Source organism: Mycolicibacter senuensis (genome assembly GCF_002101885.1).
Lineage (GTDB): Bacteria > Actinomycetota > Actinomycetes > Mycobacteriales > Mycobacteriaceae > Mycobacterium > Mycobacterium senuense.
The window spans coordinates 1-115343 of sequence record NZ_LQPS01000025.1 but is presented as its reverse complement, the minus strand read 5'-3'; the positions used below and the strand labels follow the sequence as shown (position 1 = coordinate 115343).

The window sequence follows — 115343 nt, the reverse complement described above, 5'->3', positions numbered from 1 at the left end:
ACCCAGGCGGTGCGCGGTGCGTGCGGCAGGTTCGCCTCGAGCAGCAGCGACGCCGTCGACACCGTGAACAAGTACGTCGAGGCGTTCAACAGCGGCGGGGACATCCCCGGCACCGCCGGGCCGGCGGTCGAGGCGCTCAACCACAGTGCCGACGAAGTGGCCGGTGCCATCAACGAAAAGCTGTCGGGTGAGCTCACCGACGCGTTCAACACCTACGTCGAAGCCGCGCGTGGCGTGGCCAACGCGATTTCGAGTAAGGCGCCGGTCTCGGTGTACAACGCCCGCAAAGACGAGCTCAACCGGGCCCGGGAGAAGGGAATGCAGTTGTGTCGCGCCTTCTGAGCCCATCGATCCCGTGCCGTGCGGCGTGCTGTGCAACGATGATGCTCAACAAACGGCGCGGTGACGGTCGAAGGAGGTTACACGGTGGTCGCGGCGGATAACGCCCCGAACTTGGCCCGCAAATTGGGCATCCAGAGCAACCAGTTGGTCCAGGAGTTCGGCTGGGACGACGACGCCGACGACGACATCCGTGCCGACGTCGAAGAGGCCTGCGGTAGCGAACTGCTTGACGAGGACACCGACGAGGTGATCGACGTCGTGCTGCTGTGGTGGCGCGACGGCGACGGCGATCTGGTCGACACCCTGATGGACGCGATCACCGCGCTGGCCGATGACGGCGTGATCTGGGTACTGACGCCCAAGACCGGCAAGTCCGGCCATGTGCGCCCCGCCGAGATCGCCGAGTCGGCGCCGACCGCCGGGCTGATGCCGACCTCGTCGGTCAATCTCGGCGACTGGAGCGCCAGTCGATTGGTTCAACCCAAGTCACGGACGGGAAAGCGCTGATGTTGGACGTCGGCACCGCAGCCCCCGATTTCGCCCTCAAAGACCAGGACCAGCAACAGGTCAGCCTCAGTGGCTTCCGCGGTGAGAAGAACGTGCTGCTGGTGTTCTTCCCGCTGGCCTTCACCGGTATCTGCCAGGGCGAGCTGGACCAGTTGCGTGATCACCTGCCCACCTACGTCAACGACGACAGCGTGGCGCTGGCCATCTCGGTGGGCCCGCCGCCCACCCACAAGATCTGGGCGGCCCAGAGCGGATTCCTGTTCCCGGTGCTCTCCGACTTCTGGCCGCACGGCGCCGTCAGCCAGGCGTTCGGGGTGTTCAACGCCGACACCGGATTCTCCAACCGCGGCACGTTCGTCATCGACAAGTCCGGCGTCATCCGGTTCGCCGAGATGAAGGCGCCCGGCGAAGCGCGCGACCAGCAGTTGTGGGTCGACGCCCTGGCCGCCCTCAAGGGGTGATCGCCGGCGCGGTTTTGGGCGCTCGACAGCATGCCGGGTAACCTGCCCGGGTTGGGGCGCGTAGCTCAGTGGTAGAGCTCTGGTTTTACACACCAGCGGTCGGCGGTTCGATACCGTCCGCGCCCACCAGTGGCAATGCAGGTCAGCAGGCCTGACCTGGCGTCCGGGGTTTGATGCCGCCGATGCCGGTGAATGCAACCGGCCATGACGAGCTATCCGACACCGGAGCAAGAACCCACCCCGCCGCCGCCTCCGGAGACACCCGGCGCGGCGCCGACCGGCAACTGGGGCGTACCGCCGTCGACCAGCCCGCAGCTGACACCGGCGAAACGCTCGCCGGCCGGCGGCCGAGCCATCCTGTGGGCCGGATTGGCGGTGCTGGCCGCGATCATCGCGTTGTTGATCGTGCTGGCGGCCTAGCCGGGCCTAACCGGACGGTCAGACCCCGGCCGATGCCGGGCTCAGGCCACGGCTTCGGCCAGCCGGCGCCAGTGGTCCCGCGGGAAGGCGCGCGGGTCGGCGTCGAGCAGCTGCACGCAGACGTGGTCGGCCCCGGCGGCCCGATGTTCGGCGATCCGGCCGGTCACGGCCTCCACGGAGCCCCAGGCGATGATCGCGTCGAACAGTCGATCGCTGACCGAGGCGATGTCCTCCTCGGTGAAGCCCGAACGCAGCAGGTTGTTGGCGTAGTTGGGCAGCGCGAGGTAGGAACCCAGCCACTTGGTGCCGATCTCGCGCGCCTCGGCCCGGTCGGCGCACAGGATCGCGGTCTGCTCGGGCAGCAGCAACGGACCGGATCCCAGCTGTTCGCGGGCGAACCGGGTGTGCTCCGGGGTGGTCAGGTAGGGGTGGGCGCCGCGGCTGCGCGCTGCGGCCAGCCCGAGCATCTTCGGGCCCAGTGCCGCGAGCACGCGGGATCCGGCGGGTACCGGGTTGTCCGCGGCGTCGAGGCCGTCCAGGAAGGTGGTCATCGCCCGCAGCGGCCGGCGGTAGCGGCCGGGATCCCCGGCGTCGATCAGCGGTGCATGGCTGACACCGATCCCGAGCAGGAAGCGGTCACCGTGGGTCGCCGTCAGCGATGCGTACGACGCCGCGACGTCGGCCGGGGTGTGCATCCACAGGTTCAGGATGCCGGTGGCGATGACCGCCCGCCGGGTGGCCGACAGCAGGTTGCCCACCGAGTCGAACACCGGACCGCCGACGTCGGGTATCCACAGCGCGCCGAAGCCCAGTTCCTCCAGTTCGGCGGCCGCCTCGGCGGCCTCGCCCTGATCGCCGTAGCGCAGCGGCGCACTCCAGATCCCCACACCCGAGATGTCGACCATCAGCCCAGGATGGCACAGCGCCGGCGACGCTAGACCACGCGCATACCGGTGCGGGCCCGAAAACGCATGTCCCACAGGTAGGCCTGGTAGCCCAGCACCCAGACCCGCTGTGGGATCAACCGGTCGGCGAGCCGCAGCCCGGACAGCAGCCACTCGAACCGGCGCTGCTGCGAGGCCGACCAGTCCAGCCGCATCAGCTGGCGGAACTCGGCGGGCAGGAAGCCGGTCGTGGCGAACAGGTTCAGTGGGCCGGCCAGTCGCAGCGGCCAGGGCAAAAACACCATCGAGGCCACGCCGTGCAGGTGCTCGCGCACCGGCGGGTCGATGCGCAGTTCGTCCAGCGAGCGTTTCCAGTACTCGTCGAACGCCGCCCGGTCGGCCGGCCACATCTGGTCGCGCACCTGCAGCGTGGTGCCGAGCTTCTTGGCGTCGGCGTAGATCGCGTCGGCGGCCGCGTCGTCGAGGGGGCCGTGCAGGAACTCGTGCTGCTCGACGAAGTAGCGGTACAGGCAGGCCGCCACCCATAGCTGCAGCTTGGGGTCGAACGCGTTGTAGCGCACCGGGCTTTCGGGCGTGGAACGCACCTGCCGGTGCGCGCTGTCCACCCATTGGCGGTACAGCGCACGGTCTTCGTCGCTGCCGATGGTGGCCACCGCCAGGTAGGTGCCGGTGGTGCGGGCCCGCTTGAACGGGTGCTTGTAGACGTTGCCGCTGTCCACCCGGCTCTCCTGCACGCCGTAACCGACGCCCGGCAGCGACAACTGCATGATCACGTTCGCCGCCGGCATCAACAGTGAGGCGGGATTCAGCAGGTCGGCGACTTTCGTGGGCCGCTTCATCGCTGGGCGCTGCTCCATGGCTGCGAGTATGCCCGAATGCGGTGGCCGGTATGCCGCACTCGCGCCGAGTGCGTGCGGGCGGTGGTCAGCGCCGCCGGCCGTACCGGTCGGCGAGCTTCTGTTCGACGGTCATCGGTGGTGCCGGCTCGTCGGCGTCGCCGTCGGCGGTGACGGAGCTCTCCGATCGCCGTGCGCGCAGTTCGGCGAACGCGAAGTAGCCCAGGCCGATCGGGGCGAGGATCCCGAACGCGATCCACTGGATGCCGTAGGACAGGAACGGCCCGTTATCGCGGCGCGGCAGCGCGATCAACCCCAGCCCGCCCGGTTGGTCGTCGACCAGTTGTAGGTAGGACCCGGTCAGCGGAATCTCGGTCACCGCCGCGACCTGTTCGGTGTTGATCGAGTACACCTGCCGGAAGCCGTTCTCGCTGAACGGATTCTTGCCCGGAATCACCGCCTGCGAATCGCGCAGCCGTGCGGTGATGGTGACCTGCGCGTCCGGCGGCGGCGGAATCTGCGGCATCCGCGTGCCGCCGTCATCGGTGCGCACGTAGCCGCGGTTGACCAACACCGTCGGCCCGCCGGCGACCGCGAACGGTGTCAGTACCTCGAAGGCCGGCACGCCCTCGATCAGCCGCAGCCGAACCAGCACCTGCGCGTCGGGAAGATAGCGGCCGGTGGCGGTCACCGGCTGCCACTGCTCATCGGGCGCCGACGAGTCCTGTTGCGGCAGCACCGTCGTCAGCGGCACCGGTTCTGCGGTCAGGGCCCGCTCGAGTTGGCTGTTGGCGCGGGTGGTGGTGGTGTTCTTGCCCAGCTGCCACGGCGCCAACACGGTGAAGCACAGATAGGCGAAGGCCAGCACCACCACCGCCAGGGCCAGCCAGCTCGGGCGTAGCAGGAAGGCCAGTCGCCGCATCAGCTGCCCTCGCGGGACGCCAGCCGTCCGTCGACCCAGTCGTGCAGGCCCGGCAACGCGGCCGCGATGACCGTGTAGGCATCCACGAAGTCGTCGTGTCCGCCGTAATAGGGGTCGTCGACGTCGGGCACGGCCGCACCCGAACGCGGATCGAAGGACCGCAGCATCCGGATCCGGTCGGCCGGGATCCCCAGCCCCCGCAGCAGCCCGACGTGATTGCGGCCCAGCGCCACCACCAGATCGGCCGCCATATGGAGCGGACCGACGTGGGCGGCGGAATGCTCCACCGGATAGCCGTTGTCGCGCAGCACCCGGTTGGTGCGTTCGTCGGCGCCCTTGCCGACATGCCAGTCGGCGGTTCCGGCGCTACTCACCTGTACCAGCTCGCCCAGGCCGCGTTGCGCGAGCTGGTGAGCGAACATCTTCTCGGCCATCGGCGAGCGGCAGATGTTGCCGGTGCAGACGAACGTGACATGCAGCGCCGGGTCAGACACCGAGCACCTCCCGTAGTTCGGCGACGGTCTGCACCCGGGCAACGGGACCGTCGGAGATGTCAGCGCCGGAGTCGGCGACGTCCTGATAGTCGGCTTGCCCGTATCCCCAGCCGACCAGGACGGTGTCGATGCCGTGGGCGGCCGCGCCGTCGACGTCGTGACGGCGGTCGCCCACCATGAGCACCCGCGCCGGAAGTGGCCCCAGTTGCTGCAGCGCATGGGCCAGCACGTCGGACTTCGCCGCCCGGCTGCCGTCGACGCTGGCGCCGGCAACGACCTCGAAGTGCCCGGCGAGCCCGAAGTGGGCCAGGATCTTGCGCGCGGTCGGCTCGACCTTGGAGGTCGCCACGGCCAGCCGTACCCCGGCGGCGCGCAGATCGCTCAGCAGTGCCGCGACACCGTCGAACATGGTGTTCATCAGCCAGCCGCGGCTGGTGTAGTCGGCGCGGTAGGCGGCGATCGCCGCGTCGGTCTGCTCGCCGAGGCCCATCGCGGCCAGCGTGTGGTGCATCGGCGGCCCGACGATCCGCTGGGCGAGATCCCCGCCGGGCACCGGGGCCCCGATGTGGTCCAGCGCGTGCCGGAAGCTGGCCACGATCCCGGCCGCGGAGTCGGTCAAAGTGCCGTCCAGGTCGAAGATCACCAGTTCGGCGCCGGCAGTGGTAGTGCGCGTCACGGCCCCATTGTCCCCGATGTGGGCGGCGGCCTCGCCGGGTGGCGCACTACTGTCTTGGGGTGTGACCGCGCGGCTGGCTGATGTCATCGACGTGCTCGACGCCGCCTACCCCCCGGAACTGGCTCACTCGTGGGACTCCGTCGGGCTGGTCTGCGGCGATCCGGACGACGTGGTGGGCTCGGTGACAATCGCGGTCGACGCGACCGCGGCGGTCGTCGACGAGGTGCCCGACGGCGGCCTGCTGCTGGCCCATCACCCGCTGCTGTTGCGCGGGGTGGACACCGTGGCGGCCAGTACCCCCAAGGGCTCGCTGGTGCACCGGCTGATCCGTTCCGGGCGCGCCCTGTTCACCGCGCACACCAATGCCGACTCGGCCGCACCGGGGGTCTCGGATGCGCTGGCCGACGCACTGGGGCTGACCGTGGAGGCCGTGCTGGAACCGGCCACCCGCGGCCCCGACACCGACAAGTGGGTGATCTACGCCCCGCTCGAGCACGCCGAGGCGGTGCGGGCCGCGGTGTTCGCGGCCGGGGCCGGGCAGATCGGCGACTACACGCAGTGCAGTTGGGGGGTGACGGGAACCGGGCAGTTCCTGCCCGGCGACGGCGCGGACCCGACGATCGGGCGGGTCGGTGCGGTGGAGCGCGTCGCCGAGGACCGCATCGAGGTGGTGGCCCCGGCACGCGCCCGCGGCCGGGTCCGGGCGGCGCTGCTGGCCGCGCATCCCTACGAGGAACCGGCCTTCGACGTGTTCGCGCTGCAGCCGCTGCCCGCCGGGGTCGGCATCGGCCGGATCGGCACCTTGCCGGCGCCGGAGCCGCTGAGCACGTTCGTCGCCCGCGTCGCCGCGGGGCTGCCGGCCACCTCGTGGGGGGTGCGCGCGGCCGGTGACCCGGATCTGCCGGTGTCGCGGGTCGCGGTCTGCGGCGGCGCCGGGGATGCCCTGCTCGACGCTGCGGCCGCGGCCGACGCGCAGGCCTACGTCACCGCGGATCTGCGCCACCATCCGGCCGACGAGCACGCCCGCCGGTCGGCGGTGGCGCTGGTCGACGTGGCGCACTGGGCCAGTGAATATCCGTGGTGCGCGCAGGCGGCCGACGTGCTCCGGTCACACTTCGGTGCTGCCCTGCCGGTGCATGTCAGCACGTTGCGCACCGACCCGTGGAATCTCGCGCTCGAAGGAGACCGGCAATGAAGGCTGAAGTGACACAACAACGTTCGCTTCTGGAGTTGTCGGAGATCGACGCCGAACTGTCCCGGATCGCGCACCGGGCCGGCCATCTTCCCGAACAGCAGGAGCGCGAGCGCATCCACGCCGATCACACCGCCGCCGCCGACCGGTTGGCCGCGCTGGAACTGGCGCTGGAGGACCTGGACGGCCAGGCCGCCCGGTTCGAATCCGAGATCGACGCGGTGCGCCAGCGCGCCGACCGCGACCGCGCGCTGCTGGACTCCGGGCAGGTCAGTGCCAAGCAGGTCGCCGACCTGCAACACGAGCTGGAGACGCTGCAGCGGCGGCAGGCCAGCCTGGAGGATTCACTGCTGGAGCTACTGGAACAGCGCGAGCAACTGCAGACTCAGGCGACCGCCGAATCCGGTGTCGTCGACGAGTTGGCCGGCGACCTGGCCCGGGTGGAGCAGACCCTGCAGACCGCGTCGGAAGAGCTCGAGACCACCCGGGCGCAGCGCGCGGCGACCCGCGCCGAGCTGGCCGGCACGATCGACGCTGACCTGCTCGCGCTCTACGAGCGGCAGCGGGCCGCCGGTGGCGTCGGCGCCGGACCGCTGCGGGGCGGCCAGTGTGGAGCCTGCCGGATCGAGATCGACCGCGGCGAGCTGGCCCGGATCTCGGCGGCCCAGCCCGAGGAGGTGCTGCGGTGCCCGGAGTGCAGCGCGATCCTGCTGCGGGTCAAGGACTTCGGGTAGCACCGCGCCGATGAAGGTTATCGTCGAGGCCGACGGCGGATCGCGCGGCAACCCGGGGTCCGCCGGCTACGGAGCGGTGGTGTGGTCTGCGGATCGCGCCGAGGTGCTCGCCGAGGTCAAGGAGTCGATCGGCGTGGCCACCAACAACGTGGCCGAATACCGCGGCCTGGTCGCGGGTCTGGCCGAGGCGGCACGGTTGGGGGCCGCCGAGGTCGCGGTGTTCATGGACTCCAAGTTGGTGGTCGAACAGATGGCCGGCCGATGGAAGGTCAAACATCCTGACCTGATCCCGCTCCACACCCGGGCCCGTGAGCTGGCGGTCAAGTTCGACCACGTCCGCTACAGCTGGATCCCGCGGGAGAAGAACTCGCACGCCGACCGGCTGGCGAATCAGGCGATGGACGCCGCCGCCAAGGGCATCACTCCGGCCGCCGGGCAGCCGACGGCCGACGTCGCCGGGAAACCCGTTCCGGAGAAGCCCACCGCACCCGGCTGGACGGGTGCGACGGGAACCCCCACCCGGCTGCTGCTGCTGCGGCACGGGCAGACCGAACTGTCGGTGCAACGGCGCTACTCCGGATGCGGTAATCCGGAACTGACCGACACCGGGCGACGCCAGGCCGATGCGGCGGCGCGCTTTCTGGCGCAGCGCGGCGGGATTTCGGCAGTGATCAGTTCGCCGCTGCAGCGCTGCCAGGACACCGCCGACGCCGCGGCGAAGCTGCTGCGCCTGGACGTGGCCGTCGATGAGGACCTGATCGAGACCGACTTCGGTGCCTGGGAGGGCCTGACGTTCGCCGAGGCGGCCGCGCGCGATCCGGAACTGCACCGGCGGTGGCTCACCGACACCGCTACCGAACCGCCGGCAGGGGAGAGTTTCGATGCGGTGCAGCAACGGGTAGTGCGCGCACGCGATCGGATCGTCGCCGAGCACGCCGGCACCACCGTGTTGGTGGTGTCGCACGTGACCCCGATCAAGACGATGCTGCGGCTGGCGCTGGACGCCGGTCCGGCCATCCTCTACCGGCTGCACCTGGACCTGGCGTCGCTGAGCATCGCCGAGTTCTTCGCCGATGGGCCCGCATCGGTGCGGCTGGTGAACCAGACCGCATACCTCTAGTCGCCGGCCTGCGCTCAGTCGTGCAGGTGCACCCGCTCGCCGTGCGCCCCGAAGATCATGATCGCCTCGGCCGGGCCGTCGACCGCGCTGAACCAGTGCGGCGTCCAGGTGGAGAATTCCACCGCCTCGCCCGGCCCGATCAGGAAGTCGTCGTCGCCGAGCACCAAACGCAGTCGGCCCGACAGCACGTACATCCACTCGTGCCCCTCGTGCACCGGCAACTCGGCCGGACGGCGCCGGCGCATGCCGACCCGGATCTTGAACGCGTGCAGGCCGCCGGCCGGCCCGTGCCGGGTCAGCGGCCAGTAGGTGATGCCGTGGCGAGACTGCGAGGCGCCGCGCACCCGCGGATCGGGGTGTTCGGGCGCGCGCAGCAACTCGTCGGTGCTGACCGAGAGGGCCTCGGCCAGCCGGGGCAGGTGATCCAGTGCCAGGCGCCGCTTCCCGGATTCCAGCCGGCTCAGCGTCGAGACGTCGACGCGGGCCCGGGTGGCGACGTCCTCGAGCGTCAGGCCCTGCTGGGTGCGGAGTTCGCGCAACCGTCGCCGCACCCGCAGGTCGACACTGCTCTCCTGCGCATTTGCCGACATGGCAAGTCAGCCTGCCAAATGGCCGGCCGGTCGCGCAATCGCCGCGGTGGACTCAGATGTACATCGCGGGGTCGATGTAGGCCGTCGGGTCGACGCCGGGCTCACGCTGGGTCTCGGCACGGGGGCGCACCACCGCGGGGATGCCGGTCGCGATCGAGTTCGCCGGTACGTCACGGGTGATCACGGCGTTGGCGCCGACCGCGGAGTCGTCCCCGACGCGGATCGGCCCGAGCACTTTCGCCCCGGCGCCGATGGTGACCCGGTCGCCCACCGTCGGATGGCGCTTGCCCCGCTTCATCGAACGGCCGCCCAGTGTCACGCCGTGGTAGAGCATCACGTCATCGCCGATCTCGGTGGTCTCGCCGATCACGACGCCCATCCCGTGGTCGATGAAGAACCGCCGGCCGATGGTCGCACCCGGATGGATCTCGACCCCGGTCAGCAACCGGGCCAGCTGGGCCAGCAGCCTTGCGACGCCACGCAGTCGGGGCCGGGCCCAAAGCCGGTGTGCCACACGGTGTGACCAGATGGCGTGCAGACCTGAGTAGGCCAATGCGTTCTCCACGTTCCCGCGTGCCGCCGGATCGTGGGCCCGGGCGTTCTGCAGGTCTTCGCGTAAGGCCGATATCAGGTGCATGAGGCGATTATTCCCTGATGTGCTCGAACAGCGGCGTCGAGATGTAGCGTTCACCGAAGTCGGGGATGACCGCGACGATGAGTTTGCCGCTGTTCTCCGGGCGCTTGGCCAGTTGAATTGCGGCCCAGACGTTCGCACCCGCGGAGATCCCGCCGAGAATCCCTTCCTCGGTGCCGAGCCGGCGGGCGACCTCGACGGCGTCGTCGAAGGTGGCATCGATGATCTCGTCGTACACCTCCGGATCGAGCACCTCGGGCACGAAATTGGCTCCCAGGCCCTGGATCTTGTGCGGTCCGGGGTCGCCGCCGGTGAGGATCGGCGATTCCTTCGGTTCGACGCCGACGATCCGCACCTCGGGTTTGCGTTGCTTGAGTCCGTGGCCCACCCCGGTCAGTGTTCCGCCGGTGCCTATTCCGGCGACGAAGATGTCGACGGCGCCGTCGGTGTCCGACCAGATCTCCTCGGCGGTTGTCGTCGCGTGGATCTCCGGGTTGGCCGGGTTGGCGAATTGATCGGCTGCGACGGCGTTGTCGTTGTCGGCGATGATCTGCTTCGCCTTTGCCACCGCCCCGGACATACCCTCGGCGCCGGGGGTCAACACGATCTCGGCGCCGAAAGCGCGAAGCATCACCCGGCGCTCGGTGGACATGGTGTCGGGCATGGTGAGGATCACCTTGTAGCCGCGCGCCGCCCCGACCATCGCCAGCGCGATGCCGGTGTTGCCGCTGGTGGCCTCGACGATGGTCCCGCCGGGACGCAGTTCACCGGAGCGCTCGGCGGCGTCCACGATTGCCACCCCGATGCGGTCTTTGACACTGTGTGCCGGGTTGTAGAACTCCAGCTTGGCCAGCACCTCCGCGCCGAGGCCATCGGTCAGCCGGTTGAGCCGGACGAGCGGCGTATGCCCGACCAGTTCGGTGACGTTGTCGTAGATCCTGCCCATAGGAGACCTTATCTCTCGCTGCTCGTCCGGTGCTGCGTCGTGGTCACACAAAAACAGACCCTGCAAACGATGCTAGGAGCCCGCTGCTTCGATGCGACGAATGGCCCGGCAGAACACCTCTTTTTTCACATCGACGAGGATGTGGACCCACCCCGCGTACTTGCCTAGATAGCAAATGGACTTGCCGAGTCTGGAGTGCCCCGGCACGCTCGGGTGTATGGCAGAGATCTGGGATTGCATTGTGGTGGGCGGCGGGGCCGCCGGTCTCAGCGCCGGTCTGGTGCTGGGCCGGGCCCGGCGCAAGACCTTGCTGATCGACGCGGGGGAGCAGAGCAACCTGCCCGCTACCGGCATCGGCGGCCTGTTGGGTCACGATGGCCGCCCGCCGGCCGAACTGTATGGGATCGGCCGCCGCGAACTCGCGTCCTACGGTGTGCAGATCCGCTCCGGTGAGGTGATCGACATCAGCCGGGTGGACGAGGACTTCGTGGTGCGCTCGGCGGACGGCGCCGACGAACGCGCCCGCCGGGTGCTGCTGGCCACCGGAATGGCCTACCTGCCACCGGAGCTGCCCGGCCTGGCGCCGCTGTGGGGCCGGTCGGTCTTCCACTGTCCGTTCTGCCACGGCTGGGAGGTGTCCGGTCAACCACTGGCGCTGTTGGCCCGCGGTGAGAAAGCCGTGCATCTGGCGTTGCTGTTGCGGTGCTGGAGCGACGACATCGTGCTGCTGGCCGACGGTTCGGCCGACCTCGACGACGCCGGCCGCGCCCGGCTGGCGGGCGCCGGCGTCCGGGTCGACGAGCGGCCGGTGGCGGCGCTGGATGCAGCTGACGGCGACTTGTCGGCGGTGGTGTTCGCCGACGGCAGCCGGCTGCCGCGCCGTGGACTGCTGGTTGCGACGGGCATGCGGCAGCGCGATCGGCTCGCCGAGCGGCTCGGCGTGGACATCACCGGGCCGGGCCCCGTCGCCGAAGACCCGGTCGGCGTGGATCCACTGTGTCGAACCTCCGTTTCCGGAGTGTTCGCCGCCGGCGATCTGACCGGGGAGATGCCGCAGGTCGCCGTGGCGATCGCGGCGGGAGCTCGGGCCGCAGCGGCAGTGGTGCAGAGTCTGGCGCTAGGCGATGTCTGAACCGCAGCGCGACGCGCAGGAGTTCTGGGACGAGTTCTACGACGGCGACGACCGGATATGGAGCGGCGGGGTCAACGGCCAGCTCGCACAGATCGCCGCTGACCTGGAGCCGGGCCGGGCACTGGACTTGGGCTGCGGCGAGGGTGCCGATGCGATCTGGTTGGCCGAAAAGGGGTGGCGGGTGCTCGCCGTCGACGTCTCAGCCAACGCACTGGAACGGGCTCGGGCCGCAGCGCGGCAACGAGACGTGTTGTCGCGCATCCGCTTCGAGCGTCACGACCTGTCCGACAGCTTCCCTGACGGCCGGTTCGACCTGGTGTCGGCGCAGTTCCTGCACTCCCCGGCGCGGCTGGACCGCGAGACGGTGCTGCGTCGCGCCGCCGACGCCGTGGCGGTGGGCGGGCGGCTGCTGATCGTCGACCATGGTGCGCCCCCGCCGGGTGCCGATGCCCACGACCACCACTTCGCCACGGTCGAGGAAGTGCTCGCAGGCCTGCGCCTGGATGACGCGCAGTGGCGTCTGCTGCGGGCAGAGCGCGTCGAGCGTGACGCCGTCGGACGCGACGGTACGAACATGCGTTGGACCGACAACGTGATCCTGCTGCGCCGCACGCCGAACGGCGTCGATCAAGCGGCATCGTGAAAGATCAGGCCCAGCGCATAACGCTCGCCGGAGCGGATGGCGGAGACGCCATGGCGCACCGGCGCCGTCGACCAGCCCCGGGTGGAGCGCACCGGCCGATCGCGGGTGGTGAACACATAGCCGTGGCCTTGCGGCAGTTGGATTGCGGTGCCCCGGGATTGGGCTCGCGGCCGCTGTTCAACCAGCAGGAACTCCCCGCCGGTGTAGTCGGCGGCCGGATCGCTGAGGTTGATCACCACCTGCAGCGGGAACACCAAGTCGCCGTAGAGGTCCCGGTGCAGTGCGTTCCAATCACCTTGACCGTAACGCAGCATCAGCGCGGTGGGCTTGGTCTGTCCGGCCCGGTGGCAGTGATCGAGCCAGTCGTCGAAGTCGTCCGGCCAGGGGGCCTCTCGCCGCTGTCGGGCCGCCCAGTCCCGGGCGATCGGCAGCAGCTGCGGATACAGCGCCCGCTTGAGCGCATCGACGGGTTCCGGCGTCGGCGCCGCGAAGTAGCGGTATTGGCCGGACCCGTACCGGTGGCGCTGCATGTCGACGGTGGCGCGGAAGCGCTTGTCGTCGGTGTAGACACCCCGTAACCGCGCGGCCTCCGACGCGGTCAACAGCCCGGGCAACAGCGCGCCGCCGCATTCGTCGAGCTCGGCGGCGATGGCGTCCCAGTCGCCGGCGTCGACTCGTTTGCGCCACGGTGTTGTCGCGTTTGCTCCCACGGCGCCATCATGCCGGTTGGCCTGCGCCGACGCTTGCCGGTACGGTGATCAGCGCGGACGAGTTGGCCGGGCGGCCGCGGCTCGCGCGAGCGGGTCGAGGAAAGTCCGGACTTCACAGAGCAGGGTGATTGCTAACAGCAATCCGAGGTGACTCGCGGGATTAGTGCCACAGAAAACAGACCGCCACCGCGAGGTGGTAAGGGTGAAACGGTGCGGTAAGAGCGCACCAGCGTGCCGGGTGACCGGTACGGCTTGGTAAACCCCACCCGAAGCAAGGCCAAGAAGACCGCACGTCGTGCGGTCGCGCAGGTGTTCGAGGGCTGCTCGCCCGAATCTGCGGGTAGGCCGCTCGAGGTACCCGGTGACGGTGTGCCCAGATGGATGGTCGCCGCCGCACCGCGCCCGCGGTGCGGAACAGAATCCGGCTTACAGGTCAACTCGTCCGCCCTGTAACCCGCTGCTTTCCAACAGGCAGCCGTGGTTTCCCTACCAACCGCTATGCGCCGGGGCGCCGAGTGGGCCTGGCAGTCCTGTCTCGTGTTCGCGCCGGAATGGGCAGCACAGCTCGGCCTCACGGACCGCCAGGTGGAGCAGACGGGGCAGGCGGCGCCCTGGCCGGATATCTGACCGGGCCGCAGCCCGAGCGCGGATCGACGACGTCGAATATGACGCCGACAGTGAATGAGGGGCCGGCCCGGTCGGTCGGCGGCGGCCAGGCGACCGCGCCTGCGGCCGACCGTGGCCCGATGGGGGCTACTTTGTCGTCCATGGCGAACGAAGAACAACTCCGGCATATAGCCAGGGACGTATTCCCGGACTGGTCGCGCCCGCCCAGGATCGTGGTTGAGCAGATCGGCGAGCTGGTCAGGCGATGGCCGGTTGAAGGCTTCGCCCGCGAGAAGCTGCCAGATCAGCAGGGCCGTCTCGTGTGGATCGACGGGCACGCGATCGGGCAGCTGGACTACATCGCGGACGCTGCGGAGGAGCAGAATCTGGCTGCGGTGATCCGGCCGCTGAGCCAGGTCGCCGGGGTCGCCGTCAACGCCTATGGTTCGGCGGATGCTTTCGGGGAGCGGACGTACCGGCGTGCAGTGGTGGTGCGCTTCGCATCGGGGCCTCCGATCGAGGTCGACACGACCCAACACACCAACGACAGCCTTCGTGGTCACGCCGACCGGTTCATCGATCGGGTCCTGGACGCACTGGCGGGCACACCCGTCGGGGGATAGGCGCCCAGCAAGCGCGGCTGGCCGATTCGGTGTTTCACCGCGGCGGTGTTGATGTGCGACAACCGGTACGCAGTGGGTACGCGGCAGATTCAATAGCGACAAACGTGACCAAGCCCGGTTCATGGGGCGGTCCCAGCTTCGCCTACATCGCCCGGTTCAGTTTGCGCAGGGCGCGAGGTAACACCGCCCGGCTCCGCGCGGCGAGGTCGGCCTCGTGGGCGTACAGCAGCCCGTAGGTGAAGGTGTCCTCATCGGCGGCGGCTGCGGCATCGGCCTGCTGGATCAGGTGTGCCCGGCTGACCACGCTGTCCTGGTGGTCGCCGAGCAGGGTTTGAATCGCCTTCGCGCGCCGGGCGATCTTCGTCTTGTTCGCTGCTGCCGCGGCGTAGCGCAACCGCTTGGCGGCCTTGCGGATCCGGTGCAGGGCCGCGTCGCGGTCGGCGGCCGTCTTGGCGGCCTTCACCGATTTGCGCAGCCACCGGTAGGCGATGTCCACCGGGGCGGACCGCGCGGCGCTAGGGGCGCTGATCAGATCATCGAGGCCGTCGAGCAGCCGGAAGTAGCGTGGGGAGCGCATCGCGGCCAGGCTGCGCCGTCGCCCAATCTGGTAGCGGCGCAACGAACCGCCGACCAACCGTTCGCGCACCGGCCCGCGGACCAGTTCTGGTGCCAGTTCGTCGAGGGCCTGCTGGTAGCGCTGGGCCAGGACCTCGGCGTCGCGCGCGACACCGAGCACCGCACCCAGTTCCTTCAATTCGTCGAGCAACGGGGCGTCGGCCTTGTAATCTCCCTGCAGCAGGCTGCGGATCCGTCGGATCGTCACCCGCATCTGATGGACGGCGTCGTCGGCATCGGCGCGCACCCCGCGATCGGCGACCAGCAGGTGCTCGATCTGCCTGGCCAGCGCCCGATGCAGGCGATCGGTCGGGAGCGCGGCCACCGCCGGCGTGCCGAGCACCCTGGCCAGTTTGGAGGCGTGGCCGGCCGGCCCGGCGCCGGTGTCGAGCAGCCGGTTGCTCAACCGGTCCAGCAGCGCGAGGTCGCCGCAGCCCAGTTCCAGTTCCCATTCCCGCCAGTGCTGTTCGGATTGTCGGTGCTCGGGGCCGTCGGCCGATGCGGTGACGTGGTCGTCGCAGAACTCGGCCAGCACCTCACGGTGATCGTCGCGCAGCACCACCACGCTGCGGGCGGTCCGGATTTCTGCCACGGGTGCCAGCGGCCGATCCCGCACGATCGCCCTCACCACGTCGAGCAGGTCGTCGGGAACCTCCGGGCCCAGGGGTGCGCGCACCTCGGTGCGGGTGTCCGGCCCGGCAGGAAGTTTCAGGTGCCAGCCGGCATCGGGGCCGCCGGTGCGTCGGCGCAGGGTGACCCGCCGGGCCGACAGGTCGTGGCCGGGCGTGTCGAAGTACACCGCGGTGAGAATCTGGGCCGGCAACTGTTCGACGCCGGCGACCCCGGCGATGGCGTCGAAGGACGGCGAGATCGCCGATGCGTCAACGTCGAACTTGCGTTCCACCTCGCGATACGCACAGGTGTTCGGGTCGGCTGCGGACACGAAGTCCAGCCTGTCACACCCGGACCACCCGGATACTGCTTTCTAGAAGCAGTGTTCCTCGGCCGGGAAGCTTCCCGCTGCCACCTCGCCGGCGTACTGCGTTGCCGCACGGCGCAATTCAGCACCCACGTCGCCGAAGCGCTTGACGAACCGGGCGGTCTTGCCGGTGGTCATGCCGGCCATGTCCTGCCACACCAGCACCTGGGCGTCGCAGTTGGGCCCGGCGCCGATCCCGACGGTCGGGATGGTCAGCTTGCCGGTGATCTGGGTGGCCAACTCCGCGGGCACCATCTCCATCACCACCGCGAACGCACCCGCCTCGGCGACGGCGATCGCATCGTGGATGGTCTGCTCGGCGGCATCACCGCGACCCTGCACCCGGAAACCGCCGAGGGTGTTGACGCTCTGCGGGGTGAAGCCGATGTGCGCCATCACCGGGATGCCGGCCGCGGACAGCGTCGCGATCTGCTCGGACACCCGCTCGCCACCTTCCAGCTTGACCGCGTGGGCGCCGCCCTCCTTCATGAAGCGGGTGGCGGTGGCCAGTGCGGCCGCCGGTCCGCCCTCATAGGAGCCGAACGGCAGGTCGGCGACCACCAGCGCATGCGGGGCGCCGCGCACCACCGCGCGGACCAGCGGGATCAGCTCATCGATCGAGATCGGCACGGTGCTGTCGTAGCCGTAGACCACGTTGGCCGCCGAGTCGCCCACCAGCAGCACCGGGATGCCGGCGTCGTCGAAGATCCGGGCCGTGGAGTAGTCATAGGCCGTGAGCATCGCCCACTTGCGGCCTTCGCCCTTCAGCTGTTGCAGATGATGAACGCGGGTCTGCGGAGCAATGCGGGCCGGTTCGGATTCGTGATCGCGCGGAGCGCCGTAAACGTGCTCAGACATCGTTGTCCCTTGAATCGGTCGGGTCGATCCTCGAAGCCCTCAGCCAGGGTCCCCGGGTCGTCTGACATCAGCCAGTGTGCCACCTGCGGCGGTGCTGCTGAAGCACCAGGTGGAGTGGATTTCCTCACACCCGAGCCGGTCGGCCCGATCAGCGGGCGGACGCCGCGACGCCACGCGCTGAGCGACCGGGTGCGGGGAGGTGGCCGCGCGTGCATGGCAGCATGTGGTGTCATGACCCCGCCGACCCGCCGCGACAGGATCGCGCGCACGACTCTGACCTGCCTCGCGATCGCGATGGCGGCGCTCACGGTCGGCAGCTGCACCAAGATGACGCCGGGACATGCGGTATTGGCCGCGCCGCGGGTCGGCCAGCCGGTGCAGTGGGACAAGTGCCGTTTCACCGCCGACACCAACATCAAAGTGCCCGACGACGCCCAGTGCGGATTCATCGCGGTGCCGGTCGACTACTCCAACCCCGAGGGCGCCGTGGCCCGGCTGGCGATGATCCGGTTCCCGGCCACCAAGGACAAGATCGGCTCCCTGGTGATCAATCCCGGCGGGCCGGGCGAATCCGGCATCGAGACCGCGGTGGGCCTGGTCAGCACGCTGCCGCGTAAGGTCCGCGAGCACTTCGACCTGGTCGGATTCGACCCGCGCGGGGTGGCGTCGAGCCGCCCGGCGGTCTGGTGCAACTCCGACAAGGAGAACGACCGGCTGCGGGCGCTGAACCAGGTCGACTACAGCCCCGAGGGCGTGGAGCGCATCGAGAACGAGACCAAGGAATACGTCGAGCGCTGCCTGGAGAAGACCGGCAAGGAGTTCCTGGCCAACGTCGGCACCGTGAACGTGGCCCGCGACCTCGACGCCATTCGGGCCGGGCTGGGCGATGACAAGCTGACCTATCTGGGATATTCCTACGGCACCCGGATCGGCTCGGCCTACGCCGAGGCCTTCCCGCAGAACGTGCGCGCGATGATCCTCGACGGCGCGGTCGACCCCAACGCCGACCCGATCGAGGAGGACCTGCGCCAGGCGCAGGCGTTCCAGGGCGCCTTCGACGACTTCGCGGAGGACTGCGCCAAGGAGCCGGAGTGCCCGCTGGGCACCGATCCGGACAAGGCCGTCGACGTCTACCACAGCCTGGTCGACCCACTGGTGGACAAGCCCGCCAAGACCAAGGACCCGCGCGGGCTCGCCTACAGCGACGCCATCGTCGGCACCATCATGGCGCTGTACTCGCCGACGTTCTGGACGCACCTCAACGACGGGCTGTCGGACCTGGCGGGCGGACGCGGCGACATCATGCTGAGTCTGGCCGACCTCTACATGCGCCGCGACGCCAAGGGCCAGTACACCAACGCGACCGACGCCCGGGTGGCGGTCAACTGCGTCGACCAGCCGCCGATCACCGACCGCGCCAAGGTGATCGACGAGGACCGGCGGTCGCGTGAGCTGGCGCCGTTCATGAGTTACGGCAAGTTCACCGGTGACGCGCCGCTGAGCACCTGCGCGTTCTGGCCGGTGCCGCCGACCAGCGAGCCGCACACCATCTCGGTGCCGGATCTGCCGCCGACGATGGTGGTGTCGACCACCCGCGACCCGGCCACCCCGTATCAGGCCGGTGTGGACCTGGCCAAACAGTTGCGCGGCGGGCTGCTGACGTTCAACGGAACCCAGCACACGGTGGTGTTCCAGGGCAACGAATGCGTCGACGGGTTCGCCACGCGTTACCTGATCGACGGCACGTTGCCGCCGACCGATGCGAAGTGCTGAGCGCTGCTACGCTTCGCGGTATGGACCGTCAGAAGGAGTTTGTGCTCCGCACGCTGGAGGAACGCGACATCCGCTTCGTCCGGCTCTGGTTCACCGACGTCCTCGGATACCTGAAGTCGGTCGCGATCGCACCGGCTGAGCTCGAGGGTGCCTTCGAGGAGGGCGTGGGCTTCGACGGGTCGGCGATCGAGGGCTTCGCCAGGGTCTTCGAATCGGACATGGTCGCCCACCCCGACCCGTCCACGTTCCAGTTGCTGCCATGGACCTCCGACGCCGGCCGGCAGTACTCGGCGCGGATGTTCTGCGACATCACCATGCCGGACGGATCGCCGGCGTGGGCGTCGTCGCGGCACGTGCTGCGCCGGCAACTGGCCAAGGCCGGGGAACTGGGCTTCGCCTGCTACGTGCACCCCGAGATCGAATTCTTCCTGCTCGAACCCGGTCCCTATGACGGCAGCACGCCGGTGCCCGCCGACGACGCCGGCTACTTCGACCAGGCGATCCACGGCTCGGCCGCCAACTTCCGCCGGCACGCGATCGAGGCGCTGGAGACGATGGGGATCTCGGTGGAGTACAGCCACCACGAGAACGCTCCGGGCCAGCAGGAGATCGACCTGCGTTACGCCGACGCGCTGTCGATGGCCGACAACGTGATGACGTTCCGCTACCTGATCAAAGAGATCGCGCTCAAAGAGGGGGTGCGGGCGTCGTTCATGCCCAAGCCGTTCCGCGAATACGCCGGTTCGGCCATGCACACCCACATGAGCCTGTTCGAGGGGGAGGTCAACGCCTTCCACAGCCCCGACGACCCACTGCAACTCTCGGATGTCGCCAAGTCGTTCATCGCCGGAATCCTGGAGCACGCCAACGAGATCAGTGCCGTCACCAACCAGTGGGTGAACTCCTACAAGCGGCTGATCCACGGTGGGGAGGCGCCCACCGCGGCCTCCTGGGGTGCCTCCAACCGGTCGGCGCTGGTGCGGGTGCCGATGTACAGCCCCCACAAGACGTCGTCGCGGCGCGTCGAGGTGCGCAGCCCGGACTCGGCATGCAATCCGTACCTGACCTTCGCGGTGCTGCTGGCCGCGGGCCTGCGCGGGGTGGAGAAGGGCTACGAGCTCGGCCCGGAGGCCGAGGACAACGTGTGGGCGCTGACCCCCGAGGAGCGCCGGGCGATGGGCTACCGGGAACTGCCCGGCACCCTGGAGCGTGCGCTGTCCGAGATGGAGAACTCCGAGCTGGTCGCAGAGGCGTTGGGGGAGCAGGTTTTCGACTTCTTCCTGCGCAACAAGCGCCAGGAGTGGGCGAACTATCGCAGCCACGTGACCCCCTACGAGCTGCAGAACTACCTGGCGCTCTAGTCCGGACGCCTCGTGGCCTACCCGGGAGCGCAGCGCCGCAAGCTGCCCAGCGTCGGGCGGCTCGGTTTGGTCGACCGGTACGCCGCCGCGGACCTGACGGCACTGGGCTGGTACAGCACCTACACCCAACCGCACGTCGACGTGCTCTGGGCGCTGTCGCGAGCACCCGACGCCGACGTCGCCCTGCGCACGCTGGTCCGGCTGTCGGAGGCGCCGGGAATCGACTGGGCCGAGCTGAGCGCGGCGTTGCTGGTCGATCGCGGGCTGCGCGGGCGACTGTTCGGGGTGCTGGGGTCCTCGCTGGCACTGGGGGATCACCTGCTGACCCACCCGCAGTCGTGGAAGCTGTTGGCGAGCCCGGAGGGTGCCGACGGTGCGTCCGACGGTGTGATCACCCTGCCGTCGGCGGATGCGTTGCGCGCCATGTTCGCCGAGGCCATCGCCGAGACGACCGACGGCGCCTACGTCGAGCGCCTGCGGGTGCTCTACCGCGACCGGCTGCTGGTGTTGGCGGCGCTGGATCTCGCGCCCACCGTGGAGCCGCTGCCGACGCTGCCCTTCGTGGCCGTCGGGGCGCATCTGGCCGACCTGGCCGACGCCGCGCTGGCCGCGGCGCTGCAGGTGGCAGAGAAGCACGTGTGCGGCGCAGACGACACCGCCGCGCCGCGGCTGGCCGTGATCGCGATGGGCAAATCCGGGGCGCGGGAACTGAATTACGTCAGCGACGTCGACGTCATCTTCGTCGCCGAGGAAGCCGACGCGGTGAGCAGCAGGGTCGCCGGGGAACTGATGACGGTGGCGGGTGAGGCGTTCTTCGAAGTGGATGCCGGGCTGCGACCGGAGGGCCGGCAGGGTGCGCTGGTGCGAACCCTGGAGTCGCACATCGCCTACTACCAGCGGTGGGCCAAGACCTGGGAGTTTCAGGCGTTGCTCAAGGCCCGCCCCGCCGCCGGCGACGCCGAGCTGGGCCGCGCCTACGTCGACGCGCTGCTGCCGATGGTGTGGACCGCTTGCGAGCGTGACGATTTCGTCGCCGACGTCCAAGCGATGCGCCGGCGGGTGGCACAGCTGGTGCCCGCCGAGATCCGGGACCGGGAGATCAAGCTGGGCACCGGAGGGCTGCGCGACGTGGAGTTCGCGGTGCAACTGCTGCAGCTGGTCCACGGCCGCGGCGACGAGTCGCTACATGTGGCGTCCACCGTCGACGCCCTGGCGGCGCTGGGCGCCGGGGGCTACATCGGCCGCGAGGACGCGGCCACCCTGACCGCGTCGTATGAGTTCCTGCGGCTTCTCGAACACCGGCTGCAGTTGCAGCGGCTCAAGCGCACCCACATGTTGCCGCCGCCCGACGACGACGAGGCGTTGCGCTGGCTGGCCCGCTCGGCCCACGTCCGGCCGAACGCCCGCCACGACGCGCTGGGAGTGCTGCGCGAGGAGCTCAAAGCGCAGAACGTGCGGGTATCGCGGCTGCACGCCAAGCTGTTCTACCAGCCGCTGCTGGAAGCGGTCGGTCCCGCGGGTCTCGAGCTGGCCGGCGGTCTGACGCCCGGCGCCGCCGAACGGCAACTGGCCGCGCTCGGCTATGACGCGCCGCAGAACGCCCTGACGCATCTGGCGGCGCTGACCAACCAGAGCGGCCGCCGCGGCCGGGTGCAGACGGTGCTGCTGCCCAAGCTGCTGTACTGGCTGTCGGACACCCCCAACCCCGACGCCGGGCTGCTGGCCTACCGGCGGCTCAGCGAGGCGTTGGCCGCCCATCGCTGGTATCTGAGCACCCTGCGCGACAGCAGCGCCGTCGCCAAGCGGCTGATGCGGGTGCTGGGCACCTCGGCCTACATCCCGGAACTGTTGATACGAGCGCCGGATGTGCTGCAGGCCTACGGCGACGGGCCGTCCGGGCCGAAACTGCTGGACCCCGAACCGGACGCGGTGGCGCGGGCACTGATCGCCTCGGCGGCCCGCCACGCAGACCCGGTGCGCGGGATCGCCGCCGCTCGCAGCCTGCGCCGTCACGAGCTGGCCCGGGTCGCCTCGGCCGACCTGCTCGGCATGCTCGATGTCCGTGACGTCTGCGCGGCGTTGACGTCGGTGTGGGTGGCGGTGTTGCAGGCCAGCCTGGACGCGATCATCCGGGTCAACCTGCCTGACGACCCGGCGGAGTCGGCACCGGCACGGATCGCCGTCATCGCCATGGGGCGGCTCGGCGGCCGCGAGCTCGGCTACGGCTCGGATGCCGACGTGATGTTCGTCTGCGAGGCCAACGAACAGGTGGCGGGGGTCAGCGACACCGACGCGGTGCGCTGGGCCACCTCGATCGCCGAGCAGGTCCGGGCTCTGCTGGGCACCGCCAGCGCCGACCCGCCGCTGCAGGTGGACATCAACCTGCGGCCGGAGGGCCGCACCGGCCCGCCGGTGCGCACCCTGGCCTCGTATGCGGCCTACTACGACCAGTGGGCGCAGCCGTGGGAGATCCAGGCGTTGCTGCGGGCGCACCGGGTGGCCGGGGATGTGGAATTGGGACGCCGGTTCCTGCTGATGGTCGACCGCACCCGGTACCCGGCCGGCGGGGTGTCTGCCGACGCCGTGCGGGAGATCCGCCGGGTCAAGGCCCGCGTCGACGCCGAGCGGCTGCCGCGGGGCGCCGATCCCAACACGCACACCAAGCTGGGCCGGGGCGGGCTGGCCGACGTCGAGTGGACCGTGCAGTTGCTGCAGCTGCGCCACGCGCACGATGTCCCGGCGCTGCACAACACCTCGACGCTGGAGACGCTGGACGCTATCGCCGATGCCGGACTGGTCGACGAAGACGACGTCGACCGGCTCCGGCAGGCCTGGCTGACCGCGACCCGGGCTCGCAACGCGCTGGTGCTGGTGCGGGGCAAACCGACCGACCAGCTGCCCGGGCCGGGGCGTGCGCTGAACGCGGTGGCGGTGGCCGCCGGCTGGCCCGACGGTGACGGTGGCGAGTTCCTGGACAACTATCTGCGGGTGACGCGTCGCGCGAAAGCCGTGGTGCGCAAGGTATTCGGAGACTAGAGGGAGAACATCTGTGATGCAGTTCAGGCCGGGCTCGAACGTGCCGACGATCAGCACCGATGAGAGTGCGCGGCTGTTGGATCGTTACGGACCGCTGGCACAGGCGGTGCGCGATCTGATCGACGTCAGCATCCGCACCCAGACCGACGACGCCACGGCTCGCGAGGTGACCGCTCAGCTGCGCGAGCTGACCGAGCGACTGCAGGCCGGAACGCTGAGCGAGGCACCGGGGATGCGTTACGTGGTCGAGGGGCGGCCGCTGGCATGGGGCAACGCCGTCATCGGCCTGCGCAACCCGATCGCCCCTCCGCTGGTGATCGAGCACGGCGAGGCCGGTGACTGCTGGGCCGATTTCCATCTCGGGGCGGCCTACGAAGGGCCGCCGGGCCTGGTCCACGGCGGGGTCAGCGCCCTGGTGCTCGACCACCTGCTCGGGGAGGCCGCCAGCGACGGTCTGACCAAGGCGCTCTACACCGGCACCATCACCGTGAAGTACCTGCGCGGTACGCCGTTGGGACCGTTGCGCGCCGAAGCCTCGATCTACCGCACGGAGGGCTTCAAAACCTATGCCCGCGGACACATCGCGGACGCGTCCGGTGTGACGGTGGAGGCCGACGGGGTGTTCATCCTGCCGTCGTGGGCCCGCGACGCGGTGGAGTGACGGCCGGCGCACCCCGTGGGGCGGGTTCGGCCGGCGAAGAATTCTCCAGGTTATCTGAATGTTTGCTAGGGTTCTCTTCATAAACATTCATGTCCGCATGGCCCTCGGGCCGACGGTGCGGGTTCGGGGAAGAGGAACGTGCTGATGGCGGCTTATGGGCGTCGTTTCGGAGTCGGAGTCGGCCTGGTCAGCGGGGCCGTAGCGGTTGCGGTGACGATCGGGCTGGGTGGCGCCCACGCCGGCACCGCCGATCAGCTCGCCGGTATCGCAGTCGCCGGCGACAACGCCGATTCGACCGAGCTGTTGATCATCGCCGGCACGAACTTCGGGGACGCCAGGGACGTCATCACCGGGATCGACACCTCAGAGCTGTCCGACTCGATGCTGTCGGCGGTTGCGGCACTCGATCGTTTCCCGAGCATCATCGACCGCACAGTGGACATCGTGAGCGACCGGCTCGCGCCGGCCGAAGCGACGATCCTCGAGCATTCCGGGTCGATGTCGTCGCTGATCGACCAGCTGTTCTTCGCACCGCTGAATCAGCAGTGGGCGGATGCCGGCGAATCGATGCTGGATGCCGCGCAGGAATTCGAGGGTGCGGTCGGCGAGGGCTCGGTGGCCGACGCCATGTCCGCGCAATTCCAGATGCTGGGGATCACCTTCGGCGAGGTGATCCCGCTTGCGCTGGTGTCGGCGCCCGTGGTGTGGATCGGCAGCCTCTTCGACGATGCCGTGACCATGGCGGACTTCTTCGACTTCGGGATCTGACCCTACGATCGTCGGTTCTGACCGTACGATCGTCGGCAATGACGTGGGACGTGAGCGCGCTTGCCGAGGCTGAGCGAGCAGACTTCGCGGTACTGCTGAAATCACTTGCACTCCCGCAGTGGCAGGCGCCGTCGCTGTGCGCGGGCTGGACGGTTCGCGACGTCGTCGCCCACCTGCTCAGCTACGAAGAGCTGGGCCCGGCCGAGGTCGTGCGCCGGTTCGCGCGCGGCCGGCTGCGGCTCAGCGGCGCCAATGCGATCGGCCTGGCCGAATGCGCGAACCAGGACTCGCGGCAACTCGTTGATCTGCTTGACCGCAGTGTCCGGCCCCGCGGGCTCACGACGGCATTCGGCAGCCGGATTGCACTGCTGGACGGGATGGTTCACCAGCAGGACGTCCGCCGGCCGCTGGGCCTTCCCCGCGACATCCCCGCTGACCGGTTGATTCCCGCCCTGAACTTTGCCCGATTCGCGCCGCCGATCCATGCCCGCTCGCGGATTCGCGGGCTCCGGTTGATCGCCACCGACGTCGACTGGACCGCCGGGCGGGGGCCTGACGTCCACGGTCGGGGCGAAGCCCTGCTGATGGCGATGGCCGGTCGCCGCGGTGTCACGCCGGAACTCGAGGGTCCCGGTGTGCCGTTGCTGCACAGCCGAATCGGTGGTTGACCGTAATGCGATCCCGGCCGGGTGGCGGGTCAGCCACACCCGGGTCTCGACTCAGCAGTCGTAGTACAGCGCGAACTCGTAGGGGTGCGGGCGCAGGTTGATCGGGGTGATCTCGTGGTCACGCTTGTAGCGGACCCAGTTCTCGATCAGATCCGGCGTGAAAACCCCGCCCTCGGTGAGGTATTCGTGGTCGGCTTCCAGGTTGTCCATCACCTGGGCCAGCGTGGTCGGGGCCTGCGCTATGCCGGCCGCCTCGTCGGGCGGCAGCTCGTAGAGGTCCTTGTCGACCGGGTCGGGCGGCTCGATCTTGTTCTTGACGCCGTCGATGCAGGCCATCAGCATCGCCGCGAACGCCAGATACGGATTGCCCGAGGAGTCCGGGCAGCGGAACTCCAGCCGCTTGGCCTTGGGGTTGGTGCCGGTGATCGGGATGCGCACGCAGGCCGAGCGGTTGCGCTGGCTGTAGACCAGGTTGATCGGCGCCTCGTAGTGCGGCACCAGGCGCTTGAACGAGTTGATGGTCGGGTTGGTGAATGCCAGCAGTGACGGGGCGTGGTGCAGGATGCCGCCGATGCAGTGTCGGGCGGTGTCGGACAGCCCCGCGTAGCCGGCCTCGTCGTAGAACAGCGGATCACCGTTCTTCCACAGCGACATGTGTACGTGCATGCCCGAGCCGTTGTCGCCGAACAGTGGTTTGGGCATGAAGGTGACCGTCTTGCCGTGCGCCCAGGCGGTGTTCTTGATGATGTATTTGAACAGCATCAGGTCGTCGGCGGCGTGCAGCAGCGTGTTGAACCGGTAGTTGATCTCGGCCTGCCCACCGGAGCCGCACTCGTGGTGCCCGCGCTCCAGGGTCAGACCCGCGTTGGCGAGGTTGGTGGTCATCGTGTCGCGCAGGTCGACGTAATGGTCGTTGGGCGCCACCGGGAAGTATCCGCCCTTGGGGCGGGTCTTGTAGCCGCGGTTGACGCCTCCGCCGATCTCGGTCGGCGAGCCGGTGTTCCACCAGCCCGAGTCCGAGTCGACCTCGTAGAAGGTGCCGTTCATCTGCGAGTCGAAACTCACCGAGTCGAAGATGTAGAACTCGGCTTCGGCGCCGAAATAGGCGGTGTCGGCGATGCCGGTGCTGGTCAGGTAGTTCTCCGCTTTTCGGGCGACGTTGCGCGGATCGCGGGAGTAGGGCTCACGGGTGAACGGGTCGTGGACGAAGAAGTTCAGGTTCAGCGTCTTGGCCGCCCGAAACGGGTCGATCTGGGCGGTGGAGAAGTCGGGCAGCAGCATCATGTCCGACTCGTGGATGGACTGGAAGCCCCGGATCGACGAACCGTCGAAGGCCAACCCGTCCCCGAACACACTGGCGTCGAGGGTGGCCGCGGGGATCGTCAGATGCTGCATCATGCCCGGCAAGTCGCAGAACTGGATGTCGATGTACTCGACGTTCTCGTCGGCCACGAGCTTGAGAATGTCGTCGGCCGTCTTGTCGGTCACAGAAGTGCTCTCCTCCGCTGGTGGCCCCGGTCGGACGGCGGGGTAGCCGCTGCTGACGTTACGCAACCACGGCGGGACCCGCCCAAGCCGGGTCGGGTTCCAAGCCGCTTATCGTAGGAGGCATGAGCCGCACTTTCTCATCGTGGCTGTCCGGGCCGGAGTCGGCCCGACCGCAGCTTCCCGAAGAGGCCCCGGGGCAGCGCCTGGGCCTGCCCCCCACCGGCCCCGGATCGTTGGCCCCGATGGGACGTCGAGTGCTGGCGCTGGTCGTCGATTGGCTGGTGGCCTACGGACTGGCCGGACTGGGACTGACACTGGGGCTGGTGACCGCGGAGCTGCTCGCCACCGCGGTGATGGTCATCTGGCTGGTGCTGGGCATGGCCGCGCTGCGGCTGTTCGGCTTCACACCGGGCCAGTACGTGTTCGCGCTGCGGGTGGTCGCGGTGGACGGCACCGGGGTGGGCCTCATCCGTGCGGTGGTGCGCGGCCTGTTGCTCGCGCTGGTGGTCCCGGCGCTGTTCGTCGACGCCGACGGCCGCGGCCTGCATGATCGCGCCACCGCAACCGCCGTGGTGCGCAGCCGCTGAATCTGTCGGTGGCCTACCGGCGCCGCACCGCGCGCTGCACGCCGCGCATCTTCGCGCCGCCGGGCAGCGGGCCCTTGGGCATGGCCGCGGTACCGGTCCGCGAGCCCAGTGCCGCCAGCCGCGACTCCAGCGATTCCATCTGCTTGGCCGAGATATTGGCCGGAAGTTTGGTCAGGAACCGCTCCAGCTTGGCCAGCGGCACCTCGCCGTCGCCGTTGCCCACCACGACGTCATAGATCGGTACGTCGCCGACCAGTCGCGCGGTGCGCTTCTTCTCCTGGGCGAGCAGCGGTTTGAGTCGGCTGGCCGAGCCTTCCGCGACGAAGATGACACCCGGGCGCCCGACCACGCGGTGAACGGCGTCCAGTTGCCCGGTGGCCGCCACCGCCTGGGTGACCCGCCACTTGCCGCGCATGTTCTCCAGCGCCCACGCCGCCGCCCCGGCCTGCCCCTCGGCCTTGCGGTAGACCGTCCGCTGTGCGCGCCGGCCGAAGATCACGAACGCCACCAGCGCGCCCAACAGCACGCCGAGCGGAATCGTGGTCACCTTGGCGAACGTCCCGCCATTGAACGCCAATACCGTCGTCACCCCTGCGACCAGCACAAATGCGCCGATCATGTACGGCAGCAGCCGCTTGTCCTCTTTGCGTTGCAGCTGGAAGGCCTGCCACAGCTGGGTGCGGCGCTCTTTGCTGGCGGCCTTGCGGGTGGCTTTCGCGGCCTCCCGGGCCGCCTTGTTCTCGGCGGTGTTGCGCGGTCTGGGCATAGTTACCAAGGATACGCAGCCGAGCTTGTGATCAGCCGGGGGCCGGAGTCCGGTCCCGCTCGGCGCGACGGGCCATGGCCTGCTGGTAGAGCCGGCCGGCCCGGTACGACGAACGCACCAACGGTCCGGACATCACCCCGGCGAACCCGAGCTCCTCGGCATACCGGGCGTGCTCGACGAACTCCTCCGGCTTGACCCACCGGTCGATCGGGTGATGTCGCTCGGTGGGGCGCAGGTACTGGGTGATGGTCACCAGTTCGGCGCCGGCGTCGTGCAGGTCGGCCAGCGCCGCCCGGATCTCCTCGGGGGTCTCGCCCATGCCCAGGATGAGGTTGCTCTTGGCGACCAGCCCGGCCTCGCGTGCCTGGGTCAACACGTTCAGGCTGCGCTCGTAGCTGAACCCGGGCCGAATCAACCTGAAGATGCGGGGCACGGTCTCGACGTTGTGTGCCAGTACTTCCGGACGGGATTCGAACACCTCGCCCAGCAGGTCGGGCCGACCGCCGAAGTCGGGGATCAGCAGTTCGACGCCGGTGGAGGGGTTGAGCGCCTTGATGGCGCGCACCGTCTCGGCGTAGAGCCAGGAACCCTGGTCGGCCAGGTCGTCGCGGGCGACCCCGGTCACCGTCGAATACCGCAGTCCCATCGCCTGCACGCTCTCGGCGACGCGACGCGGCTCGTCGCGGTCGAGCTCGCTGGGCTTACCCGATTTGATCAGGCAGAACGAACAGTTGCGGGTGCAGACCTCGCCGCCGATCAGGAACGTGGCCTCCCGGTCCTCCCAGCACTCGTAGATGTTGGGGCAGCCGGCCTCCTCGCACACCGTGTGCAGCTTCTCCCGCTTGACCAGCAGTTTGAGGTCGGTGTAGTTCGGGCCCATTCGGGCGCGGGTTTTGATCCACGACGGTTTGCGCTCGATCGGTGTCTCGGCGTTGCGTGCTTCGGCCCGGCGTAATCTACGGCCTTCTCCGGCGGCGCTCACCGTGTCGATGTTACGCGCGACTCGAAGTGGTCGCGCACCGGCAGCACGCCGTCGAGGGCGTCGACAACCGCGCTCTCGACCGCGCGCCGTACGTCTTCGACACCGGTCGCGAACCCCAATTCCGCCGACAGCGATGTCACGCCCGCATCGGTGAGCCCGCACGGCACGATCGACCCGAACGCACTGAGATCACAGTCACAATTGAGCGCGAACCCGTGCAGGGTGATCGCGCGTGCCACCCGCACCCCGACCGCGGCGACCTTGCGGGCCGGACGGCTGTCGTCGGCCGGCAGCCATACTCCGGATCTGCCGTCGATGCGAATCGCATTGAGGCCCAGGGTATTACACACCTCGATCAGCGATTCCTCAAGGCGGCGAACGTAATTGACGACGTCCATCGGTTCAGTCAAGCCGATGATCGGATAGCCGACCAGCTGCCCCGGGCCGTGCCAGGTGATCTTGCCGCCCCGGTCGACGTCGACCACCGGCGTTCCCTGAACGGACGGCAGCGGGCGTTCGTGCGGCTCGGTACGCCGGCCGGCGGTGTAGACCGGCGGGTGCTCCAACAGCAGCAGCGTGTCGGGGCCGCCGGCGGCCCTGGCGTCGGCCAGGTCACGCTGCAGCTGCCAGGCCGTGCTGTAGTCGACGGTACCGAGCTGGCGCACGTCGAGCGGTGCGGTGCTGGACCGGATGGACCTCATGCTCGCAGGCTACCCGGCTCGGCAAGGGCCGCCGGAACGGGACCGCGGGCACGCCCGGCGGGAACCTAGAGCGGGGTCGGGCGCTCGGTGGCATAGCTCAGAGCCTCGCCGATGGTGTTGTGCCGGAACTGGAAGCCGGCCTGCTCCAGCGCGGCGGGGATGGCTCGCTGGCCGGCCAGCAGGCCTTCCCCGGCGAACTCTCCGAAGGCTGCCCGCGCTGCGAACCCGGGCACCAGCAGTGGGGCCGGCCGGTTCAGCGTCCGGCCCAGCGCTGCGGTGAATTCGGCATTGGTCACCGGCGCCGGCCCGGTCAGGTTGACCGGGCCGCTGAGCGCCGGCTCGGTCATCGCGAACCGCAACGCCCGGACCTCGTCGTCCAGGCTGATCCAGGACATGTACTGGCGGCCGCTGCCCAGCCGGCTGCCCAGCCCCAGCGAGAACAACGGGCGCAACCTTGCCAGCAGCCCACCCGCCCGGGCCAGCACCAGGCCGGTACGGGCCAGCACCACCCGGGCGCCGGCGGCGCGGGCCGGCGCGGTCGCGGCCTCCCAGTCCTGTGCCAGCCGAGCCAGAAACCCCTGGCCGGCCGGCGCGGCTTCGTCGACCGCGCGGGCGCCGGTGTCGCCGTAGAAACCGACCCCGCTGGCGTTGATCAACAGCGGCACCCGAGCCTCGGCGACCGCGGTCGACAGCACCTCGGTGGTGGTGATCCGGCTGTCACGGAGAGTCTGCTTGAAGGCCCCGGACCAGCGGCGATCGCCGATCCCGATGCCACACAGATTGACCACCGCGTCGACGCCGGCCAGCGCACCGACGTCGATGTCGCCGGCCTCGGGGTCCCAGCGCAGCTCGCCGTCGTTGGCCGGGGCGCGCCGCACGATCCGCAGCACCTGGTGGCCGTCGGTGCGCAGGGCCGAGACCAGCGCGGAGCCGATCAGTCCGGAAGACCCGGCGATAGCGACGATGAGGTTGCCCACAGCTAAAGCCCCAGTTCGGCCTCGAACTCACCCTCTTCGAGCCGGTTGCGGATCGTGGTGACGAACCGTCCGGCGTCGGCGCCGTCGATCAGCCGGTGGTCATACGTCAGCGGCAGGTAGCACACCGACCGCACACCGATCGATTCGTTGCCGCCGTCGTCGACGATGACCCGGGGCCGCTTGACGATGGCGCCGGTGCCGAGCATGGCGGCCTGGGGCGGCACCAGGATCGGGGTGTCGAACAGCGCACCCTGGCTGCCGATGTTGGTGATCGTGAAGGTGCCGCCGGACAGCTCGTCGGGCTTCAGACCGCCGGAGCGTGCCCGGGCGGCGATGTCGGCGATGGCCCGGGCCAGTCCCGCCAGCGAGAGGTCCCCGGCGTTGTGGATCACCGGCGACAGCAGCCCCTGCTCGGTGTCCACCGCGAAGCCGAGGTGCTCGGCGTCGTAGTAGGTGATCTCGCCGGCTTCCTCGTTATAGCTGGCATTGACGTTCGGGTGGGCCTTCAGCGCGTCGATCACCGCGCGGGCGATGAACGGCAGGTAGGTCAGATTGACGCCCTCGCGGTCGGCGAAATCCGCCTTGGCCCTGGCCCGCAACGACACGATCTTGGTCATGTCGACCTCGTGGGTCTGAGTCAGCTGGGCGGTGGCCTGCAGGGATTCGCGAGTCTTCTTGGCGGTGATCTGGCGGATCCGATTGGCCTTGGCGGTGGTGCCGCGCAGGTGGGCCAGCGCCGGCGCCGGGGCCGCGGCCGGTGCGGGGGCCGCCGATCGGGCGGCCGGTGCGGCCGGGGCCTGGGCGGCCGGTGCCCGGCGCTGTTCGGCCTGCCGCTCGGCGAAGGCCAGCACATCCTGCTTGCGGATCCGCCCGCCGACCCCGGTGCCGCTGACCTGGCTGAGGTCGACGTCGTTCTCGGCGGCGAGCTTGCGCACCAGTGGGGTGACGTACGGCGTGGCGTCGGCGCCGCCGGCGCCCGTTGCCGGCGCATCGGGGGCGGCTTTCGGGGCGGCGGACGCGGGCTCGGCCGCGGGAGCCGACGTGGGCTTGGGCCGGGCCTGCCGGGCGGGCTCCGGTTCCGGCTCGGGCTCCGGTTCCGGCTTGCGCTCCGGTTCCGGCTTGCGCTCCGGTTCCGGCTCGGGCTCCGGCGTGGGCTCCGGTGCCGGCTCTGCCGCCGCGGCGGAAGCCGAACCGATCTTGGCCAGCTCGCCGCCGACCTCGACGGTGGCGTCCTCGCCGGCGGTGATCGACAGCAGCGTGCCGGCCACCGGAGACGGGATCTCGGTGTCGACCTTGTCGGTGGAGACCTCCACCAGCGGTTCGTCGACCTCCACCGAGTCGCCGACCTGCTTCAGCCAGCGCGTCACGGTGCCTTCGGTGACCGACTCGCCCAATTCGGGCATCAGCACCGGGGTGCCCTCGCCGGCCGGCGCGGCCGCGGCGGGCTTGGACTCGGACTCTGCGGGCTCGGACTCTGCGGGCTCGGACTCTGCGGGCTTGCTCTCGGGCTCGGAGTCGGCCGGCTCGGGTTCCTGTTCGGCGGGCTCGGCGGCGGGAGCCTGCTGGGCGGGCTCGCTGTCGCCTCCAGCGCTCTCGCCGGCCTCGCCGATCAACGCCAGCTCGCCGCCGACCTCGACCGTGGTGTCCTCCTCGGCGATGATCTTGGTCAGCACGCCGGACACCGGCGCGGGGATCTCGGTGTCGACCTTGTCGGTGGAGACCTCCAGCAGCGGCTCATCGGCTTCGACGGTGTCGCCCTCTTTTTTGAGCCAGCGGGTCACGGTTCCCTCGGTGACGCTCTCACCGAGTGCCGGCATCTGAACTGAGAACGCCATCGCAGTTGACTCCTCGATCGGTCGGTGGGCCGCCTTGGCTCGCCCTCCGGCTTACCACAGCGGGTGCATCGAGCGGCGTGTCCGGGCGGACTTTCGCTGATGGGCGGCGGACTGCCGCGGACTGCCGAAACCATCCTGTCATTGCCCCGGCTCCCTTACACACCCAGGGGCCAATGGCCGCATCGGTGAACTAACATCCCGGTGATGGGCACCGGAAATGGTGATGACAGCTGCGAACTGTGGTCCGGTTTCGACATATCGGGTGTGGCCAGTAACTACCAGGCGATAGCCGGTATTCTCGCGGGCTTCACATTTGCTGCCATCACGGTCGTGCTCGACCGCTCGCATCGGAAACATGCCGGTGAGTATTCGCTCGACGCGCGCGGCGCCGAATATGAGAAATTGACCGGTATTGCACTGGTCGCGGCATTTCTGGGTCTGCTGTTCGCCAGTTTCCAGTACGGCATCCTGGCCGGCGAGCGCGGCTGCGCATTGACCGGTGGACGAGCGGCGTCCGAAGAATTGCTGGGCGATGTCATGTTCGCGGCGTCGATCTCCATCTTGGTTTACGGTCTGGTCCAGTTCGCCTCGAGTTCCTCGGCGGCACTGGCCAAACATGCGCGATTCATCGTCGTGGTGCTCGTTCCTCCCGTTGTCTTCTCGTTCGCCGAGATCAAGCTGATGGATTTGGCCATCTCGCTCGGTTCGCCGGAGGACCGGCAGCCCCTCCAACCGCTGTGGGATCACGCGAACCGGCTTGCCGCTCCGCTCGGGCTGACGGTGATGGCCGTCTCCTGTGCTCTCTGGTTCGCCGGGGCCAAACGGCGCCGTTCACCATCGCCACGTGGCCGCATAGTGCGCACCAGCCAAACGGCACTGCCGTATATCACCATTGCTCTCGTCGTGTATGCGCGGATTCGATCCGTGGTGGCGTTGCCGACCATTGATCCGCACTCGCACATCACTCCCGGCGAGGGTTGGATGTGGGTGGCTCTGCTGAGCGTTGTGGTGCTGCTGCAGAGCGCCGCGCTGTCCTTTCAGAGCGGCGTGGAAGTCCCCGATCCCATCGCGGAAAAGCAGCCGGCATGATCGCGTGGTGACCGGCTATCCGTTCTCGGCGATGTCTTCCAGGACCGCGAACATGGTGCGGGTCGGCACCCCGGTGCCGCCCTTGCCGGTGTAGCCCCACGGGCCGGCGCTGTTGTAGGCCGGCCCGGCCACGTCGATGTGCGCCCAGGCCACGCCCTCGGCCACGAACTCACGCAGGAACACCCCGGCGACCAGCATGCCGGCGAAACGCTGCGCGCTGACGTTGGCCAGATCGGCCACCGTCGACTTCAGGTCGTCCTTGAGCTCGTCGGGCAGCGGCATCGGCCAACCGTTCTCCCCGACGGCCTGCGAGATCGAGGCCACCCGGTCCCGGAACTCGTCCGAGCCCATCACCCCGGGGATACGCGCGCCCAGCGCCACCGTCTGCGCGCCGGTCAGGGTCGAGGTCTCGATGAGATAGTCCGGGTTGTCCTCGCAGGCCCGCACGATCGCATCGGCCAGCACCAACCGGCCCTCGGCGTCGGTGTTGAGCACCTCGACGGTGGTGCCGCCGTACTGGGTGAGCACGTCGCCGGGCCGCTGCGCGGTCGCCGACGGCATGTTCTCGGCCATCGGGACGGTCGCGGTCACCTCGACCGGGAGTTCGCGGCGCGCGGCCAGCACCACGGTGGCGATCACCGCCGCGGCCCCGCCCATGTCGGAGGTCATGTGGTGCATCGAGGCGGCCGGTTTGATCGAGATGCCACCGGTGTCGAAGGTGATGCCCTTGCCGACCAACGCCACCTTCTTGACCTCGCGGTCGGCGGTCGGCCGGTAGGTCAGCCGCACCAGCCGCGGCGGCCGCGACGAGCCCTGGCCGACACCGATCACCCCGCCATAGCCGGCGTCGGCCAGCGCCTGCTCGTCGAGCACCTCGACCTGCAGGCCGGCGGCTTCGCCCAGCGCCCTGGCCCGGTCGGCGAACTCGGCCGGGAACAGGTGGCTCGGCGGGGTGTTGACGAAGTCGCGCGCGGTGGCCACCGCGGCGGCGACATCGGCCCCGTGGGCGGCGCGCGCCGCCGCCTCGGGTGCGGCGCTGAGCACGGTGACGGCCTGCAGGCCCGGATCCTTCGGGGCGGTCTTGTCGGTGCGGAACGCGGTGAAGCGGTAGCTGCCCAGCAACAGGCCTTCGACACTGGCCGCCACCACGTCCTCGCCCGGGTCGCCGGGCAGCCCGGCCAGCGTGTCGACGGCGACCGCCGTGCCGTTGAGCGAGCGTGCTGCGGTGCCCGCGGCGCGCCGGATGACATCGGCGGGCCAGCTGTCGCGGGCCTTACCCAGTCCGACGGTCAGCACGCTGGCCACCGGCAGTGACGCCACCGCCAGTCGGTGCACCTGCTCGCTGCTGCCCTTGGCGTTCAGCGCCCGCAGTCCGGCCTCGATCTCGGTCACCGCGTCGGCCGGCAGGGCCGGCTCGGTCGCGGCGACCACGGCGCCCTGTTGAGGCGGCGGTCCCAGCTTCGCCTCTCCTTCGTCGAGCCTCGCTGAACCGCCGGACTCATCGGACTCGTCGCCGGCCGAAACGACCGGCACGATCAGCACGGCCTCCTCGGCGGTGGGCAGCGAGTCGGTGACGGTGACGGCGGGGGCGGGGTATCCGGGTTGGGTGCTCACAAGCACTCACCCTATCGATCGGTCGGCAGCTCCAGCTCGTATGCCGGGACGAGCTCGTCGAACCCTTTGAGTTTCAAGGGCCCTTGTTCCGCCACGGGCCGGCCCGGCAATTCCTTGACGACGCCGGCGCAAGCCGGCGCCTGGGCGACCCGGATTCCCCTTGAGTTCTTGGAGTCACATCACCCCGGTGGCCATGAGTGCTTCACCGATCACCGGGGTGATCTTCTGGCCGTAGTGCGGAGTCATGTGAAAGGGGTCGAACTTCACCGGGATAGTTCCCACGAAGCTGGGGCAGCGCTGATCCGGGGAGCAGAACCACGGCCGCGGATCCACCCACACAGCGCCTATCTCCTCGGCGAGATCCCGTTCGGCCGCCGCGGTGTCGCGCCAGCGGTCCAGCACCTGGCTGACACAATCCTGGGGGACGGATGACCGGGTGCTGTAGCACTCCTTGATGTCCTTGTCGTCGGGCGGCCCGGGGATAAACACCACCGTGCTGTCCTTGATCTTGTTGACGAGCGGGCGCATCGAGGCCGACCAGGTGGGCTGCGCCGGATCGCGGCTGGTCCCGAAAATGTAGTAATTCGACACGATCACCACATCCGGCTTGATGGTGTCGATCACCTGCAGCCTGTGCTGGGTGTAGTCCGGGCATTGGTCCGCCACGACTGGCGGCAGGCCGGTGACCGCCAGGTCGATGAAGTGGCAGCCGTACGCAGCCTCGATCCGTACCTGCGTCCGCCCGCGGGAGTCGAGTGCAAGCTGCCGCAACGGGCCGGCGTACGTCATCGCGATCGAGTCTCCGACCAGCACCACTTTGGTAGGCGCGGCCGCATCACCGAACGTGCAGGTTTGGTCGCTCGGCTGGGGGATGAAGCCGCATCTCCACACCTCGCGGGCGGCGGGCAGGCCGTGGACGACCGCGTCCATCGTCGGATCCAGCTGGGGCCATTCGGTGGCCTGTAGCGCGGTGGCGATCTCGTTCCTCAGTGCGGCCGCCAGCGGCCCCGGGGTGGGCATGTCGTCGAACGACCTGACGGCGACCGTCGGCAGGACTGCCTGGCGATCGGTATCGGGGCGAATCACCAACGCGCACAACGCCACTACCAACAGGCTCACGGCGCCCAGGGCGGCGAAGCGAGGGTACGGCCGTGGTCGGTTCAGCGCGCTGGGGCGGCCCCAAGTGACGCGGCGCAGGGGGTTCTCGACGAAGTGATACGACCCGATCGCCAGGCCGAATGTCAACCCGGCCGCCGCAACCACGAAGTAGGCGTTGTCAGCGGCCACCGCGCTGAGCAGCACGATGACCGGCCAGTGCACCAGATACAGCGAATAGGAGATATCGCCGATATAGATGGAGACGGGATTGCGAAGGAAGGCTTGGTGACCGGGCTCGCCCCCGACACCGGCGGCGATCACCAAGGCCGCGCCGGTGACGGGCAGCAATGCCCACGGTGGGCAGAATCGGACCGGGGGCTCGGCGAGGACGCTTGCCGCGATCAGCACCAGTCCCGCCCACGACAGGACCGGTTTCACAGCAGTGGGAACGCGCGTCAGGGGCCGGGTCGCGATCGCCAGCAGGGCTCCGGCGCCGAGCTCCCAGGCACGGGCGAACGTATCGAAATACACCTCGACGGGGTGGCCGGCGGCTCGGTGGACAGCCCACCACCACGATGCCGTCACGACCACACCCATCACCGTGCCCGCCAACAACGTTCGTCGTTGAGGCGTCCACGCCCGGTGGGCAACCGCCAATCCGACCACGAAGATCACCGCCGGCCACACGAAGTAGAACTGTTCCTCGACCGACAGCGACCAGTAGTGCTGGAGCGGTGAAACCGGCTCCCCGACGGCAAAATAGTCGGCATGGCGGTTGGCGAAGTGCCAGTTGGCCATGAACAGGACCGCGGCCCGCGCGTCGCGGCCGATCTGCGCGGCGCGTATCGGCAAGAACAGCGCCAACGACGTCAAGTAGGTGAGAATCAACACCACGGTGGCCGCGGGGACGATTCGCCGCACTCGGTTCCAGTAGAAGGCGCCGAACGCGACCTTGCCGGATTCCTGGGCCGAGCGCAGCAGGCTGCCGGTGATCAGGAGCCCGGAGATCACGAAGAAGACGTCGACGCCAAAGCTTCCGCCGCGCGGCCAGCCGACCAGATGGTTGGCGAACACCGCCAGGACCGCGATCATCCGCAGGCCCTGCACGTCTCGACGTTGCGGGGGCCTGACCGGTGCGCTGGTGCGGGCCATCATTGGACGCTAAGCGGGTACCGACGGCTCCGACATCAGGGATTTCCCTGGTAATTGAGCGAGATCCCCCGGGGTCTAACCGCAACGTCGTCCAGTTAGGCGCGTGACTGGTGTGGCAAGTGTGACACGGCGTGTGAGTACTAACAGGACAGCGGGCCGTGGTCCACCTGCTGCCAGCTGGTGTCCTATTCGCCGAGATCGGATACCAGCAGGTTTGGGCTCGGCTGGTCGGGTCGGGTGCTCACAAGCATTCACGCTAACGATCGGCGCGCAGCTCCAGCTCGTAGGCCGGGACGAGCTGGTCGAATCCCTTGAGTTTCAAGGGCCCGTTTTCCGTCACGGGCCAGCCCGGCAATTCCTTGACGACGCCGGCGCAAGCCAGCACCTGCCCGGGTTCGGCGGCATCCACCAGCCGCGCGGCCAGGTTCACCGGGGTGCCGAAATAGTCGCCGTTGATGGCCAGCAGCTCGCCGTAACCCAGCCCGGCCCGCACCTGCAGGCCCACCTTGCGGGCCTTGGGATGGTCGACCAGGTCGATCGCGGCTTTCGCCAGCAGCTCCCCGCTCGCGCTCACCCACATCACGGCATCGCCGATGAACTTGACCACCCGCCCGCCGTCGGCGTGCACCACGTCGGCGACGCTGCCGCCGAAGTCGGTGAGCAGCGTCGCCAGCTCCTCGGAGGTGAGCACCTGGGTCAGGGCGGTGAAACCGGTCAGGTCGGCGAAGCCCACCCCGCACACCATGCTCGACGTGGGCCCTCCGGCCAGGCCTTCGAGGAAGGTCCGGGCGCTGACCTGGTGCTGCCGGTGGACGGCGTCGATCATCGCGCCGATCCGCGGGATGTATTCGGCGATCGACCGCCAGGCGCGGGCGGTGCGCAGTTCGCTGTGGGTGTGGCCCAGCCACATGTCGGGCTCGCTGATCCGGATCATCGACGACTCGGCCTCGGCCAGCCGGGCCATCGTCGCGCCCAGCACCCGCAGGAAGCCGTCGACCGCCTCACCGAGATAGGACCGCATCTCGACCCAGGTGGCCAGGCCGTCGACGTCGGCCTGGCTCAATGCGGGCGTGTCGGGGCTGTCGACGCTGAGCCCGAGCATCGTCCAGGCGCGTTCGAGGTCGCGGACCGGTACCCGCAGGGCCTCGGCCGCGGTCCGCAGCGTGTAGTCGGCCGGACCCGAGCGCCCCACCACGTCACCGGCCAGGCCGAACAGCCGGCCCTGCCGTTCGGCCTCGGCCATCTGCTCGGTGCTGAAACCGAGCCCGTCGAGGTACTCAAGCAGGTCGGCGCGGCCCCGCGCGTCGACGATTCCCGCGGCTTCCAGCGCGTCCCAATCGACCACCTATACAAGTTTGCCGATTAGGGTGGCTCGTCGTGAGCGAACTGCAACACGGGCCCCTGGAAGATCGTCACCGCGAGCTGGGCGCCAGCTTCGCGGAGTTCGGTGGCTGGCTGATGCCGGTGTCGTATGCCGGCACCGTCGCCGAACACCACGCCACCCGCACCGCTGTGGGCCTGTTCGATGTCAGCCACCTGGGCAAGGCGACCGTGGCCGGCCCGGGTGCGGCGGCGTTCGTCAATGCGACACTCACCAACGACCTGACCAGGATCGGGCCCGGCAAGGCGCAGTACACGTTGTGCTGCAACGAATCGGGTGGCGTCATCGACGACCTGATCGCCTACTACATCGCCGACGACGAGATCTTCCTGGTGCCCAACGCCGCCAACACCGGGGCGGTGGTGGCCGCCTTGGCCGATGCCGCGCCGGCCGGGGTGACGGTCAGCGACGAGCACCGTTCGCGGGCGGTGCTGGCGGTGCAGGGGCCGCGGTCGACCGAGGTGCTGGCCGGACTCGGCCTGCCGACCGAGATGGACTACATGGGCTTTGAAGATGCCACCGTGGACGCCGCCGGCGCCCGGGTGCCGGTACGGGTGTGCCGCAGCGGTTACACCGGTGAGCACGGCTACGAGCTGCTGCCGGAGTGGGAGTCGGCGGGGGTGGTGTTCGACGCGCTGCTGGCGGCCGTTTCGCAGGCCGGGGGCGAACTGGCCGGTCTGGGCGCCCGCGACACGCTGCGCACCGAGATGGGCTACCCGCTGCACGGGCACGAACTGTCGCCCGACATCTCGCCGCTGCAGGCGCGCTGCGGCTGGGCGATCGGCTGGAAGAAGGAGCAGTTCTTCGGCCGCGAGGCGCTACAGGCCGAGAAGGCGGCAGGTCCGGCGCGGCTGTTGCGCGGGCTGCGGGCCACCGGGCGTGGCGTGTTGCGGGCCGAGTTGGCGGTGCTCGACGGCGACCGGCAGGTCGGGGTGACCACGTCGGGCACCTTCTCGCCGACGCTGAAGGCCGGCATCGCGCTGGCGCTGATCGATGTGGACGCCGGTCTCGACGACGGGGCGGTGCTCACCGTCGACGTGCGAGGCCGGGCCGTCGAATGCGAGCTGGTGCGGCCGCCGTTCGTGACGGCAAAAACCCGCTAGCGCACCGGTTATACAATCGCTGCATGAAAAGCGGCCTCCTCGAGTTCCAGGTGTCGGTCACGGCGAACCCGACTCCTGACGAGGTACGCGAATCCATGTTGGCTGAGCCGGGTTTCGGCAAGTACCACACCGATCACATGGTGTCGATCGATTACACCCGCGAGGCGGGTTGGCACAACGCGCGGGTGATGCCCTACGGGCCGATCGAACTGGACCCGTCGGCGGTCGTCCTGCACTACGCGCAGGAGGTCTTCGAGGGGCTGAAGGCCTACCGCTGGACCGACGGGTCGATCGTGTCGTTCCGGCCGGAGGCCAACGCGGCCCGGATGCGCGCGTCGGCCCGCCGGTTGGCGATCCCGGAACTTCCCGACGAACTGTTCATCGAGTCGCTGCGGCAGTTGATCGCCGTCGACGCCGCCTGGGTGCCCGCGGCCGGGGGAGAGGAGTCGCTGTACCTGCGGCCGTTCATCTTCGCCACCGAGCCGGGGCTGGGCGTGCGGCCGGCCAACGAGTACCGCTGCCTGGTGATGGCATCACCGGCTGGCGCCTACTTCAAGGGCGGCATCAAGCCGGTGAGCGTCTGGCTCTCGACCGAGTACGTGCGGGCCTGCCCGGGCGGCACCGGCGCGGCCAAGTTCGGCGGCAATTACGCCGCGTCGCTGGTCGCCCAGGCGCAGGCGGCCGACAACGGCTGCGATCAAGTGGTGTGGCTGGATGCGGCCGAGCGGCGCTATGTCGAGGAGATGGGCGGGATGAACCTGTTCTTCGTGTTCGGCACCGGCGGCTCGGCGCGTCTGGTCACGCCGGAGCTGTCCGGCTCACTGCTGCCCGGAATCACCCGGGATTCGTTGTTGCAGTTGGCGACTGACGCCGGATTCGCGGTCGAAGAACGCAAGATCGACGTCGATGAATGGCAGAAGAAGGCCGCCGCCGGCGAGATCACCGAGGTCTTCGCCTGTGGCACCGCCGCCGTCATCACCCCGGTGTCGAGGGTGAAGTCCGCGGACGGGGAGTTCACCATCGCCGACGGCGAACCCGGTGAGGTCACCATGGCGCTGCGGGACACGCTGACCGGCATCCAGCGCGGTACCTTCGCCGACACCCACGGCTGGATGGCTCGGCTGGACTGATCTCACCGGACTCAACCCGCCGAGTCGGGCGGGGGGTCCGATTCGTCCTGTCCGGCCTGCCAGTCCTCGGCCAGGGCGTCCTCGACGTCGGGATAGTCCTGCGGGTCGCCGGTCCCGCCGGTCATCGCCTTGCGCGATTCTCTGCTCCGCTTGCTGTAGCGGTGATGGCGAGCCATCGGCGTTCCTCCCGGATGACGAGAAGGCCAAGATGTTAACAACAGTTCCAGTTTCCCAGACCTGCCTCGGAGCCCGGACGCCGGGGGGAGAAATGTCTCTAAGTCCGGAGAAAGTTCGACCCTTCGGTCCTGGCCGGAACACGGCCAAGCAGCCGTTGTCGTGACAGGCGGGCAGCGCCGCTCAGCGGATCGCCAGCCCCAGCGCCGTGATGGTGGTGGTCACCTCGATCGCCGCGCCCAGCACATCACCGGTGATGCCGCCGAACCGGTGCACACAGTGCGCCACCAGCACCGCGGCGCAGGCCAGCGCCACCAGCACCGCGACCGGACCCTGCCACAGCCGCGGACCCGCGGCCAGCGAGCCCACCAGAAGTACCACGACCCAGCCGGCCACCACCGGCCCCGGCTGGCTGGCGGCCACCCCCGCGCCCAGCGTGCTGCCGTGCGCCGCCGGGACCGGGCGGCGGCACGCCAGCACCGCCGCGACTCGGCCCGCGGCCACCGCGACCACGATCGCGCCCGCACTCAGCGCCGAAAACGTCAGCCCCTGCAACACGATCACCAGCACCACGGCCGCCACCCCGAACGGCCCGGTCGACCCGTCCCGCATCACCTGAAGAGCCTGATCCGCGGGCCGGTAGCAGCCCAGGCCGTCGGCGGTGTCGGCCACCCCGTCGATGTGCAGTCCACGGGTCGCGGCCAGCAGCGCGGCCACCGCCAGCAGTCCGGCCAAGGCGTTGCCCGGGCCGAACGCGATCCCGCCGGCCCAGACCACCCCCGCCGCCAGGGCTCCCAGGACGGCTCCGACGACCGGCAATGCGGTGATCATGCCGCGGCCGAACCCCCGGTTGCCACCGCCGCCTACCGGCAGCACCGTGCCGAACGCGAAAGCGCCTGCCAACGAACGGATCATGACGACGGACGGTCGGTGACGCCGGCTTCGGCGAAGGTGGACATCGACGCCAACGCCGCCACGGCGGCGTGCAGCACCGGCAACGCCACGGCAGCGCCGGTGCCCTCGCCCAGCCGCATCCGCAGATCGAGGATCGGCTCCAGTCCCAGCGCCGCGCAGGCCAGCGCGTGGGCGGGCTCCGGCGAGCGGTGGCCGGCCTGCCACCACGCCCGGGCGCCGGGCGCCAGCCGCTCGGCGACCAGGGCGGCGGCCGTCGACGCCAGCCCGTCGAGCAGCACCGGTGTGCGCCGAACGGCGGCCTGGGCGCAGAACCCCGCCAGCGCGGCCAGGTCGGCTCCGCCGCAGCGGCGCAACAGTTCCCACGGATCCGACACCCCGCGCGACCGGAACAGCGCGTCGCGCACCACGGCGGTCTTGCGTGCCCAGCCGGCGTCATCGATACCGGTACCGTGACCGACCGCCGCGACCGGCTCGGCGCCGGTCAATGCGGCGATCAAAGTCGTTGCGACCGTGGTGTTCCCGATCCCCATGTCGCCGGGGATGAGCAGATCGGCCCCGGTGTCGACCTCGTCGTCGGCGATCTGCCGACCGGCGGCCACGGCGGCCACGGTCTGGGCAGCGGTCAGCGCATCCTCGGTGGCGATGTCACCGCTGCCGCGGCGCACTTTGTGGGCGCTGAGCGACTCGGAGGTCTCGCTGTCGACGGCCATGTCGACCACCCGCACGCCCGCGCCGGCGGCGGCGGCCAGCGCGTTGATGGCGGCCCCGCCGCGGTCGATGTTGGCGGCCATCTGCGCGGTCACCTCCGCCGGGTACGCCGACACCCCTTGCCGCGTCACGCCGTGATCACCGGCGAACACCACCACCCGGACTCGGCCGAACGGCCGTGGCGGGCAACGGCCTTGACAGGCGGCCGCCCATACCGAAAGCTCCTCGATGCGGCCCAGTGAGCCGGGCGGTTTGGTCAGCGAGTCCTGCCGTGCGCGCGCGGCGGCCGCCACCGACGCATCGGGCGGGCTGATCGGCGGGAATTCCTGCGGATCCACGGCTGACGGCCCCCGAGCCGAACTCAGTCGAGGCGTTCGCCGCGCCGCACCTGCGGGCGCGGTGCCCGCATCCGGCGCACCGTGGATGCCCTGCTGGCGGCGTAGATGCCCAGTTTCCAGCGGGCTTCGGTGTTGTCGGGGTACTTGGTGTCGACCAGTCTGCCGACCTTGCGCGCCAGCACTACGCCGTCGACGCCCATCAGAATCATCAGCAGCAACATCGCCGGCGAGATGTAGTACTGCACCTGCGGGACCGCGATCATGAGGAACATCAATCCCAACGCGACCGGCATGAACAGCCCGAGCAGGTTGTAGCGGGCGTCGACGATGTTTCGGACGTACCGGCGCACCGGGCCGCGGTCGCGCTCGAGCAGGGCCGACTCGTCACCGGAGAGCATCCGCTCCCGGCGCTGCGCCATCCGCTCGCGTCGTTCGGCCTTCGCGACGCGGCGCTCTTCCTTGCTGAGCTTCGGTCCGGCCAGGCTCTTGCGCCTGGCCCGGGCCTCCGCGGAGGTCATCGGAGCCGGCGCCACTGGTCCGCGACGTCGGGCGGCCGCATTCCGCTTGGGGGTGGGCCGGCCCTTGGGCGCGGTGAGGCCGGACCGAGCAACGGCCTCGGATTCGGTGCTGTCGAGGTCGACGGCACCGCCGGTGGAGTCAGCGGAGCCGGCGGACCCCGCTTCGTCTTTCCTGCGTCCCGGCAGCTTCACGCCCGCCAGATTACTTGCCCGGTCTTCCCGGCCGGCGATGTGGCTCTATACCCTGCCGGTATGGCTGACCCCCGCGGTGCCGGCGCCTCCTCGTCCGGGGCGGCCGGGCTGCGGGTGCTGATCGCACCGGACTGCTACGGCGAGAGCCTGACCGCGGTGCAGGCCGCCGCCGCGATCTCGACCGGGTGGCATCGCAGCCGCCCCCACGACCGGCTGGCGATCGCCCCGCAGTCCGACGGCGGCCCGGGATTCGTGGCCGTGCTGGCAGCCCGGCTGGGCGACGCCGATCCGGGCACCGTGCAGCGCTGCCGGGTCAGCGGCCCGCTGGACACCCCGGTCGAGGCGGAGTGGTTCTGGGATGCGGCGGCCGAGACGGCCTACCTGGAATGTGCCCAGGCCTGCGGCCTGGCGGCGCTGGACGGTTCTCCGTCGCCGCGGACCGCGCTGGCGGCCCACAGCACCGGGGTGGGCCAGCTCATCGAGGCCGCACTCACGGCCGGGGCACGGCGGATCGTGGTGGGACTCGGAGGGAGCGCCTGCACCGACGGCGGAAAGGGCATGGTCGACGAACTGGGCGGCTTGACCGCCGCCAGGAAGCGGCTCGCCGATGTCGAGCTGATCGCGGCCTGCGACGTCGAATACCCGCTGCTGGGCCCGTGGGGCGCGGCCCGGGTGTTCGGTCCGCAGAAGGGCGCCGACGCTGCCACGGTCGCGGTACTCGAAACCCGCCTGACCGCCTGGGCGGCCGAACTCGACGCCACCGCCGGACGGCAGGTCAGTGCCGCCTCGGGGGCCGGCGCCGCCGGCGGCATCGGCGCGGCCCTGCTCGCCCTGGGCGGCGTGGCCGAGTCGGGCGCCGCCATCGTGGCGCGCCACACCGACCTGGCGGCCGCGCTCGCCGACGCCGACGTGCTGGTCACCGGCGAGGGCCGGTTCGACCAGCAGTCACTGCACGGCAAGGTGATCGGTTCGCTGTGCGCCGCAGCCCGGACCCGGCAGCTGCCGGTGCTGGTGCTGGCCGGCCAGATCAGCCTGGACGAGCCGGCGCTGCGGTCGACCGGCGTGGTGGCCGCCCGCGCGATCGCCGACCATGCCGGCTCGGTGGGTCTGGCGCTGGTCGACGCCGCCAACCAGCTGATCGGTCTGACCACCGTGCTTGCGGCCCAGATCGGCATCCGGCGGGCCGATTCCCAGGGCCCGGCGGCGCGGTAGGGAACACGTCGGCGCAGGGTATCGTTGTGACGGTGGACTTCGACGCCTCGGAGCTGAGGCTGGAACCAGGAGCCCGACCCGTGATCAACCGCAATAGGGAGACGCAATGACTGTTCAGGATCAGTCGACCACCGAGTCTCATGGCGTGGTCTTGACCGATGACGCCGCAGCCAAGGTGAAGTCGCTGCTGGCCCAAGAGGGACGTGACGACCTGACGCTGCGCATCTCGGTCCAACCCGGCGGCTGCGCCGGCCTGCGCTACAACCTGTTCTTCGACGACCGCACCCTCGACGGTGACGTGATCGCGGAGTTCAACGGTGTGAAACTGGCCGTCGACCGGATGAGCGCGCCCTACCTGCAGGGCGCGGAGATCGGCTACGCCGACCAGATCGACAAGCAGGGCTTCACCATCGAGAACCCCAACGCCGGCGGCTCCTGCTCGTGCGGCGACTCGTTCAACTGACCGGCTAGCAGCGACCGGCGGCCCTTGTGCGGTTTGCCCGCACCCGGCCCGGCCGCTTTGCGCTGCCCGGCTTTCGTGCTGCCCGCCGATGCCCGGGGTTCGACCGACCGCTACCGTGGGAACCCACATTCAGGTCCACGTTGGCAACACAAGGGGGATAGTCAGTGACGATTGCGGTGACCGGTTCGATCGCGACCGACCATTTGATGCGTTTTCCGGGTCGGTTCTCCGAACAGTTGCTGGCCGATCACCTGCAGAAGGTCTCGCTGAGCTTCCTGGTCGACGACCTGGTGGTGCACCGCGGCGGCGTGGCGGGCAACATCGCCTACGCGATCGGCGTGCTCGGCGGTGACGCCGCGCTGGTCGGCGCGGCCGGCGACGACTTCGGCGACTATCGTGACTGGCTGGCCTCCCACGGTGTCAACTGCGACAACGTGCTGGTCTCCACGACGGCGCACACCGCCCGCTTCACCTGCACCACCGACGTCGACATGGCCCAGATCGCCTCGTTCTATCCGGGGGCGATGTCCGAGGCCCGCAACATCTCACTGGCCCAGGTGGTGGCGAGTGTCGGCACCCCCGAACTGGTGATCATCGGAGCCAACGACCCCGAGGCGATGTTCAGCCACACCGAGGAGTGCCGCAAGCTCGGCCTGACGTTCGCCGCCGACCCGTCCCAGCAGCTGGCCCGGCTGACCGGCGAGGAGATCCGCCGGCTCATCGACGGCGCCACCTACCTGTTCACCAACGACTACGAGTGGGACCTGCTGCTGTCCAAGACCGGCTGGACCGAGGCCGACGTCATGAAGCAGGTCGGCCTGCGGGTCACCACCCTGGGCGGCAACGGGGTGGACATCGTCAGCCCGGACGGTTCCCGGATCCACGTCGGTGTGGTGCCCGAGAAGGCCCAGACCGACCCGACCGGAGTCGGCGACGCCTTCCGGGCCGGTTTCCTGACCGGGCGCAGCGCCGGGCTGAGCCTGGAGCGCTCCGCGCAACTCGGTTCCCTGGTGGCGGTGCTGGTGCTCGAATCCACCGGAACCCAGGAGTGGTCGTGGGACCGCGACGTCGCGCTGGCCCGGCTGGCCGATGCCTACGGCGACGCCCCCGCCGCCGAGATCGGCGCCGCACTCAAGTGATTGCGTCGAGCCTGTAGGTGGCGTGGTGCCTTCTCGCACTTTCTCGCGCTAACTACAGGCTCGCGCTAAAGCTGCACCGGGTACGTCGGCTCGCTGATCTGCGGGATCACCGAGTGCTCGACGAAGATCGCGTGCCAGAGCATGAAGATCAGCACGGTCCACAGTCGCCGGCTGTGATCGGCGGTGCCGGCCCGATGCTCGTCGAGCATGGTGCGCACCGCGGCGGCGTCGATCAGGTGGCCCGCGCCGGTGGCGTCGACCGTGGCGTAGGCCCACTCCAGCAGTTCGCCGGCGCGCAGCCAGTGCCGCAGCGGCACCGGGAAACCGAGCTTGGGCCGGTGCAGCACGTGAGCGGGGATGATCGGCTCCAGCGCGCGGCGCAGCGCGTACTTGGTGGTGGCGCGGGTGATCTTGGCCGATACCGGCAGCCGGGACGCCACCGCGAACACCTCCGGGTCCAGGAACGGCACCCGCAGCTCCAGCGAGTTGGCCATCGTCATCTTGTCCGCTTTGACCAGGATGTCGCCGCGCAGCCAGGTGAACAGATCGACGTGCTGCATCCGGGCCACCGGATCCCAGCCGGCCGATTCGGCGTACAGCGGCGCGGTCACATCGGTGTGCGTCCACTCGGGGGAGAAGCCGGGCAACACCGCGCGCAGCTGCTCGTCGGAGAAGCTGCGGGCGTTGCCGTAGTAGCGCTCCTCGAGGGTCAGCGACCCGCGGTGCAGCAGGCTCTTGCCCCGCATCCCGTCCGGAAGTGGCTTGGACACCTTGCCCATGGACCGGCGCATCGCTGCCGGCAGGTAGTTGAACGGCCGCAGTGACAGCGGCTCGCGGTAGATCGTGTAGCCGCCGAACAACTCGTCGGCGCCCTCCCCGGACAGCACCACCTTGACGTGCTTGCGGGCCTCGGCGGCGATGAAGTACAGCGGGACCAGGGCCGGGTCGGCGACCGGGTCGTCGAGGTACCAGACGATCTCGGGCAAGGCGGCGACGAACTCGGCCGGGCTGACGACCTTGACCACATGCCGGGCGCCGATCGCCTCGGCGGACGCTGCGGCGACGTCGATCTCGGAGAAGCCCTCCCGCTCGAACCCGGTGGTGAACGTGATCAGCTTCGGGTTGTGGCGCATCGCCAACGCGGCGATCGCCGTGGAGTCGATCCCGCCGGACAGGAACGCGCCCACCGTGACGTCGGCCCGCATGTGCTTGGCGACCGAGTCCTCCAGCACCGCGGTGATCTCGTCGTAGCGGGCCTGTTCGGTGTCGCGGGTGATCGGGGTGGCGTCGAATCGGGGCTTGAAGTAGCGGGTGATCTCCGGGACCGGCCGGTCCGGGCTGATCCGCGCCCAGCAGCCCGACTCCAGCCGCCGCACCCCGCGGTGCAGTGTTTCGGGTTCGGGCACGTACTGCAGCACCGTGTAGTGCTGCAGGGCCCGCGGGTCGATCCCGGCGTCGCCGAGGTCGAAGCCCACCAGCTCGGCCATGTCGAGCAGCGACTTCTTCTCACTGCCCACTGCGGTGCCGCCCGGCCCGCTGGCCATGAACAGCGGCTTGATCCCGAACGGGTCGCGAGCGCAGAACAGCTCGCCGCGCACGGTGTCCCACAGCGCGAAGGCGAACATGCCGCGCAGCCGGGGCAGCACGTCGGCGCCCCAGTGGTGGTAGCCGGCGACGATCGCCTCCCCGTCACCGTCGGTGTGGAAGACGGCGCCGTGGGTGGCGGCCAGCTCCTCGCGCAGCTCGAGGTAGTTGTAGATCTCCCCGTTGAACACCAGTACATAGCGGTCCGCCTGGTCGGCGGGTCCCCAGCGCAGCGGCTGATGCGAATGCTCGATGTCGATGATCGACAACCGGTTGAAGCCCAGCGCGACTCCGTCGCCGGTCCAGGTGCCCAGTTCGTCGGGGCCCCGATGGCGCATCAGGTGCGCCGCCCGTTCGACCGTGGTGACGATGTCGGTGAGGTCGGCCGGGCCCGCAGCGGCGTCCGGGGTGGGGTTGGCGGTGCCGGCCGGGGCACGCACGAAGGCCAGCAGTCCACACATCGGGTCTCAGTATGCCGCACCGGGATCGGCCTCAGACCCCGTAGGCCTGCACAGGGCCGGTGGTCGAGCCGGCCGGACCGGCCAACCGGCAGGTCAGCCGAACCGGGGTGACTCCGGTGGTCTACGCTGCGTAGTATTCGACTGCTCCGCCGGTTCACGCCGGCCCGGTCTGTGACTCGAGGAGGCACCAACGTGACACGTCGCGGGCAGGGCGTTGTGCTTAGCCGTCTGCTTCGGCCGCTGGCGGGAGCCGGCGTGCTCGGGCTACTTGCGGTGACGCTCAGCGGCTGCAGCTTCGACTGGACCGACGTGGTCGGTTTCGGCTGGCCCAAGGGCATCACGCCGGAGGCCGAGGCCAACTACAAGCTGTGGCTCGGCATGGTGATCGCCTCGGTGGTGATCGGCGGAATCGTCTGGGTGATGATCTTCTGGTCGGCGTACTTCCACCGGAAGAAGCCGACCGACACCGAACTGCCGCGTCAGTTCGGCTACAACATGCCGCTGGAACTCGGGCTGACCGTCCTGCCGTTCCTGGCCATCGCGGTGATCTTCTACTTCACCGTCGTGGTGCAGGAGAAGATGCTGCACCACGAGCCCGACCCCGAGGTGGTCGTCAACGTCACCGCCTTCCAGTGGAACTGGAAGTTCGGCTACCAGAAGGTCGACTTCCGCGACGGCACGCTGAGCTACGACGGCGCGGACCAGCAGCGCAAAGACGCCATGATCTCCAAGCCGGAGGGCGTCGACGAGCACGGCAAGGAGCTGGTCGGACCCATCCACGGGGTCAACACCGAGGACCGCAGTTACCTCAACTTCGACAAGGTCGAGACGCTCGGCACCACCAATGAGGTGCCGGTGCTGGTGGTGCCCAGCGGCAAGCGCATCGAGTTCGTGCTGAACTCCGCCGATGTCATCCACTCGTTCTGGGTCCCGGAGTTCCTGTTCAAGCGTGACGTGATCGCCTGGCCCGAGCGCAACAACCAGGTGAACACCTTCCAGGTCTCCGAGATCCAGAAGGAAGGCGCGTTCGTCGGTCACTGCGCCGAGATGTGCGGTACCTACCACGCGATGATGAACTTCGAGGTCCGGGTGGTCTCGCCCAACGACTTCAAGGCCTACCTCGGCCAGCGCATCGCCGGGAAGAGCAACGCCGAGGCGCTGGAGGCGATCAACCAGGAGCCCCTGGCCACCACCACGTTCCCGTTCGATAGCCGTCGCGGTCTGCTTGCCCCGCAAGCCAGCAACAAGTAGGGACAACGTCATGCGCATCGAATCCAGGCTGTTCGAGTTCGTGGCCACCTTCTTCGTGGTGGTCGGGATCGTTTACGCCGTCTTGACCAACCTGTTCGCCACCGGCGGTGTGGAGTGGGCCGGGACCACGGCGCTGATCCTGACCGGGGTGATGGCCCTGATCGTGGCCACCTTCTTCCGGTTCGTGGCGCGTCGGCTCGACACCCGCCCCGAGGACTACGAGGCGGCCGAGATCAGTGACGGCGCCGGGGAGCTGGGGTTCTTCAGCCCGCACAGTTGGTGGCCGATCCTGATCGCGCTGTCCGGATCGGTGGCCGCCGTCGGGATCGCGTTGTGGCTGCCGTGGCTGATCGCCGCCGGCGTGGTGCTGGTGATATCGAGCGTGGCCGGGCTGGTCTTCGAGTACTACGTCGGCCCCGAGAAACACTGAGCCGGTCCGCACGCGCCGCCGTGTCGACCCGTTTGGGTAGGGTTGCCGGTGCACAATGACCAACGGTGGTCGAATTCGGCTGCGGTGGGTGGCGCGCGTGGGCGCACAGGTTGGAACAGGATAGGCGGGAATGAGCGGGCCGAATCCCCCGGAGTCGGGTTCTGGAGAAGACGTCCCCGGCAACGGTCAACCGGCCGCTGACTCGGCTCCGGAAGCGGTCTCGGGTGCGGCCGGCGACAGGGACATCCCGGCGATCGACGACGCGGCCGCCGCCGGCGGGGCCCCCGACAGCACGGCCTACTCCCAGGCCTATTCGGCGCCGGAGTCCGAGCAGTTCTTGAGCGGCCCCTATGTGCCGGCCGACCCACGGTTGTACGACTACGACAACTACAGCACGCCCGACGAGCCGGACCCGCACGCCAAGACGCCCCGCTGGCCCTGGGTGGTCGGGGTCACCGTGATCGTCGCCGCGATCTCCCTGGTGGTGTCGGTGGCGCTGCTGTTCGCCCGCAGCGAGACCCATGACCTGGCCACCCCCGCCACGACCAGCACCACCGTGTCGCAGCCGCCGGTGCAGGACGAGATCACCCGAACCAGCGCCCCGACCACCACCGTGCCGCCGCCCCCGCCGCCGTCGAGTGAGGAGCCGCCGCCCCCGCCGCCGCCGAGTGAGGAGCCGCCGCCTCCGCCGCCGCCGCCGGTTGAGACTCCCGCCCCCGAACCATCCACTACGACACCGGAGCCCACCACGACCACGCAGGCCAAGCCGATGCAGGTGACCTACTCGGTCACCGGCACCAAGGCGCCATTCGACCAGATCACGATCACCTACGTCGACGCCTCCGGGCAACGCCGGACCCAACGCAACGCCTACATTCCGTGGTCGTTGACGTTGACGCCGATCTCCCAGTCGGAGATCGGTTCGGTGGAGGCGTCCAGCATGCTGCGGCTGAGCAAGCTCAACTGCTCGATCACCAGCAGTGACGGCAGGGTGCTGTCCTCCAACAGCAACGACGCACCGGCGACGGCCTGCTGATGGTCGGCAAGAACATCGCGGACCGATTCGTCCATCCGGGGCAGTCCCCGGAGGTCACCGACCGGGTGCTGCTCGGTGTCTGCGCGGCGATCTGGCTGGCACTGCTGGGCACGAGCGTGGCGGCCACGGTCGCACTGGTCGACCTCGGGCGGGGTTTCGACCAGCCGACCGATAGTTCACCCACCGGCCTGCTGTACATCGTCATCGGCGTCTCCGCCCTGGTCATCCTGGCCGCGATCCCGGTGCTGCTGCGAGCCCGTCAGGCCGGCCCGGCGCAGCGATCCGCCGGCTTCGCACCGCCGGCCGCGGCCGGGCCGCGCGCCCGGCCCGGGGCGCCGCTGCCGCAACGCGGGTTCGATGCCCCGGGCCGACGGTCGGCTGCCGCGCGACCGGCGTTGCTGCCCAACCAGGCGCAGGTGGACCGGGTGCTGCTGCACGGCGTCACCGTGCTCGGCAGCGCCCTCGGCGGCGCGCTGACCATGGTCGCGGCCGCGACCTATCTGATGGCGGTCGGCAAGGACACCGGCTCCTGGGTCTGCTACGGGCTGGCCGGTGCGATCACGGTTGCCATGCCGGTGATCCCGTGGCTGTACCTGCGCCGGCTGGACGACGTGCTCGAACTGCCGTCCCGGTTCGGCTGACGCGCCTCACGGCCACAGCAGTGTCGTGGCCCAGCCCTCGCCGTCGCGTTCGTAACGCAGCCTGCGGTGCCGGCGATCCGGGTCTGACTGCCAGAACTCGACGGTGTCGGCGCGCACTGCATACGAGACCCAGTCGTCGGGGACCAGGGTGGGGGAGCGTCCAGCTCCAGGCGGGCCTTCGACAGCGCCTCGCTGATCTCGGTGGGATCGCGGTAGGGCTGGCTCTGCCGCCCGGTCAGCGCCATCGTGCGGGCCACGTCCGAGCGCGCCCGGAAGTCCTCGGCCGTCAGCTGCGGAGGGTCGGCGCGGGCAACTCCCTCGACCCTGACCTGCCGGCCCAGCGCGGGCCAGTAGAACGTCAGCGCCACAGCTGGATTGCGGGCCAGTTCGGCGCCCTTGCGGCTCACCGAGCTGGCCGCGAAATGCCACCCGGCGCGGTCGATGTCCTTGAGTATCAGCACCCGCGCCGACGGCCGCGGCTCCGCCGATGCGGACACCGTGGAGACCGTCATGGCGTGCGGCTCCGCGACACCGCCGTCGACGGCGTGCAGCAGCCACCGGATGAACAGCTCCACCGGATCCCCGGGTGCCCGCGCCGGATCGAACTCCGGCGCGGAACCGGTCAGGACCGGAAGCCCGCGCAGCAGGCTTCGCAGCTCGCCCGACCGCCGAGGGTCAGTGCTGGCCGTTGCCGTCGCCGTCGCCGTCCTGGCGCTCGGCCAGCGCGGTCAACGCGCGCCGTTCGCTGGCGTGGGCGGCCTCGTTGAGCGCGGCGTCCTCGGAGGCCGGGTCCGCGGTCAGGAAGCTGCCCCGGCCGGGGGCGCCGCCGGAGCCGAGCTTGTTCATCCGCTTGGGCAGCGGCGCACCGGCGTACTCCAGCGGAATCGGGTGACCGTGCTCGTCGACCGGTCCCAGTGGCTGGTGCAACTCGATGTAGGCGCCGTGCGGCAACCGCTTGATGATGCCGGTCTCGACGCCGTGCTCGAGCACGTCACGGTCACTGCGCTGCAGCCCGACGCACCACCGGTAGGTGACGAAGAACATGATCGGCGGCAGTATCACCATCCCGATGCGTCCGATCCAGGTCGTCGCATTCAGCGAGATGTGGAACTTCCACGCGATGATGTCGTTCATCGCGGCCAGGGTCAGCACCATGTAGAAGCTGATCGCCATCGCGCCGATCCCGGTCCGGACCGGAGCGTCCCGCGGACGCTGCAACAGGTTGTGGTGGGCGTAGTCCCCGGTGAACCTCTTCTCCAGGAACGGGTAGATGATCAGCAGGATGAAGACCGCGCCCATGATCAGCGCGACGCCGACCGAGCCGGGCACGGTGTGCCCGAAGGGGTAGAACTCCCAGGCCGGCCAGAGCCGCGCCATCCCCTCGGTCCACATCATGTAGAAGTCCGGCTGGCTGCCCGCCGACACCTGAGATGGCCGGTAGGGGCCCAGGTTCCAGATCGCGTTGATCTGCAGCAGGCCGCCCATCAGGCCGAGGATGCCGGTGATGATCGCGAAGAACGCGCCGGACTTGATCGCGAAGACCGGCAGCACCCGCACGCCGACGACGTTGCTCTCGGTGCGGCCGGGCCCGGGGAACTGGGTGTGCTTCTGGAACCACACCAGCGCCATGTGCACGCCGATCAGGGCCAGGATGATCCCCGGCAGCAGCAGGATGTGCAGGGCGTAGAGCCGGGGGATCAAGATGGTGCCCGGGAAGTCGCCGCCGAACAGCGCCCAGTGCAACCAGGTGCCGATGACCGGCATACCCAGCGTGATCGACGACAGTGCGGCCCGGATGCCGATACCGGACAGCAGGTCGTCGGGCAGCGAATAGCCGAAGTAGCCCTCGAACATGGCCAGGATCAACAACAGTGACCCGACCACCCAGTTCGCCTCGCGCGGGCGGCGGAACGCGCCGGTGAAGAAGATGCGCGCCAGGTGCACCATGATCGACGCGGCGAACATCAGCGCCGCCCAGTGGTGCAGCTGCCGGACGAACAGCCCGCCGCGGACCTCGAAGGAGATGTTCAGCGCGGTCTCGTAGGCCCGCGACATCTGCACCCCGTTGAGCGGCTGGTAGACGCCTTCGTAGATGACCTCGGCCATCGACGGGTCGAAGAACAGTGTCAGGTAGACGCCGGACAGCAACAGGATGATGAAGCTGTACAGCGCGATCTCGCCGAGCAGGAACGACCAGTGCGTCGGGAAGACCTTGTTGAACTGCCGTCGCAGTGCCGCCGCCGGGTGGTAGCGGGTGTCGATGTCGTCTGCTTGGCGGGCGAGCAGATCGCCGATTGCAGGGCTCATGAGGTGCGCTCCCAGAAGGCCGGTCCGACAGGTTCGACGAAGTCGCCGTTGGCGACCAGGTACCCATTGGTGTCAATGGTGATCGGCAGCTGTGCCAGTGCGCGCGCCGCCGGCCCGAAGACGGGCTTGGCGAAATGCAGCGCATCGAACTGCGACTGGTGGCACGGGCACAGGATGCGGTACGTCTGCTGCTCGAACAGCGAAGACGGGCAACCCAGGTGCGAGCAGATCTTCGTGTAGGCGAAGAGGTCGCCGAAGTTGAAGCTCTCCTGGCCCGCACGTTTGACCACGTTGGGCATGTCGTCGGGACGGATGCGGATCAGCATCACCGGGTTACGGACACCCATCATGATCTCGGTGAGCTTGTGACGCGATTCCTCGGTGGTGCCGTCGCCGTCGGACTCCCGCCACGGGAAGACGGTCTCCATGCCGCCGGCGTCGAGATCCTCGGGACGCATCTTGATGAACGGCGAATTGGTGCTGTGCCCGGTCGACCGTGCCAGGTAGATGGTCTCGCCGTGGTAGCGCGGGGTCCAACCCGAGGTCCACAGCATGGCCTTCTTGCCTTCGGCGGTGTCGACGACCGGCTTCCACGGGTTCTTGATCAGGCCGCCGGCCCCGGCCACCAGGGTGCCCAGCCCGAACGCGCCGAATCCGACGCCCAGCGACGCTCCCAGCAGCTTGCGCCGCCCGATCGTCGAGCCCTCGAAGGCGTCGGTCAGCTGTGCGCCGACCGTCTTACGGTCGAGTTCGGCGGAGCTCCCGTCGTGGCGCTCCTGGATGGTGATCTCTTCGGGGATGAACTTCTTGACGAACATCACCGCGCCGATGCCGAGCAGCAGCACCGAGAGCCCGAAGGTCAGCCCGTACAGCGGAGTGGCCAGCGAGTAGGCGAATCCCTCCGGGGAGTCCGCCGGGGCGTACTCCCAGGGCCAGAACACGAAGATCAGCAGCAGGGCGAGGCCGGCGCCGCCGGCGGCCAGAAACCAGCCGGCGACACTGCGCTCGGCCCGTTTCTCGGCCCGGGTGCCCTCGACCGGCCAGCGCGGCTCCTTGAAGATCGTCTCCACGCCGTCGATGCGGCCGCCGAGTGCCAGCAGCTCGTCGGTGTTCATCGCGGCCAGCTCGGCCGCGTCGGGAGCGGCGGTGTCCTTGCTGACCTCGGTCATGAGCGTGCCCCGATCCACAAAGCCGCGCCGATGGCAGCGACCATCCCGATAATCCACATCACCATGCCCTCCGGCGCCGGACCGAAGCCGCCGAGCGCGTAACCGCCCGGATCATGTTCCTCGGTGACGGCCCTGACGTAGGCGATGATGTCCTTCTTCTCCTCCATGGAGATCTGCCGGTCGGAGAAGCGCGGCATGTTCTGCGGGCCGGACACCATCGCGGTCAGGATCTGCTGCTCATTGGCCGGTGCCAGGTCCGGGGCGTACTTGCCCGAGGACAGTGCGCCACCCCGCCCGGTGAAGTTGTGGCAGGACGCGCAGTTGAGCCGGAACAGGTCGCCGCCGCGGCCCAGGTCGTCGCCGCGCAGCGAGGCCTGCGCGATGCTGCCGTCGGCGTCGCGGACCACGGTGGGGCCGCCGCCGTTGGCCTGCACGTAGGCGCCCAGGGCGTCGATCTGGGTGTCGTCGAAGAGCGGGTATTTGCGGGGTGCCTGGGCCTCACCGCGGGCTGCGGGCATCCGCCCGGTGGAGACCTGGAAGTAGACGGCGGCTTCGCCGACGCCGATCAGGCTCGGTCCACGTCCGGGCTCACCCTGCAGGTTGGCGCCGTGGCAGCTCACGCATGAGGTGTCGAACAGTTGCTTGCCGGTGCGCAGCAGTGCCGAGGCGGATTCGTCGGCGACGGCCACCTGCGGGGTCGGGGTAACCACCGCGGCCAGCCCGCCGGCCATCGCCAGTGCGACCAGCAACAGCAGGCCGCCGGACAACCGACGCCGGAGCCGACGCCGGGCGACGGTTTCGTTGTGGTGAGGTCGGGCCCACTTCCTCAGTGTCTTCAACCGGACACTCCTGTTCATCGGGCGGTTGGTCATCGGATGAAGTAGATCGTGGCGAACAGTGCGATCCACACGATGTCGACGAAGTGCCAGTAGTACGACACGACGATCGACGCGGTGGCCTGGGCCGGGGTGAACTTGCTCATCGTGGTGCGCACCATCAGGAAGACGAATGCGATCAACCCGCCGATGACGTGCAGGCCGTGGAACCCGGTGGTCAGGTAGAACACGGTGCCGTAGGCGCTGGACGGGATCGTGGTCCCGTGCGAGATCAGGTGGTAGTACTCGTAGGCCTGACCGCAGACGAAGAACGTGCCCATCAGGAACGTCACCAGATACCACCTGCGCAGCCCGAACACGTCGCCGCGCTCGGCGGCGAACACGCCCATCTGGCAGGTGAACGACGACGCGATCAGCACCAGCGTCACCGGTACCGACTGCCACAGGTTCAGCTCAGTCGGTGGTGGCGGCCAAACGCCACCGGACTGTGCCCGTGCCGTGAAATACATGGCGAAAAGCCCGGCAAAGAACATCAACTCACTGGACAGCCACACGATGGTGCCGACGCTGACCATGTTGGGACGGTTCAGCGAATGCACACGCGACGTGATGGCAGTACCCGAGGACCCCACAGCGCTCGTCACATCCGCAAGTATGACGCTATGTAGTTGTAGATCTCCACCCGGGGCGGGCAATTCATCAGAAATGGTGTGGTGTAGGCCGTCACCTGCGGTGTTTCCGGGCGACTTTGGGGGCTTGCGGGCCGCATGCGACGATCTGCGCGTGGTCGAGCCCGGTGGTGAGGCGCAGCCGATAGCGCAGATAGCACAGTGGCGGCAGGTATTGGGCTGTCTGACGTCGGGCGCGGACCTCGCCCGGGGCCAGGCGGCCTGGGCGATGGAGCAGATCATGGCCGGTGCGGCCACGTCGGCCCAGATCGCCGCCTTCGGGGTGGCGATGCAGATGAAGGGCCCCAACGCAGCGGAGGTCGGGGAGCTGGCCGACGTCATGCTGGCGCACGGTCGCAAGGTGCCCACCGAGCAGATCGGCACCGACACCGTCGACGTGGTGGGCACCGGCGGTGACGGCGCCAACACGGTGAACCTGTCCACGATGGCCGCGATCGTGGTGGCCGCCGCCGGTGTGCCGGTGGTCAAACACGGCAACCGGTCGGCCAGCTCGCTGTCCGGGGGCGCCGACACGCTCGAGGCGCTCGGGGTGCGCATCGATCTGGGGCCCGACGCCGTGGCGCGCAGCGTGGCCGAGGTCGGCATCGGCTTCTGCTTCGCGCCGCAGTTCCAACCGTCCTACCGCAACGCCTCGCCGGCGCGGCGCGAGATCGGCGTGCCCACGGTGTTCAATCTGCTGGGTCCGCTGACCAACCCGGCCAGGCCGCGGGCCGGCCTGATCGGCTGCGCGTTCGGCGAGCTGGCCGAGGTGATGGCCGGGGTGTTCGCCGCCCGGCGGGCCAGCGTGCTGGTGGTGCACGGCGACGACGGGCTCGACGAGTTGACCACGACCACCACCAGCACCATCTGGCGGGTGCAGGCCGGCACGATCGACCGGCTGACCTTCGACCCGGCCGGGTTCGGGTTCGCCCGCGCCGAGGTGCACGAGCTGCTCGGCGGCGACGCGCAGGCCAACGCCGAGGAGGCCCGGTCGGTGCTGGCCGGAACGCCCGGTCCGGTGCGTGACGCCGTGGTGCTCAACGCCGCCGGGGCGATCGTGGCGCATGCCGGGCTATCCAGCAGCGCTGAATGGCTGCCGGCCTGGGAGGACGGGCTGCAGCGCGCTGTCGCGGCGATAGACAGCGGCGCGGCCGAACAGCTGCTCGCTCGTTGGGTCCGCTTCGGCGCCCAGCTCTGAGGCCAGCCGGGCCGAGCGGGCCTGGGCCGCCCACCCGGCCCACGCACCGGCCGAGGCCAGCGGCTCTGCCCAGCCGTCGGCGTCGGCGGTGCCCTCGACGCGCACGATGCGCACTCCGGGTGCCGTCAGCCAGCGGGCGATGAGCGCGGTCTCCTCGACCAGCGCCCCGCCGGCCGGGGCCGGCTCGGGCGTCACCGCCTGGGCGCCCAGCGTGATCGCGTCGACGACGGGCATCGGTGGCACGCCGCGCGGCGCATTGCCGGCGGCGGCCAGCCGGCCGTGACGGATCACCGCGAGCCGCCAGCCGCCGGCGCCGTCCGGGGCGGCGGCCACCAACTCCGGCAGGGTGGCCAGCGCGCGGGCGCGCTGGCTTCGCCACAGGATCTCAATGGTGGTCGCCGCACGGTCGCGCAGCCGTGCGGCGCTCTCGTAGTGGCCCCGGGCGGCCAGTGCGGTCACCTGCTGCACCGCGGCGCGTAACGCGCTGTTGTCGGTGCCGTCGATCAACGCGGCGGCCCGCTGGACGGTTGCGGCGTACTGCACGGCGGTGCTCCCGGGCGCGGCGGGGCACGGGCTGACTTCGGCCGGCGGGCAGGTGTGCCGGCCGGTGCGGCTCACCCGCGTTGTGCAGGTTCGGATCCCGGTGAACCGCGCCAACAGCGCGGCGGTCGCGGCGGCGTCGGCGCGGGAACGGAACGGGCCGATCACCCGGTCGTGTCGGGGTGCGCGCACCACCGACAGCCTCGGGAAGGCCTCCTGCGACAGCGTGATCCACCACCACCGCCGCGGAAACTTCGATCGCCGGTTGTAGGGCGGGGCGTGCGCGGCCAGCAGGCGCAGCTCGTGCACCCCGGCCTCCAGCGGGTGCGCGCATTCGACGTGGTCGATCCGGATGGCCAGGGCCACCATCTCGGCGATGCGGCTGCGCAGATCGGATCCGTTGAAGTACCCGCCGGTCCGGCGGCGCAGGTCGGTGGCGGTGCCGATGTAGAGCACCTCGTCGGACGGGCCGCGGAACAGGTAGACACCCGGCCGGTGCGGAAGCGCCTCGGCGAGGGTGCGTTTGCGGCGCTGCGCCGGTGTGGCGTGCGACAGGTAGGCACGCAGGTCGGCGAAGGTGTGCACCCGCTGGTTGCCGACCCGCTCGATGAGGGCGTGCAGGACGTCGACGGTGGCGCGGGCGTCGTCGAGTGCCCGGTGGGTGGGTGTGGTGCTGACCGCGAACAGCCGGGCCAACTCGGCCAGCCGCACGCTGGGCGCCTCCTCGCGACTGAGCACCCGGCGTGCCAGCCGGACCGTGCACAGCACCGGCGGCCGCGGCCAGGCCAGCTCGCAGCGTCGCGCGGCGGCGGTCAAGAACCCGACGTCGAATCCGGCGTTGTGGGCGACCAGCACGGTGTCATTGCCGCCGTTGCGGGCTGAGCCGAACCCGGCGAACTCCAGAAACATCGGCAGTACGGCATCGATGGTGGGGGCGTCATGCACCATCGCGGTGGTGATCCCGGTCAGCCGGACGATCTGCGGCGGGATGCCGCGCTGCGGGTTGATCAAGGTGGCGAACTCGCCCTCGACGACGCCGCCGCGGACCTTGACCGCCCCGATCTCGGTGATGGCGTCGACGGCGCCGTCGGCGCCGGGGGAGGCGCGCGCACCGGTGGTCTCCAGGTCCACCACCACGAAGGTGGTCTCCCGCAGTGCCTTGCCGGCCGGTGTGGCTTCGAGCTCGGCCTGCAGTTGCGCAAAACTCAGCTGCCCTGCGTCAGCGCGCGACATCATGGCCCGAACCTAGGCCGACGCACCGACAGCTGTCGGTGGGCACGGTTAGCGTGCCGGCAACCGATCGAGAGGAAGCACCAATGGGACCGATCTCAGATCACTCAGGCCACTCAGGTCACTCGGAGCGCACTGAGGTGCCGCGCGCCGACCCGGAACCGGTGGTGATCGACTGCGACGACTGCGCGGTGCGGGGACCCGCCTGCCGGGACTGCGTGGTCAGCGTGCTGCTGGGAGTACCCACCGAGCTCCTGGCGGACGAGCGGGCGGCCCTGGACGTGCTCGCCGAGGCCGGGATGGCGCCGCGATTGCGTCTGGTCCCGATCCGCCGGGACACCGCCCCCGGGCGCCGCTCCGGCGTGGCCTGACCGCCGGCGCACCGCTTCGGGACCGGCCCGGAGCCAGGTGTTAAAGTGGCAGCTCGCGATGGACAACGCCGTTGCCATTTCGTAACCTGTTTGAGACCTTACGTACTTTCGGCGGCGGCACGGCCACGTACCACCCTTGGCAGTGTTAAGGATGCAATCTTGAAGCTCGAACGTGTGCGGTGGAATCTGCGTGCTTTTAGGCGTCCTGTTCTCGGTGTCGTTACCGGCCTGGTGGTCGGTGCTACGGCGTTGACCGGCACCTGGGCCGGCAGCGTGTCTGCCGACCCGGCCGACGACGCGCTGGCGAAACTCAGCGAGCTGTCCCGCCAGGCCGAGCAGACCACCGAGGCGATGCACACCGCGCAGCTCAACCTCGACCGGAAACTGGCCGAGCAGCAGGCCGCGGACAGGGCGCACTCCGACGACCAGGCCGCGCTCGCCGCCGCCAAGGAGCAACTGTCCGGCTACCGTTCGGCCGTCAACCGATTCGCCGCCAGCACCTACATGGGTGGCCGGGTCGGGGGCATGGACGCCATCCTGACCGCCGAGTCGCCGCAGCAGCTGATCGACAAGCTCGCCGTGCAGCGCGTGGTCGCCAGGGACCTGTCGGTGCAGCTGGAGCGGTTCCGGGTGGCCAACGAGCAGGCCGATGAGGCCGAGCAGGCTTCCGCCACGTCGGCCGACGAAGCCCGTACCGCGGCCGAGCAGGCCGCCGCGGTACGGGCCGAACTGCAGGCCAAGCAGAGCCGCCTGCAGCTGCAGATCTCGGTGGTCAAATCGCAGTACTACGCGCTCACGCCGCAGCAGCGCACCGCGATGGCCGAGCCCGGGCCGGCCCCGGACGCCGCACCGGGCGAGCCCGCCCCCGACGGGCAGCCGCCGGCTCCCGGATTCGGGCTTCCCGGATTCCCCGCGCCCGGCTCCGACGCGCCACCACCGTGGGAGATGGGCGCGCCCGGTGGTGGGGGCGGTGGCGCCGCGACCGCCGTCCAGGCCGCGTTGACCCAGGTCGGGACGCCTTACGTCTGGGGCGGCGCCGCACCGGGTGGCTTCGACTGTTCGGGGCTGGTGATGTGGGCGTTCAACCAGGCCGGGATCAACCTGCCGCACTCCAGTCAGGCACAGGCCAACGGCGGACAGCCGGTGGCGTTGTCGGACCTGCAGCCGGGCGACGTGCTGACCTTCTACTCGGACGCCTCCCACTCCGGCATCTACGTCGGCGACGGCATGATGATCCACTCGTCCACCTACGGCCAGCCGGTCCGGGTGGTCCCGATGACCTCCTCGGGCCCGATCCACAACGCCCGCCGTTACTGAGCGCCGCTCTCGCCGCCGGCTGCTGGCCGCACTGCTGGTGGTCCAGTTGATCGGTGCTGTCGTGTTGCTGGCCGTCCCGGGTGCGCCGCCGGCGGACGCGCCGCTGATCGTGGGGGATCACCGCACCGTGATCCTGGAGAACCGGGGTGGCGGGCCGGGCGAGGCGCTACTGACCCGCATCGCGGACAACATCTCCGACGCCGTCGACGCGGTCGAGGCGTTCTGGGGAACCGACTGGCCGCACCGCATCGAGGTGACCGTCGCCGGCTCCGCCCGGGAGTTCGCCGATCTGGCCGGCGGCGGCACGGCCGATGTCGCCCAATGGGCCGACGTCGCCGCCGTGGCGGTGGCCGACCGGGTGGACCCGGAACGCCGGGTGGCGGCCGGGCAGCGGATCGTCTTCGCCCCCGGCGCGGCCGCGATGAGCACCCCGGCGCTGCGAATCGTGTTGGCCCACGAGCTTTTCCACTACGCGGCCCGGGCTGAGACGGCCCTCGACGCACCGCGCTGGCTCACCGAGGGGGTCGCCGACTTCGTCGCCCGGCCCGCCGGGCCGGGTGCCCCCGCCGGCGCACTGCCGTCCGACGGCGATCTGGATGCTCCCGGTCCCCGGCGCGCGCAGGCCTACGACCGGGCGTGGGGGTTCGCGCGTTTCGTGGCCGAGCGCTTCGGGACGGCCAAGCTGCGGGAGCTCTACCTGGCCGCCTGCGGTCCCGGTCACACCGATGTGGCGAGCGCGGTGCACCGGGCACTGGGCAGCACACTTGCCGAGGTGCTCGCCGAGTGGCGGCGGGGGTAGCCGGCCTCAGGTGTCCAGTCGGACGAACTGATCCTGGCGGTACTGCTCGACGCAGGCGGCGCGGCGGATCTTGCCGCTGGTCGTGGTGGGAATCGATCCGGCCTCCACCAGCACGACATCGCCGATGTTCAAGCCGTGCGCCTTCGATATCGCCGAGGTGATGTCGCTCTTGATGCGGGCGAGCCGCTGCATCGCCTCCTCGGCGGATTCGCCGTGCTTCTTGAGCTCGATGACGGTGACCACCTGCTCGGTGTCGCGCAGCGGAAGCGAGATCGCGGCGACCCGGCCACCGGTGATCTGCTGCACCGTCGCCTCGATGTCCTCGGGATAGTGATTGCGGCCGCGGACGATCAGCAGATCTTTGATGCGGCCGACGACGAACAGCCTGCCCTTGTAGAAAAACCCCTGGTCGCCGGTTCTCAGCCAGGGTCCGGGCGGCGTTCCCGGCGAGGGTTCGGCGAGTGTGACACCGAAGCAGCCCTGCTCCTCCGGCGGTTTGCCCCAGTAGCCGTCGGCGACATTGGCGCCATGCACCCAGATCTCGCCGACCAGGCCCGGCGGGCACTCGCGGTAGGTGTCGGAGTCGACGATGCGCACCGTGGGTGATTGCGGTATCTGGTATTTGACCAGCGCCGTGCCGGTTCCTTCCGTGCACCGCTGCACGCGGCCCGCGCCCAGTTCGCCGACATCGAAGCGAACCGCCGGTGATGGTTCGCTCCAGTTTCCGGTCGCGACGTAGACGGTTGCCTCCGCCAGACCGTATGACGGACGCACCATGTGGTCCCGAAAATTGAAGTGCGCAAACCGATCGACGAAGCGCCGCAGTGTGGCCGGCTCCACACGTTCGGCACCGTTGATGATGCCCAGCACCTCGCCGAGGTCGAGCCCGGCCAGGTCAGCGTCGGTTGTCTTGCGGGCGGCCAAGTCGAAGGCGAAGTTGGGCGCCGCGGACCAGGCATGGGCATTCTCGGCCAGCGACCGTACCCATCTGGCCGGTCTCTCCAAGAAGGAAATCGGGCTGGTCAGCTCGCCACGCCAGCCGTTCAAGATCGGTGCGCAGATTCCCAGCACCAGACCCATGTCATGGTAGAAGGGCAGCCACGACACGACCGTGGTACCCGGCGGGGCCTTGGCGTCGGCGAAATATCCCCGCATCAGCTGCTCGAAATTCGCCTGCAGATTGCCGTGCGAAATCATCGCCCCGGTGGGCTGTCGGGTCGAACCCGAGCTGTACTGCAAATATGCGATGCTCGGCAAATCAGCTGTTTGAAAGCTTGTTCCGCCCCCATCGTCCAAGTGCATCGAGTCGATTTCGACGATCTTCGGCACGGTGTCGAGCCGTGCCGCATCAACATGTTCAGCGATATCCTGCGCAACTGCGGACGTCGTCAGGACCACCGAGGGCGACGTATCGGCAAGGACCGCGCTCACCCGTTCATGACTGGACCCGCGGTGCGGCAGTGGCAGCGGAACGGCGATGAGCCCGGCCTGCATGGATCCCAGAAACGCCGCAATGTAATCCAGGGATTGCGGGGCCAGGATCACTGCCCGGTCTCCCACCGATCCGTGAAAGCTCAACTCGCGTGCCATATTGAACGTCCGACGGGACAGTTGCGACCACGTCAGACTCTCGCGGACACCGTCCCAGGCCTGGTCGTAGTTGGTAAACGTGAACGCGACGTCGTGCGGCCGCAAGCTGGCGCGGCCGTGCAGCATCGACAGAACGGAGGACTGAGGAGGCATAGGCGTCACATTACGTCCGTACTAACTCATCGAATCGGCAGGCCCGGGGCGGTTGTCAGCCCTTGCCGCCCCCGGACAACACGGACATGGCGCCGCTGAGGATTTGCGAGATCGGGTCGGCGCCGCCGCCGAAGGTGGCCTGATTGGCTGGTGCGGTGACTTCCGCCGGGTCGAAGCCGTTGATCGGGTCCACTTGGACCGGAGCGGTCGCCGGATCGTCGTTTCGCGAATAGGCCGCATTGACCCGGGGCAGCAGTATCGCGTCCAGTTTATTGAGGGTGTCTTCGTCAATCCCGAGGTATGCCAACGGCATAACGAGTGGAAGGTGCTTTTCGGGGATGAGATAGGTGGTTGTCGTCGCACCTCGGGAGTTGACCGTCGTCCGGATGTTCTGCGGCGGCACCATGCTCGGGTTGGTGAAGGCGACGGCAGTATGGCCGGTGGCCAGGCCCATGAGGGTGTTGGCAAGGGCTATCAGGTTGTCCGGCCGGTCGGGAAAGTCGGCGATCGAGTCGTAGGCGGAGACGAACATCTTGGTGTCGTACTGGCTCTCCACCGGTTCCGGGATGCGGTAGTCCATTGCCGGAACAACGGACCCGACCGGGAACATGGCGGTCAGAAAGCTCTCGCCGAAGGCGTGCCGCGCAATGGGGTCGCCGAATGTGGCGAAGTTGAGCTTGTCAGGCGGGGGAGCGGTGGGATCATTTGCCAGCCGGGCCTGCACGGCGTTCAGCACCAGCGATCCCTCGGACAACCCGATCGCGGTGCCGGGGCCGCCGTTGCGGATCGCGGCATCGAGATTGTCCTCGCCCTCGTCGACCGATTCCCCGATGCTGGGGCCGTCCAAGCCCAGGCCCGGCAAGATACTCTCGCCGATCGGGCCGATGCCCGGGAAGAGCCGCTCCAGCACGTGCCCCTGCACCTGGCCCGCGGGGTAGTTGACGATCTGTCGCTTCAGCCCGGGAAACCATTCCGCGCCTTCGCGGCGGATGTACTCGTCGTAGGGGATACCCAGGACGCGGGCGCCGCCGAGAGCGTAGGCGGTCCGGTCAGCCGGATTCCCGTTACCACCGAACGTGTCATGGCCGGGCGTGTCGTCGGCCGCGCTGATCCCGGTACCGAAATAACCTGTGGCGCCCAGAGTTACCAGCGCGGTGACTCCCGCGACGAGCTTCTTCATCCCTGCCACCCCTGACCGCTCCGGCTCGCCTTGTAGTCTCACACAGTTCACCCGCACGTGTAACCCCTCCCTATGCTCCGGCGTGCCCCGACGGTGACCGTCGCGAACTCAGTCGTGAGGGCCACCAGTTGGCCCGCCCGACCAGTGCAGCGATGGCGGGCACCGTGACGGTGCGGACCAGGAAGGTGTCCAGCAGGATCCCGATACCGATCACGATTCCGCCCTGAACCACGGTACTGATGCTGGAGAACAGCAGACCGAACATCGAGGCGGCGAAGATGACGCCTGCCGCGGTGATCACCCCGCCGGTCGAGCCCAGGGTACGGATGACGCCGTAACGGATGCTGTGTGGTGACTCGTCGCGCATTCGCGACACCAGGAGCATGTTGTAGTCGGCCCCCACTGCGACCAGCACCACGAATGCCAGCGGGGGCACGCTCCAATGCAATTGCTGGCCCAGGATGAACTGAACGATCAGCACCCCTATCCCCAACGCTGCAAAATACGAAAGCACCACGGAAGCAACCAGATACAGCGGCGCGACGATCGCACGCAGCAGTGCGATCAAGGTCAACAGCACCACGAGCAGGGTGGCCGCGATGATGAAGCGGATGTCGTGTTCGTAATAGTCGCGAGTATCCCGCAGGCTCGCGGTGTACCCGGCCATCGCTACCGTGGCGTCCGCCAGTGCGGTATTGGGCTGGGCTTCTCGAGCCGTCTGGCTGATGGTGTTGATCTGGTCCATCGCTTCGGTGCTGAACGGATTGAGTTCGGTTTGCACCAGGTACCGCACGGTGTGGCCGTCCGGCGACATGAATATCTTGGCGGCCTCGGTGAACTCATCCAGCTTCAGTAGCTGGGGCGGGATGTTGAAGCCGGCCTGGGCCGGTTGCGCCGCGCCGGTTTTCAGCGTCAAGAGGAACGCCGCGGCCGCATCCAGTTCGGTGCCCATCTGTTTGACCTGCTTGACCAATTCGGCAACACCGTCAGCGATCTGCCGGCTTCCGCCGGCGACGACGTCTGCCCCGTCTTGCATCGACCTCAGGTTGGTCTGCAGGCCACCGGGTTTGTCCATGCCCATGGTGTTCATCACGTTGGTGAGGTTGGCGAGCGCTGTGCGCACCCGGTCGATCGATGCGTTCAGGGACTGCTGGTCCGGGATTGACTGCAGTTGCTCTGCGAGCTCGCTGATCGCGTCGAGGTCTTCTTGATGGCGGCCGCCGAGCAGCTGTTCGAACATCCCGCGGGTGGCGCTGCAGGACGTATCGAGATCGCAGATCGGGTTGCCCTGCAGCGCCACCAGCACCGGGCCTATCCAGCCGAACATGTTCTTGCCGGCGGTGAAATTCCAGCCCATGGAATTGCTGATGGCGTTGACATGGTCGACGAGCTTGGCCGCGGTGTCGACCTCCCTGACGAGGGTGTCGCCGCTGTGTTGGTTCTTCATCGACGAGAAGGAGTCGACCACCTCCTGGACGCTGGCCGAGAGGCGCTTGACCTGGCCACGTACGTCACGGAGGTTGGCGGCCAGGGTCTGGGCGCCGTCGGCGAGTCGGTTGAGGTCGCCGGTGCGGCCGCTGATCTCGGCGGACCCGTCGGCCAGAAAACCACCGATGGCGCCCGCCTGGTAGGTGGCCCGGAATTCTTCCGGCACGGCTCCGGTGGGACGGGTGATACCGCTGACGGCGGCGACGTGCGGCAGCTGACTGACCCGTTGGGCCAGCTGCTCGAGGTCTGCCAGCGCTTCCGGGGTGCGAAGGTCATCCGGCGATTGGATGAGGATGTATTGCGGAATCGACTGGTTCACCGGGAAATGCTGCTCCAGCGCCGTGTACCCCAGCGAGCTCGGTGCCGAAGCCCGCAGCGCCTTGCGGTCGTCGTAGTTGTAGCGCACGAAGCCGGCGCAGCCGGCCAGCGCGGCCAGCACCAGCAGACTGGCCAGCAGGTGGGCTGTTGGCCGGCGCACGATGCGGATGCCCGACTTGCGCCAGCTGCGGGCGGTCAGCTCGCGTCGCGGCTTGACCCAGCCCCGCGGCCCGGCCAGCACCAGAATCGCCGGCAGTAACGTCAGCGCGGCGAGGAAGGCCACACCGATCCCGATCGCCGCCGACGATCCGACCGTCTTGAACACGCCCATCTGGGCGAAGCTGATGACCAGAAAAGTGAGTCCGACGGTGGCGGCGGATGCGGCGATCACCTTGCCGATCGAGATCATTGCGCCCTTGACCGCCCGGTCTGAGTCCAGCCCCAGCCGTAACTGGTCGTGGTACCGGCTGATCAGAAAGACCGCGTAGTCGGTTCCGGCACCGGCCATGATCGCGCTCAGGAACACGATGGACTGGTTGGAAACACCCGAGCTGGTCAGGTGGGAGTATCCGGCCACCAGCGACTGGGCGATCAGCAGGGATATCCCGATCGTCATCAACGGCAGCAGCATGGTGAGGGGGCTGCGGTAGACCACCAGTAGCACGATGAGCACCAGGACGGCTATCGCCAGTTCAATGGGGAGGCGATCGTGATCGCCGGCGACCGTCAGGTCGGCAACGGTGGCCGCGGGACCGGTGAGATGGGCTGTCAGCGACGACCCGTCGGGGGCCTGTTCCATGGTGTGATCGACGATGTCGGCGATGCGGTTGAAGGCCGTGAACGACTGCGGGGTGCCCAGCTCACCGGCGACGCCGACCGGCAGCACCCAGGCTTTGTCGTCCTCGCTGGTCAGGACCGAACGTAGCGGCGGGGTGGTGATGAAATCCTGCAGCATCACGACGTTGTCGGTATCGCTGCGCAGGGCGTCGACCAGCTTGCGGTAGACGGCTTCGTCGGCGCGGCCGAGACCGTCGTCGTTGGTCAGGACCACCAGCAGCAGGTCCTCGGAGCCCGATTCCTGAAACGATTCGGTCATCTCTCGAGCGGCGACGCTCGAGGGCGCATCTCTGGGCAGCAGCTCCAGCGGATGTTGCTGGGCCATCTCGGACAGGGAGGGGAAGGTCAGTGGCAGCGCAGCCGCGATCGCCACCCAGACCCCGATCACCACCAAGGGCCATCGCACCACTAGCTCGGCTAACCGCCGCATATCGCCCTAACCCCCTGTTATGCGACGCGTCCCCAATGCCCGCTGTCGGCGACCCGCACGCAGACGGACCGCATCGCCTCCATGTAGCGAGTAGCTGACTTCTGGGCGATCGGGTTGTCGGGATGCATGATCGCCATGACCGTACCCTCGCCGTACCGAAAGATATAAATGGTCAGTTGGTATGAATATCGACCGTCGGGGTAGATGCCGATATTGTTCGCGAGGCCCATGTCGCCCGCCGCGAGAATGGCGTTGAGCGGAGCAGCTCCGCCGTGCAGGAAGTTCGACACCGGAAAGTTCGGTCGTGGCCAGTCCAGCCACGGCGCCAGTTCCAGCACCCGGTAATACGGCACTCGCGCCATGTCCAGGCCTGAATCGAAGGAATTCTGCGCCGCCCAGGCTGCGTCTCCGAATGACGCCGCGGCTATCGGCACGGTGATCGGGATCAGTCCGGTGAACCAGCCTTGGGTCATGAAACTGTCGGCGGCGGTGCGGGAGTCCCTGGGAGTGAGTCCGTAATAGGTGAGAGCGCCGGTGAACTCATGTTCCACCAGTGCCAAGCAGGCGAACAACCCGCCGACGAAGCGCGCGCCCGACGTCGCGCAGGCTGCTTCGAAGCGCTCGGTCTGTCCGGCGTCCAGCAGAGGTTCGGAGGACATGTCACTTGCGCTCGACTCCGATGGATCACCTAATGGCAGTGGAAATTCGGGAAAGCCATTGGCGTTGTTCTCGGCGAAGTCGATCCATGCACGCACTCCGGGTGAATCCACCGACAGTGCCGAGGTGTATTCACGCTCGCGGACGCAGAAGTCGCCATAGTTGCCGGCGTCGGGAAGGGTCAGGGCACTGCCACCGCCGCTCAACGCCGAGTACATCCCATTGGCCTCCAACATCGTGGTGCCGATCAGCGTGGCGTCGCCGTGGACATGGTCCATGGCGGCGAAGAAGGTGAAGTGGCTCTCGCATTGGATGATCCCGAAGGTGAAACAGCCCCACTCCAAGGGCGTGGGGATCGCCACGACATGGTCGCGTATCTCGTCGGGCGTCATGGTTCCGTGGTCGACGGGCGCAAATTCGATGTCAGCCGGGTCGTCCATCACATGTCTGATGAATTCGCCGTCGCCGGATTCTTCGAACCAGCTGCGGAAGGTGTCGTGCCGACGGAGGTAGGCGTTGAGCGCGTGATTCATGGCCGAAACATCGCACTGACCTGGCATTTCACAGCTTGCGATGATCTGACGCGAAAAGCTCTGGCAGGCAGCTGTCCGTTCGCAGTAATTACGGAGATGTTGGCCCTGCATGTAACTGACCGGCACCGAGCTGATCGGGGCCTGCCGGGCTTTCTCGGCTGCGGCGGCCGTCGGGTGCCAGGAGACGACGGAACCCGAGGTCAAGGTCCATTCATCGAGGGAGCCGACCGTTATCGTCCCGATCCGCAAACTGTTCCTCCTCGGCTTGGACGCCTCGGCCATGCTGGCAGGCTGCCAGCGACCGTCAGGATAGCCCCCCGGACGGACACTGTCGCGGCGTCGTCCGGTCGTCTGCGCGCAACGTCGGTGGTCCGTGCTAAAGAGGAGACTTCCGGGCATGCGGAAGCGGTCAACAGCTACATCCGGCCGACGGTTGTCGCTGCGGGCGCAGCGCTTGCAATGCCAGCCGACGCCGGGAAGTCTGTTCTGCAATCGGTCGTCTGCGGGTGGGAGATCGAATCTTGACCGATCAAGCCAGAGAGGACAACGCTATGGCATCCCTCGAGGGCCAGAAGTCGCCGCCACCGGGGTTCGCGATCGTCGGGTACGCGGCGCGTTTTCCCGGTGCTGAGGATGCAGACGGGTTCTGGGAGGTGCTGCGCCAGGGTCGCGATGCGGTGTCGGAGGTGCCGGCAGACCGTTGGGACGCCGATGAGTTCTTCGACTCCGAGGCCGGTGTACCCGGCAAGATCGTGACCCGGCGGGCAGGTTTCGTCGACGATGTGACTGGATTCGACGCCCCGTTCTTCGGCATCTCGACACGCGAGGCCAGGTTGCTGGACCCGCAGCATCGGTTGCTGCTGGAGACGGCATGGCAGGCGGTGGAGCATTCGGGTACCGCGCCAACCGATTTGGCGAATACCAACACCGGGGTGTTCGTCGGTCTGGCGACCCATGACTACCTGGGGATGGCATCCGACGAGCTGACATACCCCGAGATCGAAGCCTATATGGCGATCGGGACGTCCAGCGCCGCAGCGGCCGGCCGGATCAGCTATCGGTTGGGGCTGCAGGGGCCGTCGGTCGCCGTCGACACGGCCTGCAGTTCGTCATTGGTGGCCATCCACCAGGCGTGCCAGGCGCTGCAGCTGGGCGAATGCGACCTCGCGCTGGCCGGTGGCGCAAACGTCCTGCTCACCCCGGCGACCATGATCACGTTCTCGCACGCGCACATGCTTGCCCCCGACGGTCGGTGCAAAACTTTCGACGCGGCCGCAGACGGCTACGTACGTGGCGAGGGCTGCGGCGTGATCGTCATCAAGCGGCTCGAGGACGCGACCCGCGACGGCGACCGGATCCGGGCTGTCATCCGGGGCAGTGCGATCAACCAGGACGGCGCATCGGGCGGCTTGACAGTGCCGAACGGCGTGGCTCAGCAACGGGTTATCGCGGAGGCGCTGAAGCGCGCCGGCGTCGCACCCGGTGATGTCGGATACCTGGAAGCGCATGGCACCGGCACGTCGCTGGGTGACCCGATCGAGGCGCAGGCCGCCGGTGCGGTGCTCGGCGAAGGACGCGAGCCGAACCGGCCGCTACTGATCGGCTCGGCCAAGACGAACATCGGACATCTCGAGGCGGCCGCGGGGATCGCCGGCGTCATCAAGGTCATCCTGTCGCTTGAGCACGAACTGCTGCCGCAACACTTGCATTTCCGCAATCCCTCGCCGCACATTCCCTGGGAGCGGCTTGCCGTGCAGGTGGTCCGGGAGGCCACCGGCTGGGAACGCAACGATCGGCCCCGCATCGCCGGCATCAGCTCATTCGGGTTCGCCGGGACCAACGCGCACGTCATCATCGAAGAGGCTCCGCCGCCCAAGGAACGGGCGGTGGCACCGAGTCCCGTTGCGACGCCGGCCGTGCCGAGGTTCGGCATTCTTCCGCTGTCCGCGCGAACGCCCACCGCACTGGTAAAAATCGCCGAGGAATACCGCACCTGGCTGAGCGCGCACCCGGAAGCCACCTTGGCGGACGTGTGCTTCACCGCCGGGACGGGGCGAGCGCACTTCGAGCACCGGGCAGCGCTCGTGGTCGACTCCAAGGCATCCGCCGCCGAGTTGCTCGATGCGCTCGCAGACGATCGCCCGGCACCGGGCCTGGTCCGCGGAGTGTCCGGCGACGCGCCGAAGACGGCCTGGCTGTTCACCGGTCAGGGCAGCCAGTACCCGGGCATGGCTCGTGAGCTGTTCGAAGCGGAGCCGGTGTTCGCCGAGACACTGACCCGCTGCGCGGAAGTCCTATCCGACGTACTCGAAAAGCCATTGCTGGACGTGATTTTCGACGTGGATAGCCCAGCTGCCGAAGCGACGCTGCGTCAGACTTCTTACGCTCAGCCGGCTTTGTTCGCGGTCGAGATGGGGCTGGCGCGCCTCTGGCAGTCGTGGGGATTCGCCCCTGACGTGGTCCTGGGCCACAGTGTCGGCCAGTATTCGGCGGCCTGCGTGGCCGGCGTCTTGAGCCTCGAGGACGGGGCACGGTTGATGGCCGAGCGCGGACGCCTGTTCGGCAGTCTGCCTGCGGGCGGCCGGATGGTCGCGGTGTTCACCGCGGCCGAGCGTGTCGAAAGCCTGACCGACGAGTTCCCGAGCCTGTCCATCGCCGCCTATAACGGTGCCAACACCGTGTTGTCCGGGCCCGCGCAGGACCTGGAGCAGGCGGTGGCCCGGTTGACGGCCGACGGTGTCCGGTGCGACTGGCTGGAGACCAGCCACGCGTTCCACTCGGCACTGTTGGATCCCATCCTCGACGAGTTCGAGGCGTACGCCGATCAGTTCGACTACCGCGCTCCGCAACGGATGTTGGTCTGCAACCGCACCGGTTCGGCGATCGGGCGGAGCGTGCAGCTGGACGGCAACTACTGGCGTCGTCACGCGCGGCAGCCGGTGGAATTTGCCAAAAGCGTTCGCACTCTTGCCGAGTTGGGTTGCAAGGTGCTGCTGGAGATCGGTCCGCAACCGGTTCTCACCGCGGCGGCCCTGCGGGCATGGCCCGACCCGGCCGCTGTGCCGCGGGCGATCGCGTCATTGCGCCGGAACACCGCCGATCAGCGACAGATCACCGAGGCGCTCGCTGACGCCTACGTGCTGGGTCAGCTGCCCGACTTCGGCGCTGTTCAGCCATCGCAGGCACACAAGGTCGACCTGCCCAGCTATCCCTTCGAACACCGAGAATACTGGTATCGCGATCAACGGGAACGGCCCAACCAGCGGCAGCACACCTCCGCCGCCACCGAAGCCGTCCGGCTGCTCGAGGAGGGCCGGGTCGAGGAACTGGCGGCGCTGCTCGGCGACGCGAGTGATGATCAGCAGACCCTGAACGTACTGACGAAGCTTTCCGCGCAACACAACCAACAGCGCGGAGTTCAGTCGATCTCGGATGCGCGCTATGAGATCCACTGGGAGAAGTCCACAGCACCGGTCTCGACCGCCGCGGAACCCGACGGATTGGCTTGGCTCATCATCAGCGATGATGCCGCCGCGGTCGAGCCGTTGGTAGCGGAGCTGACCAGGCGCGGGCACCGGCATCAGCTGATCGGGCTACCGGAATCCGACGCCGACGAAGCAGAGCTCGGGGCGGCGTTGCACGCCGCCGTGGCCGGTGAATCCGAACTGCGCATCCTGCATGTCGCAGCCCTGGACGCGGCAGCCTCCGCATCGTCGGAGCGCTCGCTGACGCGGATGCAGCACCAGGTGTTGGGTGGCACACGGCGGCTTCTTCGCGCGGCGGTCGTAGCAGAATTGCGGCGAGCCGTTTGGGTGGTGACCAGCGGTGCTCAACGAGTCACGACTTCCGACCTCGTGTCACCGGATCAGAGCTGCCTCTGGGGTTTCTGTAGGGCCGCGTCACTGGAACACCCGCAGGTATGGGGCGGGTTGGCGGATCTGGGCGAGAGCGGGCCCGACGAGTGGTCGAGGTTGCTCGACCAGATCACGCGTTCGGGTGACCCTGCCCTCGGGGAAGACCAGCTGGCGCTGCGGAATGAAACGACGTACGTACCGCGGTTGGTTCGACGCGCCGCAGAGCTGATTTCGCCACCGCTGGTATTACGCGACGACGCAACGTATCTCGTGACCGGGGGACTGGGCTCGATCGGACTGGAAATCGCCGGTTACCTGGCCGCCCACGGCGCGCGGCAGCTGGTGCTGACCAGCCGGCGCCCGCCCGGCGATACCGCGCAACAGCGCATCGATGCGATCGGAGAGCAATACGGCTGCGCAGTGCGGGTTGTGGCGGCCGATGTCGGCGATGCGCGCGACGTCGCGAGCCTGTTGGCGACCGTGCAGGCCGAATTGCCGCCGTTGGCCGGCATCGTCCATGCGGCAGGTGAGATCGGCACGAGCCCGCTGAGCACCTTGGACGTCGAATCCCATCAAGCCGAAGTGGATCGTGTTTTCGCCGGAAAGGTCTGGGGTGCGTGGCATCTGAGCGAGGCAGCTGCGGAGATGCAGCTGGACTTCTTCGTCGCTACGTCGTCGATCGCCTCGGTTTGGGGCGGATTCGGTCAGACCTCCTACGGCGCGGCCAACGCCTTCCTCGATGGATTGGCCTGGCGGCTGCGTGAGCGGGGTACACCGGGGGTCAGCGTCAACTTCGGGCCGTGGTCGGTGGGCATGGCCGACGAGGAGGCTCGCGCACGGCTGAACAAGCGAGGCATCGCGACATTGTCGCGGGCCGATGCGCTGGCAGGTATGGCCGATGTGATCGGTGTGGCTTCCGGGCAGGGAACAGCACAGGGAATAGTGGCGCGGATCGACTGGGCACGATTCCTGCCGCTCTATCAACAGGCGGGCCGCCGCCCATTCCTGGCGGAACTGGAGCGCGAAGTGCCCGGCCTGCTGACCGAGGCGGTGCGGTCCGCGTCTGGCTCGGGAAAGACCGAACTGGTCGAGCGGCTGACGAACGCTCCGGTGCAGCAGCGTAGAAGGCTGCTGTTGAACTACCTCCGTGACGCGGTGGCCGAGGTAACTCGCGTCGATCCCGCGGAGATCCGCGACGACGCGGGATTCTTCGACCTCGGCATGGACTCGCTGATGGCCGTCGAATTGCGCGGGCGTATCGAACAGGGTGTGGGCGCCGAGATACCGGCGACCCTGGCCATGGATTACCCACGATTGTCCGACGTGGTGGATTACCTGCTCGGCGATGTGCTCGAGCTCGGCGAGCAGGCCGACGTACGGCCCCAGGTGACCTCGGTGACGACACGCACCGACGAGCCGATCGCGATCATCGCGGTGTCGTGCCGCTTCCCGGGCGCGCCCGATCCGGAAGCCTTCTGGGATGTGCTGGCCGACGGCGTCGACGCGATTCGGGAGATCCCGGAAGACCGATTCGACATCGACGAGTTCTACGATCCCGATCCGGACACCCCGGGCAAGATCTACAGCCGATTCGGTGGGTTCATCGACGAGGTCGACGGATTCGACCCGGAGTTCTTCGGTATCTCCCCGCGCGAGGCGGTGTGGATCGAACCGCAGCAGCGGCTGATGCTCGAAACGGTCTGGGAGGGCTTCGAACGTGCCGGGTACGCGCCGTCTGAATTGCGCGGCAGCCGAACCGGTGTCTTCGTCGGAGTGGCCGCCAATGAATATGCGCACTTGTTGTCCGCCGAGCCGGTCGACAAGATCGAGCCCTACTTCATCACCGGCAACGCACTCAACGCCATCTCCGGGCGGGTCGCATTTGCGCTCGGTCTGGAAGGGCCGGCGGTGGCGGTCGACACCGCATGTAGCTCGTCGTTGGTGGCCGTTCACCAGGCCTGTCTGGCGTTGCGCTCCGGCGACTGCGATTTGGCGGTGGCCGGCGGTGTGAACGTGTTGCTGAGTCCGGTGACCGTCATCGCGGCCTCGCGTGCGAGGATGCTTTCCCCCGTCGGGCGGTGCAAGACCTTCGATGCCTCCGCCGACGGGTATGTGCGCAGCGAAGGCTGCGGGATTCTGGTGCTCAAACGGCTCAGTGATGCGGTACGCGACGGCGACCGGGTTGCCGCCGTCATCCCCAGTAGCGCGGTCAACCAGGACGGCGCCTCCAGCGGTCTGACCGTTCCCAACGGTGGTGCTCAGCAGCGACTTATCGGCACGGCGCTGGCCCGTGCCGGTCTGGCCGGAGGGGATGTCGACTACCTCGAGGCGCACGGAACGGGAACTCCGCTGGGTGACCCGATCGAGGTGCAGGCGGCCGGAGCCGCCTACGGCGCCGGCCGTGATGCGGACCGGCCGCTGCTGATGGGATCGGTGAAGACCAATATCGGTCACCTCGAGTCGGCATCGGGGGCCGCCGGCCTGATCAAGGTCGTGTTGTCGCTGCAGCAGGGAATGCTGCCGGCCAGCCTGCACTTCGACAAACCGTCGCCGCACATCCCATGGGATTCGTTGCCGGTGCAGGTCGTAGAGAAGTCGATGCCGTGGCAGGCCAACGGCAGACCGCGGCGAGCGGGCGTGAGCTCCTTCGGGTTCACCGGCACGAACGCACACGTGCTGATCGAGGAAGCGCCGGCCCCACCGCCACCCGCCGACGGTGACCCAGTGGTGGCGCCGGAGCCGGAGACCCGGGATGAGTCCGGCGATGTCAGCGTGCTGACACTGTCGGCACGCTCACCCGAGGCGCTGGTGGAGGTGGCTCAGCGTTATCGCCACTGGCTGAGCAGCCACCCCGACGTCGACATCGCCGATCTCTGCCTCACGGTCGGGGTAGGGCGTTCGCACTTCGAACACCGCGCAGCGCTGGTGGTGGATTCGGTCCGCGGCGCCGGCGAAGGCCTGGCAGAGTTGGCCGAGGATCGGCTGCGGCCCGGTGTGGTGCGCGGCGAATGTGGCGACCGGCCCACGACGGCGTGGCTGTTCACCGGGCAGGGCAGTCAGCATCCGGGGATGGCGCGCGAATTGTTCGGCGCTGAGCCGGTCTTTGCTGACACCGTGACACGTTGCGCCGAGGCCGTCGACGCAATGCTGCCGCGGCCGTTGCTCGAGGTGCTGTTCGCCGCCGACAGGGAAACGGCGGAATTGTTGCGACACACGTCGTTTGCTCAGCCGGCACTGTTTGCGGTGGAGATGGGCCTGGCCCGGCTGTGGCAGTCCTGGGGCATTGAGCCCGATGTCGTGCTGGGCCACAGCGTCGGCCAGTACGCGGCGGCATGTGTGGCCGGAGTCTTCAGCCTCGAGGACGGGGCACGGCTGATGGCCGAGCGCGGCAGGCTGTTCGGCAGCCTGCCCGAGGGCGGACGGATGGTGGCGGTGTTCGCCGACGCCCAGCGCGTCGAAGATGTGGCCAAGGGATTTGCTCGGGTGTCGGTTGCCGCCTACAACGGGCCCAACACGGTGCTCTCGGGGCCGGGAGAGGACCTCGAGCAGGTAGTCGCCACCTTCGGCGAGGACGGCGTCCGCTGCAGCTGGTTGCAGACCAGCCACGCGTTCCACTCCGAACTGCTGGAGCCGGTGCTCGGCGAATTCGAGTCGTATGCGGGCCGACTGAATTTCGCTGTGCCGACGCTGCCGTTGGTCTGCAACCGCACCGGCACGGTGCTCATGGCCGAAACGCCGCTTGACGCCCAGTATTGGCGTCGGCACTCCCGTCAGCCGGTGCAATTCGCCGAAAGCATTCGCACCGTGGCGGCGCTGGGATGTTCGGTGTTGATGGAGATCGGCCCGCAACCGGTTCTGACCGGCAACGCGGTGCAGGTCTGGCCCGAACATCTGGCAGCTCCGCGTGCGATCGTCTCCCTTCGCAAGGGCGTCGGCGACCGGCGTCAGGTCGCCGAGGCATTGGCAGCCGCCTATGTCAGCGGCCATCGCCCGAAGTTCGACGCTCTGCAACACCGACCAGCCCGCCGGCTCGAACTGCCCACCTATCCGTTCCAGCGTCGGCGCTTCTGGCCCAAGTCGTCCGGTATCACTGTCGACGGCCCGGCGGTGTCGGGGATCCTCGGTAGCGCAAAGGATCTCGCTTCCGGTGATGTGGTGTACACCAGCAGGCTGTCGGTCAAATCCCAGCCTTGGCTATCCGACCACGTCATCTACGACACCGTTGTTGTTCCCGGCGCAACATACGCGACAATGGCCCTGGCGGCCATCGGACCGCCGGCCCGGGTTCAAGAGGTCTTCTTCTATGAGCCGATCATCCTGCCGGAGAAGAGTTCTCGGGAGGTGCAGCTGACATTGCATCCGCTGGATGAGGGCGGCGGCTGGAAGTTCCGGATCGACAGCCGCCCCTACGGGGTCAGCGATGCTGAATGGGCGTTGAACGCCGACGGCACGCTCAGCAGCGGTATCTCCGAGGTTGATGCCGAGGCGGACGCCGTACCCGAGCGCGACCCCGTCGACGAGGCGATCGAGCGGCTGGAACGCATGCGGCCGCAGGAACTGTTCGAGACCTTCGCCGACATGGAGCTCGCGTGGGGACCCAACTGGTCCGGTTCGCTCAAGTCGCTCTGGCTGGGCGAGGGCGAGGCGATCGGCGACATCACCGTCGGCGAGGAACTCGCCGAACATCTCGGAACGGAGCCGATGCATCCGGTGCTGCTCGATCTGTGCACCGGCGTCGCCTTCCCGGCGTTCCCCGCACTGCTGGCCGCGGAACAGGGGGTGCACGATCTGTTCCTGCCGCTGCGGTACGGGCAGGTGGAGTTGGCCCAGAAGATGCCGCGGCGGTTTTATTGCCGCGCCCGGTGGCACGCCAGCGCCCTCGACGGCGAAACCCAGGTGTTCGACCTCGACTTCGTCGATCGAGACAACCGCCGTCTCGGTGGGATTCGGGAGTTCACGGTCAAACGCGCGCCCCGTGAAGCGTTGTTGCGTGGGCTCGGCGGCGATGCCACCCGGTTGCTGTACAGCCTCGGCTGGCACGAAGTGCCGCCGCCACCACCGGCCGAGGAGGCTGCCGGCGCCGCCGGCACCTGGCTGATCGCCGGGTTCGACGAGCTGACGGCTGAACTGCCGGGCTGTGTCCCGTTCGACCGGCTCACCGACCCGGAGCCGCTGGGCCGGCTGATGGCGCAGGCCCAGGAGCGTGGTGTGCCGTTCGCCGGGATCGTCTGGCGCAGCAGCGGCCCGCGGGATCAGGAGTCCAGCGCGCAAACCGCCGCGCGGCTGGAAGCCGAGATCACCCACCTGCTCAGCGCCGTGCACACCGTGCAGGCCGACACGTCGATGAAGCTTCCCGGCGGACTGTGGATCGTCACGCAGCGCGCGGTGGCGACCGAATCGGGCGAGTCGGTCGACCCGGTGCAGGCGGCACTGTGGGGACTCGGGCGCACCATTGTCAACGAGGAACCGGGGCTGCGTTCCAGGCTGGTCGACTGCGACGGTTCGCCCGAGGCCGTGACAGCCCTGGCACGCCTGATCGGTACACCGGGTTCAACCCTCAGCGAGCCTGAGCTCGCCGTGCGGCAGGGGAAGCTGTTGGCATCGCGGCTGCTGCAGTGGTCGCGCAGTGGTCATCTGGTGATGCCGCGCGCAGCCGATTACGCCCTGGCGCCCACCGAGCGCGGTGCGATCGACAACCTGCGCCTGACCGAGGCGGAGGTGCTGCCGCCGGATGCGGGCTACGTTCAGGTCCGCGTCGAGGCCGCCGGGTTGAACTTCCGGGATGTGCTCAATGTGCTGGGTCTCTACCCGGGCGACCCGGGGCCGGTCGGTGGCGACTTCGCCGGCATCGTCACCGAATTGGGCGACGGCGTGACGCGACTTGAGGTCGGCCAGCGGGTCTACGGTTCCATGCAGGGTGCCTTCGCCAGCCGGTTCAACGTGCCGGCCCAGTTCGTGGCGCCGATCCCGGACGGGGTAAGCGCGGTGGAGGCTGCGACCATTCCGGCCGCGGCGCTCACGGTTCGACTCTCGTTCGACTGGGCGAAGCTGAATCCCGGCGACAAGGTGCTCATCCATGCCGCCAGTGGTGGTGTCGGATTGGCCGCCATCCAGATGGCGCTGCAGCAGGGTGCACAGGTGTACGCGACGGCGAGCACCTTCAAGCGTGCGACGCTGCGCAAACTCGGCGTGAAACATGTCTACGACTCGCGCACTACAGATTTCGCCGACCAGATCCTGGCGGACACCGGTGGCGCCGGCGTTGACGTGGTGCTCAACAGCCTGACCAACGAAGGCTTCATCGAGGCGACCCTGCGGGCCACTGCGCAGCACGGGCGTTTCGCGGAGATCGCCAAGCGGGATATCTGGACTCCGGAACAGATGGCGCAGGCTCGCCCCGACATCGCCTACGAGATCGTCGCGTTGGACACGGTGATGTTCACCGAACCCGACCGCATTCGCACCTTGCTCGGTCAGGTGTCCGACGGCCTGGCCAAGGGCGAATGGATGCCGCTGCCCGCCGAGATCTACCCGATCACCGAGGCGAAGACGGCGTTCCGTCGCATGCAGCAGGCGAGGCATATCGGGAAGATCGTGCTGAAGATGCCGAAACCGCTGCAGCCGCGCGCCGATCGGAGCTACCTGATCACCGGCGGCCTCGGTGCGATCGGTCTGCACACGGCGGCATACCTGGCTCAGCTCGGTGCCGGTGACATCGTCTTGACCAGCCGTCGTGCGCCGGATGCCGAGGCGCAGCGGGCGATCGAGGAGATCACCGAGCGGTACAAGTGCCGGATCCACGTCTTCGCTGCCGATATCGGCGACGAGGCCGAGGCCGAGAAGCTGCTGGAGCAGATTCGGGTGGATCTGCCGCCGCTGTCCGGGGTGGTGCATCTCGCCGGTGTGCTCGATGACGCGCTGCTGTCGAGTCAGAACCTGGAGCACTTCCGGACAGCGTTGGCACCCAAGGCATACGGTGCGATCCACCTGGACAAGCTGACCGAGGACGACGAGCTCGACTTCTTCATCCTGTCCTCGTCGGTGTCCAGCCTGCTCGGTTCACCCGGCCAGGCCAACTACTCGACTGCCAATGCGCTGCTCGACGGGTTGGTCGCGCAACGCCAGGCGCGAGGTCTACCGGCAACCGGGATCAACTTCGGTCCCTGGGCGCAGGGGGGTATGGCCTCATCGGAGGCCGCGCGTGCCAATATCGCTGCGCAGGGTCTGGTTCCGTTGGAGCCGTCGGCCGCACTCGGCGCACTCGCCGAGGTCGTCGCCAACGGCACGGCTGCGGCAACCGTCCTCAAAGCCAACTGGCAGCGCGCGGCGAAGGTATTGGGCAGTTCTCGTCCGCCGATTCTCGACCTGGTATTGCCGAGCGCCGCCGGCGAGACGGCCGGCGACGCCGAGTTGCTCCGACAACTGCAGGAGATACCTGTGGCGCAGCGCGCCGACTTCATCACCGAGTTCCTGCAGCGCGAAGTGCAGGGTTTCCTGCGCCTCGCGCAACCGCCCGCCGCAACCAGTCGGTTCCTGGACTTGGGTACGGACTCCCTGATGGCGGTCGAACTTCGCAACCGGCTGCACAGCCAGTTCGGTGGCGCGTTCACGATCAACGCGACGGCGGTATTCGACTATCCGACGATCGGAGGGCTCGGCGAGTACTTGGCCGGTCAGCTGCCGGAATCCGAGTCGCAATCAGGCGACTCCGGAGCACCGTCAGTGGCCGAGCAGGCCGGCGGCGACCAACAGGCCGCCGATGACGGCGAGCAGGGTGGCGACCTCGACACGGCGACGTGATCGGATCCAGTTGTTCACCGCGGTGACCGTCGTCTGTGTTGTCCGGGGCGCGAAAACATAGGCCAGGAGGGCGATCTCGACGAGTGAGAACGCCACGAGGTGGAATATCACCAACGCGCCGACTTGCGTGGCGACCGTAGCGCCGGACGCCAGAATGATTGCGAGTGTGGCCAGATAGTCCACCGACGGTAACGCGATCCCCACGCCGGCGGCTGCCGCGAGCCAGAGCGAGCTGCCGTTCAACAGGCGTCGGGCCGGTGTCGGCAGCCCCGCCCGGCGGGGGCGGAACCACCGGTCGTTGGTGGCCACCAGAACAGCGGCCAGCAGTGCCAGCGCGCCGATCAGGATTTGAACATGCGGCAAGGTGAAATATGTCGAACCGAGTAGTCGGCGTCGAAGTACGAATAACACCACCAGACCCACGGTCATCCCCATCGCGAAACCGCCGACCAGGAACGCCGACAGTTGCAGCACCGGTCGTCGCCGGTTCAACATGAGCACCGTCATACCGATCCGGAACGGTTCGAGGCTCACGGCGAAAGCCATCACCAGGACGGTCAGCAACACGGCCTAACTCGCTTCGCGGGGTACCCGAACGGCGAGCATGGCCAGCAGACCTGCCGCCAGCACCACGCACAGCCCGCCGAGCCCGGCCCGGTCGGTTCCGAACAGATCGACGAAGGTGAAGAACATCCACGGCGCCAGGAACGACGCGGCGCGCCCGGTGGTGGTGTAGAGGCCGAAGGCCACGCCGGCCTTGCCCGGTGCGGCCAGCCGCAGCATCAACGCCCGGGCCGAAGCCAGGATGGGGCCGACGAACAGGCACAACGCCAGCCCGCACACCCAGAAGACCAGCGTTCCGGAGCCGTTGAGCAACACCAGCGCGACCGCGAGCATGGCGGCGAGCGAGCAGGTGATCACCGGTTTGGGACCGGCCCGGTCGGCGAGCAACCCGCCCGCGGCGGCGCCGACCGCAGCGACGACGCTCACGCAGACGCCGAAGATGAGCACGTCGGCCTGCGACACCCCGTACACACTGACGCCGAGCACGGCGCCGAACGCGAAGATCCCGGTCAGGCCGTCCCGGAACACCGCGCTGGCCAACAGGTAGTAGATGACGTTGCGATCGCGTCGCCACTCGGAGCGCACCTCGCGCCACAGCGTGCGGTAGGCGCCGGCGAATCCCACGGTCGGGCCGGGATCGGCGGTCGCCGGTGGGCGCACCAGGACCAGCAGCGGACACGCGAAGATGGCCAGCCAGGCCGCCGCGAACACCATCGACACCCGGATGTTCTGGCCGTGCTCAGCCGCGAGACCGAACAGGCCGCGGGTATCGCCGTCCCCGGCGATGAACCCGGTGTAGAGGATCAGCAGCAGCGCCACGCTACCGAAAAATCCTGAGGCGGAACCGATTCCGGAAATCTTACCGATGTTCCTCGGTGTGGAGAGCTGGCTGAGCGCGGCGTTGTAGGGCACCGTCGCGAGGTCACTGCACGCCGCGGTGCAGGCCAGCAGGATCAGGCCGGGCAGCAGGTAGCGGTAGTCGGCGTCGATGCAGCTCATCGCGGCGGTCATCGCGACGACCAGGCCGGTCAGCAGCGCCAGGGCGCTGCGGCGACGCCGCGGTGCGTCGACCAGCACCCCGGTCGCCGGCGCCAGCAGCGCGACGAACAGCCCCGCGAATGTCAGCGCCCTGCCCAGCCAACTCGCCGGTGTGGTGTCGCCGGGCAGGTCCGCACCGACCTGCCCGGTGAGGTAGACGGCGAAGACGAAAGTCCCGACGACGGCGTTGACCCCGGTGGCGCCGAAGTCCCACAGCGCCCAGGCCGCCACCTGCGCCCGTGAGCCGGGTCGTGCCTGCACCACGTGGCTGCCCAAGAATGGATCCTCTCCGTCGGCGCAGGGAGAATTCGGTGCCCGCCCCCACCGGCAGCTAGCATCCCACGGGTGAGCCGGGTCCTGCTGGTTACCAATGATTTTCCGCCGCGCCCCGGCGGCATTCAGAGCTATCTGGAAGAGCTGGTGCGCCGTATCGCCGGTTCCGGGCAACACCAGGTGACGGTGTACGCGCCGCAGTGGAAGGGCGCCGACGCGTTCGACGAGGCGGCGAAATCCATCGGCTACCAGGTGGTACGCCACCCGGGCACGCTGATGTTGCCGGGTCGCGCCGTCGACACCCGGATGCGCCGTCTGATCGCCGAACAGGGCGTCGAGACGGTGTGGTTCGGCGCGGCCGCCCCGCTGGCGCTGCTGGCGCAGCGGGCGCGCGCTGCCGGCGCCACCCGGGTGGTGGCCAGCACCCACGGCCACGAGGTCGGCTGGTCGATGCTGCCGGTGGCCCGCTCGGTGCTGCGCCGGATCGGCGAGTCCTGCGACACCGTCACCTTCGTCAGTCACTACACCCGTGGCCGGTTCGCCTCGGCGTTCGGCCCCGACGCCGCGCTGGAGCACCTGCCGCCCGGGGTCGACACCGACCGCTTCCGGCCCGACCCCGGTGCCCGCGCCGCACTGCGGGTCCGGCACGGGCTGGGCGGGCGGCCCACCGTGGTGTGCGTGTCGCGACTGGTGCCGCGCAAGGGTCAGGACATGCTGATCCGGGCGCTACCGGCGATCCGGCGCCGGGTTGACGGTGCCGCACTGGTGATCGTCGGTGGTGGCCCGTATGCCGACACCCTGCGGGGGCTGGCAGTCGAGTGCGGGGTCGCCGATGCGGTGACGTTCACCGGTGGCGTCCCGGCCGCCGAGCTGCCGGCCTATTACCTGCTGGGCGACGTCTTCGCGATGCCGTGCCGCACGCGTGGTGCCGGGCTCGACGTCGAGGGGCTGGGCATCGTGTTCCTGGAGGCGTCGGCGGCCGGCGTCCCGGTGGTCGCCGGTGATTCGGGGGGCGCACCGGAGACCGTGCTGGACCACCGGACCGGACGGGTGGTCGACGGCCGGTCCGTGGACCAGATCGGTGATGCCATCAGCGGATTGCTGGCCGACCCCGACCGCGCCGCCGCGATGGGCGCCGCGGGGCGGGCGTGGGTGATGAGTGACTGGCGCTGGGACATCCTGGCCGGACGCATGGCCGACCTGCTGCAGGGGTGAGGGCGGTCATGCGGCGATTCCAGCCGGTCAGTCCTTGGTGTAGATCGCCTCGATCGCGTCGGCGAACTTCTCGGCGACCACCTTGCGCTTGACCTTCATCGTCGGGGTCAGCTCACCGGTGGCCTCGGTGAAGTCGACCGGCAGGATCGCGAACTTGCGGATCGACTCGGCGTGCGACACCGACAGGTTGGCCTGTTTGACCGCCGCATCCACCTCGGCCAGCAGGTCCGGGTCGGTCGCCAGGTCCGCGGGGGTGGCGACGTCGGCCTTGCTGTTGCGCTGCTTCCAGCCCTCGATGGCCTCCGGGTCGATGGTGATCAGCGCCCCGATGAATGGCTTGGCGTCGCCGACGACCATCGCCTGACTGATCAACGGGTGGGCGCGCAACTGGTCCTCGAGCACCGCGGGGGCGACGTTCTTGCCGCCGGCGGTGACGATGATCTCCTTCTTGCGGCCGGTGATCTTCAGGTAGCCGTCGGCGTCGATGTCGGCCAGATCGCCGGTCTTGAACCAGCCGTCGGCGAACGCCTCGGCGGTGGCCTGCTCGTTGTGCCAGTAACCGCTGAACACCACCCCGCCGCGGACCAGCAACTCGCCGTCGTCGGCGATGCGCATGCTGTTGCCCGGCACCAGTTTCCCGACGGTCCCGACCTTCATGCCGCCGACCGGGTTGACGGTGACGGCGGCGGTCGTCTCGGTCAGCCCGTAGCCCTCGTAGATGGACAGGCCGACACCGCGGTAGAAGTGGCCGAGCCGTTCGCCCAGCGGCGCACCGCCGGACACCGACGCACGGCAGTCGCCGCCCAGCGCCGCGCGCAGCTTGTGATAGACGAGCTTGTCGAACAACGCGTGCTTGAGGCGCAGCAGCAGGCCGGGGCCGCCGCGGTCGAGGGCTTCGCTCCAGTCCACCGCGGTCTGGGCGGCCATCTCGAAGATTCGGCCCTTGCCGTCGTTGGCGGCGTTCTGCGCGGCGGTGTTGTACACCTTTTCGAACACCCGTGGCACCGAGACCACCACGGTCGGCTTGAAGACCGCGAACATCGGCACCAGATTCTTGATGTCGCTGGTGAATCCGACCGTGACCCGGTTGGTGAACGCCGCCAGGGTCAGCGCCCGGGCCAGCACGTGGGCCAACGGCAGGAAGATCAGCAGGCGCTGGTCGGGGCCGAGCAGGGTCGGCAGGGCGGCTTTGGTGCCGCGCACCTCGTGGATCAGGTTGGAGTGGGTGAGCTGGCAGCCCTTGGGGCGTCCCGTGGTGCCCGAGGTGTAGATCAGCGTCGCCGGGTCGGTGGCCTTCAGCGCGTCGCCGCGCGCGGTGAGCTGCCCCGGGTCCTGGCCGGCGCCGGCCTCGGCGAGTTCGTCGAGCGCCTTGGCGCCGGAGCCGTCGATGGTCAGCACCCGCCGCAGCGAGGGCAGCTCGCCGGCGAGCTCGTTGACCATCTGGGCGTGGGCGTCGGTCTCGGCGAACACCAGCACCGCACTGGAGTCCTCCATCACCCAGCGCACCTGCTCCGCCGAGGACGTCTCGTAGATCGGCACGGTCACCGCGCCGATGGACAGGATCGCGAAGTCGAGGATCGCCCACTCGTAGCGGGTGGCGGAGAAGATCACCACCCGGTCCCCGGCGGCCACCCCCTGCCCGATCAGACCCAATGCGGCCGAACGGATCTGCGCGGCAGCGGTGGCGCAGCTGATGTCGGTCCACGCGCCGTCGACCAGACGCTGGTAGATGACATGGTCGGGGTTGTCGCGCTCGTGTTCGAAGACGATCGCGGCGACGTTGTCGTGCTCCTCGACGGTGAACGGCGCCGGAACACTGAACTCACGCATTCGAATGACCTCTCTTGGCAGCCTCGGTGTCTGTGCGCCCAGCCTAATAGGCGCTCCCCGGCAGGTGTGACGGTGTTCACTGTCGGGCGGGGAGAAGTCCGGCTGTGCACCCGGGGCGTTCCGTGCCGGGAACCTGATATGTGAAGCTGGGGCGATGAACAGTATCCAGGTTGCCGATGAGACATTCATCGCCGCACCCGGCGCGCAGGTGGGGGCCCTGGTCGCCGACCGGTCGAGCTGGCGGCGGTGGTGGCCGGACCTGCAGCTGCACGTGGTCGAGGACCGCGCCGAGAAGGGTGTCCGCTGGACGGTGGGCGGGCCGCTGACCGGAACCATGGAGATCTGGCTGGACCCGATGCTCGACGGGGTGTTGCTGCACTATTTCCTGCACGCCGAACCCGCCGGGGTGACCGGCCGCCAGCTGGCCAGGCTGAACGTGGCGAAGCTCAACCACCGCCGCCGGGTGGCGGGCAAGCGGATGGCCTTCGAGGTGAAGGCCCGTCTCGAGCAGTCCCGGCCGGTGGGTGTCGCCCCGGCCGCCGTGAGCTGACCCGGGTTGAACGGGCGGACGGCGGGCGCGGCGAGGTAGCGTCTCTGCCGAGGGCCGGTGGCAGGCGAATGAGTTAGGGAAGTAACCACGTGGCGGACAAGACAGCTCAGACCATCTTCATCGAGGCGGATCCGGGCACGGTGATGAAGGTGATCGCCGATATCGGCGCCTACCCCGATTGGGTTTCGGAGTACACCGAGGCCGAGGTGCTCGAAACCGACACCGACGGATACCCGAAGCAGGCCCGGCTGGTGCTCGACGCCGCGGTGCTCAAGGACACCATGGTGCTGGCCTACGACTGGCCGCAGGACCGTCGCAGCGTGCGCTGGTCATTGGTGTCCAGTTCGCTGTTGAAAGCTCTTGACGGCGAATACCGATTGGCGCCCAAGGGATCCGGCACAGAAGTCGTCTACGAGCTGTCGGTCGACCTGATGATCCCGATGATCGGTCTGCTCAAGCGCAAGGCGGAGCGGCGACTGACCGACACCGCGCTGAAGGATCTGAAGAAGCGAGCCGAGGCTGAGTGAGGCCGCCTGAACCAGCGACGCCCACCATGGCGCCGATCAGTCTGTTCGTCGGCAAGGGCGGCGTGGGTAAGTCCACGCTGGCGGCGGCGACCGCCGTCGCCGAAGCGCGCGCCGGCAACCGGGTGCTGCTGATCTCCACCGACCAGGCGCACTCGGTCGGTGACGTGCTCGGCGTCTCGGTGGTGCCCGGCGGCGGCCGTGACCCGGTGCCGGTGGTACTCGACGACGCCGGCCCCGGCGGGCTTGACGTTTTGGCGCTGGACACGCTGGCGTTGCTCGAGGCGCAGTGGGCCGAGGTCGTCGAGGTGCTGGCCGGGCGATTCCCGGAGTCGGATCTGGGTATCGTTGCCCCCGAAGAACTTTCGGCGCTTCCCGGCGTCCAGGAGGTGCTCGGCCTGCATGAGGTCGGCGAGCTGGCCGGCAGCGGTCGGTGGGACCGGGTCGTCGTCGACTGCGCGTCCACCGCCGATGCGATGCGGATGCTGACGCTGCCCGCCACGGTCGCGCTGTATGCCGAGCGGTCCTGGCCGCGGCACCGCAGGCTCAGCGGGACCGATGGCGCCTCGGACGCACTGGTCGAGTTGATCGAGCGGATCAGCGGAGCCGCCGAGCGACTGGCCACGCTGCTGACCGACGAGGCGCTGGTCGGGGCCCACCTGGTGCTGACCGCCGAACGGGTGGTGGCCGCCGAAGCGGTCCGGACCCTGGGGACGCTGGCGTTGACCGGGGTGCGCGTCGACGAGCTGATCGTCAATCAGATTCTGTTGCAGGATGATTCGTACGTCTACACGAATCTGCCCGCGCACCCGGCGTTTGACTGGTACGCCGAGCGGATCCGGGAACAGCACGGCGTTCTGGAGGACTTGGACCGCACCATCGGTGACGTGGCGATGGTGCTGGTCCCGCACCTGGCCGGCGAACCGATCGGCCCCAAGGCGCTCGGTGAACTGCTCGAGGGCAGCCGGCGACGCGACGGGTCGGCGCCGCCGGGACCGGTGCGGCCGGTGGTCGACCGGGAGTCGGGTTCCGGGCTGGGGGCGGTGTACCGGTTGCGGTTAGAGTTGCCGCAGGTCGATTCCGGTGCGCTGAGCCTGGGCCGCTCCGGTGACGACCTGGTCATCGGCGCCGGCGGTACCAGGCGCCGGGTCCGATTGGCGTCGGTGCTGCGACGATGCACGGTTTTGGACGCGACGCTGCGCGGCAGCGAACTGACGGTGCGCTTCCGGCCGAACCCGGAGGTGTGGCCGGTGAGCAGGGACGAGGAGGTGCGACGTTGAGCGCTGGCGCGCACCGCGATCTGGGTGAGCTGGGGCCGGAGTTGCGCAAACTCGCCCAGGCGATCCTGGATCGGCTCGACCCGGCGGTGCGGGCGGCGGCGATGCTGGCGGCCGCCGACGCGCCGGGGAAGTGCCAGCAGGTGTGGTGTCCGGTGTGTGCGCTGGCGGCGTTGGTGACGGGGGAGGAGCACCCGTTGCTCAGCGTCGTCGCCGAGCACAGCGTCGCGTTGTTCGACGTGATCCGAGCGGTGGTCGGTGAGACCGGTGACCGGCCGGGCCCGCCCGACGGCCCGCCGCCGGGCGGAGACGGCGACGCTCCGGCCAAGACGGGTTATCAGCACATCCCCGTCACGATCGAGCACTGAGCGCGGAAAGCTAAGGAATTCCCCGGAATCTGTCGTGTGACGAATCACCGTGTGGCCGTAGCCACCGCTGGTCGGTAAAGTTGGCGCGAACACGGCCGGTGTTCGCGGACAGCAGGGAGGGAGGGGCCATGTGGTATTGGCTGGTCAAATACGTCTTTTTCGGCCCTCTGCTGACCTTGATCGGGCGGCCGAAAGTCGAGGGGCTGGAGAACATCCCCGAGGACGGTGCGGCGATCCTGGCCAGTAATCACCTCGCCGTGATGGACAGCTTCTATCTGCCGCTGGTGGTGCGCCGCCGGATCACCTTCCTGGCCAAGTCGGAGTACTTCACCGGCACCGGGATCAAAGGCTGGCTCACCCGCTGGTTCTACACCGCGGTCGGTCAGGTGCCCATCGACCGCACCGATGCCGACGCCGCACAGGCCGCGCTGAACACCGCCCAGCGGATCCTGAACGCCGGCAAGCTGTTGGGCATCTACCCCGAAGGCACCCGGTCACCCGACGGCAGGTTGTACAAGGGCAAGACCGGCCTGGCCCGGCTCGCGCTGCACACCGGCGTCCCGGTGATCCCGGTCGCCATGATCGGAACCAACCTGGTCAACCCGCCCGGCACCAAGATGCTGCGGTTCAGCCGGGTCACCGTCCGGTTCGGCAAGCCGATGGACTTCTCCCGCTTCGACGGGATGGCCGACAACCGCTTCATCGAGCGGGCGGTCACCGATGAGGTCATCTACGAATTGATGGGCCTGTCCGGCCAGGAGTATGTCGACATCTACGCGGCGAGCCTCAAAAACGGTGCGGCACAACAGGACGGGGCAACGGCTCAGCCGGTCGCCCGGTTTCCGGAGACCGCGGCAGGCTGATCCTGGGTGCTCCGGCGGTCCGGACGCAGCGTCGCGCCGGCCGTGACGATCACCGCCAGTGCCCACCACACATACGATGTGCCGGCCAACTGGCGCCACCATGCCGCGCCGGCTTCGTGATGCTCGGGCAGCAGGTCGATCGGACTGCGCATCATCAACGCCACGCCCAGCGCGCTGAGCACGCCCAGCGCGATGGCGCGGTGCCGGTAGGCCACCACGGCGGTCACCACCACCGTCGGCAGCATCCACACCCAGTGGTGTGACCACGACACCGGCGAGACCACCAGCCCGAACAGCGCCACGCAGATCAGCGCGAGAATCGGCTCCCCGACGTCCCGGTTGAGCACCCGGCGGGCCGCCCACACCGTGACGGCCAAGACCACCAGGCAGCCCAGCAGCCACAACGCGGAGCGCTGATGTTCGCTCAGCGGCAACCGGGCCAGCGCGCCGGCGAGGTTCTGGTTGGTGTTCAGCGTGGCCCCGCCGATGCGGTCGGTGTTGCGGACCGTGTGCGTCCAGTACTGCCAGGAGTCGCTCCAGGCCAGCGCGAAGCCGGCCAGCGTCGCCACCAGAAACGAGGCCACGGTGGTCACCGCGGCGCGCCCGTCGCGGCGCAGCAGGAAATACAACAGGAACACCGCCGGTGTCAGCTTCAGCGCCACCGCCAGTCCCAGCAGCGCGCCCCGCGGCCAGTAGGTACGGCGCGGGACGCAGTCGGCGATCACCAGCGTCATCAGCACCGCGTTGACCTGGCCGAAATCGAAGTTGGACCAGATCGGTTCGGCATTGAGCCAGATGGCCGCCGCGACGATCGCCGCTGCCAGGACCGCCCGCCGCCACCACTGCGGGCCGCCGCTGTGGCCCACGCCGACGCCGAGCCCGGTGAGCACGATGGTGATCGACACCACCAGCAGCAGTGTCGAGACGATCGTCAGCGCGGCAGTGCCCGAACCCAGCGACACCCAGGTGAGCGGGGCGAAAAACACCGCGGCGATCGGGGGATAGGTGAACGGCAGCACCGTGCCGTCGATCTGGGTGGCGAACCAGTCGTCGCCGTAGAGCGGTTGCCCGTCACGCCACGCCTGCGCGGCCATGCGGTAGACGTCGACGTCGATGTGGTACGGCGTGCTGCCGAGCGCCCGCCACGTCGTGTAGCCCAGTGCTCCGATTGCCAGCAGGGCGAAGATCCACCAGACGGCACCGCCCCCGTGCCGACAGCCCGGGTCGGGCGGCCGCGATGTAGTCATGTCGCAGCACAGCCTATCGGGTGGTCAGGTTTTCCCGGGCCATGCCGGTGCTGATCCCGACGCGGAGTGTTGCGGGGGCGTACGTTGCATTAGGTGCTCGAATGGTTCCGCGACGACATCATCGAACGCGGCAGGTTGCCGCTGCTGTCGTGCCTGCTCGCGTTCCTGGTGACGTTTCTGGTGACCCGCTCGGTGGTCCGCTACATCCGCAGTAACACCGATCGCGTCGGCGCCCCCCGATGGTGGCAGCCGCGCAACGTCCATATCGGGTCGAAGCACATCCACCACGTGGTCTTCGGGGTGCTGCTGGTGATGGTCGCCGGGGTGACGCTGGTGGCCGCCGGCCCGCATGGGCACGAGCCGGCATTCAGCTTGGCCGCGATCGCGTTCGGGATCGGCGCGGCGCTGGTGCTCGACGAGTATGCGCTGATCCTGCACTTGTCGGACGTCTACTGGGAAGAGGACGGGCGCGCCTCGGTGGATGCCGTCTTCGCCGCGACGGCGGTGGCCGGCCTGCTGGTGCTGGGCTTTCACCCGCTGGCTTTTCTGTTGTCGCTGTGGCACGACACCTCTTCGCCGCTGATCCGCGCCGGGGTGTTCGCCGGGTTGGTGACGTCGCTGCCGCTGGGTGTGGTGGTGTTGTTGAAGGGCAAGGTGTGGACCGGGCTGATCGGGATGTTCTTCTTTCCGCTGCTGGTGGTCGGGGCGATCCGGCTGTCCCGGCCGCACGCGCCGTGGGCGCGCTGGCGCTACCTGCCCCGGCGGGAGCGGATGCGCCGCGCGTTGGAGCGGGAACGCCGGCTGCGACGGCCGGTGATCCAGGCCAAGCTCTGGCTGCAGGACGCCATCGCGGGCCGGCCCCAGCTGCCTGACGAGCGGGTCGTTGCCGCCGAACTCGACCGTGACGTGCGCGCCGCCTCGGCGCCGACTCAGCCGATCATGATCGGGCGCCCGCGGGTGCCGACCGGGCGGACTGGCTCCGAACGCCCGGCCTATCCCGGACGGTCGGCGCCGGCCGGACGGTCGGCGCCCAACCGTGCGGTCGCCGATGCCTCGGCGGCCACGGTGCCCTTTTCCACGCCGTCGCCGGCCCATCCGCTTCAGCGACCCGGCGGTCCCGGGAGATGAGCGGCCGGTGAGATATTTCTACGACACCGAGTTCATCGAGGACGGCCGCACCATCGAGCTGGTCTCGATCGGCGTGGTCGCCGAGGACGGACGCGAATATTACGCGGTCTCCACCGAGTTCGACCCGGGCCGGGCCGGGCCGTGGGTCCGCACCCACGTGCTGCCCAAGCTGCCCTCCCCGGCATCCCAGGCGTGGCGGACACGGCGCCGGATCCGCGACGATCTCGAGGAGTTCTTGCGCGTCGACAGCGGTGAGCCGATCGAGTTGTGGGCCTGGGTGGCCGCTTACGACCACGTGGTGTTGTGCCAGCTGTGGGGAACGATGCCCGACCTGCCGCAGTCGATCCCGCGCTTCACCCACGAGTTGCGTCAACTCTGGGAGGATCGGGGCCGGCCGCGGCTGCCACCGCGATCGGCGGGCAGCCACGATGCGCTGGTGGACGCCCGCGACCAGTTGCGACGCTTCCAGGTGATCACCGCCACCGAACAGGCCTGATCAGCGCGGTCCGCGCCCCGGCTACCATGGTCGGGTGAACTGGACCGTTGACGTACCGATCGACCAGCTGCCGTCGCTGCCGCCGCTGCCCGCGGACCTGCGTGAGCGCCTCGACGCCGCGCTGGCCCGCCCGGCCGTTCAGCAGCCGAGTTGGCCCGCCGACCAGGCCAAGGCGATGCGCACGGTGCTCGAGAGCGTCCCGCCGATCACGGTGGCCTCCGAGATCGTCCGGCTCAAGGGGCTGCTGGCTGAGGTCGCCCGCGGGGAGGCCTTCCTGCTGCAGGGCGGCGACTGCGCCGAAACCTTCGCCGACAACACCGAGCCGCACATCAAGGGCAACATCCGCACTCTGCTGCAGATGGCGGTGGTGCTGACCTACGGGGCGTCCACGCCGGTGGTCAAGCTGGCCCGCATCGCCGGCCAGTACGCCAAGCCCCGGTCGGCCGACATCGACGCCCTCGGGCTGAAGTCCTACCGCGGTGACATGGTCAACGGGTTCGCCCCGGACGCCGCCGTGCGCGAACACGACCCGTCCCGGCTGGTGCGGGCCTACGCCAACGCCAGCGCGGCGATGAACCTGGTGCGGGCGCTGACCTCGTCGGGGCTGGCGTCGCTGGAACTGGTGCACGACTGGAACCGGGAGTTCGTCCGCACCTCGCCGGCCGGTGCGCGTTATGAGGCGCTGGCCGGGGAGATCGACCGCGGCCTGCGGTTCATGAACGCCTGCGGGGTCGCCGACCGGGAACTGCAGACCGCCGAGATCTACGCCAGCCACGAGGCGCTGGTGCTGGACTACGAGCGCGCCATGCTGCGGATGGCCGACATCGAGGGCGAACCGAAGCTCTACGACCTGTCGGCGCACTACGTGTGGATCGGCGAGCGGACTCGCCAGCTCGACGGCGCACACGTCGGCCTGGCCGAGGTGATCGCCAACCCGATCGGCATCAAGCTGGGGCCGACCACCTCCCCGGAGCTGGCCGTCGAGTATGTCGAACGGCTCGACCCCAACAACGAGCCGGGCCGGCTCACCCTGGTCAGCCGGATGGGCAACTCCAAGGTGCGCGATCTGTTGCCGGGCATCATCGAGAAGGTGCAGGCCACCGGTCACCAGGTGATCTGGCAGTGCGACCCGATGCACGGCAACACCCATGAGGCCTCCACCGGTCACAAGACCCGGCACTTCGACCGGATCGTCGACGAGGTGCAGGGATTCTTCGAGGTGCACCACGCGCTGGGCACCCACCCCGGCGGCATCCACCTGGAGTTCACCGGCGAGGACGTCACCGAATGTCTCGGTGGCGCGCAAGATATTTCGGATGCGGACCTGGGCGGGCGCTACGAGACGGCGTGCGACCCGCGGCTCAACACCCAGCAGAGCCTGGAGTTGGCCTTCCTGGTCGCCGAGATGCTCCGCGGTTAGGTTTTTCCCCGCGAGCGTGCGCGTCCCCGGTCGACACGCCGTAGCCAACACCGTTGTTGCGCACGCTCGCGCCATGGGTAACGCGGCAACGGATAACTACAGCAGCGCGCCGACGTTGTTGCCCAGCGTCCACGCCACCGCGGCCACCAGCCCGGTGAGGGCGAACACCACCGTCAGCCAGATCGCCACCATCCGGCGCGCGTGCTGTCGCTGCAGGACGAACTGACTCAGTTCGATCCCGGCGAACTGCCCTGACACCACCTGGTATTGGGTGTCGGCCTCGGTGTCGGTGTCGGGCGTCCAATCCTGCGGGCCGCGCGGCATGTGCAGCGTCGGGCGGGCCGGCGGCGCGGCGGGCCCGCCGCCGCGCTGCGGTGGCGCCGAGCTGTGCTGGGCGGAGTTGCGCGGGGCCGGAACCCGAAACGCCGGCAGCCCCAACCGTTCGGCGATCGCCGTGACGTCCTGGGCCATCTCGACGCCGTCGGCGTAGCGGTCAGCCGGCTCCAGTGCGGTGGCGCGGGCCACCAGTTCGTCGAATTCTCTCGGCACCCCCTCGATGGCGGTGCTGGGCGGCGGGACATCGCGATCCAGCCGCTGGTAGGCCACGGTCAGCGGGGAGTCGCCGGCGAACGGTGTGTGACCGGTCAGCAGCTCGTAGGCCAGGATGCCGACCCCGTAGACGTCGCTGGCCGGCCCGGCGTTGCCGTCGCGGACCTGCTCGGGTGACAGGTAGGCCGCGGTGCCCAGAATCACGTTGGTCGAGGTGATCCCGGCCGCCGCGAGGGCACGGACCAGCCCGAAATCGACCACCTTCACCTCGCCGTCGTCGGAGATCAGGATGTTCTCCGGCTTCACGTCGCGGTGCACCAGGCCGGCGCGGTGCGCGATGCCCAGCGCCCCCAGCACCGGGCGCAGCACCGCGACGACGGCGTGCGGCGGCATCGGGCCGCGTTCGTTGAGCAGTTCGCGCAGCGTTCCGCCCTCGACGAGTTCCATGATCAGAAACGGCTGCCCGGGGTCGTGCGGCGTGCCGAAACCCTGGTCGTACACCGCCACCAGACCCGGATCCTTGAGGCGGGCGACCGCCCGCGCCTCGAGCTGAAATCGGGTGAGGAACTGCTGGTCGCCGGCGTAGCGCAGATCCATCACCTTGCATGCGACCGGGCGGTCCAGCCGTTCGTCGAGACCGCGGTACACCGTGGAGGTGCCGCCGGTGGCGATGCGGGTGCCGACGCGGTACCGGCCGTCCAGCAGGGCGCCTTCGAGTGCGTCTGGGCCCCACGCTGCGGTCACCTGGTCATGGTATGCGGGTGGGTTGCCGATCCGGCGGTTCTAGACTCGTGTGGTGAGCAGCATCCCGGCCGCCGAAGACATCCTGGAATCCGACGAACCGATGTTCGACCTGCCGACGGTCGCCGAAATGCTCGGCGTGCCCGTCACCAAAGTGCACCAGTACCTGCGGGACAACCATCTGCTCGCGGTGCGCCGCGACGGTGCGCTGGTGGTGCCGCAGGTGTTCTTCACCGCGGCCGGGGATGTGGTGAAGAGCCTGCCGGGATTGCTGGCGGTGCTCCACGACGGCGGCTATGAGCAGACCGACATCGTGCGCTGGCTGTTCACCCACGACCCGTCGCTGTCGTTGACCCGCGACGGTGTGCGCGAGTCGGTCGCCAACGCCCGTCCGATCGACGCGCTGCATGCCCATCAGGCCCGTGAGGTGATGCGCCGGGCGCAGGCCATGGCGTACTGAGTTCAGCCGGCCGCCGGCGCGACCTCCGCCGTGGGTCTGGACAGTCGGTACCAGGCGAACACGGCGCACCCGGTCGCGCCGATCACGTGCAGCCAGGAGTACATGCCGTGCGAGCCGTCGGGTTTGAAGATCACCATGATCCAGGTCGAGGCCGCGGCGATCGCGGTGATCGCCGTCGGTGAGCGGACCACGGTGGCCGCCGCCGCCAGCGGCCAGGTGTAATACCAGGGCAGCGCGGCCGGCACGAACAGCACCACGACCAGCATGCCCCAGGCGATCCCCAGCACCGCCGCCCGGTCGTCGCGGCGAGACCGCCACCACAGCACCGGGAGCACCAGCGCGATCACCACGATCCCGCTGATCCGGGTGATGTGCAGTGCGGCATAGAAATTGATCGGCGCGACCAACCCGCCGACGGCGTGCACGAGGTTGGCCGCGGCGGTCGGCACGGTGAGCCAGTTGATGATCTTGACGTTGCCGGCCAGCAGCGCGGTCAGCCAGCCCAGACCCACGCCGGCCAGGGCCGACAGCGCCGCGAAGACGGCGACCATGATCGCTGCCGAGATGGCCGCGGCCGCCGCGAACGCCTGCGCAACCGGGTAGCCGTGCCGTTCCCGTAGCCGGCGCATCCATATCCACACCAGAAACGGCAACGCGATCACGGCGGTGGCTTTGACCGCGGCGGCGAGGGCCACCAGGCTGATGCCCGCCAGCGGCCGGCCCCGCAGCGTCAGCGCGATCCCGGCGACCATCAGGCCCACCATCAGCATCTCGTTGTGGACACCGCCCATCAGGTGGATGATGACCAGCGGGTTGAGCACCGCCAGATACAGCGCCGCCGGGGGGCTTCCGCCGACCCGGCGGGCCACTTGCGGTGCGGCCCAGATCAACAGCGCCAGGCCCGGCAGCATGCACAACCGCAACACCATGGTGCCGACCACCACGTTGTTGCCCACCAGGATGGTGACCAGTTTGGCGACCAGGATGAACGCCGGGCCGTAAGGTGCCGTCGTCGCCGCCCAGATCGGGCTGACGTCATCGAGCAGCGGGTTGGGGTTCTCGACCGGACCCACCTGGTAGGGGTCCAATCCGTCTCGCAGCAGTGCGCCCTGGGCCAGGTAGGAGTAGGTGTCGCGGCTGAACACCGGAACCGACAGCAGCAGCGGCGCCAGCCAGAATCCGGTGGTGGCTATCAGCGTGTATTCGGTTGCGGCGCCGTCGATCACCCGCCGGCCCAGGCCGAACCAGGCCAGCAGCATCACCGCGACGCCGGCCCACAGCAGCACCGACGACAGCACCAGGCCATGACCGAACCGCAGCCAGGACAGGTGCGCCGACTCCAGCACCGGGTCCTGGATCCGGGTGCTGCCGGCGCCCAGACCGCCCACCGTGATCAGCATCGCGCCCATGCAGCCCAGCCAGGCCGCCGCGGACTGCTCGCTGGTGGCGAACTCGCGCAGCCGGGCCAGCGGCCGGGCCGGGCCCGCCGGAACCGTCGATGTGCTGGGGATGGACATGGCGCTTCGGGGCTCCTCAAGCGGACCGGTCGGCGACCAGTCGGGCCAGGCCGGTCAGTCCGGCCTTGGCGACCTCGTCGATGGGGGCGGCCGCCAGCGCCGTCATGGCCCGGCGGGTCAGGGTGTCGATCCGGTCCTCGACGGCGGCCAGCGCGCCCACCGCCTCGATCAGGTCGCACAACTCGCGGACCTGCGTGTCGGTCAACGCGGTGCCGAGCGATGCGCGCAACCGTTCGGCGGCCGCCGTATCCGACTTGTCGGCCAGCTCGACTGCCTCGGCCACCAGCACGGTGCGTTTACCCGAGCGCAGGTCGTCGCCGGACGGTTTGCCGGTCACCGCGGGGTCGCCGAACACGCCCAGCACATCGTCGCGCAGCTGGAACGCCACGCCGAGATCGGTGCCGACCTCGTGGAACAGCGCCTGGATGTCGGGCCGGTCGGCGGCGGCCGCGACCCCCAGCTGCAGGGGCCGAACCACCGTGTAGGAGGCGGTCTTGTAGGTGTTGACCCGCATCGCCGACGCGATCGACTCGTCACCGCTGGCCTCGGCGACGATGTCGAGATATTGCCCGCCCAGCACCTCGGTGCGAATATCCGACCAGATGCGCCGTACCCGGCGTTGCGCATCCGCCGGCAGGTCGGCGCCGGCGACGATGTCGTCGGCCCAGACCAGCGCCAGATCACCGAGCAGGATGGCGGCCGAGATCCCGAATTGATCGGCCTGGCCCCGCCAGCCGCGGGTGCGGTGCAGGTCGGCGAACTTGTGGTGGGTGGTGGGGCCGCCGCGCCGGGTCGCTGAGGCGTCGATCACGTCGTCGTGCACCAGCGCACAGGCGTGCAGCAGTTCCAGCGCCGAGAACAGCAGCAGCTCGTCGTCGAGCGCATCCCGGCCGGTGATGGCTCGCCAGCCCCAGTAGGCGAACGCCGGCCGGAGCCGCTTGCCGCCGCTGAGGACGAACTCCTCCAGTCCGGTGATCAGGCTCTGGTAGTCCTCACCCATGTAGGCGGTGTCGATACGGCGGGTGCGCAGGTAGGAGCGCAGCTGCTCGGTCATCGCGCCGGCCAGTTCGACGGCCGACGGTGCGGTTGCTGCTGTTGCCTTGAAGCTCAGCTCGGCGCCCCTTCCTCACTCGGCCGGCCCGGGGACCCCCGGCGTGCGTTCAGCGTAGAGTGTGCCACCACGCCCGGGGGGAGGCTCAGACCGGCGGCGACGCCGCCGCGGGGCCACACCGACTGCTCGTCGGCACCGGTTGCTCCGATAGGCTCGGGGCCTTGCGTCCGTGTCGGCCGCAATGCCGCTGCTGCTTCTGGCGAAGAGAGCCGGCGAAGCCGGCCCGCGGGCCCGCCCCCGTGGCGAACTTGACCGCCTTCGACCAGGAGCAACTCGTGACCTTGAACACCGTCGCCCTCGAGCTTGTCCCGCCGAACCTGGATCGCGGGCCGGAGCAGGCCCACGAGAAGGCCCGCGAGGACGCCGGGAAGGTCCGGCGGTTTGCGGCCGAGACCGGTATCGAGGGCCGCATCCGGCACATCCTGATGCCCGCGATGATCGCCGAGGACGACGACCGGCCCGTGGAGATGAAGCCCAAGCTCGACGTGCTGGACTTCTGGCAGACCATCGGGCCGGAGCTGCCGGACATGGCCGGGCTGTGCACCCAGGTGACCGCGTTCTCCGACGAAACGGCGCTGCGTGGCCGGCTCGACGACCTGGCCGGGGCCGGCATCGAGGGCGTCGTGTTCGTCGGTGTGCCGCGCACCATGGCCGACGGCGAGGGCTCCGGCGTGCCGCCCACCGACGCGCTGGCGACTTTCCGCGACGATGTCGCCAACCGTGGCGTCATCTTGATCCCGACCCGCGCCGACGAGATCGGCCGGTTCGATTTCAAGTGCGATCGCGGTGCCACGTTCGGGCTGACCCAGCTGCTGTACTCCGATGCGATCGTGCCGTTTTTGACCGAGTTCGCCCAGCGCAGCGACGCGCGCCCGGAGATCTTGCTGTCCTTCGGTTTCGTGCCGACGTTCGAGAACCGGGTCGGCCTGATCAACTGGCTGATCCAGGACCCCGGCAACGCGGCGGTCGCGGCCGAGCAGGCCTTCGTCCGGACACTGGCCGACAGTGAGCCCGAGCAGCGCCGCAAGCTGATGCTCGACCTGTACAAGCGGGTCATCGACGGTGTCGTCGATCTGGGCTTTCCGTTGAGCATCCACCTGGAGGCGACCTACGGGGTGTCCGCCGCTGCGTTCACCACCTTCGCCCAGATGCTCGACTACTGGTCGCCGGCGGCCCGCTGAGGCGGCCCGGCGCTCAGGCCGCGTCGTCGCGCGGGGAGCCGAAGCGCGGTGAGCGGTCGCGGCCGAACCAGGCGATCAGCGCCACCGCTCCGGCCACGGCGAACGTCGACAGCACCAGCCAGGTGGCGGCGCGGGCGAACGATCGGGTGCTGGGGTCGGTGTAACGAGCCTGCGCGCTCATGGTGCTGACCACACCCGGCTTGAGTCGCCACTGCACCGTGTCGGCGCCGAGACGCTCGCCGTTGGTCGAGGTCACCTCGCCGGGGAACGCGACGCTCAATTCGACGTCGGCCGTCGGATCGCTCAGCGAGGTGAGGTCCACCCGGCCCTCCAGGATCACCAGGTTCCCGGCGCGGCGCAGCGTCAGGTTCACCCCGGCCGAGTCACGGTTCATCTCGGCCAGTTGCGGTAGTTCGGCGAAGGTCAGGTCGGAGAACACCGCCTGCGAGCCGACGTAGCCGTCGCGGTTGTAGCTGGTGACCGCGATCTTCTGCGCGAATGGCACGTCGGTGCTGAGCTTGGGTCCGGTGTCGTTGTCGTTGCGGGGTTTGGCCGCCGCGATGATCTGGCCGGAGACCTGATCGTTGGGGGAGACGGTGATGGTGGCCTTGATGCGCACACACCCCACGGTGAGGGGCGCGGTGATCAGCAGGATCGCCATCAGCGCCAGTAGTCGGCGGTATGCGGTGAACCGCCGAACCGGACGCCGGAAGGGCGGTAGCGAGCGCCGAACATGCACGGAGGTCATCGTGCCAGACCGGTGGGCCGGTCCGCCGCCGACGCGGCGGTGGGCTGCTCCAGCGGCAGCGCTCGGCCCAGGATGGCGAACGGCCGGGGATCGCCGGCGAAGTGGTGACCGCGGATGACATCGGTGAAGCCCAGGCGGCGGTAGAGCCGCCAGGCGCGGTTGCCTTCGCCGCTGATCTCCGGGGTGGAGAGCAGCACGTTGGCCTCGGCTCGTCCGGTCAGCAGCCGCCGCGCCAGCGCCTCGCCCAGGCCGCTGCCCTGTGAGCGCGGCAGCACGTGCAACTCGGTCAGCTCGAAGTAGCTGGTGGTCAGCCGCTGGATGTCGGGGCGGGGGATGCCCCGGCGGTGCAGACCCGCCACCACCTGCTGCTGCCACCACTGGTCGGGCGCGCCGCAGTAGCCGTAGGCGATCCCGAGCAGTTCGGCGCCGCTCCCGGTATCGCCGTCCTGCAGGGCGGCCACCGCCCGCCAGCCTCGGCGGCGGGTGTGATCCAGCCACATCGAGGCTCGTTGGTTCTCGGTGCCCGGCGGGTACTCCATCGCGGTGACGTACACCCGCAGTGCCTCGCTGAGCCGGTCCGCCATGTCGTGCGGCGACAGGTCGATGAGCAATGTCGCCAACGGTTCCTCTCCCGGTCGGTGGTTGGGGTGCGCCCACCCATTATCGGAGCTTCGGTTCCCGGACGTCGGGCGGTTACGGATCGGCATTGCCGGACCGCGGCTACAATCGGCTGGCGAAGCCTGTGGTACACCGCAGGCCGACCTCGTATTATCAGTGATAGTTGCCCGCACAGTCCGTAGCCAGTGGTGGGCAGCGATGTGACCGGCCGTCGGCAAGGAGGGACGAATGCCACTCTCCGATCATGAACAGCGCATGCTCGACGAGATCGAGAGCGCCCTCTACGCGGAGGACCCCAAGTTCGCTTCCAGCGTGCGTGGTGGTGCCCTGCGCACCCCGACCACGCGGCGGCGGGTGCAGGGCATGGCACTGTTCCTGACCGGGCTGGTGATGCTGGTCTCCGGCATCCCGTTCTATTCGACGGTCAACCCGGGTTTCCTGATCTTGAGCGTGGTCGGGTTCGTGGTGATGTTCGGTGGCGTGGTGTTCGCCATCACCGGCAACCACGCGGCCGCGGCCGGCGATGGGGTGACCAAGACGGGTGGGAACCAGCAGCGCCGGGTCAAGGGGGGCAGCGGCACGTTCGCCAGTCGCATGGAGGACCGGTTCCGCCGTCGTTTCGAGCCGTAGCGCGGCACGTTTGACGTGACAGGGGCAGCCGATCGGCTGCTCCTTTTTCGTGCGCGTTTGCTGGCGCGCGGGCACGCCTCGGGCCCGTCGCCGGCCTGACTCCCCACTTTACCCCACCTTGGTTCTTACGGCGTGACCTGGCGTTTTCTCGGTCAGTCACGCTGGTTTCAGGGCGGTGGAGTCGATCATCACCCGATTCGGTGGGGAATGGGGGTGAAATGGTCCTTCTAAATGGTGCAGAGTGGGGAATTGTGGGGTATTGTGGGCTCACGTTGTCGACGTGAGCGGGAGGTGGCCGATGTTCCTCGGCACCTATACGCCCAAGCTCGACGACAAGGGGCGGCTGACACTGCCCGCGAAGTTCCGCGACGCGCTGGCAGGAGGTTTGATGGTCACCAAGAGCCAGGACCACAGCCTGGCCGTGTACCCGCGGGCGGAGTTCGAGCAGCTCGCCCGCCGCGCGGCCAAGGCGTCGCGCAGCAACCCGGAGGCGCGGGCGTTCCTGCGCAGCCTGGCCGCGGCCACCGACGAACAGCATCCCGACGGGCAGGGCCGGATCACCTTGTCGCCCGACCACCGCCGCTACGCCAACCTCTCCAAGGACTGCGTGGTCATCGGATCGGTCGACTACCTCGAGATCTGGGATGCGCAGGCGTGGAGCGATTACCAGCAGACCCATGAAGAGAACTTCTCCGCGGCCAGCGATGAAGCACTCAGCGACATCATCTGAGGCGCACGCCCGTGCCTCGTGGCCTCTGTCCGAACCGACCCTGACGTACTTCCCCAACGTCAGGTTCGCGCTGTCGGGCAGGGACCTCGAGGCAGGGGCGGGCCCCCGGCGATCGCAGGCGCGGCGGGGTCAACATCCGAGGGGAGGTGTTGCGGTGGCCGAGCAGGGCGAATTCGGGCACGTACCGGTGCTGCTGGAGCGTTGCGTGGAACTGCTGGCCCCGGCACTGACCCGGGAATCACCCGACGGCCGTGGGGCCACTCTCGTCGACGCCACCCTCGGAGCCGGCGGCCATACCGAACGGTTCCTGAGTCGGTTCCCCGGCCTGCGGGTCATCGGCCTCGACCGGGACAGCACCGCGCTGGAGATCGCCGGCGCCCGGTTGGACCGGTTCGCCGATCGGCTGCGCACGGTTCGCACCCGCTACGACGGGATCGGCACGGCGCTGACCGAAACGGGTTTGGCGCCAACGGGTTCGGTCGACGGGGTGCTGTTCGACCTCGGCGTCTCATCGATGCAGCTCGACCGGGCGGAGCGGGGTTTCTCCTACGCCCAGGACGCCCCGCTGGACATGCGGATGGACCCGGAGGCCGAGCTGACGGCCGCCGAGATCGTCAATACGTACGACGCAGCCGCGCTGACCGACATCCTGCGCCGGTTCGGGGAGGAGCGCTTCGCCTCACGCATCGCCGCCCATATCGTCCGCCGCCGGTCCCAGACACCGTTCACCTCGACGGGGGAGCTGACAGCGCTGCTCTACGAGGCGATTCCGGCGCCGGCCAGACGTACCGGGGGGCATCCGGCCAAGCGGACCTTCCAGGCACTGCGCATCGCGGTCAACGGCGAGCTGGAGTCGCTGCGCAACGCCCTCCCGGCGGCCCTGAACGCGTTGACGGTGGGCGGGCGCGTCGCGGTGATGTCCTATCAGTCGCTGGAGGATCGCATCGTCAAGCAGTTGTTCGCCGCCGTGACCACGTCACGTACGCCGGTCGATCTGCCGGTCGAATTGCCTGGTGACAGGCCGAGGTTCATGACGTTGACGCGCGGCGCCGAGCGTGCCCAACCGGATGAGGTCGAGCACAACCCGAGGGCGGGGTCGGTCCGGTTGCGGGCCGTGCAGCGGGTTGCCGCCGGGCCGGTTCCGACATCGAGGGGGGATTGATGGCGACCAACCGCAAACCTGCGGCCCGGCAAGGCGATCGCCGCCGCGGCCCCGAGAGCGCCACCCGCACCGGACCGCGCCGTTCGAGTGAGGCACCGGCGGCCCGGCGCCCTCGGCGGCAGCACGGGACCGCGCCGGCCCCGGGGCGTGAATCGCGGCCGCGGTCGGGGCCGCAGAACGCGGTGCTGTCGCGCCCCGATGCCCGGCCGGTGCCGCCGAAGAACACCAAGCAGGCCAAGGCGCGCGCGAAGGCGCGAAAGGCCAAGGCGCCCAAGGTAGTACGCGTCCCGCTGCGGGAACGCCTGATCACCCGGCTGGCCTCGATCGACCTGCGGCCGCGCTCCCTGGCGGCCAAGGTCCCGTTCGTGGTGTTGATCATCGGTTCGCTCGGCATCGGGCTGGGCATCACGCTGTGGCTGTCGACCGATGCCGCCGAGCGCTCCTATCAGCTGGGCAACATCCGGGAGCACAACCGGGTGCTGCTGCAGCAGAAGGAGGCGCTCGAGCGCGATGTGCTCACCGCCGAGTCGGCGCCGGCGCTGGCCGAGGCGGCCCGCGAACTGGGCATGATCCCGACCCGCGACACCGCGCATCTGGTCCAGGACCCGGCCGGCAACTGGGTCGTCGTGGGCCAACCGAAACCGGCCGAGGGTGTGCCGCCGCCACCGCTGAACACCAAGTTGCCCGACGAGCAACCGGCGACACCGCCGGCCGAGGTTCCGGTCCGGGTGCCGCCCGCCGGGCCGAAGCTGGACAGCAGGCATCTGCCCACCCCGGCTGCGCCGGCACCCGCTGTGCCCGGTGCGCCGCTGATCATCCCGGGGCTGCCGGGAATGCCCAGCCTGCCCGGTGGGTCGTTGTCGGGGCCGCCGCCGGGGCCCGAGATCCCGCCCGTCGCGCTACCGCCGGAGGCCGCGTTGCCCCCCGCGGCCGTGCTTCCGCCGGAGGCCGCGTTGCCCCCCGCGGCCGCGCTTCCGCCGGAGGCCGCCTTGTCGCCGCAGCCGGAGCTGCCGCAGCAGCCCGCCCTGCCAGCGGTACTTCCGGGAGCCCCGCGATGAGAAGGCCGGCTCGGGGCACGGGACCGGCGCGGCGCGCCGACGGGTCGATCAAGGCCGGCACCCGCAGCGCGGGCCGATCCACCAAGCCCACCAAGCAGCCCAAGTCGGCCAAACCCGCCAAAGTTACTCAGCAGACGGGGCATTCGGCGCGCGACCGTCGCACCCGGCCGGCCACCGACCTGGGACTGCGCAGCGCATCGTTCGTCTTCCGGCACCGCACCGGCAACGCCGTCATCTTCCTGGTGCTGGCGCTGTCGGCGGCCCAGCTGTTCTACCTGCAGGTGCCGCGGGCGTCGGGATTGCGGGCCGAGGCCGCCGGGCAACTCAAGGTCACCGACGTCCAGCAGGCCATGCGCGGCGACATCATCGACCGCACCGGCGACAAGTTGGCGTTCACCATCGAAGCCCGGGCATTGACCTTCCAGCCGATCAAGGTCGGCAAGCAACTCGCGGAGGCCCGGAAGAAGGATCCGGCCGCCCCCGACCCGCAGCGCCGGTTCCAAGAGATCGCCAAGGACATCGCCGGCCGGCTCGGTAACAAGCCGGATGCGGCGACGCTGCTGAAGAAGTTGCGCAGCAACGAGACCTTCGTCTACCTGGCCCGTGCCGTCGACCCGGCGCTGGCCGAGGTGATCACCGACAAGTTCCCCGAGGTCGGCAGCGAGCGTCAGGATCTGCGGCAGTACCCGGGCGGATCGTTGGCCGCCAACATCATCGGCGGCATCGATTGGGACGGCCACGGCCTGCTGGGGCTGGAAGACTCGATGGATGCCGTGCTGGCCGGTACCGACGGCTCGATCACCTACGACCGCGGCTCCGACGGCGTGGTGATCCCGGGCAGCTACCGCAACCGGCACCGGGCCGTCAACGGGTCGACGATCCAGCTGACCCTCGACGACGACATCCAGTTCTACGTCCAGCAGCAGGTTCAGCAGGCCAAGAACGTCTCCGGGGCCCGCAACGTCACCGCGGTGGTGCTCGACGCCAAGAGCGGCGAGGTACTGGCGATGGCCGGCGACAACACCTTCGACCCGTCCCAGGACATCGGGCGGCAGGAGGACCGGCAGCTGGGCAACCCGGCGGTGTCGTCGCCGTTCGAGCCCGGCTCGGTGAACAAGATCATCACCGCCGCGTCGGTCATCGAGTACGGACTGAGCAACCCCGATGAGGTGCTGCAGGTTCCGGGCTCGATCAACGTCGCCGATGTCACCGTCAGCGACGCCTGGGAGCACGGGGTGGCGCCCTACACCACGACCGGGATCTTCGGGAAGTCCTCCAACGTCGGCACCCTGATGCTGGCGCAGCGGGTGGGCCCGGAGCGTTGGTTCGAGATGCTGGAGAAATTCGGTCTGGGACAGCGCACCGGCGTGGCGCTTCCCGGCGAGAGCGCCGGGCTGGTTCCGCCGGTCGATCAGTGGTCGGGCAGCTCGTTCGCCAACCTTCCGATCGGCCAAGGTCTGTCGATGACGCTGCTGCAGATGGCCGGGATGTATCAGGCCATCGCCAACGACGGGTTGCGGATTCCGCCGCGAATCATCAAGTCCACCATCGCCCCCGACGGCGCCCGCACCGAAGAACCCCGCCCGGACGGTGTGCGGGTCGTCTCCGAGCAGACCGCGCAGACCGTCCGCAACATGCTGCGCTCGGTGACCCAGCGCGACCCGACCGGTGTCCAGCAGGGCACCGGATGGCAGGCCGCCGTCGACGGCTACCAGATCGCCGGGAAGACCGGCACCGCCCAGCAGATCAACCCCGGCTGCGGCTGCTACTACGACGACGTCTACTGGATCACCTTCGCCGGGATCGCGCCGGTGGACAATCCGCGCTACGTCATCGGGATGATGATGGACAACCCCCATCGCGCCGCCGACGGATCGCCGGGCACGTCGGCCGCGCCGCTGTTCCACAACATCGCCGGCTGGCTGTTGCAGCGACACAACGTTCCGCTCTCGCCGGACCCGGGACCGCCACTCGTGCTGCAGGCGATGTAGCGGTAGCCTCCGCGCTCACGGTGGCCTGCCGAGAGCGCCCCGCCGTGCTGAACCGGACCCGGCTGACCTGCCGGCCGCGAAATGCCGATCGGCCGCCCCGCTGTCGGCGCCCGCCTGGGTAGTCTCAGGTCCGGTTCTGGTGACCTGGCGCTAGCGGATGGAGGTGATCGCGGTGTCTGCCGCAATGCGTCCCGACGTCGGGGCGGGTACTCCGCTGCGCGCCCTGGCCGACCGCATCGGGGCGGTCGCCGCGACCGGCGGTGTGGTGCCGGAGCTGCTGATCACCGGGCTGACGCTGCGCGCTCAGGATGCGCAGCCCGGGGACCTGTTCGCGGCGCTACCCGGCGCGACGACCCGCGGGGCGCGGTTCGTCGCCGACGCGGTCGCACGCGGGGCGGTCGCGGTGCTCTCCGACGGGGACGGGGCCGCCGAGATCGCCAGCGGTGCAACGGCGCCCGGGTTACCGGTGCTGGTGCACCCGGCTCCCCGCGCCGTGCTCGGCGAATTGGCTGCCACCGTCTACGGGCGTCCCTGCGAGCGGCTCACGGTCATCGGTGTCACCGGGACGTCGGGCAAGACCACCACCGCCTACCTGGTCGAGGCCGGGTTGCGGGCCGCGGGCCGGACTGCGGGGCTGATCGGCACCGTCGGTGTCCGGATCGACGGGGTCGATCTGCCCAGTGCGCTGACCACCCCCGAGGCGCCGGCGCTGCAGGCGCTGCTGGCGGTGATGGCGCAGCGCGGGGTCGACACCGTGGTGATGGAGGTGTCCAGCCACGCCTTGGCATTGGGCCGGGCCGACGGCACCCGCTTTGCGGTGGGCGCGTTCACCAACCTGTCGCGCGACCACCTGGACTTCCACCCGACCATGGCGGACTACTTCGAGGCCAAGGCGCGGCTTTTCGATCCGGCCTCACCGCTGCACGCCGCCCGGGCGGTGGTCTGCGTCGACGACGCGGCCGGTGAGGCGATGGCGGCGCGCGCGAGCGCGCCGGTCACCGTCAGCGCGACCGGCCGGCCGGCGGGCTGGGGTGTGGAACGCGTCAGCGCGGGTGCGGGCCCAGGTGGCCGGGAGTTCGTGGCGGTCGACCCCGCCGGTGTGCACCACCCGGTCGGAATCGGGCTGCCCGGCAACTACAACGTCGCCAATTGCCTGGTGGCGCTGGCGATTCTCGATGCGGTCGGAGTGTCGCCGGAGCAGGCGGCGCCGGGCCTGCGTGACGCCCGGGTGCCCGGCCGGATGGAGCCGATCGATCGTGGCCAGGATTTCCTGGCGCTGGTCGACTACGCGCACAAGCCGGGCGCGCTGGCCGCGGTGCTGCAGACCCTGCGCGAGGATCTGCGCGACAGCCCCGGGCGGCTGGCCGTGGTGTTCGGCGCCGGCGGCGACCGCGACCACGGCAAGCGCGCCCCGATGGGCCGGATCGCCGCGCAGGGTGCGGACCTGGTGGTCGTCACCGACGACAACCCTCGGGGCGAGGACCCCGCCGACATCCGGCGTGCGGTCCTGACCGGTGCTGCCGACGGCAGCGCGGAGGTGGTCGAGATCGGTGATCGACGGGCGGCGATCGACCACGCGGTGCGCTGGGCGCGGCCGGGCGACGTGGTGCTCGTCGCCGGCAAGGGCCACGAAACCGGCCAGACCGCCGCGGGACGCACGCAGCCCTTCGACGACCGAATCGAGCTGGCCCAGGCGCTGGACGCGCGCGAGCAGCACCGATGATCGCGCTGACCGTCGCCGATATCGCCGACATCGTGGGTGGCCGGCTTGCCGACATCTCACCGGAGCAGGCCGCGCGCACCGTCGTCACCGGGACCGTGGAGTTCGACTCCCGCCGCATCACCGCGGGCTCGTTGTTCCTGGCGCTGCCGGGGGCGCGGGCCGACGGCCACGACCACGCGGCGTCGGCGGTGGCCGCCGGTGCGGTGGCGGTGCTGGCCGCCCGTCCGGTCGGGGTGCCGGCCATCGTGGTGGATCCGGTTGCATCGGACAGCCGATCCGGTGCCCTCGAGCACGACGACGCCGTCGGATCCGGGGCCGCGGTGCTGGGCGCGCTGGCCGGCCTGGCCGCCGCCGTGGCCGCCAGACTGGTCGCCGGCGGCCTGCGGATCATCGGGGTCACCGGTTCGTCGGGCAAGACCTCCACCAAGGACCTGCTGGCCGCCGTGCTGGCGCCGTTGGGGCAGGTGGTCGCACCGCCGGGGTCGTTCAACAACGAGCTGGGCCATCCGTGGACGGTGCTGCGTGCCGACGAGGACACCGACTTTCTGGTGCTGGAACTGTCCGCCCGGCATCGCGGCAACATCGCGGCGCTGGCCGCCATCGCCCCGCCGCAGGTGGCGGTGGTGCTCAACGTCGGCAGCGCGCACCTGGGGGAGTTCGGCTCCCGCGAGGCGATCGCGGAGACCAAAGCCGAACTGGCGCAAGCTGTTCCGGAGTCCGGTGTGGTGATCCTCAACGTCGATGATCCGGCGGTGGCCGCGATGGCGGACAAGACCGCGGCCCGGGTGGTCCGGGTCAGCCGGGCCGGGCCTGCCGACGTGTGGGCCGGGCCGGCGACGCTCGACGGATTGGCCCGCCCGGGTTTTACGCTGCGCGTCGGCCCGGGCGGGGCGGCCGGCGAGGCCGGCGTGCAGCTCGGGGTGTCCGGTGATCACCAGGTCTCCAACGCGCTGTGCGCGGCGGCGGTCGCCCTGGAATGCGGCGCCACGCCCGAGCAGGTGGCGTCGGCGCTGGCCGGCGCCGGTCCGATGTCGGGACACCGGATGCAGGTCGCCACCCGCGGCGACGGGGTGACGGTGATCGACGACGCCTACAACGCCAACCCGGACTCCATGCGGGCGGCGCTGCAGGCGCTGGCCTGGATCGCCCGCGGTCAGGATGCTGAAACTCTCGCGCCGAGACGCAGTTGGGCGGTGCTCGGTGAGATGGCTGAGCTGGGCGAGGACGCGATATCTGAGCATGACCGCATCGGCCGGCTCGCGGTGCGCTTAGATGTGTCTCGTCTCATTGTCGTCGGCGTAGGGAGAGCGATGGGCGCGATGCACCACGGCGCGGTCATGGAGGGATCCTGGGGCGCCGACGGTGACAGGGGGGCCACCGCGGTACCGGACGTCGATGCCGCCCTGTCCCTGCTGCGCGCCGAATTGCGGCCGGGTGACGTGGTACTGGTCAAGGCGTCCAACTCCGCCGGGTTGACGGTCCTGGCCGACGCGCTGGTCAGCGACGCTCCAGGAGATCGCTGATGATCATGATCCTCGTCGCGGCCGGTGTCGCGTTGTTGGTCGCCATCCTGTTGACCCCGGTGCTGATCCGGGTGTTCACCAAGCAGGGTTTCGGTCAGGAGATCCGCGAGGACGGCCCGGCCAGCCATCAGAGCAAACGGGGCACCCCGTCGATGGGTGGCGTGGCGATCGTGGCCGGGATCTGGGCGGGCTACCTGACGGCTCAGCTGGCGGGCCTGGTCTTCTACGGCACCGGACCGACGGCCTCAGGGCTGTTGGTGCTGGGGTTGGCGACCGCACTGGGCGGCGTGGGCTTCATCGACGACCTGATCAAGATCCGCCGGTCACGCAACCTGGGCTTGAACAAGACCGCCAAGACCGTCGGGCAGGTCACCGCGGCGACCCTGTTCGGCCTGCTGGTGCTCAACTTCCGCAACAGCTCCGGGCTGACCCCGGGCTCCCAGCAGCTGTCCTACGTGCGCGAGATCGCCACCGTCACACTGCCACCGGCGATTTTCGTGTTGTTCGTCATCCTGATCGTCAGCGCCTGGTCGAACGCGGTGAACTTCACCGACGGCCTGGACGGTCTGGCCGCCGGATCGATGGCGATGGTCAGTGCCGCCTACGTGCTGATCACCGTGATGCAGCACCGCAACGCCTGCGCCATCGCGCCCGGGCTGGGCTGCTACAACGTGCGCGACCCGCTGGACTTGGCGCTGATCGCCGCCGCCACGGCGGGCGCCTGCATCGGGTTCCTGTGGTGGAACGCCGCGCCGGCGAAGATCTTCATGGGCGACACCGGATCGCTGGCGTTGGGCGGGGTGATCGCCGGGATGTCGGTGACCACCCACACCGAGATCCTCGCGGTGGTGCTCGGCGGGCTCTTCGTCGCCGAGATCACCTCGGTCGTCGTGCAGATCCTGGCCTTCCGCAGCACCGGCCGCCGGGTGTTCCGGATGGCGCCGTTCCATCATCACTTCGAGTTGGCCGGCTGGGCGGAGACCACGGTGATCATCCGGTTCTGGCTGCTGACCGCCATCGCCTGCGGGTTGGGCGTCTCCATGTTCTACGGCGAGTGGTTCACCGCCGTCGGCGGCTGACATGACCGGCGTGCTGTCCTCCGGTGCACGGGTGCTGGTCGCCGGGGCGGGGGTGACCGGCCGGGCGGTGCTGAGCGCATTGGCGCCGCTGGGCCTGGACCTGACACTCTGCGACGATGACGCGGCCGCACTGCGCGGTCACCACGGCGTGACGACGTTGAGCCCGGCGGCGGCCGCCGCACAGATCACCGACTACACCGTGGTGGTCACCAGCCCGGGGTTCCCGCCCACCACGCCGCTGCTGGTTGCGGCCGCCGCGGCCGGCGTGCCGGTCTGGGGCGACGTGGAACTGGCCTGGCGCCTGGACGCCGCCGGCTACTACGGGCCGCCGCGGCGCTGGCTGGTGGTGACCGGTACCAACGGCAAGACCACCACGACGTCGATGCTGCACGCCATGCTGACCGCCGCGGGCCGGCGCGCCCAGTTGTGCGGCAACATCGGCAGCCCGGTGCTGGATGTGCTGGGCGAGCCCGCCGAACTGCTGGCCGTCGAGCTGTCCAGTTTCCAGCTGCACTGGGCGCCGTCGCTGCGTCCGGAGGCCGGGGTGGTGCTCAACATCGCCGAAGACCACCTGGACTGGCACGGCAGCATGGCCGCCTACACCGCGGACAAGGCGCGGGCACTGGGCGGCCGGGTGGCGGTGGTCGGCCTCGACGACGACCGCGCGGCGGCGCTGCTGGGCGGGTCGCCCGCGGCGGTGAAAGCGGGTTTCCGGCTCGGGGAACCGGCCGCCGGCGAACTCGGCGTGCTCGACGGCATGCTGGTCGACCGCGGGTTCGCCGACGAGGCGGTGCTGGCGCCGGTGGCCTCGATTCCGGTTCCCGGGCCGGTCGGTGTGCTCGATGCGCTGGCCGCGGCGGCGCTGGCCCGCAGCGTGGAGGTGCCGCCGGAAGCGATCGCGACCGCGCTGGCGTCGTTTCAGGTCGGCCGGCACCGCGCCGAACTGGTGGTCGTCGCCGACGGCATCAGCTACGTCGACGACTCCAAGGCCACCAATCCGCACGCTGCCGAAGCCTCGGTGCTGGCTTATCCGCGGGTGGTCTGGGTGGCCGGCGGTCTGCTCAAGGGCGCGTCGGTCGATGCGACCGTGGCCCGCATCGCCGGGCGCCTGGCCGGGGCGGTGCTGATCGGGCGCGACCGCGCCGTGGTTGCCAAGGCGTTATCACGACACGCACCGGATGTCCCCGTCGTACAGGTTGTGACGGGCGAGGATATTGATATGGGTGATACAGCCGTGTCTCCAGTTACTCGTGTGACGCAAGTAGCTGACAGGTCCGATGAGCCGCTGAGCTCCCGAGTGATGACTGCGGTGGTGGCCGCCGCCCGCAGCCTGGCCCGGCCCGGCGACACGGTGCTGCTGGCTCCGGCGGGGGCGTCCTTCGACCAGTTCGCCGGTTACGGCGCCCGGGGCGACGCCTTCGCCGCCGCCGTGCGCGCCGCGGCGGGGGCGGTGTGATCGGGCTTCTGGCCCGGCTGCGGCGAAACGCCGGGGCCGCGGCCGCCGATGACGAGACGACGGCGCACAAGCCCGCCGACACCGAGCCGCGCACCCGGTTCGGCGCCTGGCTGGGCCGGCCCATGACGTCGTTTCACCTCATCATCGCGATTGCCGCCCTGCTGACCACGCTCGGCCTGATCATGGTGCTGTCCGCCTCGGGGGTGGAGTCCTACGGCATCGACGGCTCGGCCTGGCGGATCTTCGGCAAGCAGGTGCTGTGGACGGTGATCGGGCTCATCGGCTGCTATGTGGCGTTGCGGATGCCGGTCCGGTTCATGCGGCGCATGGCTTTTGCCGGTTACGCCTTCACCATCGTGCTGCTGGTGCTGGTGCTGATCCCGGGTATCGGCACCTTGTCCAACGGTTCTCGCGGCTGGTTCGTCGTCGCCGGCTTCTCCATGCAGCCCTCCGAGCTGGCTAAGATCGCGTTCGTCATCTGGGGCGCCCACCTGCTGGCGGCCCGGCGGATGGAACGCGCGACGCTGGGCGAGATGCTCGTCCCGCTGGTGCCGGCCGCCGTGGTTGCGCTGGTGCTGATCGTCGCCCAGCCCGACTTGGGGCAGACGGTCTCGCTGGGCATCATTCTGCTGGCGCTGTTGTGGTATGCCGGTCTGCCGTTGCGGGTGTTCCTCACGTCACTGACGGCCATTGTCGCCGCCGCCGCGATCATGGCGGTGACCGAGGGCTACCGTTCCGACCGGGTGCGGTCCTGGCTGGACCCGGACGCCGACCTGCAGGGCGCCGGCTACCAGGCGCGGCAGGCGAAGTTCGCGCTGGCCAACGGCGGCATCTTCGGCGACGGCCTGGGCCAGGGCACCGCGAAGTGGAACTATCTGCCCAACGCGCACAACGACTTCATCTTCGCCATCATCGGCGAGGAACTCGGCTTCATCGGCGGCTTCGGGTTGCTGGCGCTGTTCGGCCTGTTCGCCTACACCGGTATGCGCATCGCGAAGCGCTCCGCCGACCCGTTCCTGCGACTGCTGACGGCCACCACCACGATGTGGGTGATCGGCCAGTCCTTCATCAACGTCGGCTACGTTATCGGGCTGTTGCCCGTCACCGGTATTCAGCTGCCGCTGATATCGGCCGGTGGAACCTCTACGGCGACAACGCTGTTCATGATCGGCATCATGGCCAATGCGGCCCGGCACGAGCCGGAGGCGGTGGCGGCGCTGCGCGCCGGCCGGGAGGACCGGATGAACCGGATGCTGCGGTTGCCGCTGCCGGAGCCGTATGCACCGACCCGGATCGAGGCGCTGCGTGACCGGCTGCGGTCCAGGCCGCAATCCGGCGGGGGGCAGCGCGGCACCGGGCGGGCACCGTCGCGGTCGGCGGGGCGGCAGCGCGCAGCCGGGCAGCCGACGAAGCGGGCGGCGAGCCGCGGCACCGGCCGGGCAGGGCAAAATGGAGGCGACCGACGTCGCCGGGCGGCGTCCGTACAAGCGGCGTCCGGACAAGCGGCGTCGGGCCAGCGGCGCCCGACAGTCGGGCGCGCACGCGCACTGGAAGGTCAGCATTAGGGGAGTGAACGACTCGGTCAGCAAGCCGGACCGCGGTGCGCCGATATCGGTGGTTCTGGCCGGCGGCGGTACCGCAGGCCACGTCGAGCCCGCCATGGCGGTCGCCGACGCGCTGCGCGCCCTGGACGCGAGTGTCCGCATCACCGCCCTGGGTACGGCACGCGGCCTGGAGACCCGGTTGGTGCCGGCTCGCGGCTACGATCTGGAGCTGATCACCCCGGTGCCGTTGCCCCGCAAACTCAACGCCGATCTGGTCCGGCTGCCGCCGCGGGTGGTGCGCGCGGTCCGCGAGACTCGGGCGGTGTTGCGCGCCGTGCAGGCCGACGTGGTGATCGGTTTCGGCGGCTATGTGGCGCTGCCGGCGTATCTGGCTGCGCGCGGTATCGGCCGGCGGCGGGTGCCGGTGGTGATCCACGAGGCCAATGCGCGCGCGGGGCTGGCCAACCGGGTCGGCGCCCGCGGCGCCGCGCGGGTGCTCTCGGCCGTGGGCGACTGCGGCCTGTCGCGCCCGGAGGTCGTCGGGGTGCCGGTCCGGGCGGCGATCACCACCTTGGACCGGGCGGCGCTGCGCGCAACGGCCCGCGCTCACTTCGGCTTCGCCGACGATGACCGGGTGCTGCTGGTTTTCGGCGGTTCGCAAGGTGCCCAGTCGATCAACCAGGCCGTCGCCGGAGCGGCTGAACATCTTGCCGCGGCCGGGGTTTCGGTGCTGCACGCGCACGGCCCGAAGAACACGCTGGATCTGCCGCAGCCCGCCGAGGGCGATCCGCGTTACGTCGCGGTGCCCTATCTGGACCGGATGGACCTGGCGTACGCGGCCGCCGATCTGGCGATCTGCCGATCCGGGGCGATGACGGTGGCCGAGGTGTCGGCGGTGGGGTTGCCGGCGGTGTACGTGCCGTTGCCGATCGGCAACGGCGAGCAGCGGCTCAACGCGCTGCCGGTCGTCAACGCCGGTGGCGGTGTGCTGGTCGACGACGCCGCGCTGACCCCGGATTTCGTGGCCGGCACGGTTGCCGGACTGCTCACCGATCGGGCGCGGCTGGCGGCGATGACCAGCGCTGCCCGGCTGGCCGGGCACCCGGAGGCGGCGCGACGGGTGGCCGAGGTGGCCCTCGAGGTCGCAATGCTGAGGGGCGGCGCATGAGAAGCCCTATGTCAAGCCGCCCCTTTTTGGGTGAGGGTTTTCTGGAGCGCTCGGTGTTTGTCGGGGTTGTAGGCGAGGTGGTCTTGCCAGCAGTGCCAGATGACGTGCA

The 115343-nt window shown here is 69.3% G+C and carries 95 protein-coding genes, 1 tRNA gene, 1 other RNA gene and 3 pseudogenes (1 of these 100 running past the window's edge); 56 read left to right on the top strand and 44 right to left on the bottom strand.

Features of this window, described 5'->3' with window-relative positions; genetic code table 11:
• The 5 genes from AWC24_RS05370 to AWC24_RS05350 form a co-directional block, all read left to right on the top strand.
• Positions 1-342, top strand: partial view of an Rv2240c family protein gene (locus tag AWC24_RS05370; RefSeq protein WP_371869094.1) — the 3' portion only. It extends 246 nt beyond the left edge of the window; the window shows 342 of its 588 coding nt (coding positions 247-588); the start codon falls outside the window, past its left edge; its stop codon occupies positions 340-342.
• An 84-nt stretch (positions 343-426) separates the two neighbouring features.
• On the top strand, positions 427-849 hold the full coding sequence (locus tag AWC24_RS05365; protein WP_083036382.1) for a DUF3052 domain-containing protein: 423 nt from the start codon (positions 427-429) through the stop codon (positions 847-849).
• A complete protein-coding gene (locus AWC24_RS05360; protein WP_085082770.1) occupies positions 849-1310 on the top strand; it encodes a peroxiredoxin in 462 nt (153 codons plus the stop codon). The genes AWC24_RS05365 and AWC24_RS05360 overlap by 1 nt, the downstream gene beginning before the upstream one ends.
• A gap of 54 nt (positions 1311-1364) precedes the next feature.
• A tRNA-Val gene (locus AWC24_RS05355) sits at positions 1365-1439 on the top strand.
• A 75-nt stretch (positions 1440-1514) separates the two neighbouring features.
• A complete protein-coding gene (locus AWC24_RS05350; RefSeq protein WP_133055698.1) occupies positions 1515-1730 on the top strand; it encodes a hypothetical protein in 216 nt (71 codons plus the stop codon).
• A gap of 41 nt (positions 1731-1771) precedes the next feature.
• Here the strand turns inward: AWC24_RS05350 and AWC24_RS05345 are convergent, their stop codons facing one another.
• The 5 genes from AWC24_RS05345 to AWC24_RS05325 form a co-directional block, all read right to left on the bottom strand.
• Positions 1772-2635 carry an LLM class F420-dependent oxidoreductase gene (locus tag AWC24_RS05345; protein ID WP_085082766.1) on the bottom strand — a complete coding sequence of 288 codons (864 nt, stop codon included), beginning with the start codon at positions 2633-2635 and terminating at the stop codon, positions 1772-1774.
• 29 nt (positions 2636-2664) lie between these two features.
• A complete protein-coding gene (locus AWC24_RS05340) occupies positions 2665-3474 on the bottom strand; it encodes an oxygenase MpaB family protein (RefSeq protein ID WP_083036381.1) in 810 nt (269 codons plus the stop codon).
• 85 nt (positions 3475-3559) lie between these two features.
• Complete coding sequence (locus AWC24_RS05335; protein WP_085082764.1) at positions 3560-4393, bottom strand: SURF1 family cytochrome oxidase biogenesis protein; 834 nt, start codon at positions 4391-4393, stop codon at positions 3560-3562.
• The gene (locus AWC24_RS05330; protein WP_083036204.1) at positions 4393-4887 is read right to left on the bottom strand and encodes a low molecular weight protein-tyrosine-phosphatase; all 495 of its coding nucleotides are present in this window, start codon (positions 4885-4887) and stop codon (positions 4393-4395) included. The genes AWC24_RS05335 and AWC24_RS05330 overlap by 1 nt, the downstream gene beginning before the upstream one ends.
• Positions 4880-5563: an HAD-IA family hydrolase gene (locus tag AWC24_RS05325; protein ID WP_083036203.1), complete on the bottom strand. Its 684-nt coding sequence runs from the start codon at positions 5561-5563 to the stop codon at positions 4880-4882. Before AWC24_RS05325 ends, AWC24_RS05330 begins: the two co-directional genes overlap by 8 nt.
• A 61-nt stretch (positions 5564-5624) precedes the next feature.
• Here AWC24_RS05325 and AWC24_RS05320 point away from each other — a divergent pair, with 61 nt between their 5' ends.
• The 3 genes from AWC24_RS05320 to AWC24_RS05310 are packed head-to-tail and all read left to right on the top strand — an operon-like array spanning position 5625 to position 8609.
• Positions 5625-6758 carry a Nif3-like dinuclear metal center hexameric protein gene (locus AWC24_RS05320; RefSeq protein WP_085082762.1) on the top strand — a complete coding sequence of 378 codons (1134 nt, stop codon included), beginning with the start codon at positions 5625-5627 and terminating at the stop codon, positions 6756-6758.
• Positions 6755-7489 (top strand): zinc ribbon domain-containing protein, encoded by a 735-nt coding sequence (locus tag AWC24_RS05315; RefSeq protein ID WP_085082760.1) that lies wholly within the window; start codon positions 6755-6757, stop codon positions 7487-7489. The genes AWC24_RS05320 and AWC24_RS05315 overlap by 4 nt, the downstream gene beginning before the upstream one ends.
• A gap of 10 nt (positions 7490-7499) precedes the next feature.
• Positions 7500-8609 carry a bifunctional RNase H/acid phosphatase gene (locus AWC24_RS05310; protein WP_085082758.1) on the top strand — a complete coding sequence of 370 codons (1110 nt, stop codon included), beginning with the start codon at positions 7500-7502 and terminating at the stop codon, positions 8607-8609.
• A 14-nt stretch (positions 8610-8623) separates the two neighbouring features.
• Here the strand turns inward: AWC24_RS05310 and relB are convergent, their stop codons facing one another.
• Genes relB through cysK form a run of 3 tightly spaced genes read right to left on the bottom strand, consistent with a single transcriptional unit; the run spans position 8624 to position 10779 of the window.
• The gene (gene relB / locus AWC24_RS05305; RefSeq protein ID WP_085082756.1) at positions 8624-9199 is read right to left on the bottom strand and encodes a type II toxin-antitoxin system RelB family anti-toxin; all 576 of its coding nucleotides are present in this window, start codon (positions 9197-9199) and stop codon (positions 8624-8626) included.
• Between the two features lie 52 nt (positions 9200-9251).
• On the bottom strand, positions 9252-9836 hold the full coding sequence (gene epsC / locus AWC24_RS05300) for a serine O-acetyltransferase EpsC (RefSeq protein WP_085082753.1): 585 nt from the start codon (positions 9834-9836) through the stop codon (positions 9252-9254).
• Between the two features lie 7 nt (positions 9837-9843).
• Positions 9844-10779: a cysteine synthase A gene (cysK, locus tag AWC24_RS05295; protein ID WP_085082751.1), complete on the bottom strand. Its 936-nt coding sequence runs from the start codon at positions 10777-10779 to the stop codon at positions 9844-9846.
• Between the two features lie 217 nt (positions 10780-10996).
• Between cysK and AWC24_RS05290 the strand changes: the two genes are divergently transcribed.
• On the top strand, positions 10997-11911 hold the full coding sequence (locus tag AWC24_RS05290) for an NAD(P)/FAD-dependent oxidoreductase (protein ID WP_085082749.1): 915 nt from the start codon (positions 10997-10999) through the stop codon (positions 11909-11911).
• Positions 11904-12554: an SAM-dependent methyltransferase gene (locus AWC24_RS05285; protein WP_085082747.1), complete on the top strand. Its 651-nt coding sequence runs from the start codon at positions 11904-11906 to the stop codon at positions 12552-12554. Before AWC24_RS05290 ends, AWC24_RS05285 begins: the two co-directional genes overlap by 8 nt.
• Here AWC24_RS05285 and AWC24_RS05280 read toward each other — a convergent pair.
• On the bottom strand, positions 12539-13264 hold the full coding sequence (locus AWC24_RS05280) for a 2OG-Fe(II) oxygenase (RefSeq protein WP_085082745.1): 726 nt from the start codon (positions 13262-13264) through the stop codon (positions 12539-12541). The two genes, AWC24_RS05285 and AWC24_RS05280, sit on opposite strands and share 16 nt — an antisense overlap.
• A gap of 58 nt (positions 13265-13322) precedes the next feature.
• On the opposite strand from AWC24_RS05280, the gene rnpB reads away from it, so the two are divergent.
• Together rnpB and AWC24_RS05270 are read left to right on the top strand one after the other, a co-directional pair.
• Positions 13323-13709, top strand: an RNA gene (rnpB, locus tag AWC24_RS05275) — RNase P RNA component class A.
• Between the two features lie 322 nt (positions 13710-14031).
• Positions 14032-14493 carry a hypothetical protein gene (locus tag AWC24_RS05270; protein ID WP_085082743.1) on the top strand — a complete coding sequence of 154 codons (462 nt, stop codon included), beginning with the start codon at positions 14032-14034 and terminating at the stop codon, positions 14491-14493.
• Between the two features lie 142 nt (positions 14494-14635).
• On the opposite strand, the gene AWC24_RS05265 is transcribed toward AWC24_RS05270, so the two are convergent.
• Both AWC24_RS05265 and panB read right to left on the bottom strand, forming a co-directional pair.
• Positions 14636-16051: a CYTH and CHAD domain-containing protein gene (locus tag AWC24_RS05265; RefSeq protein WP_085082741.1), complete on the bottom strand. Its 1416-nt coding sequence runs from the start codon at positions 16049-16051 to the stop codon at positions 14636-14638.
• Between the two features lie 42 nt (positions 16052-16093).
• A complete protein-coding gene (gene panB / locus AWC24_RS05260) occupies positions 16094-16945 on the bottom strand; it encodes a 3-methyl-2-oxobutanoate hydroxymethyltransferase (RefSeq protein ID WP_085082739.1) in 852 nt (283 codons plus the stop codon).
• Between the two features lie 231 nt (positions 16946-17176).
• Here panB and AWC24_RS05255 point away from each other — a divergent pair, with 231 nt between their 5' ends.
• From AWC24_RS05255 to AWC24_RS05230, 6 genes are all read left to right on the top strand, one after another.
• Positions 17177-18718, top strand: a complete 1542-nt coding sequence (locus tag AWC24_RS05255; protein ID WP_085082737.1) for an alpha/beta hydrolase — start codon at positions 17177-17179, stop codon at positions 18716-18718.
• Positions 18719-18738: 20 nt separating this feature from the next.
• Complete coding sequence (gene glnA, locus AWC24_RS05250; protein ID WP_085082735.1) at positions 18739-20079, top strand: type I glutamate--ammonia ligase; 1341 nt, start codon at positions 18739-18741, stop codon at positions 20077-20079.
• A gap of 12 nt (positions 20080-20091) precedes the next feature.
• Positions 20092-23115 carry a bifunctional [glutamine synthetase] adenylyltransferase/[glutamine synthetase]-adenylyl-L-tyrosine phosphorylase gene (locus AWC24_RS05245; RefSeq protein WP_085082733.1) on the top strand — a complete coding sequence of 1008 codons (3024 nt, stop codon included), beginning with the start codon at positions 20092-20094 and terminating at the stop codon, positions 23113-23115.
• A gap of 16 nt (positions 23116-23131) precedes the next feature.
• Positions 23132-23776, top strand: coding sequence for a PaaI family thioesterase (locus AWC24_RS05240; protein ID WP_085082731.1), 645 nt, complete (start codon positions 23132-23134; stop codon positions 23774-23776).
• Positions 23777-23920: 144 nt separating this feature from the next.
• The gene (locus AWC24_RS05235) at positions 23921-24544 is read left to right on the top strand and encodes a hypothetical protein (protein ID WP_085082869.1); all 624 of its coding nucleotides are present in this window, start codon (positions 23921-23923) and stop codon (positions 24542-24544) included.
• A gap of 38 nt (positions 24545-24582) precedes the next feature.
• The gene (locus tag AWC24_RS05230; RefSeq protein WP_085082729.1) at positions 24583-25212 is read left to right on the top strand and encodes a maleylpyruvate isomerase family mycothiol-dependent enzyme; all 630 of its coding nucleotides are present in this window, start codon (positions 24583-24585) and stop codon (positions 25210-25212) included.
• A 51-nt stretch (positions 25213-25263) separates the two neighbouring features.
• Here AWC24_RS05230 and glnA (AWC24_RS05225) read toward each other — a convergent pair whose 3' ends face one another.
• Entirely contained in the window at positions 25264-26700 is a 1437-nt protein-coding gene (gene glnA / locus AWC24_RS05225) for a type I glutamate--ammonia ligase (protein WP_085082727.1), read from the bottom strand.
• Between the two features lie 122 nt (positions 26701-26822).
• On the opposite strand from glnA (AWC24_RS05225), the gene AWC24_RS05220 reads away from it, so the two are divergent.
• The gene (locus AWC24_RS05220; protein WP_085082725.1) at positions 26823-27287 is read left to right on the top strand and encodes an RDD family protein; all 465 of its coding nucleotides are present in this window, start codon (positions 26823-26825) and stop codon (positions 27285-27287) included.
• Positions 27288-27300: 13 nt separating this feature from the next.
• Here AWC24_RS05220 and AWC24_RS05215 read toward each other — a convergent pair whose 3' ends face one another.
• The 5 genes from AWC24_RS05215 to sucB all read right to left on the bottom strand — a co-directional run bounded on the left by AWC24_RS05215 (position 27301) and on the right by sucB (position 32548).
• On the bottom strand, positions 27301-28053 hold the full coding sequence (locus AWC24_RS05215; protein WP_085082723.1) for a DUF4191 domain-containing protein: 753 nt from the start codon (positions 28051-28053) through the stop codon (positions 27301-27303).
• Between the two features lie 31 nt (positions 28054-28084).
• Positions 28085-29035 carry a lipoyl synthase gene (gene lipA, locus AWC24_RS05210; RefSeq protein WP_085082721.1) on the bottom strand — a complete coding sequence of 317 codons (951 nt, stop codon included), beginning with the start codon at positions 29033-29035 and terminating at the stop codon, positions 28085-28087.
• Positions 29032-29736: a lipoyl(octanoyl) transferase LipB gene (lipB, locus tag AWC24_RS05205; protein ID WP_085082719.1), complete on the bottom strand. Its 705-nt coding sequence runs from the start codon at positions 29734-29736 to the stop codon at positions 29032-29034. Before lipB ends, lipA begins: the two co-directional genes overlap by 4 nt.
• Positions 29737-29801: 65 nt before the next feature.
• Positions 29802-30713: a TIGR01777 family oxidoreductase gene (locus tag AWC24_RS05200; RefSeq protein ID WP_085082717.1), complete on the bottom strand. Its 912-nt coding sequence runs from the start codon at positions 30711-30713 to the stop codon at positions 29802-29804.
• Positions 30714-30715: 2 nt separating this feature from the next.
• Entirely contained in the window at positions 30716-32548 is a 1833-nt protein-coding gene (gene sucB, locus AWC24_RS05195; RefSeq protein WP_085082715.1) for a 2-oxoglutarate dehydrogenase, E2 component, dihydrolipoamide succinyltransferase, read from the bottom strand.
• 204 nt (positions 32549-32752) lie between these two features.
• Here sucB and AWC24_RS05190 point away from each other — a divergent pair, with 204 nt between their 5' ends.
• Positions 32753-33637, top strand: coding sequence for a hypothetical protein (locus AWC24_RS05190; protein WP_234807263.1), 885 nt, complete (start codon positions 32753-32755; stop codon positions 33635-33637).
• 15 nt (positions 33638-33652) lie between these two features.
• On the opposite strand, the gene AWC24_RS05185 is transcribed toward AWC24_RS05190, so the two are convergent.
• The 3 genes from AWC24_RS05185 to AWC24_RS05175 form a co-directional block, all read right to left on the bottom strand.
• The gene (locus AWC24_RS05185; RefSeq protein ID WP_085082711.1) at positions 33653-35251 is read right to left on the bottom strand and encodes a leucyl aminopeptidase; all 1599 of its coding nucleotides are present in this window, start codon (positions 35249-35251) and stop codon (positions 33653-33655) included.
• Positions 35252-35425: 174 nt separating this feature from the next.
• Positions 35426-37501 carry an acyltransferase family protein gene (locus AWC24_RS05180; RefSeq protein ID WP_163705345.1) on the bottom strand — a complete coding sequence of 692 codons (2076 nt, stop codon included), beginning with the start codon at positions 37499-37501 and terminating at the stop codon, positions 35426-35428.
• A 256-nt stretch (positions 37502-37757) separates the two neighbouring features.
• Complete coding sequence (locus AWC24_RS05175) at positions 37758-38846, bottom strand: adenylate/guanylate cyclase domain-containing protein (RefSeq protein WP_085082707.1); 1089 nt, start codon at positions 38844-38846, stop codon at positions 37758-37760.
• 32 nt (positions 38847-38878) lie between these two features.
• Here AWC24_RS05175 and gcvT point away from each other — a divergent pair, with 32 nt between their 5' ends.
• Positions 38879-39985: a glycine cleavage system aminomethyltransferase GcvT gene (gene gcvT / locus AWC24_RS05170; protein WP_085082705.1), complete on the top strand. Its 1107-nt coding sequence runs from the start codon at positions 38879-38881 to the stop codon at positions 39983-39985.
• 23 nt (positions 39986-40008) lie between these two features.
• Positions 40009-41115, top strand: a complete 1107-nt coding sequence (locus AWC24_RS05165; protein ID WP_085082703.1) for a branched-chain amino acid aminotransferase — start codon at positions 40009-40011, stop codon at positions 41113-41115.
• A gap of 11 nt (positions 41116-41126) precedes the next feature.
• Here AWC24_RS05165 and AWC24_RS22380 read toward each other — a convergent pair whose 3' ends face one another.
• From AWC24_RS22380 to AWC24_RS05150, 4 genes are all read right to left on the bottom strand, one after another.
• Positions 41127-41291 (bottom strand): hypothetical protein, encoded by a 165-nt coding sequence (locus tag AWC24_RS22380; RefSeq protein ID WP_163705293.1) that lies wholly within the window; start codon positions 41289-41291, stop codon positions 41127-41129.
• Positions 41292-41472: 181 nt separating this feature from the next.
• Positions 41473-42204, bottom strand: coding sequence for an adenosylcobinamide-GDP ribazoletransferase (locus AWC24_RS05160; protein ID WP_085082701.1), 732 nt, complete (start codon positions 42202-42204; stop codon positions 41473-41475).
• Complete coding sequence (gene cobT, locus AWC24_RS05155; protein WP_085082699.1) at positions 42201-43250, bottom strand: nicotinate-nucleotide--dimethylbenzimidazole phosphoribosyltransferase; 1050 nt, start codon at positions 43248-43250, stop codon at positions 42201-42203. The genes AWC24_RS05160 and cobT overlap by 4 nt, the downstream gene beginning before the upstream one ends.
• 23 nt (positions 43251-43273) lie before the next feature.
• A complete protein-coding gene (locus tag AWC24_RS05150) occupies positions 43274-43960 on the bottom strand; it encodes a DUF3043 domain-containing protein (RefSeq protein ID WP_085082697.1) in 687 nt (228 codons plus the stop codon).
• A gap of 60 nt (positions 43961-44020) precedes the next feature.
• On the opposite strand from AWC24_RS05150, the gene AWC24_RS05145 reads away from it, so the two are divergent.
• The 3 genes from AWC24_RS05145 (at position 44021) to AWC24_RS05135 (ending at position 46774) form a co-directional block, all read left to right on the top strand.
• Positions 44021-45172 (top strand): glycerate kinase family protein, encoded by a 1152-nt coding sequence (locus AWC24_RS05145; protein ID WP_109560330.1) that lies wholly within the window; start codon positions 44021-44023, stop codon positions 45170-45172.
• Positions 45173-45278: 106 nt separating this feature from the next.
• Positions 45279-45635 (top strand): HesB/IscA family protein, encoded by a 357-nt coding sequence (locus tag AWC24_RS05140; RefSeq protein WP_085082695.1) that lies wholly within the window; start codon positions 45279-45281, stop codon positions 45633-45635.
• 164 nt (positions 45636-45799) lie between these two features.
• Positions 45800-46774, top strand: a complete 975-nt coding sequence (locus AWC24_RS05135; RefSeq protein WP_085082693.1) for a carbohydrate kinase family protein — start codon at positions 45800-45802, stop codon at positions 46772-46774.
• 65 nt (positions 46775-46839) lie between these two features.
• Here AWC24_RS05135 and asnB read toward each other — a convergent pair whose 3' ends face one another.
• Positions 46840-48819 (bottom strand): asparagine synthase (glutamine-hydrolyzing), encoded by a 1980-nt coding sequence (gene asnB / locus AWC24_RS05130; protein ID WP_085082691.1) that lies wholly within the window; start codon positions 48817-48819, stop codon positions 46840-46842.
• A 171-nt stretch (positions 48820-48990) separates the two neighbouring features.
• Between asnB and ctaC the strand changes: the two genes are divergently transcribed.
• From ctaC to AWC24_RS05110, 4 genes are all read left to right on the top strand, one after another.
• Positions 48991-50070 (top strand): aa3-type cytochrome oxidase subunit II, encoded by a 1080-nt coding sequence (ctaC, locus tag AWC24_RS05125; RefSeq protein ID WP_207568304.1) that lies wholly within the window; start codon positions 48991-48993, stop codon positions 50068-50070.
• 10 nt (positions 50071-50080) lie between these two features.
• Positions 50081-50500, top strand: a complete 420-nt coding sequence (gene ctaF / locus AWC24_RS05120; RefSeq protein WP_085082687.1) for a cytochrome c oxidase subunit 4 — start codon at positions 50081-50083, stop codon at positions 50498-50500.
• A 130-nt stretch (positions 50501-50630) separates the two neighbouring features.
• A complete protein-coding gene (locus tag AWC24_RS05115) occupies positions 50631-51536 on the top strand; it encodes an MmpS family transport accessory protein (protein ID WP_085082685.1) in 906 nt (301 codons plus the stop codon).
• Complete coding sequence (locus tag AWC24_RS05110) at positions 51536-52177, top strand: DUF2561 family protein (RefSeq protein ID WP_085082683.1); 642 nt, start codon at positions 51536-51538, stop codon at positions 52175-52177. The genes AWC24_RS05115 and AWC24_RS05110 overlap by 1 nt, the downstream gene beginning before the upstream one ends.
• Positions 52178-52183: 6 nt before the next feature.
• Here AWC24_RS05110 and AWC24_RS23405 read toward each other — a convergent pair.
• The 5 genes and pseudogenes from AWC24_RS23405 to ctaE all read right to left on the bottom strand — a co-directional run bounded on the left by AWC24_RS23405 (position 52184) and on the right by ctaE (position 57133).
• Positions 52184-52833, bottom strand: a pseudogene (locus AWC24_RS23405) (pyridoxine/pyridoxamine 5'-phosphate oxidase).
• Positions 52834-52852: 19 nt separating this feature from the next.
• Complete coding sequence (qcrB, locus tag AWC24_RS05100; RefSeq protein ID WP_085082681.1) at positions 52853-54484, bottom strand: cytochrome bc1 complex cytochrome b subunit; 1632 nt, start codon at positions 54482-54484, stop codon at positions 52853-52855.
• Positions 54481-55653, bottom strand: a complete 1173-nt coding sequence (qcrA, locus tag AWC24_RS05095; protein ID WP_085082679.1) for a cytochrome bc1 complex Rieske iron-sulfur subunit — start codon at positions 55651-55653, stop codon at positions 54481-54483. Before qcrA ends, qcrB begins: the two co-directional genes overlap by 4 nt.
• Entirely contained in the window at positions 55650-56525 is an 876-nt protein-coding gene (gene qcrC, locus AWC24_RS05090) for a cytochrome bc1 complex diheme cytochrome c subunit (protein ID WP_234807261.1), read from the bottom strand. Before qcrC ends, qcrA begins: the two co-directional genes overlap by 4 nt.
• Positions 56522-57133, bottom strand: a complete 612-nt coding sequence (gene ctaE / locus AWC24_RS05085; RefSeq protein ID WP_085082677.1) for an aa3-type cytochrome oxidase subunit III — start codon at positions 57131-57133, stop codon at positions 56522-56524. Before ctaE ends, qcrC begins: the two co-directional genes overlap by 4 nt.
• A 139-nt stretch (positions 57134-57272) precedes the next feature.
• On the opposite strand from ctaE, the gene trpD reads away from it, so the two are divergent.
• On the top strand, positions 57273-58355 hold the full coding sequence (gene trpD / locus AWC24_RS22925) for an anthranilate phosphoribosyltransferase (RefSeq protein ID WP_163705341.1): 1083 nt from the start codon (positions 57273-57275) through the stop codon (positions 58353-58355).
• Here trpD and AWC24_RS05075 read toward each other — a convergent pair.
• Positions 58293-60128: pseudogene (locus AWC24_RS05075) on the bottom strand (DEDD exonuclease domain-containing protein); the annotation flags it as partial. The gene trpD and the pseudogene AWC24_RS05075 overlap by 63 nt on opposite strands.
• 83 nt (positions 60129-60211) lie before the next feature.
• Between AWC24_RS05075 and AWC24_RS05070 the strand changes: the two are divergent.
• The 3 genes from AWC24_RS05070 (at position 60212) to AWC24_RS05060 (ending at position 62612) form a co-directional block, all read left to right on the top strand.
• Entirely contained in the window at positions 60212-60496 is a 285-nt protein-coding gene (locus AWC24_RS05070) for a hypothetical protein (protein ID WP_234807260.1), read from the top strand.
• 159 nt (positions 60497-60655) lie between these two features.
• On the top strand, positions 60656-61813 hold the full coding sequence (gene ripC / locus AWC24_RS05065; protein WP_407663427.1) for a peptidoglycan hydrolase RipC: 1158 nt from the start codon (positions 60656-60658) through the stop codon (positions 61811-61813).
• Positions 61814-61832: 19 nt separating this feature from the next.
• Positions 61833-62612, top strand: a complete 780-nt coding sequence (locus AWC24_RS05060) for an eCIS core domain-containing protein (RefSeq protein WP_085082671.1) — start codon at positions 61833-61835, stop codon at positions 62610-62612.
• A gap of 6 nt (positions 62613-62618) precedes the next feature.
• Here the strand turns inward: AWC24_RS05060 and AWC24_RS05055 are convergent, their stop codons facing one another.
• The 4 genes from AWC24_RS05055 to AWC24_RS05040 all read right to left on the bottom strand — a co-directional run bounded on the left by AWC24_RS05055 (position 62619) and on the right by AWC24_RS05040 (position 70047).
• Positions 62619-64355 carry an AMP-binding protein gene (locus AWC24_RS05055; RefSeq protein WP_085082669.1) on the bottom strand — a complete coding sequence of 579 codons (1737 nt, stop codon included), beginning with the start codon at positions 64353-64355 and terminating at the stop codon, positions 62619-62621.
• A gap of 55 nt (positions 64356-64410) precedes the next feature.
• A complete protein-coding gene (gene pe / locus AWC24_RS05050) occupies positions 64411-65535 on the bottom strand; it encodes an acyltransferase PE (protein WP_085082667.1) in 1125 nt (374 codons plus the stop codon).
• A 70-nt stretch (positions 65536-65605) separates the two neighbouring features.
• Positions 65606-68608: an MMPL/RND family transporter gene (locus AWC24_RS05045; RefSeq protein ID WP_085082665.1), complete on the bottom strand. Its 3003-nt coding sequence runs from the start codon at positions 68606-68608 to the stop codon at positions 65606-65608.
• 17 nt (positions 68609-68625) lie between these two features.
• Complete coding sequence (locus AWC24_RS05040; protein WP_085082663.1) at positions 68626-70047, bottom strand: condensation domain-containing protein; 1422 nt, start codon at positions 70045-70047, stop codon at positions 68626-68628.
• A gap of 302 nt (positions 70048-70349) precedes the next feature.
• Between AWC24_RS05040 and AWC24_RS05035 the strand changes: the two genes are divergently transcribed.
• Complete coding sequence (locus AWC24_RS05035) at positions 70350-81452, top strand: type I polyketide synthase (protein WP_085082661.1); 11103 nt, start codon at positions 70350-70352, stop codon at positions 81450-81452.
• On the opposite strand, the gene AWC24_RS05030 is transcribed toward AWC24_RS05035, so the two are convergent.
• Positions 81372-82019, bottom strand: coding sequence for a GAP family protein (locus tag AWC24_RS05030; RefSeq protein ID WP_085082659.1), 648 nt, complete (start codon positions 82017-82019; stop codon positions 81372-81374). The two genes, AWC24_RS05035 and AWC24_RS05030, sit on opposite strands and share 81 nt — an antisense overlap.
• Before the next feature lie 3 nt (positions 82020-82022).
• The gene (locus tag AWC24_RS05025; RefSeq protein ID WP_085082657.1) at positions 82023-83330 is read right to left on the bottom strand and encodes an MFS transporter; all 1308 of its coding nucleotides are present in this window, start codon (positions 83328-83330) and stop codon (positions 82023-82025) included.
• Positions 83331-83399: 69 nt separating this feature from the next.
• Between AWC24_RS05025 and AWC24_RS05020 the strand changes: the two genes are divergently transcribed.
• Positions 83400-84542 carry a glycosyltransferase family 4 protein gene (locus AWC24_RS05020; RefSeq protein WP_085082655.1) on the top strand — a complete coding sequence of 381 codons (1143 nt, stop codon included), beginning with the start codon at positions 83400-83402 and terminating at the stop codon, positions 84540-84542.
• A gap of 27 nt (positions 84543-84569) precedes the next feature.
• Here AWC24_RS05020 and AWC24_RS05015 read toward each other — a convergent pair whose 3' ends face one another.
• Positions 84570-86372, bottom strand: coding sequence for an AMP-dependent synthetase/ligase (locus AWC24_RS05015; protein ID WP_085082653.1), 1803 nt, complete (start codon positions 86370-86372; stop codon positions 84570-84572).
• A gap of 154 nt (positions 86373-86526) precedes the next feature.
• Between AWC24_RS05015 and AWC24_RS05010 the strand changes: the two genes are divergently transcribed.
• From AWC24_RS05010 to AWC24_RS04990, 5 genes are all read left to right on the top strand, one after another.
• Complete coding sequence (locus AWC24_RS05010; RefSeq protein WP_085082651.1) at positions 86527-86922, top strand: SRPBCC family protein; 396 nt, start codon at positions 86527-86529, stop codon at positions 86920-86922.
• A gap of 89 nt (positions 86923-87011) precedes the next feature.
• Positions 87012-87449, top strand: coding sequence for an SRPBCC family protein (locus tag AWC24_RS05005; RefSeq protein ID WP_085082649.1), 438 nt, complete (start codon positions 87012-87014; stop codon positions 87447-87449).
• 26 nt (positions 87450-87475) lie between these two features.
• Complete coding sequence (locus AWC24_RS05000) at positions 87476-88726, top strand: ArsA family ATPase (RefSeq protein WP_085082647.1); 1251 nt, start codon at positions 87476-87478, stop codon at positions 88724-88726.
• A complete protein-coding gene (locus tag AWC24_RS04995) occupies positions 88723-89091 on the top strand; it encodes a hypothetical protein (RefSeq protein ID WP_085082645.1) in 369 nt (122 codons plus the stop codon). Before AWC24_RS05000 ends, AWC24_RS04995 begins: the two co-directional genes overlap by 4 nt.
• Positions 89092-89219: 128 nt before the next feature.
• Positions 89220-89954 (top strand): lysophospholipid acyltransferase family protein, encoded by a 735-nt coding sequence (locus AWC24_RS04990; RefSeq protein ID WP_085082643.1) that lies wholly within the window; start codon positions 89220-89222, stop codon positions 89952-89954.
• Here AWC24_RS04990 and AWC24_RS04985 read toward each other — a convergent pair.
• Positions 89915-91201: a glycosyltransferase 87 family protein gene (locus tag AWC24_RS04985; RefSeq protein WP_085082641.1), complete on the bottom strand. Its 1287-nt coding sequence runs from the start codon at positions 91199-91201 to the stop codon at positions 89915-89917. The genes AWC24_RS04990 and AWC24_RS04985 overlap by 40 nt on opposite strands.
• Before the next feature lie 93 nt (positions 91202-91294).
• Between AWC24_RS04985 and AWC24_RS04980 the strand changes: the two are divergent.
• The 3 genes and pseudogenes from AWC24_RS04980 to AWC24_RS04970 form a co-directional block, all read left to right on the top strand.
• A pseudogene (locus AWC24_RS04980) lies at positions 91295-92146 on the top strand (hypothetical protein); the annotation flags it as partial.
• A 190-nt stretch (positions 92147-92336) separates the two neighbouring features.
• A complete protein-coding gene (locus AWC24_RS04975) occupies positions 92337-92825 on the top strand; it encodes a polyadenylate-specific 3'-exoribonuclease AS (RefSeq protein ID WP_085082637.1) in 489 nt (162 codons plus the stop codon).
• A gap of 34 nt (positions 92826-92859) precedes the next feature.
• Positions 92860-94245: a class II 3-deoxy-7-phosphoheptulonate synthase gene (locus tag AWC24_RS04970; protein WP_085082635.1), complete on the top strand. Its 1386-nt coding sequence runs from the start codon at positions 92860-92862 to the stop codon at positions 94243-94245.
• A 96-nt stretch (positions 94246-94341) separates the two neighbouring features.
• Here AWC24_RS04970 and AWC24_RS04965 read toward each other — a convergent pair whose 3' ends face one another.
• The gene (locus AWC24_RS04965; RefSeq protein ID WP_085082633.1) at positions 94342-95538 is read right to left on the bottom strand and encodes a protein kinase domain-containing protein; all 1197 of its coding nucleotides are present in this window, start codon (positions 95536-95538) and stop codon (positions 94342-94344) included.
• A gap of 52 nt (positions 95539-95590) precedes the next feature.
• Here AWC24_RS04965 and AWC24_RS04960 point away from each other — a divergent pair, with 52 nt between their 5' ends.
• Complete coding sequence (locus AWC24_RS04960) at positions 95591-95995, top strand: Rv2175c family DNA-binding protein (RefSeq protein ID WP_085082859.1); 405 nt, start codon at positions 95591-95593, stop codon at positions 95993-95995.
• A gap of 2 nt (positions 95996-95997) precedes the next feature.
• Here the strand turns inward: AWC24_RS04960 and AWC24_RS04955 are convergent, their stop codons facing one another.
• Both AWC24_RS04955 and idsA2 read right to left on the bottom strand, forming a co-directional pair.
• A complete protein-coding gene (locus AWC24_RS04955) occupies positions 95998-97512 on the bottom strand; it encodes an alpha-(1->6)-mannopyranosyltransferase A (protein ID WP_085082631.1) in 1515 nt (504 codons plus the stop codon).
• A gap of 16 nt (positions 97513-97528) precedes the next feature.
• A complete protein-coding gene (gene idsA2 / locus AWC24_RS04950) occupies positions 97529-98566 on the bottom strand; it encodes a bifunctional (2E,6E)-farnesyl/geranyl diphosphate synthase (RefSeq protein ID WP_085082629.1) in 1038 nt (345 codons plus the stop codon).
• A 332-nt stretch (positions 98567-98898) separates the two neighbouring features.
• On the opposite strand from idsA2, the gene AWC24_RS04945 reads away from it, so the two are divergent.
• Entirely contained in the window at positions 98899-99804 is a 906-nt protein-coding gene (locus AWC24_RS04945; RefSeq protein WP_085082857.1) for a mycobacterial-type methylenetetrahydrofolate reductase, read from the top strand.
• Between the two features lie 13 nt (positions 99805-99817).
• Here the strand turns inward: AWC24_RS04945 and AWC24_RS04940 are convergent, their stop codons facing one another.
• Positions 99818-100465: an LppM family (lipo)protein gene (locus AWC24_RS04940; RefSeq protein WP_165757709.1), complete on the bottom strand. Its 648-nt coding sequence runs from the start codon at positions 100463-100465 to the stop codon at positions 99818-99820.
• A gap of 83 nt (positions 100466-100548) precedes the next feature.
• Positions 100549-101172, bottom strand: a complete 624-nt coding sequence (locus AWC24_RS04935) for a GNAT family N-acetyltransferase (RefSeq protein ID WP_085082627.1) — start codon at positions 101170-101172, stop codon at positions 100549-100551.
• A gap of 226 nt (positions 101173-101398) precedes the next feature.
• Between AWC24_RS04935 and AWC24_RS04930 the strand changes: the two genes are divergently transcribed.
• From AWC24_RS04930 to murG, 11 genes are all read left to right on the top strand, one after another.
• On the top strand, positions 101399-101800 hold the full coding sequence (locus tag AWC24_RS04930; protein ID WP_085082625.1) for an SCO2097 family morphological protein: 402 nt from the start codon (positions 101399-101401) through the stop codon (positions 101798-101800).
• A gap of 298 nt (positions 101801-102098) precedes the next feature.
• Positions 102099-102530, top strand: a complete 432-nt coding sequence (gene mraZ / locus AWC24_RS04925; RefSeq protein WP_085082623.1) for a division/cell wall cluster transcriptional repressor MraZ — start codon at positions 102099-102101, stop codon at positions 102528-102530.
• The gene (gene rsmH, locus AWC24_RS04920) at positions 102505-103692 is read left to right on the top strand and encodes a 16S rRNA (cytosine(1402)-N(4))-methyltransferase RsmH (protein ID WP_085082621.1); all 1188 of its coding nucleotides are present in this window, start codon (positions 102505-102507) and stop codon (positions 103690-103692) included. The genes mraZ and rsmH overlap by 26 nt, the downstream gene beginning before the upstream one ends.
• Positions 103692-104750 carry a cell division protein FtsL gene (ftsL, locus tag AWC24_RS04915; RefSeq protein ID WP_234807258.1) on the top strand — a complete coding sequence of 353 codons (1059 nt, stop codon included), beginning with the start codon at positions 103692-103694 and terminating at the stop codon, positions 104748-104750. Before rsmH ends, ftsL begins: the two co-directional genes overlap by 1 nt.
• Entirely contained in the window at positions 104747-106741 is a 1995-nt protein-coding gene (locus AWC24_RS04910; protein WP_109560327.1) for a peptidoglycan D,D-transpeptidase FtsI family protein, read from the top strand. Before ftsL ends, AWC24_RS04910 begins: the two co-directional genes overlap by 4 nt.
• Positions 106742-106898: 157 nt before the next feature.
• On the top strand, positions 106899-108464 hold the full coding sequence (locus AWC24_RS04905) for a UDP-N-acetylmuramoyl-L-alanyl-D-glutamate--2,6-diaminopimelate ligase (RefSeq protein ID WP_085082619.1): 1566 nt from the start codon (positions 106899-106901) through the stop codon (positions 108462-108464).
• On the top strand, positions 108461-109987 hold the full coding sequence (locus tag AWC24_RS04900; RefSeq protein ID WP_085082617.1) for a UDP-N-acetylmuramoyl-tripeptide--D-alanyl-D-alanine ligase: 1527 nt from the start codon (positions 108461-108463) through the stop codon (positions 109985-109987). The genes AWC24_RS04905 and AWC24_RS04900 overlap by 4 nt, the downstream gene beginning before the upstream one ends.
• The gene (mraY, locus tag AWC24_RS04895; protein WP_085082615.1) at positions 109987-111066 is read left to right on the top strand and encodes a phospho-N-acetylmuramoyl-pentapeptide-transferase; all 1080 of its coding nucleotides are present in this window, start codon (positions 109987-109989) and stop codon (positions 111064-111066) included. The genes AWC24_RS04900 and mraY overlap by 1 nt, the downstream gene beginning before the upstream one ends.
• Position 111067: 1 nt before the next feature.
• A complete protein-coding gene (gene murD, locus AWC24_RS04890; protein WP_085082613.1) occupies positions 111068-112522 on the top strand; it encodes a UDP-N-acetylmuramoyl-L-alanine--D-glutamate ligase in 1455 nt (484 codons plus the stop codon).
• Between the two features lie 8 nt (positions 112523-112530).
• Complete coding sequence (ftsW, locus tag AWC24_RS04885; protein WP_407663446.1) at positions 112531-114087, top strand: putative lipid II flippase FtsW; 1557 nt, start codon at positions 112531-112533, stop codon at positions 114085-114087.
• A gap of 4 nt (positions 114088-114091) precedes the next feature.
• Positions 114092-115234, top strand: a complete 1143-nt coding sequence (gene murG, locus AWC24_RS04880) for an undecaprenyldiphospho-muramoylpentapeptide beta-N-acetylglucosaminyltransferase (RefSeq protein WP_085082609.1) — start codon at positions 114092-114094, stop codon at positions 115232-115234.
• The last annotated feature ends 109 nt before the right edge of the window (positions 115235-115343 follow it).

Excerpts from the sequence above, each read along its gene's own strand:
- AWC24_RS05360 (WP_085082770.1), top strand. The coding sequence starts at position 849 with ATGTTGGACGTCGGCACCGCAGCCCCCGATTTCGCCCTCAAAGACCAG.
- AWC24_RS05350 (WP_133055698.1), top strand. The coding sequence starts at position 1,515 with ATGACGAGCTATCCGACACCGGAGCAAGAACCCACCCCGCCGCCGCCT.
- AWC24_RS05345 (WP_085082766.1), bottom strand. The coding sequence starts at position 2,635 with ATGGTCGACATCTCGGGTGTGGGGATCTGGAGTGCGCCGCTGCGCTAC.
- AWC24_RS05340 (WP_083036381.1), bottom strand. The coding sequence starts at position 3,474 with ATGAAGCGGCCCACGAAAGTCGCCGACCTGCTGAATCCCGCCTCACTG.
- AWC24_RS05335 (WP_085082764.1), bottom strand. The coding sequence starts at position 4,393 with ATGCGGCGACTGGCCTTCCTGCTACGCCCGAGCTGGCTGGCCCTGGCG.
- AWC24_RS05315 (WP_085082760.1), top strand. The coding sequence starts at position 6,755 with ATGAAGGCTGAAGTGACACAACAACGTTCGCTTCTGGAGTTGTCGGAG.
- AWC24_RS05310 (WP_085082758.1), top strand. The coding sequence starts at position 7,500 with ATGAAGGTTATCGTCGAGGCCGACGGCGGATCGCGCGGCAACCCGGGG.
- relB (WP_085082756.1), bottom strand. The coding sequence starts at position 9,199 with ATGTCGGCAAATGCGCAGGAGAGCAGTGTCGACCTGCGGGTGCGGCGA.
- epsC (WP_085082753.1), bottom strand. The coding sequence starts at position 9,836 with ATGCACCTGATATCGGCCTTACGCGAAGACCTGCAGAACGCCCGGGCC.
- cysK (WP_085082751.1), bottom strand. The coding sequence starts at position 10,779 with ATGGGCAGGATCTACGACAACGTCACCGAACTGGTCGGGCATACGCCG.
- AWC24_RS05290 (WP_085082749.1), top strand. The coding sequence starts at position 10,997 with ATGGCAGAGATCTGGGATTGCATTGTGGTGGGCGGCGGGGCCGCCGGT.
- AWC24_RS05285 (WP_085082747.1), top strand. The coding sequence starts at position 11,904 with ATGTCTGAACCGCAGCGCGACGCGCAGGAGTTCTGGGACGAGTTCTAC.
- AWC24_RS05270 (WP_085082743.1), top strand. The coding sequence starts at position 14,032 with ATGGCGAACGAAGAACAACTCCGGCATATAGCCAGGGACGTATTCCCG.
- panB (WP_085082739.1), bottom strand. The coding sequence starts at position 16,945 with ATGTCTGAGCACGTTTACGGCGCTCCGCGCGATCACGAATCCGAACCG.
- AWC24_RS05255 (WP_085082737.1), top strand. The coding sequence starts at position 17,177 with ATGACCCCGCCGACCCGCCGCGACAGGATCGCGCGCACGACTCTGACC.
- glnA (WP_085082735.1), top strand. The coding sequence starts at position 18,739 with ATGGACCGTCAGAAGGAGTTTGTGCTCCGCACGCTGGAGGAACGCGAC.
- AWC24_RS05240 (WP_085082731.1), top strand. The coding sequence starts at position 23,132 with ATGCAGTTCAGGCCGGGCTCGAACGTGCCGACGATCAGCACCGATGAG.
- AWC24_RS05235 (WP_085082869.1), top strand. The coding sequence starts at position 23,921 with ATGGCGGCTTATGGGCGTCGTTTCGGAGTCGGAGTCGGCCTGGTCAGC.
- AWC24_RS05230 (WP_085082729.1), top strand. The coding sequence starts at position 24,583 with ATGACGTGGGACGTGAGCGCGCTTGCCGAGGCTGAGCGAGCAGACTTC.
- AWC24_RS05220 (WP_085082725.1), top strand. The coding sequence starts at position 26,823 with ATGAGCCGCACTTTCTCATCGTGGCTGTCCGGGCCGGAGTCGGCCCGA.
- AWC24_RS05215 (WP_085082723.1), bottom strand. The coding sequence starts at position 28,053 with ATGCCCAGACCGCGCAACACCGCCGAGAACAAGGCGGCCCGGGAGGCC.
- lipB (WP_085082719.1), bottom strand. The coding sequence starts at position 29,736 with ATGAGGTCCATCCGGTCCAGCACCGCACCGCTCGACGTGCGCCAGCTC.
- sucB (WP_085082715.1), bottom strand. The coding sequence starts at position 32,548 with ATGGCGTTCTCAGTTCAGATGCCGGCACTCGGTGAGAGCGTCACCGAG.
- AWC24_RS05190 (WP_234807263.1), top strand. The coding sequence starts at position 32,753 with ATGGGCACCGGAAATGGTGATGACAGCTGCGAACTGTGGTCCGGTTTC.
- AWC24_RS05180 (WP_163705345.1), bottom strand. The coding sequence starts at position 37,501 with ATGGCCCGCACCAGCGCACCGGTCAGGCCCCCGCAACGTCGAGACGTG.
- AWC24_RS05165 (WP_085082703.1), top strand. The coding sequence starts at position 40,009 with ATGAAAAGCGGCCTCCTCGAGTTCCAGGTGTCGGTCACGGCGAACCCG.
- AWC24_RS22380 (WP_163705293.1), bottom strand. The coding sequence starts at position 41,291 with ATGGCTCGCCATCACCGCTACAGCAAGCGGAGCAGAGAATCGCGCAAG.
- AWC24_RS05160 (WP_085082701.1), bottom strand. The coding sequence starts at position 42,204 with ATGATCCGTTCGTTGGCAGGCGCTTTCGCGTTCGGCACGGTGCTGCCG.
- AWC24_RS05145 (WP_109560330.1), top strand. The coding sequence starts at position 44,021 with ATGGCTGACCCCCGCGGTGCCGGCGCCTCCTCGTCCGGGGCGGCCGGG.
- AWC24_RS05140 (WP_085082695.1), top strand. The coding sequence starts at position 45,279 with ATGACTGTTCAGGATCAGTCGACCACCGAGTCTCATGGCGTGGTCTTG.
- asnB (WP_085082691.1), bottom strand. The coding sequence starts at position 48,819 with ATGTGTGGACTGCTGGCCTTCGTGCGTGCCCCGGCCGGCACCGCCAAC.
- ctaF (WP_085082687.1), top strand. The coding sequence starts at position 50,081 with ATGCGCATCGAATCCAGGCTGTTCGAGTTCGTGGCCACCTTCTTCGTG.
- AWC24_RS05115 (WP_085082685.1), top strand. The coding sequence starts at position 50,631 with ATGAGCGGGCCGAATCCCCCGGAGTCGGGTTCTGGAGAAGACGTCCCC.
- AWC24_RS05110 (WP_085082683.1), top strand. The coding sequence starts at position 51,536 with ATGGTCGGCAAGAACATCGCGGACCGATTCGTCCATCCGGGGCAGTCC.
- qcrB (WP_085082681.1), bottom strand. The coding sequence starts at position 54,484 with ATGAGCCCTGCAATCGGCGATCTGCTCGCCCGCCAAGCAGACGACATC.
- qcrA (WP_085082679.1), bottom strand. The coding sequence starts at position 55,653 with ATGACCGAGGTCAGCAAGGACACCGCCGCTCCCGACGCGGCCGAGCTG.
- qcrC (WP_234807261.1), bottom strand. The coding sequence starts at position 56,525 with ATGACCAACCGCCCGATGAACAGGAGTGTCCGGTTGAAGACACTGAGG.
- AWC24_RS05070 (WP_234807260.1), top strand. The coding sequence starts at position 60,212 with ATGGGACCGATCTCAGATCACTCAGGCCACTCAGGTCACTCGGAGCGC.
- AWC24_RS05055 (WP_085082669.1), bottom strand. The coding sequence starts at position 64,355 with ATGCCTCCTCAGTCCTCCGTTCTGTCGATGCTGCACGGCCGCGCCAGC.
- pe (WP_085082667.1), bottom strand. The coding sequence starts at position 65,535 with ATGAAGAAGCTCGTCGCGGGAGTCACCGCGCTGGTAACTCTGGGCGCC.
- AWC24_RS05045 (WP_085082665.1), bottom strand. The coding sequence starts at position 68,608 with ATGCGGCGGTTAGCCGAGCTAGTGGTGCGATGGCCCTTGGTGGTGATC.
- AWC24_RS05035 (WP_085082661.1), top strand. The coding sequence starts at position 70,350 with ATGGCATCCCTCGAGGGCCAGAAGTCGCCGCCACCGGGGTTCGCGATC.
- AWC24_RS05015 (WP_085082653.1), bottom strand. The coding sequence starts at position 86,372 with ATGCGTGAGTTCAGTGTTCCGGCGCCGTTCACCGTCGAGGAGCACGAC.
- AWC24_RS05010 (WP_085082651.1), top strand. The coding sequence starts at position 86,527 with ATGAACAGTATCCAGGTTGCCGATGAGACATTCATCGCCGCACCCGGC.
- AWC24_RS05000 (WP_085082647.1), top strand. The coding sequence starts at position 87,476 with ATGGCGCCGATCAGTCTGTTCGTCGGCAAGGGCGGCGTGGGTAAGTCC.
- AWC24_RS04990 (WP_085082643.1), top strand. The coding sequence starts at position 89,220 with ATGTGGTATTGGCTGGTCAAATACGTCTTTTTCGGCCCTCTGCTGACC.
- AWC24_RS04985 (WP_085082641.1), bottom strand. The coding sequence starts at position 91,201 with ATGACTACATCGCGGCCGCCCGACCCGGGCTGTCGGCACGGGGGCGGT.
- AWC24_RS04955 (WP_085082631.1), bottom strand. The coding sequence starts at position 97,512 with ATGTCCATCCCCAGCACATCGACGGTTCCGGCGGGCCCGGCCCGGCCG.
- idsA2 (WP_085082629.1), bottom strand. The coding sequence starts at position 98,566 with ATGACCGAGCAGCTGCGCTCCTACCTGCGCACCCGCCGTATCGACACC.
- AWC24_RS04940 (WP_165757709.1), bottom strand. The coding sequence starts at position 100,465 with ATGGCGATCCTGCTGATCACCGCGCCCCTCACCGTGGGGTGTGTGCGC.
- AWC24_RS04930 (WP_085082625.1), top strand. The coding sequence starts at position 101,399 with ATGCCACTCTCCGATCATGAACAGCGCATGCTCGACGAGATCGAGAGC.
- mraZ (WP_085082623.1), top strand. The coding sequence starts at position 102,099 with ATGTTCCTCGGCACCTATACGCCCAAGCTCGACGACAAGGGGCGGCTG.
- rsmH (WP_085082621.1), top strand. The coding sequence starts at position 102,505 with ATGAAGCACTCAGCGACATCATCTGAGGCGCACGCCCGTGCCTCGTGG.
- ftsL (WP_234807258.1), top strand. The coding sequence starts at position 103,692 with ATGGCGACCAACCGCAAACCTGCGGCCCGGCAAGGCGATCGCCGCCGC.
- AWC24_RS04910 (WP_109560327.1), top strand. The coding sequence starts at position 104,747 with ATGAGAAGGCCGGCTCGGGGCACGGGACCGGCGCGGCGCGCCGACGGG.
- AWC24_RS04905 (WP_085082619.1), top strand. The coding sequence starts at position 106,899 with ATGGAGGTGATCGCGGTGTCTGCCGCAATGCGTCCCGACGTCGGGGCG.
- AWC24_RS04900 (WP_085082617.1), top strand. The coding sequence starts at position 108,461 with ATGATCGCGCTGACCGTCGCCGATATCGCCGACATCGTGGGTGGCCGG.
- mraY (WP_085082615.1), top strand. The coding sequence starts at position 109,987 with ATGATCATGATCCTCGTCGCGGCCGGTGTCGCGTTGTTGGTCGCCATC.
- murD (WP_085082613.1), top strand. The coding sequence starts at position 111,068 with ATGACCGGCGTGCTGTCCTCCGGTGCACGGGTGCTGGTCGCCGGGGCG.